108 protein-coding genes (1 of these 108 only partly in view) are annotated in these 111,128 nt (G+C 66.3%); 62 read left to right on the forward strand and 46 right to left on the reverse strand.

The genetic code is table 11. From position 1 onward, the window contains the following. Window positions 1-40: 40 nt before the first annotated feature. On the reverse strand, window positions 41-688 hold the full coding sequence (locus ASE39_RS02765) for a YitT family protein (RefSeq protein ID WP_057270103.1): 648 nt from the start codon (window positions 686-688) through the stop codon (window positions 41-43). A gap of 408 nt (window positions 689-1,096) precedes the next feature. Between ASE39_RS02765 and ASE39_RS02770 the strand changes: the two genes are divergently transcribed. Continuing rightward, a complete protein-coding gene (locus ASE39_RS02770; protein WP_057270312.1) occupies window positions 1,097-2,764 on the forward strand; it encodes a SulP family inorganic anion transporter in 1,668 nt (555 codons plus the stop codon). A gap of 12 nt (window positions 2,765-2,776) precedes the next feature. On the opposite strand, the gene ASE39_RS02775 is transcribed toward ASE39_RS02770, so the two are convergent. Then, on the reverse strand, window positions 2,777-3,289 hold the full coding sequence (locus ASE39_RS02775) for a hypothetical protein (protein WP_010463245.1): 513 nt from the start codon (window positions 3,287-3,289) through the stop codon (window positions 2,777-2,779). Window positions 3,290-3,332: 43 nt separating this feature from the next. On the opposite strand from ASE39_RS02775, the gene ASE39_RS02780 reads away from it, so the two are divergent. From ASE39_RS02780 to bioF, 9 genes are all read left to right on the forward strand, one after another. Further along, complete coding sequence (locus ASE39_RS02780; RefSeq protein ID WP_010463244.1) at window positions 3,333-3,539, forward strand: DUF3460 family protein; 207 nt, start codon at window positions 3,333-3,335, stop codon at window positions 3,537-3,539. A gap of 123 nt (window positions 3,540-3,662) precedes the next feature. Continuing rightward, window positions 3,663-4,460, forward strand: a complete 798-nt coding sequence (locus ASE39_RS02785; protein WP_225584818.1) for a ScpA family protein — start codon at window positions 3,663-3,665, stop codon at window positions 4,458-4,460. 67 nt (window positions 4,461-4,527) lie between these two features. Further along, the gene (gene nadB, locus ASE39_RS02790) at window positions 4,528-6,147 is read left to right on the forward strand and encodes an L-aspartate oxidase (RefSeq protein ID WP_057270105.1); all 1,620 of its coding nucleotides are present in this window, start codon (window positions 4,528-4,530) and stop codon (window positions 6,145-6,147) included. Next, window positions 6,144-6,779: a 7-carboxy-7-deazaguanine synthase gene (gene queE, locus ASE39_RS02795; RefSeq protein ID WP_057270106.1), complete on the forward strand. Its 636-nt coding sequence runs from the start codon at window positions 6,144-6,146 to the stop codon at window positions 6,777-6,779. The genes nadB and queE overlap by 4 nt, the downstream gene beginning before the upstream one ends. Window positions 6,780-6,805: 26 nt before the next feature. Beyond that, on the forward strand, window positions 6,806-7,180 hold the full coding sequence (locus ASE39_RS02800) for a 6-carboxytetrahydropterin synthase (protein WP_057270107.1): 375 nt from the start codon (window positions 6,806-6,808) through the stop codon (window positions 7,178-7,180). An 82-nt stretch (window positions 7,181-7,262) separates the two neighbouring features. Further along, on the forward strand, window positions 7,263-7,643 hold the full coding sequence (gene panD / locus ASE39_RS02805; RefSeq protein WP_057270108.1) for an aspartate 1-decarboxylase: 381 nt from the start codon (window positions 7,263-7,265) through the stop codon (window positions 7,641-7,643). Window positions 7,644-7,645: 2 nt separating this feature from the next. Next, window positions 7,646-8,974: an adenosylmethionine--8-amino-7-oxononanoate transaminase gene (gene bioA, locus ASE39_RS02810; RefSeq protein WP_057226447.1), complete on the forward strand. Its 1,329-nt coding sequence runs from the start codon at window positions 7,646-7,648 to the stop codon at window positions 8,972-8,974. Further along, a complete protein-coding gene (gene bioD, locus ASE39_RS02815) occupies window positions 8,971-9,642 on the forward strand; it encodes a dethiobiotin synthase (RefSeq protein ID WP_010463236.1) in 672 nt (223 codons plus the stop codon). Before bioA ends, bioD begins: the two co-directional genes overlap by 4 nt. Next, a complete protein-coding gene (bioF, locus tag ASE39_RS02820; RefSeq protein WP_057270109.1) occupies window positions 9,639-10,907 on the forward strand; it encodes an 8-amino-7-oxononanoate synthase in 1,269 nt (422 codons plus the stop codon). The genes bioD and bioF overlap by 4 nt, the downstream gene beginning before the upstream one ends. Window positions 10,908-10,973: 66 nt before the next feature. Here the strand turns inward: bioF and ASE39_RS02825 are convergent, their stop codons facing one another. Next, window positions 10,974-11,732 (reverse strand): carbonic anhydrase family protein, encoded by a 759-nt coding sequence (locus ASE39_RS02825; RefSeq protein ID WP_010463232.1) that lies wholly within the window; start codon window positions 11,730-11,732, stop codon window positions 10,974-10,976. Between the two features lie 255 nt (window positions 11,733-11,987). Here ASE39_RS02825 and ASE39_RS02830 point away from each other — a divergent pair, with 255 nt between their 5' ends. From ASE39_RS02830 to ASE39_RS02850, 5 genes are all read left to right on the forward strand, one after another. Next, window positions 11,988-12,593: a response regulator transcription factor gene (locus ASE39_RS02830; RefSeq protein ID WP_057270110.1), complete on the forward strand. Its 606-nt coding sequence runs from the start codon at window positions 11,988-11,990 to the stop codon at window positions 12,591-12,593. Further along, on the forward strand, window positions 12,590-14,386 hold the full coding sequence (locus ASE39_RS02835; protein ID WP_057270111.1) for a hybrid sensor histidine kinase/response regulator: 1,797 nt from the start codon (window positions 12,590-12,592) through the stop codon (window positions 14,384-14,386). The genes ASE39_RS02830 and ASE39_RS02835 overlap by 4 nt, the downstream gene beginning before the upstream one ends. A gap of 153 nt (window positions 14,387-14,539) precedes the next feature. Then, window positions 14,540-14,932, forward strand: a complete 393-nt coding sequence (locus ASE39_RS02840; protein ID WP_242421347.1) for an MAPEG family protein — start codon at window positions 14,540-14,542, stop codon at window positions 14,930-14,932. Then, entirely contained in the window at window positions 14,920-15,810 is an 891-nt protein-coding gene (locus tag ASE39_RS02845) for an alpha/beta hydrolase (RefSeq protein ID WP_057270112.1), read from the forward strand. Before ASE39_RS02840 ends, ASE39_RS02845 begins: the two co-directional genes overlap by 13 nt. Before the next feature lie 62 nt (window positions 15,811-15,872). After that, entirely contained in the window at window positions 15,873-16,232 is a 360-nt protein-coding gene (locus tag ASE39_RS02850) for a 5-carboxymethyl-2-hydroxymuconate Delta-isomerase (protein ID WP_010463221.1), read from the forward strand. Between the two features lie 146 nt (window positions 16,233-16,378). On the opposite strand, the gene ASE39_RS02855 is transcribed toward ASE39_RS02850, so the two are convergent. After that, entirely contained in the window at window positions 16,379-18,190 is a 1,812-nt protein-coding gene (locus ASE39_RS02855; protein WP_057270314.1) for a chorismate-binding protein, read from the reverse strand. Between the two features lie 255 nt (window positions 18,191-18,445). Here ASE39_RS02855 and ASE39_RS02860 point away from each other — a divergent pair, with 255 nt between their 5' ends. The 9 genes from ASE39_RS02860 (at window position 18,446) to ASE39_RS02900 (ending at window position 30,696) form a co-directional block, all read left to right on the forward strand. Further along, window positions 18,446-20,671, forward strand: coding sequence for a TonB-dependent siderophore receptor (locus tag ASE39_RS02860; RefSeq protein WP_057270113.1), 2,226 nt, complete (start codon window positions 18,446-18,448; stop codon window positions 20,669-20,671). 9 nt (window positions 20,672-20,680) lie between these two features. Continuing rightward, window positions 20,681-22,186, forward strand: a complete 1,506-nt coding sequence (locus ASE39_RS02865; protein ID WP_242421348.1) for a Y4yA family PLP-dependent enzyme — start codon at window positions 20,681-20,683, stop codon at window positions 22,184-22,186. A gap of 4 nt (window positions 22,187-22,190) precedes the next feature. Further along, window positions 22,191-23,234, forward strand: coding sequence for a cysteine synthase family protein (locus tag ASE39_RS02870; RefSeq protein WP_057270114.1), 1,044 nt, complete (start codon window positions 22,191-22,193; stop codon window positions 23,232-23,234). Window positions 23,235-23,245: 11 nt separating this feature from the next. After that, entirely contained in the window at window positions 23,246-24,385 is a 1,140-nt protein-coding gene (locus ASE39_RS02875; RefSeq protein WP_057270316.1) for an NAD/NADP octopine/nopaline dehydrogenase family protein, read from the forward strand. A gap of 25 nt (window positions 24,386-24,410) precedes the next feature. Then, the gene (locus tag ASE39_RS02880) at window positions 24,411-26,330 is read left to right on the forward strand and encodes an IucA/IucC family protein (protein ID WP_082615302.1); all 1,920 of its coding nucleotides are present in this window, start codon (window positions 24,411-24,413) and stop codon (window positions 26,328-26,330) included. Continuing rightward, complete coding sequence (locus tag ASE39_RS02885) at window positions 26,330-27,595, forward strand: MFS transporter (RefSeq protein ID WP_057270115.1); 1,266 nt, start codon at window positions 26,330-26,332, stop codon at window positions 27,593-27,595. Before ASE39_RS02880 ends, ASE39_RS02885 begins: the two co-directional genes overlap by 1 nt. Before the next feature lie 67 nt (window positions 27,596-27,662). After that, window positions 27,663-28,886: an ABC transporter substrate-binding protein gene (locus ASE39_RS02890; protein ID WP_057270116.1), complete on the forward strand. Its 1,224-nt coding sequence runs from the start codon at window positions 27,663-27,665 to the stop codon at window positions 28,884-28,886. Further along, window positions 28,883-29,947 (forward strand): iron ABC transporter permease, encoded by a 1,065-nt coding sequence (locus ASE39_RS02895; RefSeq protein WP_057270117.1) that lies wholly within the window; start codon window positions 28,883-28,885, stop codon window positions 29,945-29,947. The genes ASE39_RS02890 and ASE39_RS02895 overlap by 4 nt, the downstream gene beginning before the upstream one ends. Continuing rightward, window positions 29,941-30,696, forward strand: a complete 756-nt coding sequence (locus ASE39_RS02900) for an ABC transporter ATP-binding protein (protein WP_057270118.1) — start codon at window positions 29,941-29,943, stop codon at window positions 30,694-30,696. The genes ASE39_RS02895 and ASE39_RS02900 overlap by 7 nt, the downstream gene beginning before the upstream one ends. Window positions 30,697-30,725: 29 nt before the next feature. On the opposite strand, the gene nadA is transcribed toward ASE39_RS02900, so the two are convergent. Both nadA and nadC read right to left on the reverse strand, forming a co-directional pair. Beyond that, window positions 30,726-31,862 carry a quinolinate synthase NadA gene (nadA, locus tag ASE39_RS02905; RefSeq protein ID WP_057270119.1) on the reverse strand — a complete coding sequence of 379 codons (1,137 nt, stop codon included), beginning with the start codon at window positions 31,860-31,862 and terminating at the stop codon, window positions 30,726-30,728. After that, the gene (gene nadC, locus ASE39_RS02910) at window positions 31,859-32,707 is read right to left on the reverse strand and encodes a carboxylating nicotinate-nucleotide diphosphorylase (protein WP_199864229.1); all 849 of its coding nucleotides are present in this window, start codon (window positions 32,705-32,707) and stop codon (window positions 31,859-31,861) included. The genes nadA and nadC overlap by 4 nt, the downstream gene beginning before the upstream one ends. Before the next feature lie 167 nt (window positions 32,708-32,874). On the opposite strand from nadC, the gene panB reads away from it, so the two are divergent. Beyond that, window positions 32,875-33,756: a 3-methyl-2-oxobutanoate hydroxymethyltransferase gene (gene panB, locus ASE39_RS02915; RefSeq protein WP_057270121.1), complete on the forward strand. Its 882-nt coding sequence runs from the start codon at window positions 32,875-32,877 to the stop codon at window positions 33,754-33,756. Window positions 33,757-33,797: 41 nt separating this feature from the next. Then, complete coding sequence (gene panC / locus ASE39_RS02920; RefSeq protein ID WP_010463194.1) at window positions 33,798-34,643, forward strand: pantoate--beta-alanine ligase; 846 nt, start codon at window positions 33,798-33,800, stop codon at window positions 34,641-34,643. 72 nt (window positions 34,644-34,715) lie between these two features. Here the strand turns inward: panC and ASE39_RS02925 are convergent, their stop codons facing one another. Further along, complete coding sequence (locus ASE39_RS02925; RefSeq protein WP_242421359.1) at window positions 34,716-35,309, reverse strand: alpha/beta fold hydrolase; 594 nt, start codon at window positions 35,307-35,309, stop codon at window positions 34,716-34,718. A gap of 316 nt (window positions 35,310-35,625) precedes the next feature. On the opposite strand from ASE39_RS02925, the gene ASE39_RS02930 reads away from it, so the two are divergent. The 3 genes from ASE39_RS02930 (at window position 35,626) to ASE39_RS02940 (ending at window position 42,902) form a co-directional block, all read left to right on the forward strand. Further along, on the forward strand, window positions 35,626-39,132 hold the full coding sequence (locus tag ASE39_RS02930) for a transglutaminase family protein (protein WP_057270122.1): 3,507 nt from the start codon (window positions 35,626-35,628) through the stop codon (window positions 39,130-39,132). Window positions 39,133-39,291: 159 nt separating this feature from the next. Further along, window positions 39,292-41,931 (forward strand): circularly permuted type 2 ATP-grasp protein, encoded by a 2,640-nt coding sequence (locus ASE39_RS02935; protein WP_057270123.1) that lies wholly within the window; start codon window positions 39,292-39,294, stop codon window positions 41,929-41,931. 2 nt (window positions 41,932-41,933) lie between these two features. Beyond that, window positions 41,934-42,902, forward strand: a complete 969-nt coding sequence (locus ASE39_RS02940; RefSeq protein WP_035197853.1) for a transglutaminase family protein — start codon at window positions 41,934-41,936, stop codon at window positions 42,900-42,902. Here the strand turns inward: ASE39_RS02940 and ASE39_RS02945 are convergent. The 7 genes from ASE39_RS02945 to ASE39_RS02965 all read right to left on the reverse strand — a co-directional run bounded on the left by ASE39_RS02945 (window position 42,868) and on the right by ASE39_RS02965 (window position 48,282). Then, window positions 42,868-43,827, reverse strand: a complete 960-nt coding sequence (locus ASE39_RS02945; protein ID WP_010463183.1) for an alpha-E domain-containing protein — start codon at window positions 43,825-43,827, stop codon at window positions 42,868-42,870. The genes ASE39_RS02940 and ASE39_RS02945 overlap by 35 nt on opposite strands. Beyond that, window positions 43,821-43,976 (reverse strand): alpha-E domain-containing protein, encoded by a 156-nt coding sequence (locus ASE39_RS25600; protein WP_010463181.1) that lies wholly within the window; start codon window positions 43,974-43,976, stop codon window positions 43,821-43,823. Before ASE39_RS25600 ends, ASE39_RS02945 begins: the two co-directional genes overlap by 7 nt. A gap of 320 nt (window positions 43,977-44,296) precedes the next feature. Next, the gene (locus ASE39_RS02950) at window positions 44,297-45,478 is read right to left on the reverse strand and encodes a putative zinc-binding peptidase (protein ID WP_010463180.1); all 1,182 of its coding nucleotides are present in this window, start codon (window positions 45,476-45,478) and stop codon (window positions 44,297-44,299) included. A gap of 174 nt (window positions 45,479-45,652) precedes the next feature. Next, complete coding sequence (locus ASE39_RS02955) at window positions 45,653-45,970, reverse strand: BON domain-containing protein (RefSeq protein WP_010463178.1); 318 nt, start codon at window positions 45,968-45,970, stop codon at window positions 45,653-45,655. A gap of 109 nt (window positions 45,971-46,079) precedes the next feature. Continuing rightward, a complete protein-coding gene (locus ASE39_RS02960) occupies window positions 46,080-46,472 on the reverse strand; it encodes a hypothetical protein (RefSeq protein WP_010463177.1) in 393 nt (130 codons plus the stop codon). 54 nt (window positions 46,473-46,526) lie between these two features. Further along, window positions 46,527-46,691, reverse strand: coding sequence for a DUF1328 domain-containing protein (locus tag ASE39_RS25605; RefSeq protein ID WP_010463174.1), 165 nt, complete (start codon window positions 46,689-46,691; stop codon window positions 46,527-46,529). 208 nt (window positions 46,692-46,899) lie between these two features. Next, window positions 46,900-48,282, reverse strand: a complete 1,383-nt coding sequence (locus ASE39_RS02965; RefSeq protein ID WP_057270124.1) for a CHASE3 domain-containing protein — start codon at window positions 48,280-48,282, stop codon at window positions 46,900-46,902. A gap of 124 nt (window positions 48,283-48,406) precedes the next feature. On the opposite strand from ASE39_RS02965, the gene ASE39_RS02970 reads away from it, so the two are divergent. Beyond that, window positions 48,407-49,039 carry a response regulator transcription factor gene (locus ASE39_RS02970; protein ID WP_010463169.1) on the forward strand — a complete coding sequence of 211 codons (633 nt, stop codon included), beginning with the start codon at window positions 48,407-48,409 and terminating at the stop codon, window positions 49,037-49,039. Between the two features lie 105 nt (window positions 49,040-49,144). Here the strand turns inward: ASE39_RS02970 and ASE39_RS02975 are convergent, their stop codons facing one another. The 4 genes from ASE39_RS02975 to gpmA form a co-directional block, all read right to left on the reverse strand. After that, the gene (locus ASE39_RS02975; RefSeq protein WP_057270318.1) at window positions 49,145-49,573 is read right to left on the reverse strand and encodes a response regulator; all 429 of its coding nucleotides are present in this window, start codon (window positions 49,571-49,573) and stop codon (window positions 49,145-49,147) included. A 113-nt stretch (window positions 49,574-49,686) separates the two neighbouring features. Beyond that, window positions 49,687-50,436, reverse strand: a complete 750-nt coding sequence (locus tag ASE39_RS02980) for a HesA/MoeB/ThiF family protein (RefSeq protein WP_057270125.1) — start codon at window positions 50,434-50,436, stop codon at window positions 49,687-49,689. Between the two features lie 82 nt (window positions 50,437-50,518). Continuing rightward, a complete protein-coding gene (locus ASE39_RS02985) occupies window positions 50,519-51,955 on the reverse strand; it encodes a S41 family peptidase (protein ID WP_010463164.1) in 1,437 nt (478 codons plus the stop codon). A 122-nt stretch (window positions 51,956-52,077) separates the two neighbouring features. Further along, window positions 52,078-52,821: a 2,3-diphosphoglycerate-dependent phosphoglycerate mutase gene (gpmA, locus tag ASE39_RS02990; RefSeq protein WP_010463162.1), complete on the reverse strand. Its 744-nt coding sequence runs from the start codon at window positions 52,819-52,821 to the stop codon at window positions 52,078-52,080. Between the two features lie 87 nt (window positions 52,822-52,908). Between gpmA and ASE39_RS02995 the strand changes: the two genes are divergently transcribed. From ASE39_RS02995 to ASE39_RS03010, 4 genes are all read left to right on the forward strand, one after another. Further along, window positions 52,909-53,316 (forward strand): rhodanese-like domain-containing protein, encoded by a 408-nt coding sequence (locus ASE39_RS02995; RefSeq protein WP_010463160.1) that lies wholly within the window; start codon window positions 52,909-52,911, stop codon window positions 53,314-53,316. Between the two features lie 68 nt (window positions 53,317-53,384). Then, window positions 53,385-53,645: a glutaredoxin 3 gene (gene grxC / locus ASE39_RS03000; protein WP_010463158.1), complete on the forward strand. Its 261-nt coding sequence runs from the start codon at window positions 53,385-53,387 to the stop codon at window positions 53,643-53,645. Window positions 53,646-53,750: 105 nt separating this feature from the next. After that, window positions 53,751-54,209, forward strand: a complete 459-nt coding sequence (secB, locus tag ASE39_RS03005) for a protein-export chaperone SecB (protein WP_010463156.1) — start codon at window positions 53,751-53,753, stop codon at window positions 54,207-54,209. Between the two features lie 58 nt (window positions 54,210-54,267). Next, window positions 54,268-55,281, forward strand: coding sequence for an NAD(P)H-dependent glycerol-3-phosphate dehydrogenase (locus ASE39_RS03010; protein ID WP_057270126.1), 1,014 nt, complete (start codon window positions 54,268-54,270; stop codon window positions 55,279-55,281). A gap of 39 nt (window positions 55,282-55,320) precedes the next feature. Here ASE39_RS03010 and ASE39_RS03015 read toward each other — a convergent pair whose 3' ends face one another. Continuing rightward, a complete protein-coding gene (locus ASE39_RS03015) occupies window positions 55,321-56,007 on the reverse strand; it encodes a hypothetical protein (RefSeq protein ID WP_057270127.1) in 687 nt (228 codons plus the stop codon). A gap of 490 nt (window positions 56,008-56,497) precedes the next feature. Beyond that, window positions 56,498-57,742, reverse strand: a complete 1,245-nt coding sequence (lysA, locus tag ASE39_RS03025) for a diaminopimelate decarboxylase (protein ID WP_010463150.1) — start codon at window positions 57,740-57,742, stop codon at window positions 56,498-56,500. Window positions 57,743-57,853: 111 nt separating this feature from the next. Here lysA and ASE39_RS03030 point away from each other — a divergent pair, with 111 nt between their 5' ends. Then, the gene (locus ASE39_RS03030; RefSeq protein WP_057270129.1) at window positions 57,854-58,792 is read left to right on the forward strand and encodes a LysR family transcriptional regulator; all 939 of its coding nucleotides are present in this window, start codon (window positions 57,854-57,856) and stop codon (window positions 58,790-58,792) included. Window positions 58,793-58,879: 87 nt separating this feature from the next. On the opposite strand, the gene coaD is transcribed toward ASE39_RS03030, so the two are convergent. Further along, entirely contained in the window at window positions 58,880-59,380 is a 501-nt protein-coding gene (coaD, locus tag ASE39_RS03035; RefSeq protein ID WP_010463145.1) for a pantetheine-phosphate adenylyltransferase, read from the reverse strand. Window positions 59,381-59,526: 146 nt separating this feature from the next. Beyond that, the gene (locus ASE39_RS03040; RefSeq protein WP_242421349.1) at window positions 59,527-60,756 is read right to left on the reverse strand and encodes a helix-turn-helix transcriptional regulator; all 1,230 of its coding nucleotides are present in this window, start codon (window positions 60,754-60,756) and stop codon (window positions 59,527-59,529) included. Window positions 60,757-61,140: 384 nt separating this feature from the next. On the opposite strand from ASE39_RS03040, the gene ASE39_RS03045 reads away from it, so the two are divergent. From ASE39_RS03045 to ASE39_RS03080, 8 genes are all read left to right on the forward strand, one after another. Then, window positions 61,141-61,941 (forward strand): IPTL-CTERM sorting domain-containing protein, encoded by an 801-nt coding sequence (locus tag ASE39_RS03045; RefSeq protein WP_082615303.1) that lies wholly within the window; start codon window positions 61,141-61,143, stop codon window positions 61,939-61,941. Window positions 61,942-62,066: 125 nt separating this feature from the next. Beyond that, entirely contained in the window at window positions 62,067-62,963 is an 897-nt protein-coding gene (locus tag ASE39_RS03050; protein WP_140426662.1) for a DUF3667 domain-containing protein, read from the forward strand. 125 nt (window positions 62,964-63,088) lie between these two features. Continuing rightward, window positions 63,089-64,270 carry a helix-turn-helix transcriptional regulator gene (locus ASE39_RS03055; RefSeq protein ID WP_140426663.1) on the forward strand — a complete coding sequence of 394 codons (1,182 nt, stop codon included), beginning with the start codon at window positions 63,089-63,091 and terminating at the stop codon, window positions 64,268-64,270. A 204-nt stretch (window positions 64,271-64,474) separates the two neighbouring features. Then, window positions 64,475-66,181: a TPM domain-containing protein gene (locus ASE39_RS03060; RefSeq protein WP_140426664.1), complete on the forward strand. Its 1,707-nt coding sequence runs from the start codon at window positions 64,475-64,477 to the stop codon at window positions 66,179-66,181. 16 nt (window positions 66,182-66,197) lie between these two features. Further along, window positions 66,198-66,518, forward strand: coding sequence for a hypothetical protein (locus tag ASE39_RS03065; RefSeq protein WP_140426665.1), 321 nt, complete (start codon window positions 66,198-66,200; stop codon window positions 66,516-66,518). Window positions 66,519-66,573: 55 nt separating this feature from the next. Next, the gene (locus tag ASE39_RS03070) at window positions 66,574-67,056 is read left to right on the forward strand and encodes a lysozyme inhibitor LprI family protein (protein WP_057270135.1); all 483 of its coding nucleotides are present in this window, start codon (window positions 66,574-66,576) and stop codon (window positions 67,054-67,056) included. Next, a complete protein-coding gene (locus ASE39_RS03075; RefSeq protein ID WP_140426666.1) occupies window positions 67,056-67,469 on the forward strand; it encodes a hypothetical protein in 414 nt (137 codons plus the stop codon). The genes ASE39_RS03070 and ASE39_RS03075 overlap by 1 nt, the downstream gene beginning before the upstream one ends. A gap of 57 nt (window positions 67,470-67,526) precedes the next feature. Then, window positions 67,527-69,248 carry a DUF4832 domain-containing protein gene (locus ASE39_RS03080; RefSeq protein ID WP_140426667.1) on the forward strand — a complete coding sequence of 574 codons (1,722 nt, stop codon included), beginning with the start codon at window positions 67,527-67,529 and terminating at the stop codon, window positions 69,246-69,248. 33 nt (window positions 69,249-69,281) lie between these two features. On the opposite strand, the gene rsmD is transcribed toward ASE39_RS03080, so the two are convergent. Genes rsmD through ASE39_RS03095 form a run of 3 tightly spaced genes read right to left on the reverse strand, consistent with a single transcriptional unit; the run spans window position 69,282 to window position 72,794 of the window. Further along, a complete protein-coding gene (gene rsmD, locus ASE39_RS03085; protein WP_057270138.1) occupies window positions 69,282-69,983 on the reverse strand; it encodes a 16S rRNA (guanine(966)-N(2))-methyltransferase RsmD in 702 nt (233 codons plus the stop codon). Then, a complete protein-coding gene (locus ASE39_RS03090) occupies window positions 69,980-71,326 on the reverse strand; it encodes a pitrilysin family protein (RefSeq protein WP_057270139.1) in 1,347 nt (448 codons plus the stop codon). Before ASE39_RS03090 ends, rsmD begins: the two co-directional genes overlap by 4 nt. A gap of 22 nt (window positions 71,327-71,348) precedes the next feature. Next, complete coding sequence (locus tag ASE39_RS03095; protein WP_057270140.1) at window positions 71,349-72,794, reverse strand: pitrilysin family protein; 1,446 nt, start codon at window positions 72,792-72,794, stop codon at window positions 71,349-71,351. 27 nt (window positions 72,795-72,821) lie between these two features. Between ASE39_RS03095 and ftsY the strand changes: the two genes are divergently transcribed. The 3 genes from ftsY to ASE39_RS03110 all read left to right on the forward strand — a co-directional run bounded on the left by ftsY (window position 72,822) and on the right by ASE39_RS03110 (window position 78,157). Further along, on the forward strand, window positions 72,822-74,180 hold the full coding sequence (gene ftsY, locus ASE39_RS03100) for a signal recognition particle-docking protein FtsY (RefSeq protein WP_082615304.1): 1,359 nt from the start codon (window positions 72,822-72,824) through the stop codon (window positions 74,178-74,180). Window positions 74,181-74,307: 127 nt separating this feature from the next. Then, window positions 74,308-76,980, forward strand: a complete 2,673-nt coding sequence (locus ASE39_RS03105) for an EAL domain-containing protein (RefSeq protein WP_010463120.1) — start codon at window positions 74,308-74,310, stop codon at window positions 76,978-76,980. A 112-nt stretch (window positions 76,981-77,092) separates the two neighbouring features. After that, complete coding sequence (locus ASE39_RS03110; RefSeq protein WP_057270141.1) at window positions 77,093-78,157, forward strand: hypothetical protein; 1,065 nt, start codon at window positions 77,093-77,095, stop codon at window positions 78,155-78,157. Between the two features lie 74 nt (window positions 78,158-78,231). Here the strand turns inward: ASE39_RS03110 and cutA are convergent, their stop codons facing one another. Further along, window positions 78,232-78,579, reverse strand: a complete 348-nt coding sequence (gene cutA / locus ASE39_RS03115) for a divalent-cation tolerance protein CutA (RefSeq protein WP_057270321.1) — start codon at window positions 78,577-78,579, stop codon at window positions 78,232-78,234. A 382-nt stretch (window positions 78,580-78,961) separates the two neighbouring features. Here cutA and rpoH point away from each other — a divergent pair, with 382 nt between their 5' ends. Next, window positions 78,962-79,903, forward strand: a complete 942-nt coding sequence (gene rpoH / locus ASE39_RS03120; protein ID WP_057226371.1) for an RNA polymerase sigma factor RpoH — start codon at window positions 78,962-78,964, stop codon at window positions 79,901-79,903. A gap of 114 nt (window positions 79,904-80,017) precedes the next feature. Next, window positions 80,018-81,040 (forward strand): tripartite tricarboxylate transporter substrate binding protein, encoded by a 1,023-nt coding sequence (locus ASE39_RS03125; protein WP_010458101.1) that lies wholly within the window; start codon window positions 80,018-80,020, stop codon window positions 81,038-81,040. 81 nt (window positions 81,041-81,121) lie between these two features. Here ASE39_RS03125 and ASE39_RS03130 read toward each other — a convergent pair whose 3' ends face one another. From ASE39_RS03130 to ASE39_RS03150, 5 genes are read right to left on the reverse strand one after another with little or no spacing between them, the layout of a single operon-like run. Continuing rightward, window positions 81,122-81,739: an SCO family protein gene (locus ASE39_RS03130; protein WP_050812412.1), complete on the reverse strand. Its 618-nt coding sequence runs from the start codon at window positions 81,737-81,739 to the stop codon at window positions 81,122-81,124. Window positions 81,740-81,747: 8 nt separating this feature from the next. Further along, window positions 81,748-82,650: a heme o synthase gene (cyoE, locus tag ASE39_RS03135; protein WP_057270142.1), complete on the reverse strand. Its 903-nt coding sequence runs from the start codon at window positions 82,648-82,650 to the stop codon at window positions 81,748-81,750. After that, window positions 82,647-83,825, reverse strand: a complete 1,179-nt coding sequence (locus ASE39_RS03140) for a COX15/CtaA family protein (RefSeq protein ID WP_057270143.1) — start codon at window positions 83,823-83,825, stop codon at window positions 82,647-82,649. Before ASE39_RS03140 ends, cyoE begins: the two co-directional genes overlap by 4 nt. Next, window positions 83,825-84,568 carry a hypothetical protein gene (locus ASE39_RS03145; protein WP_057270144.1) on the reverse strand — a complete coding sequence of 248 codons (744 nt, stop codon included), beginning with the start codon at window positions 84,566-84,568 and terminating at the stop codon, window positions 83,825-83,827. Before ASE39_RS03145 ends, ASE39_RS03140 begins: the two co-directional genes overlap by 1 nt. Next, window positions 84,510-85,289: an SURF1 family protein gene (locus ASE39_RS03150; RefSeq protein WP_057270145.1), complete on the reverse strand. Its 780-nt coding sequence runs from the start codon at window positions 85,287-85,289 to the stop codon at window positions 84,510-84,512. Before ASE39_RS03150 ends, ASE39_RS03145 begins: the two co-directional genes overlap by 59 nt. A gap of 15 nt (window positions 85,290-85,304) precedes the next feature. Between ASE39_RS03150 and ASE39_RS03155 the strand changes: the two genes are divergently transcribed. Then, the gene (locus ASE39_RS03155; RefSeq protein ID WP_010458091.1) at window positions 85,305-85,529 is read left to right on the forward strand and encodes a twin transmembrane helix small protein; all 225 of its coding nucleotides are present in this window, start codon (window positions 85,305-85,307) and stop codon (window positions 85,527-85,529) included. A 123-nt stretch (window positions 85,530-85,652) separates the two neighbouring features. Here ASE39_RS03155 and ASE39_RS03160 read toward each other — a convergent pair whose 3' ends face one another. From ASE39_RS03160 to ASE39_RS03190, 8 genes are all read right to left on the reverse strand, one after another. Next, a complete protein-coding gene (locus ASE39_RS03160; protein ID WP_057226361.1) occupies window positions 85,653-86,534 on the reverse strand; it encodes a cytochrome c oxidase subunit 3 in 882 nt (293 codons plus the stop codon). Between the two features lie 61 nt (window positions 86,535-86,595). Continuing rightward, a complete protein-coding gene (locus tag ASE39_RS03165; protein WP_057270146.1) occupies window positions 86,596-86,820 on the reverse strand; it encodes a DUF2970 domain-containing protein in 225 nt (74 codons plus the stop codon). After that, window positions 86,817-87,455: a cytochrome c oxidase assembly protein gene (locus tag ASE39_RS03170; protein ID WP_010459318.1), complete on the reverse strand. Its 639-nt coding sequence runs from the start codon at window positions 87,453-87,455 to the stop codon at window positions 86,817-86,819. Before ASE39_RS03170 ends, ASE39_RS03165 begins: the two co-directional genes overlap by 4 nt. A 13-nt stretch (window positions 87,456-87,468) precedes the next feature. Beyond that, complete coding sequence (locus ASE39_RS27015; RefSeq protein ID WP_010459319.1) at window positions 87,469-87,585, reverse strand: cytochrome oxidase small assembly protein; 117 nt, start codon at window positions 87,583-87,585, stop codon at window positions 87,469-87,471. Window positions 87,586-87,590: 5 nt separating this feature from the next. Then, on the reverse strand, window positions 87,591-89,225 hold the full coding sequence (gene ctaD, locus ASE39_RS03175; RefSeq protein ID WP_029413216.1) for a cytochrome c oxidase subunit I: 1,635 nt from the start codon (window positions 89,223-89,225) through the stop codon (window positions 87,591-87,593). A 30-nt stretch (window positions 89,226-89,255) separates the two neighbouring features. Beyond that, on the reverse strand, window positions 89,256-90,425 hold the full coding sequence (coxB, locus tag ASE39_RS03180; protein WP_010459324.1) for a cytochrome c oxidase subunit II: 1,170 nt from the start codon (window positions 90,423-90,425) through the stop codon (window positions 89,256-89,258). Window positions 90,426-90,484: 59 nt separating this feature from the next. Continuing rightward, the gene (locus ASE39_RS25610) at window positions 90,485-90,961 is read right to left on the reverse strand and encodes a DUF2244 domain-containing protein (RefSeq protein ID WP_082615305.1); all 477 of its coding nucleotides are present in this window, start codon (window positions 90,959-90,961) and stop codon (window positions 90,485-90,487) included. 151 nt (window positions 90,962-91,112) lie between these two features. Beyond that, window positions 91,113-92,015, reverse strand: a complete 903-nt coding sequence (locus ASE39_RS03190; protein ID WP_057270147.1) for a hypothetical protein — start codon at window positions 92,013-92,015, stop codon at window positions 91,113-91,115. 34 nt (window positions 92,016-92,049) lie between these two features. On the opposite strand from ASE39_RS03190, the gene ASE39_RS03195 reads away from it, so the two are divergent. Both ASE39_RS03195 and ASE39_RS03200 read left to right on the forward strand, forming a co-directional pair. Continuing rightward, window positions 92,050-92,772, forward strand: coding sequence for a ComF family protein (locus ASE39_RS03195; protein WP_029413224.1), 723 nt, complete (start codon window positions 92,050-92,052; stop codon window positions 92,770-92,772). Between the two features lie 72 nt (window positions 92,773-92,844). After that, window positions 92,845-93,372, forward strand: a complete 528-nt coding sequence (locus ASE39_RS03200) for a tRNA (cytidine(34)-2'-O)-methyltransferase (RefSeq protein ID WP_010459333.1) — start codon at window positions 92,845-92,847, stop codon at window positions 93,370-93,372. 26 nt (window positions 93,373-93,398) lie between these two features. Here the strand turns inward: ASE39_RS03200 and ASE39_RS03205 are convergent, their stop codons facing one another. The 4 genes from ASE39_RS03205 to ASE39_RS03220 all read right to left on the reverse strand — a co-directional run bounded on the left by ASE39_RS03205 (window position 93,399) and on the right by ASE39_RS03220 (window position 96,298). Next, entirely contained in the window at window positions 93,399-94,340 is a 942-nt protein-coding gene (locus tag ASE39_RS03205; protein ID WP_010459335.1) for a LysR family transcriptional regulator, read from the reverse strand. A 32-nt stretch (window positions 94,341-94,372) separates the two neighbouring features. Further along, entirely contained in the window at window positions 94,373-94,837 is a 465-nt protein-coding gene (locus ASE39_RS03210; RefSeq protein ID WP_057270148.1) for a MaoC family dehydratase, read from the reverse strand. Window positions 94,838-94,933: 96 nt separating this feature from the next. Then, window positions 94,934-95,551 carry a ParA family protein gene (locus ASE39_RS03215; protein ID WP_057270149.1) on the reverse strand — a complete coding sequence of 206 codons (618 nt, stop codon included), beginning with the start codon at window positions 95,549-95,551 and terminating at the stop codon, window positions 94,934-94,936. A 108-nt stretch (window positions 95,552-95,659) separates the two neighbouring features. Further along, entirely contained in the window at window positions 95,660-96,298 is a 639-nt protein-coding gene (locus ASE39_RS03220) for a LysE family transporter (RefSeq protein ID WP_010459339.1), read from the reverse strand. A gap of 239 nt (window positions 96,299-96,537) precedes the next feature. Between ASE39_RS03220 and kefC the strand changes: the two genes are divergently transcribed. Together kefC and ASE39_RS03230 are read left to right on the forward strand one after the other, a co-directional pair. After that, window positions 96,538-98,445, forward strand: a complete 1,908-nt coding sequence (kefC, locus tag ASE39_RS03225) for a glutathione-regulated potassium-efflux system protein KefC (RefSeq protein ID WP_057270150.1) — start codon at window positions 96,538-96,540, stop codon at window positions 98,443-98,445. Window positions 98,446-98,656: 211 nt separating this feature from the next. Next, the gene (locus ASE39_RS03230; protein WP_057270151.1) at window positions 98,657-100,087 is read left to right on the forward strand and encodes a Fic family protein; all 1,431 of its coding nucleotides are present in this window, start codon (window positions 98,657-98,659) and stop codon (window positions 100,085-100,087) included. A gap of 65 nt (window positions 100,088-100,152) precedes the next feature. Here ASE39_RS03230 and ASE39_RS03235 read toward each other — a convergent pair whose 3' ends face one another. Continuing rightward, window positions 100,153-100,551 (reverse strand): hypothetical protein, encoded by a 399-nt coding sequence (locus tag ASE39_RS03235; protein WP_010459344.1) that lies wholly within the window; start codon window positions 100,549-100,551, stop codon window positions 100,153-100,155. A gap of 313 nt (window positions 100,552-100,864) precedes the next feature. Between ASE39_RS03235 and ASE39_RS03240 the strand changes: the two genes are divergently transcribed. The 8 genes from ASE39_RS03240 to ASE39_RS03275 all read left to right on the forward strand — a co-directional run bounded on the left by ASE39_RS03240 (window position 100,865) and on the right by ASE39_RS03275 (window position 108,195). Continuing rightward, window positions 100,865-103,069, forward strand: a complete 2,205-nt coding sequence (locus ASE39_RS03240) for a TonB-dependent siderophore receptor (protein ID WP_242421350.1) — start codon at window positions 100,865-100,867, stop codon at window positions 103,067-103,069. Window positions 103,070-103,103: 34 nt separating this feature from the next. Beyond that, window positions 103,104-104,264: a PepSY-associated TM helix domain-containing protein gene (locus ASE39_RS03245; RefSeq protein WP_057270153.1), complete on the forward strand. Its 1,161-nt coding sequence runs from the start codon at window positions 103,104-103,106 to the stop codon at window positions 104,262-104,264. A 110-nt stretch (window positions 104,265-104,374) separates the two neighbouring features. Next, window positions 104,375-105,229 carry a hypothetical protein gene (locus ASE39_RS03250; protein WP_057270154.1) on the forward strand — a complete coding sequence of 285 codons (855 nt, stop codon included), beginning with the start codon at window positions 104,375-104,377 and terminating at the stop codon, window positions 105,227-105,229. Then, window positions 105,226-105,573, forward strand: coding sequence for a hypothetical protein (locus tag ASE39_RS03255; protein ID WP_057270155.1), 348 nt, complete (start codon window positions 105,226-105,228; stop codon window positions 105,571-105,573). The genes ASE39_RS03250 and ASE39_RS03255 overlap by 4 nt, the downstream gene beginning before the upstream one ends. Before the next feature lie 129 nt (window positions 105,574-105,702). Continuing rightward, complete coding sequence (locus tag ASE39_RS03260) at window positions 105,703-106,347, forward strand: trimeric intracellular cation channel family protein (RefSeq protein WP_057270322.1); 645 nt, start codon at window positions 105,703-105,705, stop codon at window positions 106,345-106,347. A gap of 117 nt (window positions 106,348-106,464) precedes the next feature. After that, on the forward strand, window positions 106,465-107,169 hold the full coding sequence (locus tag ASE39_RS03265) for a transglutaminase family protein (protein ID WP_057270156.1): 705 nt from the start codon (window positions 106,465-106,467) through the stop codon (window positions 107,167-107,169). After that, window positions 107,166-107,642, forward strand: coding sequence for a PaaI family thioesterase (locus ASE39_RS03270; protein WP_057270157.1), 477 nt, complete (start codon window positions 107,166-107,168; stop codon window positions 107,640-107,642). Before ASE39_RS03265 ends, ASE39_RS03270 begins: the two co-directional genes overlap by 4 nt. Window positions 107,643-107,790: 148 nt before the next feature. Continuing rightward, window positions 107,791-108,195, forward strand: coding sequence for a hypothetical protein (locus ASE39_RS03275; protein WP_010459361.1), 405 nt, complete (start codon window positions 107,791-107,793; stop codon window positions 108,193-108,195). A 39-nt stretch (window positions 108,196-108,234) separates the two neighbouring features. On the opposite strand, the gene ASE39_RS03280 is transcribed toward ASE39_RS03275, so the two are convergent. Continuing rightward, window positions 108,235-109,152 (reverse strand): LysR family transcriptional regulator, encoded by a 918-nt coding sequence (locus ASE39_RS03280; protein WP_057270158.1) that lies wholly within the window; start codon window positions 109,150-109,152, stop codon window positions 108,235-108,237. A gap of 131 nt (window positions 109,153-109,283) precedes the next feature. On the opposite strand from ASE39_RS03280, the gene ASE39_RS03285 reads away from it, so the two are divergent. Then, window positions 109,284-109,889: a short chain dehydrogenase gene (locus tag ASE39_RS03285; RefSeq protein WP_057226317.1), complete on the forward strand. Its 606-nt coding sequence runs from the start codon at window positions 109,284-109,286 to the stop codon at window positions 109,887-109,889. Between the two features lie 109 nt (window positions 109,890-109,998). Here ASE39_RS03285 and ASE39_RS03290 read toward each other — a convergent pair whose 3' ends face one another. After that, window positions 109,999-111,128, reverse strand: the 3' portion of a protein-coding gene (locus ASE39_RS03290; protein WP_057270159.1) for a PLP-dependent aminotransferase family protein. The gene runs 373 nt beyond the window's last position; 1,130 of the gene's 1,503 nt are visible here — the last part of the coding sequence; the start codon falls outside the window, past its right edge; its stop codon occupies window positions 109,999-110,001.

Here is a 111,128-nt window from a genome sequence, read left to right on the forward strand (position 1 = left end):
GATCTGAGGCAGGCAGCCACCGCGCTGGCGGCCCCCGCCCTCAGTGGCCCACGTAACGCCCTGGCCGGTGGCTGATCCACAAGAACCCGCTCATCACCAGCACGGCCAGCACCGAATACGCCACGCGGTCCACCGGCACCACAAACAGCGCCAGCAGCACCACGGTGCCATCGATCATCATCTGCACCTTGCCCGCGCGCATGCCATAGCGGGCCTGCAGGTACAGCGACACTACCGTGGCCCCACCGAGGCTGGAGCGGTGGCGCGCCAGAAACAGGCAGCCCGTGCCCAGCAGCAGCCCGCCCAGCAAGGATGCGAACAGCGGGTTCAGGTAGTCCACATGCATCACGTGCGGGAACAACTCGGTCAGCAGCGACAGCAGGGCCACGCAAACAAAGGTCTTGATCGTGAACTCGCGCCCCATGCGCGTCCAGGCAAACCAGTAGAACGGCAGGTTGACCACAAAAAACAGTTTGCCGAACGAGACGCCGGTGACGTAGTGCAGCAAGAATGCCACGCCCGCCGTGCCGCCCACCAGCAGCCCCGCCTGGTTGAACAGCATGAGCGCCATGGCGACAAACAGCGTGCCGGCAAACAGCGCCTGCACATCCTCGAACGCGCCGTGGCGCAGGGTGGTGGCATCGGCGGCGGCGTTGGGCTCTGCAGCGGGGACGGGGGTGTCGGTCATGGTGTGGGGGTCGGGCAATCGTCCAATCAAGCCGCACAAGGCGGGGGCCGGGAAGGCAATCGAAGATCAGCAAGCAATATGCCAGGGAGCGCGGGCGCCGCCCCTGCCTAGCAGCATGTGGGCGGGTAAATTTCTAAGCTTTTTTAGCCTCCATCGCTTATTGATATTCGATAGTTTGCTATCTATTTTGCACATCCATCGACATCCAAGCCGCCCGGCGCGGACCCCGGGAGCGGGCGCATTCGGCACGCAATGTGCTTGGTCTGCGCACAGATTCCACCCCATTGCACTCCGCACCCGGCTCACTACACTGAAGTCTGCCTCGCACTGATCCGGTTGTGGCTGCATCCCGGCGGTGCCGATGCCCTGGGCCGCCGCAGAGCCCCCGACAAGAAAGTGCCCGCCACCATGCAGTTTTCACTCGCCTTCCACCCCCGCTTGCTCGATGCGCTGCGCGGCTACGACAAGGGCCGATGGCTGGCCGATGTGGGCGCGGGGGTGACGGTGGGCATCGTGGCGCTGCCGCTGGCCATGGCGTTTGCGATTGCCAGCGGGCTCAAGCCCGAAGCGGGGTTGTGGACGGCGATCATCGCGGGCTTTCTGATCTCGGCCCTGGGGGGCACCAACGCGCAGATTGGCGGGCCGGCGGGGGCGTTCATCGTCATCGTCTACGGCATCGTCGAGCGCTATGGCGTGGCCAATTTGCTGATCTCCACGGCCTGCGCGGGCGTGCTGCTGGTGTTGCTGGGGCTCTTCAGGCTGGGCACGCTGGTGCGTTTTGTGCCGGTGAGCATCGTGATCGGCTTTACCAACGGCATTGCGGTGCTGATTGCGCTGTCGCAGGTGAAAGACTGGCTGGGGCTGTCGATTGACCGCATGCCAGGCAATTTTTTCTCGCAGGTCGGCACGGTGGCGCAGCACCTCGACAGCTTCAATCCCTATGCGTTTGGGCTGGGCGCAGCCTGTGTGGCCGGGCTGTTCCTGTGGCCCAAACTGATGATGAAAGGCTCGCCCGTGATGCAGGTGCTGGAGCGGCACACCGTGCGCAGCTTTGCGCGCGTGCCTGCGCCGGTGGTGGCCCTCGTCACGCTGAGCCTGCTGGCCTGGAGCATGGAGTTTCCGGTGGAGACGATTGGCTCGCGGTTTGGCGGCATTCCACAGGCGCTGCCGGTGTTCGAACTGCCCGATTTTTCGTGGGAGACGGTGCGGCTGCTCGTCACGCCCACACTCACCATCGCGCTGCTGGGCGCCATCGAATCGCTGCTGTGCGCCCGCGTGGCCGACCAGCTGGCCACCGATCCACACCACAAGAAACACGACCCCAATCAGGAACTGGTGGCCCAGGGCCTGGCCAACCTGGTGGTGCCGTTTTTTGGCGGCATGCCCGCCACGGGCACCATTGCACGCACGGTGACCAACATCCGCTCAGGCGCCACATCGCCCATTGCAGGCATGGTGCACGCCGCCACGCTGGCGGTGATCGTGCTGGTGGCCGCGCCGCTGGCGCTGCACATTCCACTGGCGGTGCTGGCGGGCATCCTGCTGTATGTGGCCTGGAACATGGGGGAGTGGCACGAGTTCGTGCGCCTCAAGCACTTCAGCAACCACTACCGGCTGCTCATGCTGGGCACGTTTTTCCTCACGGTGGTGTTCGACCTCACGGTGGCGGTGGAGGTGGGCCTGTTCATGGCCTGCGCGCTGTTTGTGCGGCGCATGAGCGGGCTCTTTCGCGTGGTGCGCCAGCCGGAACCTGAAGGCGCCCCGGCCCGGGGGCGGCCCACGGCCACCTGGCGCCTGCACGGCGCGCTGTTCTTCGGAGCCGCCGCCAAGATCGACCCCATCCTCCAGGCCGTGGAGGCCGGCCCGCCGGGCATGGACGTGGTGCTGGACGCGAGCGAACTGGTGGCGCTGGACACCACGGGGCTCGACGCTCTGGCCCAGATCCTCAAGGCGGTGGCCGCACGCGGCGGGCGGCTGCGCCTGGTGCACCTGCACGAGCAGCCGCGCTCGCTGATCGAGCGTTCGGGCTTTGCCGCCCGGCTGGCGGCGCAGGGGCTGGAAGACCTGCCGGTGTGATCGTCTGCGGCGCTACTTGCCGCCCTTGAACTCCGGCGCATCCAGGTCCGCGCCCGTCTGGGTGCGCAGCACCACCTGGTCGGGCCCGTAGACCACGGTGAACACCTTGGCCTGGTTCGGCGCCTCCAGGTAGCGCCAGTCGGCGTGGGTTTCCCGCTTCAATTCGTAGGGCGTGACCTTGGCGGGCTTGCCCAGCAGGCGGCGCACCTCGTCCATGCGCGTGCCGGGCACCACGCGCGCAAAGTTCTCGGGGGTGAGCACCTGGCGCAGCGCCGTCATGCGGCCGTCGCCGCCGATGGTGATCATGTAGTTGACCTGGCCTGCAGGCTGGCGGTTGTACTCCAAGGTGCGGGCACCGCCGGCTTCGTCCCACACGTTTTCGGGGGCGCCAAAGCGGTCTCGCACATCGGCCTCGGTAGAGACGCCGGGCTGCAGTTCGCTGATGCGCTGCGGGTCGCAGGCGGTGAGCGCCAGCAGGGAAAAGGCGGCGGCGGCCAAGGCAGCGGCGCGATATATCAAGGGCATAAGTCGGTCCCGGTAAAATCCGTGGCAAAGAGGTTAACAGTCCATGTCCATTTTCCGCCGCCCCGACTACCAGTCCGACACCACCCAGTTCATCAACCAGCTCAAGGCCAGCCGCCCCGAGCTGGACCAACAGCAGCAAGCAGGCCGCGCTTTGCTGTGGGACAAGAACGTGGACCGCAAGGTCTGGGGCGAATACCGCGACGGCCAGGTGCCCCAGAAGCCCTACGTCTACCAGACGAACGCTGAATAAGCATCCAATTGGCCTCCAGCGCTTAACCATCAAGCGCTGATAGCTCACTTTTCAATAGCATTCATGACCACCGCGAACGCAGCGGCCCATTCGCCCAGCGCGCCCGTGCTGGATGCGGCGGGCATGCCCGTGGTGGTCGATCAGGTGGCGCTGGCGCGCCTGTATGGCGAGCCGCTGTTTGCGCTGCCGCAGGACCTCTACATCCCGCCCGATGCGCTTGAAGTCTTCCTGGAAGCCTTTGAAGGCCCGCTCGATCTGCTGCTGTACCTGATCCGCAAGCAGAACTTCAACATCCTCGACATCCCCATGGTGGGAGTCACCAAGCAGTACCTGGCGTATGTGGACGAGATCCGCAGCCGCAACCTGGAGCTGGCGGCCGAGTACCTGCTGATGGCGGCGATGCTGATCGAGATCAAGTCGCGCATGCTGCTGCCGCCCAAAAAGCAGGCTGAAGGCGAAGAGCCCGAAGACCCGCGCGCCGAGCTGGTGCGCCGCCTGCTCGAATACGAGCAGATGAAGATGGCCGCCGCCCGCCTGGGGCAGTTGCCGCAGTACGGGCGCGACTTCCTGAAAGCCCAGGTCTACATCGAGCAAAGCCTGCAGCCACGCTTTCCGGACGTGCATGTGGTGGAGCTGCAGGACGCTTGGCGCGACATCCTGAAACGCGCCAAGCTGGTACAGCACCACCGGATCACGCGCGAGGAACTGAGCGTGCGCGAATACATGAGCATGGTGCTCAAGACGCTGCAAGGCCGCCGTTTTGTGGAGTTTGAAGAACTCTTCGAGCCTGAAAAAGGCAGCACCGTGCTGGTGGTGACCTTCATCGCCCTGCTGGAGCTGGCCAAAGAGACACTGATCGAGATCACGCAGGCCGAGGCCTTCGCACCCATCTACGTGCGCCTCGCCTACACGCCGGCCTAGGCTGGCCCCACTGTTCACCGCCCTGGCCGGTGGCCGTGGCGCTACTCCCATTCCTCACCCGCAAGCCATGGCATCCCACGACTTCGACGTTCTCATCGTAGGCAGCGGCCTCGCCGGTCTCTCGGCGGCCCTGCACCTGGCGCCCACGCACCGCGTGGCCGTGATCACCAAGCGCACGCTGCAGGATGGCTCCAGCGGCTGGGCCCAGGGTGGCATTGCCGCCGTGCTGGCCGATGACGACAGCTTTGCTGCCCACATTGAAGACACGCTGGTGGCGGGCGCGGGCCTGTGCGACCTGGCCACCACACGCTTCGTGGTGGAAAACGCACCCGCCTCCATCGCCTGGCTGCGCGAGCTGGGCGTGCCCTTCACGCTCGAAGGCGACCAGCTGCACCTGACCCGCGAAGGCGGGCACAGCGCGCGCCGCATTGCCCATGTGACCGACGCCACCGGCGCGGCCGTGCAGCGCACGCTGATCGACGTGGTGCGCGCCACGCCCGGTATCACGCTGTTCGAGCAACACACGCTGGTGGACCTGATCACCACCCGCAAGCTAGGCTTGCCCGGTAACCGCTGCCTGGGCCTGTACGCGCTCGACAGCGACACCGACGAAGTCGTCACCTTCCGCGCGCCGCAAACCATCCTGGCCACGGGCGGCGCGGGCAAGGTGTACCTGTACACCACCAACCCCGACACTGCCACGGGCGACGGCATTGCCGCCGCGTGGCGCGCAGGCTGCCGCGTGGCCAACATGGAGTTCATCCAGTTCCACCCCACGGGCCTGTACCACCCACACGAAAAGTCTTTCCTCATCAGCGAGGCGGTGCGTGGCGAAGGCGGCAGGCTGCTGTTGCCCCCCTCGGCGGGCGGCACGCGCTTCATGCTGGACCACGACCCGCGCGCCGAACTGGCCCCGCGCGACGTGGTGGCCCGAGCCATCGACTTCGAGATGAAAAAGCACGGCCTCGATTGCGTGCACCTCGACATCTCGCACCAGAGCCCCGCGTTTTTGCAGGAACACTTTCCGAACATCCTGGCCCACTGCGCCGCGCTGGGCATCGACATCACCAAAGAGCCCATCCCCGTGGTGCCCACGGCCCACTTCACTTGCGGTGGTGTGCTGACCGACCTGGCCGGCCGCACCGACCTGCCCGGCCTGTACGCCGTGGGCGAAGTGGCCTGCACCGGCCTGCACGGCGCCAACCGGCTGGCCAGCAACTCGCTGCTCGAATGCATGGTGTTCGCGCGCGCTGCGGCCCAGGCCATTGCCGCAGCGCCCACGGCCGAGCTGCCCGCCCTGCCCGCCTGGGACGACAGCCGCGTGACCGATGCCGACGAGTGCGTGGTCATCTCGCACAACTGGGACGAGCTGCGCCGCTTCATGTGGGACTACGTGGGCATCGTGCGCACCAACAAGCGCCTGGAGCGCGCTGCGCACCGCATCGCCACGCTGCAGGGCGAGATCAACGAGTTCTACGCCCACTTCCACGTCACGCGCGACCTGCTGGAGCTGCGCAACCTGGTGCAGGTGGCCGACCTCATCGTGCAGAGCGCACAGATGCGCCGCGAAAGCCGGGGCCTGCACTTCAGCCGCGACTACCCCGAGCTGGCCGCTCCCGCCGCGCCCACCATCCTGGTACCTCCGGTGGCCCGGCGCACCGCCGAGAAACCGAGCCTGCGGCCATGACCTACAGCGTCAAGGAAATCTTCTACACCCTGCAAGGTGAAGGCGGCCAGGCGGGCACACCCGCCGTGTTCTGCCGCTTTGCGGGCTGCAACCTCTGGACGGGCCGCGAGCAGGACCGCGCGCAGGCCATCTGCCAGTTCTGCGACACCGACTTTGTGGGCACCGACGGCACGCTGGGTGGCAAGTTCGAGACAGCCGCCGCATTGGCCGAGCTGATCGCTGCGCAATGGCCTGCGGGCGCGGGCCACCGGCTGGTGGTGCTGACCGGTGGCGAGCCCCTGCTGCAGGTGGACGCTGAACTCATCGACGCGCTGCACGCGCAGCAATTTCGCATCGCCGTGGAGAGCAACGGCACGGTGAAAGCGCCTGAGGGCATCGACTGGCTGTGCATCAGCCCCAAGGCCGGCGCGCCGTGGGTTCAGCGCAGCGGGCAGGAGCTGAAACTCGTGTGGCCCCAGCCGGGGTTTGACCTGCAGGCATTGGAACAAGACACGCAGTTTGCCCACCGCTTTCTCCAACCCATGGATGGCCTGCTGCAGCGCCAGAACACCGCCACCTGCATTGATGCCTGCATGGCCCACCCTGCATGGCGCCTGAGCCTGCAGACCCACAAGCTCACCGGCATCCGGTAAGCGGACCTTCTTTGTTGTCGTTGTCTATGTTGTTCACCATTTCCCAGCGGTTCTTCTTCGACGCCGCCCACACCCTGCGCCGTGAGATCGAGGCCGAAGGCAGCCGCCGCGTGCACGGCCACACCTACCACGCCGAAGTCTTTTTGAGCGGCCCACGCGACCCCGCCACCGGCATGGTGCTGGACCTGGGCCTGCTGCGCCGGGGCCTGGAGGTGGTGCGCGGGCAGCTCGACCACCACATGCTGGACGACGTGCCGGGCCTGGGCACACCCACGCTCGAGAACCTGTGCGTCTTCATCGCCCAGGCCCTGCCTTCCGAACTTCGCCCCCGCGTGAGCCGCGTGCGCGTGTGGCGCGAAGCACTGGGTGACAGCTGCGTGCTCGATTTTTCTGTCCATTGACCCTGCCGCCCGCCCCGCGTGCCTTCAAGCACTGGCGCTGTCTGCCGTCACCCTTTCAACGTCTTCATCGCAAGGAAGTCCGATGTTCCGCACCCTGCTCAAATCCAAGATCCATCGCGTCGCCGTGACCCAGTGCGAGCTGCATTACGAGGGCTCCTGCGCCATCGACGAGGACCTGCTCGACGCTGCCAACATTGCCGAAAACGAGCAAATCCACATCTGGAACATCAACAATGGCGAACGGTTTGTCACCTACGCCATCAAGGGCCAGCGCGGCAGCGGGATGGTCTCGGTGAACGGCTCGGCCGCGCGCCGCGCATCCGCAGGCGACCTGATCATCATCGCGGCCTTCGCCCAGGTGCATGAGGACCAGGTGCCCACCCACCAGCCCCAGCTGGTGTTTGTGGACGACCACAACCGCCAGACCGAACTGCGCCACGCCGTGCCCACCCAAGTGGTCTGAACATGCAGCCCACGCACGACGGGCTCGTGGCCCGCAGCCTCGCCAGCGTCTGGCACCCCTGCACGCAGATGAAGCGGCACGAGGCCCAGCCCCCCGTGGCCATCGCCCGCGCGCAGGGCCCGTGGCTGTACGGCACCGACGGCCGGCGCTACCTGGATGGCATCAGCTCCTGGTGGGTCAACCTGTTCGGCCACAGCCACCCGCACATCCAGGCTGCGCTGGTGGACCAGTTGGGCCGGCTCGACCACGTGATGCTCGCGGGCTTCACGCACGCGCCGGTGGTGGAGCTTTCCGAGCGCCTGGCTGCGCTCACCGGCCTGGGCCACGCGTTCTACGGCAGCGACGGCGCGGCGGCCACCGAGATCGCGCTGAAGATGAGCGCACACTACTGGCGCAACACAGGGCGCCCCGCCAAAAGCCGCTTCGTGGGCCTGGCTGGGGGCTACCACGGCGAGACGGTGGGCGCGCTGGCCGTGACCGACATCGCCATCTTCCGCGAGGCCTATGCCCCGCTGGTGCGCCTGGCCGACACCGTGCCCAGCCCTGATGCACGCGGCGCCGGGCCGGGCGAGAACGCTGAAGATGTGGCACGGCGCGCCATTGCCGCGCTGGAAATCTGGCTGGCCGAGCACCACGAAACCACGGCCGCACTCATCGTCGAACCGCTGGTGCAGTGCGCCGCCGGCATGGCCATGCACAGCCCCGAATACCTGCGCCTGGCGCGCGCGCTGTGCAGCCGCTACGAGGTGCATCTGGTGGTGGACGAGATCGCCGTCGGCTTTGGCCGCACCGGCACGATGTTCGCGCACCAGCAGGCGGGCGTCCGGCCGGATTTCATTTGTCTGTCCAAAGGACTCACGGGCGGCACGCTGCCCCTGTCGGCCGTGCTGACCACCGATGGGGTGTACGCCGCGTTCTACGACGACGATGTGGCGCGGGGCTTTCTGCATTCGCACTCGTACACAGGCAACCCGCTGGCCTGCCGCGCGGCGCTGGCCACGTTGGAACTGTTCGACGAGCTCGATGCCCTGAACGCCAACGCGACCCTGGCCCTGCGCCTCGACGCCGCCTGTGCGCCTCTCACCCACCATCCGCGCGTGCGCCATGCGCGCCGTCTGGGGATGATCTGGGCCTGGGACATTGATACGGCAGCCCCCGACTTTGCACGCCGCTACCACCAGCACGCCATGGCGCGTGGGCTGGTGCTGCGGCCTATTGGAAATACGTTGTATGCCATGCCACCCTATGCGCTGGATGAAGAGGCCGTGCAGTGCCTTGCCAGCGGTGCGCTCGACGCACTGAACGCCACCCTGCAGGAGGAGAACCCATGATTGGATGTTTTGTCACCGGTACCGACACAGGCGTCGGCAAGACGCTGGTGTCCACCGGCCTGCTGCACGCCCTCGCGCCGCACCACCGCCGCGTGGTCGGCATGAAGCCCGTGGCGGCCGGCGTGGTGCCCTGGGGCGAGGACTGGGCCAGCGAGGACGCCATCGCACTGCGCTCGGCCTCCACCCTGGCCGTCGCACCCGAGCTGGACAACCCCGTGCTGCTGCTCGACCCGCTCTCGCCCCACATCGCGGCAGAACGCGCCGGGGTGCAGATCGACATCGCCGCCATCGTGCGCAGCTACCAGGCTCTGGCCGCGCAGGCCGATGCGGTGGTGGTGGAGGGCGCGGGGGGCTTTCATGTGCCGCTGACCAACACCCAGACCGGCGCCGACCTGGCCCAGGCCCTGGCGCTGCCGGTGGTGCTGGTGGTGGGCCTGCGCCTGGGCTGCCTCAACCACGCGCTGCTCACGGCCGAAGCCATTCGCACGCGCGGCCTCACCCTGGCCGGTTGGGTGGCCAACCGTGTGGACCCCGAGATGGAGGCCGCCGACGAGAACATCGCCTACCTGCGTGCGCGCCTGGGCGCACCGCTGCTGGCCGAGGTGCCTTACCAGGACCTGCCCGATGCGCGCAGCCTGGTGTTTGAGCTCCCTGGAGAATGGCTATGACGCAGGAATTCCACCCCACATCCTGGCTCGACGAGATTCCGGGGCACCTGGCCGACATCGAGCGCGCGCACCTGCTGCGCCGCCGCCGCGTGGTGGTGCCCGCCGAGGGTGCCCGCCTGTTGGTGGACGGCCAGCCCATGCTGGCCTTTTGCAGCAACGACTACCTGGGCTTGGCCAGCCACCCAGCGCTGGCCGAGGCTGCCCGCGACGCCACGCACACCTTTGGCGTGGGCTCCGGCGGCTCGCCCCTGGTCAGCGGCCACAGCGCCGCCAACGATGCGCTCGAGCACGACCTGGCCACCTTCGTGCAACTGCCCCGTGCGCTGTACTTCTACGCGGGCTATGCCACCAACACCGGCATCATCCCGGCGCTGGTGGGCGCTGACGATGCGCTGTTTTCCGACGCGCTCAACCACGCCTGCCTGATCGACGGCGCACGCCTGTCGCGCGCCACCATCCACCGTTACCCGCATGCCGACCTGGCAGCCCTGGAGGCTGCGCTCGCCGCCAGCCCCGCCCGGCGCAAGCTGGTGGTCAGCGATGCCGTCTTCAGCATGGATGGCGATCTGATCGACATCCCGGCACTGCTGGGACTGTGCGAGCGCCACGACGCACTGCTGCTGCTGGACGACGCCCATGGTTTTGGCGTGCTGGGCCCCCAAGGGCGCGGCAGCCTCGCGCAGGCGGGCCTGACGGGCGCCACGGCATCGCGCCGGGTGCTCTACATGGCCACGCTGGGCAAGGCAGCGGGCGTGGCTGGCGCCTTTGTAGCGGGAGATGCTGCAATCATTGAATGGCTGCTGCAGAAAACCCGCACCTACATCTTTGCCACGGCCGCGCCACCCCTGCTGGCGAGCGCGTTGCGCAAAAGCCTGGAGCTGATCGCGGCGGCAGACGACCTGCGGGAGGGGCTGCGCCAGCGCATCGCCCAATTGCGCGAAGGCCTGGCCGCGCTGCCCCCGGAACTGGGCTGGCACCTGCTGCCGTCCCACACGGCGGTGCAGGCACTCGTGATCGGCAGCAACGAAGCAGCCCTGGCCGTGATGGAAAGCCTGTGCCGCCAAGGCCTGTGGGTGCCGGCCATCCGCCCGCCCACGGTGCCCGTGGGCACGGCCCGGTTGCGCATTGCGCTGTCGGCCGCCCACACGGCGGCCGATGTGGACGAGTTGCTGGCCGCGCTGGCAACCCATGCGGCCGACTGTGTGGCGGCTCGCCCACAAAAAACCGCAGGCACCAGCATGGCGCCTGCGGCCGCTACAGCCTGACTATGGCCTGCACATCGCCTGAAGGCTCAGCCGGCCTCTGGAAACCAGGAGGTCGGCTGAGCACCGTCAGGCGCTTTCCTTCACCACCCGTCCGTTGAGCGGCTGCAGCGGCCGCGCGTTGGCGTTGTAGAGCTGGCGAAACGCCTTGATCTGCTGGGCGCCCAATTTCACAGGCTCCTTGAGCACCATCCACTGAACCCCCTCAGAACAGGGCGGCGTGGTCAATGAGCCGGCAAAGCTGTAGTAGCCCTTCTTGGCAGGCAAGAGGGTGCTGGCATCCAGGCTCAGGCCATCGACCGTCACCTGCTCACCCACACGCGGCAAGTGCGCAAAGATGGGCGCCCAGGCCGCGTTGGTCTTGCCGGTCTGGAGCAGCACCGCCACCACGCCCAGCCCACCGTCCGCGCCCTTGTGCACAAAGTGCGCCACCATGGCCGCATGCTTGCCACCAATGGCCTCCTCGCTGGGGGTGTGAAAGTGGAACTGCAGCAGGTCCATCGGCTTGCCATCCACCACCAGCTTGCTGCCCGCGGGCATGTTCACCTGCACGGTATGCCCGTTGTTGACCAGCGTGGGGGCACCGGCCGCGTACTGGAAGTCCAGCGCGGGCAACGCCTCTTTCACGGTCTTGCGAATGTCGATGGGGCTCTGCGCCGCACCGCGCGCGCAGGCCTCGAAGCCTGGCTCCAGCGCCCCCCAGTGGGTGGCGCCGTGTTTGCCCTTGTACTCCCAATGCGGGTGAGCCCCTTGGGCACCGGCCCAGGTGGCCGCACACAGCGCCAGGGCCGCCACGGTGGTGTGTCGAATCAATGTTTGGTATTTCATGGTTTTATTGAAGACAGGTGAGGAAATGCTGCAGCCTGCCTGCATATTGGCCCCGAGCACAGCGGCCCCTTCGGATTTCGCCCTGGAAGGCTTCTGGCAACACGGCAGCAACACACAAACCGGCACACAACGCGGGCCCCACAACGCGCAGGGCCGCCCGGATTCTGAGCAAACGGCTTGCCGTACGGCAACAGAAATTGCACAAGGCCCTGATGCCGTGTCAAACAAGCCACGGCGTACACCACAATCCCCGGCATGAAACTCCTGCTGGTGGACGACCACCCCCTGTTCTGTGTGGGCTTCGCACACGCGCTTGCCCAGGCGCTGCCGGCGGCGCAGGTACTGACCGCGCCCACGCTGGACGCTGGGCTGCAGGCGGCAGCGGGCGAGCAGGACCTGGACCTGGTGCTGCTGGACCAGCGCCTGGGCGCCCACACCGGCCTGGAGGGCCTGCGGCTTTTTGCCGCGCAGTTCCCACTCGTCGCCCGCGTACTGATATCGGGCGACGAAGACCCCGCGCTGGCTGCAGCGGCGCGTGGCGCCGGGGCGAGCGGCTTTCTTGGAAAATCACAGCCCGTGCCTGCACTGGCGGCCGCGCTGCAGCGCATTGCCGAAGGGGGCGTGGTGTTTGAAACTCCAGCACCTCCGCAGGCCAGCGCCGCCCTCACCCCCACAGCTCGGCAGCGCGAGGTGTTGCAGCTGGTGGCCCTGGGGCACCCCAACAAGCGCATCGCACAGGAACTGGGTATCGCCGAACGCACCGTCAAGCTCCACGTCACTGCGTTGCTGGACACCCTGCAGGCGCGCAACCGCACCCACTTGCTGGTGGTGGCCCGCGCACAGGGGCTGCTGCAGCGATGACACGGCCCGAACCTGCAGCCGCAGCCGTGGCCGTGGACACCGAGGCCCTAGATGCGCTGTACCGGGGGGCGCCCATGGCCGCCCTGGTGGGGGTGGTGGAGGCTTTTTTCCTCAGCGTGCTGTTCTGGCGCGATGTGCCTGCAACTTCCATCGCCTGGTGGCTGGTCGCGTTTGCGGCCGTGCGCGGTCTGCGCATCGGCCTGGGCCTGGCGTACCGCCGTGCGGGGGCGCTGCAGCCAGGCCGCAACGCCTTCTGGGCCTGCTGGGTGGTGGCCTGCGCACTGGCCCAGGCGCTGGCCTGGGGGGCCGGCAGCTGGGTGCTGGTGGCCCCCCACAACGTGGTGGCCGAGATGGCCTTGCACATTGGCCTGGCCGCCGTGGTGCTGGGCAGCGTCACGCACCTGGCCCACCACCTGCCCGCCCTGGCGGCCTATGCCGCCGGTGTGTTCGGCCCGCTGGCCCTGCGCGATGTGCTGGTGGGCCAGCCTCTGCACTATGCGCTGGCGCTGGCCTCAGTGCTGATGGCCTTGTACGTATGGCGCAGCGGCCGGGTACAGGCGCATACGCTTGCGCAAGCCCGCGCACAACGCCAGGAGAAGCTGGCCCTGATCGATGCCTTGCAGCGCGAAAACGAAGCCACCCGGCAGGCACGCGCCGACGCCGAGGCCGCACATGCCTCCAAAGCCCGCTTTCTGGCCGCCATCGGCCACGACCTGCGCCAGCCCCTCAATGCCCTGGGGCTGCTCACACACACGCTGCGCCACGCTCCCACAGCCACTACACCCGACAGGGTGCAGGAGTTGTCCGGCGCCATCGCCGAATGTGTGGGTAGCATGGGAGCGCTGGTGGAGGGCCTGCTGGAACTGTCGCGGCTGGATGCACGCAGCCTCACGCCCCGACCCACGGCCTTTGCGCTGCAGGGCTTGTTCGATGAAATGACCGGCAACTTCGCTGCCGTGGCGCGAGAACGGGGGCTGGACTTGCAGATTGCTACCACCCCGGCCACCGTGTGGGGCGACCGCGCCCTGCTGGCGCGCGTGTTGTCCAACCTGGTGTCGAACGCCATCCGCTATACGCCCGCAGGGTTTGTGCGCGTTGACGCTGTGCAGGAAGGCGGAGCCCTCACCGTGGGCGTGCACGATTCGGGCGTGGGCATGGAGGCTGCCGAGTTGCCGCGCATCTTTGACGAGTACTACCAGATCGACAACCCGCAGCGCAACCGCAGCCAGGGGCTGGGCCTCGGGCTGGCCACCGCCAAACGGCTGAGCGACTTGCTGGGGCTCGACCTCGCGGTGGAATCCACCCTCGGTCAGGGCAGCTGCTTCAGCCTGCGCCTTCCATTGGCGAAGCCCGCCCCTGCCGCCGCGCTGCAGGCACAGCCCGCCGAGGCCACCACACCTGCGCACCTCGCGGGACGGCGGATTCTGGTGCTTGAAGACGATGCGGATTCACGCAAGGCGCTCTGCGGGCTGCTGGCAACCTGGGGCTGCGCTGTGGTCGAGGCCAGCGATCTGGAGACCGCTCTGGCGCTGATGCCCCGTGCGGACACACCCGCAGATCCCATCGACGCCCTGGTGGTGGATCTGCGCCTGCCCGGCGCAGACGACGGGGTAGAAGCGATCGCACGCCTGCGCCAGGCACTGGGCAGCACCGTACCGGCCCTGCTGGTCACGGCAGATGCCCACCAGGCCGACGTGCAGCAGCGGGCCACGGCGGCCGGCCTGCCCCTGCTGCCCAAGCCCATTGCGCCGATGAAGCTCCGGGCCTTTCTGCAAAGCCACACGCCGGTCTGACCAACCCACCACCGGTGGCGTGCCCCACCCCCACGCGCCCACCCGTGCAAGCCACTGTGCTGGGCGCACACACCTGCCCTTTGGTGCTATTGGCGATGGCGCCCGGGCTTTCTAAGCTTGTGGCTTCTTTACCGACAACCACTCCATTCATCCATGTCCACCTTTAGCTTGGCAGCCACCACCTTGGTCACGTTGGCGCTGCTGTTGACGGCCCTGTCCCTTCACGTGTCGCGCCTGCGCATGCGCTACCGGCAGACCTGGGGAGACGGAGGCCACAAGGATCTGGCTGCGGCCATCCGCACGCATGGCAACACGCTCGAACAGTCGATGCTGTTCGGCCTGCTCCTGCTGGCCCACGCGCCGCTCCACAGTTCAACGCCCGGGGCGCTGGCGGTGGCCTGCGCGGGTTTTGTGTTGGCGCGGCTGCTCTATTGCATGGGCGCCTTGACCCGGCGGCTGGCGTGGCGGCAGGCCGCACACGCCTTCACGCTGCTCACCCAACTCACGGCCACGGCGCTGCTGGCACACACCGCATGGACCGCCTGACGCCCACGCTGCGGCACTGGCAGGCCCAGGGCGGCATGGTCGCGCTGGGCGGCCATCGCCTTTTCGTGGCACAAGCGGGCCAACACGGCAGCGTGTTGCTGCTCATCCATGGCTACCCCACCAGCTCGTACGACTGGCATCCGCTGTGGGCGCCCCTGGCCACACGCCACCGCCTCATCGCGCCGGACCTGCTGGGCATGGGCTTTTCCGACAAGCCCGCGGACCACACCTACGGCATCGAAAACCATGCAGACCTGCTGGAGGCGCTGCTGGACCGGCTGGGTGTGCAACAGGTGCACATCGTCGCCCACGACCTGGGGGTGAGCGTGGCCCAGGAGATGCTGGCGCGGCGGCAGACCCACCCATTGGCGCCACGCATCCAGTCGCTCACCCTGCTCAACGGCGGCGTCTGCCCCGAGGCGTACCAGCCGCGCATGCTGCAGCACCTGCTGTCATCACCCTTGGGCCGCTGGATCGCGCCGCGCATTCCCCAAAAAGCGTTCGAGCGCACCATCACGCGCCTTTTTGGCCCACAGACCCTTCCTTCCCCTGCGCTGCTGCAAGACTTCTGGGCGCTGGTCAACCACCACAACGGCCGCGCCATCAGCCACAAGACCGGGCACTTCTACATCGACCGCATGGCCCTGCGGGACCGCCTGGTAGGGCCGCTGCTGCAGCACGTGGTGCCGGTGCGGCTGATCAACGGCGCGGCCGACCCGAACTCGGGCGCCCACATGGCGGCGCGCTATCGCACGCTGGTGCCCGATGCCGACGTGGTGTCGCTGCCCGGCATCGGCCACTGGCCACAGATCGAGGCGCCTGGCCAGGTGCTGCAGGCATTGGAAGAATTTTTGCAAAAGCACGACCAGAGCGGGTGACCCAGCAGAAGGGGTGGGGTCGGGGCCCTTAAACTGGTGCACTGCCCAAGACCGGAATCACCATGCCCCACCTCACCGTCGAATACTCCGCCAACCTGCCCCACTACCCCGAGGCCGAAACCCTCACCGCCCTGAACGCCACACTGTGCGACCACCCCCAGGTGCAGGACGAAGCCGACCTGAAGACCCGCTTCATCGTGGCCGACAGCTTCGAGATCGGCACCGCCCCGGCGAACCGCGCCTTTGTGCATGCGCAACTGCGCCTGCTCGCGGGCCGCACGCCCGAGGCCAAGAAGGAGCTCTCCGAACGCATCGCCGCCGTGCTGCGCGAACGCACGCCCAAGCCCCAGGGCGTGATGGTGCAGCTGAGCGTGGAAGTGGTGGACATGGACCGGGGCTCGTACGCCAAAGAACGGCTCTGAGCAAAAGCTGGAACAGGTTTTCAGAAACCTGGGCCGGTGCGAAGGGCCTGGATTTGATAAAAATCCGGCCCTGGCGCTTATCCAAAATCAATTGTTAGCTATATTTTTAATAGCAAACAGATTCTGCGCACCCAATCCCAGGCGCCTCAGCCCTGGCCTGCGGCCAACAGCTCTGCCGCCAGCCAGCCACGCAGGCTGTTGATGAACGCCCAGCCCTGCACGCGGGGCAGGTCCTGCAGCCGCACCACGGCCTCCTCCACACGCCCCTCGCGCAGCGCCACCGCGCGGCCCACGCCGGGCAGCAGGCCACAGGCCAGCGGCGGCGTGACCCAGCGGCCATCGAGCAGCAGGGCGATATTGCCAAAGGTACTTTCGGTGATCTCTCCCGCCTCGTTCCACAACACGGTGTCGAACACCCCGTCGGCCGTGGGCGCAAAGGCCGCGTAGTGCGCGCGGCGCGTGGTCTTGTGGCGCACGAATTCGCCATGGGCCTCCGGTAGTGGGCTGCGCGCCAGCTGCAGGCGCACGGGCTCGGGCGTGGGGGCCAGTGCAAAGGCCTCGGCCCGGGGCTCGCCAGTGGCATTGAGCAGCAAACGCACACGCCAAGGGCCCGTGCCGTGCCCGGCGGCCAGCATCCTCAGGCACTGCTCAACCTTCTCGCCATCGAAGGGGTAGCCAAAATGCACCGCCGCTGCCTGCAGGCGCGCCAGGTGTTCGGGCAGATGCCGCCACTGGCCGTCCACCAGCGCCAAAGTTTCCAGCAGGTCAAAAGGCTGGCTCGCACGCTCCACGAAGGCGCGCTTGTGGCGCCACTCGTTCCATTCAGCGTCCGCTTGCGCGCCCGAGGTGATGCCACTGCCAATGCCGCAGGTGGCCTGGGTGTGGCCGCCTTCGGTGCGCAGCACCACGGTGCGGATGGGCACGTTGAAGGTGGCGGCCACGCGGTGCTGGCCATCCGCCCCGGCGGCACCCAGGGGCCGCACCACGCCCACGGCACCGCAGTACACGCCGCGCGGCGCGGGCTCCACCGCATGGATCATCTGCATCGCGCGCACCTTGGGCGCACCGGTGATGGAGCCGCAGGGAAACAGCGCGGCAAACACCTCGGTGAGCGTAGTCCCCGGGCGCGTGCGGGCCACCACATCGGACGTCATCTGCCACACGGTGGGCAGGGCCTCGGTGGCAAACAGCGCGGGCACACGCACGCTGTGCGGCAGCGCGATGCGGGATATGTCGTTGCGCAGCAGGTCCACGATCATCACGTTCTCGGCCCGCTCCTTGGGCGACGAGCGCAGGTGCGCAGCGTTGGCCACATCCTGCGCAGGCGTGGCGCCCCGTGGAGCGGTGCCTTTCATGGGGCGCGCCAGGATGGCTCCACCCGCCGGGTCACCATGGGCACCGCTTTCCCAGTCAAAGAACAATTCGGGCGACACCGAAAGCACCTGTTCGTTGCCGGTGTCGATGAACGCGGCATAACCGCCGGGTTGCGACCGCTGCAAAGCCTGGAACAAGGCCTGTGCACTGCCCTGCAGCAACGGGCCCGACAGGGGCGCGGTGTAGTTGACCTGGTACAGCTCGCCATCGCCGATGGCCTGGTGAATGCGGTCCAGGGCTGCATCGAATTCCGGGCGCGAGGGGCCCGAGGTCCACGCCACATGGGCGACATCGGCCGCGGCATCCCCAGGCCACGGCAGCGCTTCGTCATGGACGGCAAACCAGGCCAGCGGCCCCTGGGCGGCATGCACCTGCAAGGCTGGATCGAAGGCCGGAGCCGCCTCGTAGCGCACGTAGCCCACGCACCATGCGCCTGCCTGCGCGGCAGCCTGCACGGCATCCAGAACGGGGCGCACCTCGGCCAGGTCACGGGCCAACAGCACGGCGCGGGGTGCGCGGAAGGCATGGCGAAGGCGGGGCGCTGACGGGGCCAGCGCGGCACTGAAGTCGATGCAGGAATTCATGGAAATGGCAGGCGCGGCAGCAGCACCTTGAAGGAAACGGGCGCCTGCGGCAAACAAGGGCAGCCGCCTATCGTAAACGCCACAAGGCACGGATTCAGCGGAGGGTGGGCAGCGCGGTCCTGTTGCAAGTGCAAGCAAAAAAAGCGATCAAATGCGAATAATTCTTGTTTATAATTTTTAACCAACGGCGCCTTGCCATGCGCCCCAAGCAGCCAGCCGTCGCCAGCCAGCCTCCTGTCCCCTCAAGGAACCACTGTGCTGCCACCGACCGTGCCAGGCTCTCTGCCTTCTTCTTCGTTGGACGCCGCTCGTGCGGCCCCCCTTCACCCCCTCGCAGCCGCCACACGCCTGGCGCTCGCCAGTCTGGTCACGGCCGGCATCATGGCCCCGGCAGGCGCTCAGACCGCCTCTCCGGACGCCGCCGACCGCCCCCGTGCCCTGCCCGAGGTCGAGGTCACGGCAGACAGCGATGCAGGGCTGCCCGCCCCGATCGGCAACGGACACACGGCGCGCGGCGGCCGGCTGGGGCTGCTGGGCAACACCGACACCCTGAACGCACCGCTCAGCGCCACCAGCTACACCTCGCAGATGGTGCAGGACCAACAGGCCGTCACCATTGCCGACATCGTGAAGAACGATTCGTCGGTCCGGCTCTCGGGCCACTCCGGCGACCAGCTGGACTCGTTCTTCATCCGCGGCTTCCCGGTGGGTGACCAGAACTCGGGCGAAATCGCCTTTGACGGCGTCTATGGCATTGCCCCCAACTACCGCGTGCTGGCCGACTACGCGGAGCGCATCGAGCTGGTCAAAGGGCCCGCAGCGCTGCTGTTTGGCATGTCCCCGGCCAGCAGCGTGGGCGGCACCATCAACATCGTGCCCAAGCGTGCCACCAGTGCCCCGCTGACACGGATCTCCGCCGACGTCGGCCCCTCCGCGCAGGGTGGCGGCCAGATCGACCTGAGCCGCCGGTTTGGCCCCGAACGCCAGTGGGGCGTGCGCATCAACGGCAGCCACCACCAAGGCGACACGCTGCTGGACAACCAGTCGCGCAAGGCGGACGTGGGAGCGATCGCGCTCGACTACCAGGGCGAACGGCTGCGCGCCACCGTGGACGCCATCGCGCAAAAGGAAAGTGTCGATGCGCCACAGCGCCGGCCGTTTCTGGCCGCGGGGGCCACGGCCGTCCCCGCAGCACCCGATGGCCGGCGCAACGTGAGCCAGCCGTGGGAATGGTTTGAAACCACCGACCGCTCCCTGCTGCTGCGCCTGGAATACGACCTGAACGACCAGACCACCGTGTTCGCCAACGCAGGCGGCGGGCGCACACGGGTAGACCGGCTTTTTGGCAACCCCACCCTGCTCAATGTGCGGGGCGACACCAGCACGTTGCCGCAGCGCTTTCAGTTCGAGGTGGACCGGAGCACGGCGGACGCCGGGCTGCGCACCAAGTTCGCCACCGGCGGCGTCCGCCACACGGTCACGCTGCAGGCCAGCACCTACCACGACCGCCTGGGCCGTGGGTCCGTCAACGGCACCACCGTGTTGTCCAACATCTACGCGCCGGTGAACAGCCCGGCGCAGAACGTGGCCGCCCCGGCCCAGGTCGCGCGGGTGGCCGACACGCAGCTGTCCAGCATCGCGCTGGCCGATACCCTGTCGATGCTGGACGACCGGGTGCAGGTGCTGCTGGGCGTGCGCCGCCAGCGTGTGGAGTCCGACAACTTCAACACCACCACGGGCGCCATCGCTTCGTCGTACGACCAGAGCGCAGTGACGCCGCTGGCGGGCCTGGTGGTCAAACCCTGGCAGAACGTGGCGCTTTACGCCAACTACATCGAAGGCCTGAGCAAGGGCGACATCGCGCCGGCCACGGCCTCCAACGCGGGTGAGGTGTTTGCGCCCTACAAGGCCAAACAAAAGGAAATCGGCGCCAAGTTCGAATGGGGCCGGATGATCAGCTCGCTGAGCCTGTTCGAGATCACCAAGCCCAGCGGCCAGCAGACCAGCGGCCTGTTTGCGGTGGATGCCAAGCAGCGCAATCGGGGCGTGGAGTGGAACGCCTCCGGCCGAGTGGTGCCTGGAGTCTCCGTCACCGGTGGCGTGACGCTGCTGCAGGGTGTGCTGAGTCAGACCAACAGCGCGACCACGCAGGGCAAGAAAGCCATCGGCGTCCCCTCGGTGCAGGCCAACCTGGGACTGGAATGGGATCTGCCCTGGGTACCCGGCCTGGCGCTGAGCGGGGGCATCACCCACACCGGCAAGCAGTATGTGGACCGCGCGAACACACTGGGCATTCCATCGTGGACCACCGCAGACATGGGCGCCCGCTACCGCACACAGATCGGCGGCAAGCCCACGACGTTCCGCGCCAACCTGCGCAACGTGGCAGACCGCGCCTACTGGGCCAGCGTGTCGCAGTACGGCAGCCTGGTGCAGGGTGCGCCACGCTCCCTGGTGGTGTCGGCCACCGTTGATTTCTGAGGCACCGCCATGCGAGCCCAGCACCATGGTGAGTTGGCGGACTTGGCGGGCATGAACAAAGTTACGGCGGCGCACCGGCATGCCCCCCCCGTACCCGCAGCGGTGCCAACGCCGCAGCCCCCGCCTGCGGCCACTGCAGCCAAGGGGTACCCAACCCTGCCGCCGCTGATGGACGAAGCGGTGGCAGCACTGGTGCACGCATCACCCGCGATGCTGCCGGGCCTGGTTGCCCAGTACGGCTCGCCGCTGCACCTCATCTGGCCGCAACGGCTGCAGGACAACGTGCGCAAGCTGGTGGCCGTGCTGCAGTCCCACCCCATGCCCTTTGAGATTTTTTACGGGGCCAAGGTCAACAAGTCGCCCGCCCTGGTCCGCGCGGCCGTGCAGGCCGGCATCGGCGTGGACGTATCCAGCCTCTACGAGGCGGCTGACGCACTGCGTGCTGGCGCAGACCCCACGCGGCTGTGCGCCACCGGCCCGGCCAAGACCCGGGCGTTCCACAAGCTGCTGCTGGACAACACATCCCTCATTTCCATCGACTCGCTGCAGGAGCTGCAGGACCTGGATCACTGCCTGCAGTCTACCGGCGCGGGCCAGCGGGCGCGTGTGCTGCTGCGCTACCGGCCGCAGGCATTGGCCACCAGCCGCTTTGGCATGGACGCTGGCGACCTGCGCGCGGGCCTTGCCCGATTGGCCAACCCAGAGGCACGCCTGGTTCTGGAGGGCTTTCACTTCCATCTGTCGGGCTATGCGGTCGAGCCGCGTGTGCAAGCCGTGCGCGAGCTGCTGCCCTGGGTGCACGAAGCCCGCCGGATGGGGCTGAACGCCCGGATGCTGGACATCGGCGGTGGCCTGCCCATTCGCTATGTGGACACCGCCGCTTACAGCGCTTTTCTCGCAGCGCAGGATGGCGCGCACTACCGCAGCGGCAAGGTGCCCACATCGTTCTACCCCTATGGCGGACCCGTGGACGCCTGCCTGTGGATGGAGCAACTGCTGTGCTCGGCGTGCACGGAGGGCATGACCGTGGCGCAGGCCCTGCACGCGGCAGGCCTGACGCTGGCCATCGAACCCGGGCGAAGCTTGGTGGACCAGGCCGCCATTTCGGTCTTTCGCGCCACGCGGGTGAAACCCCTGGGCGACGGGCGGTATGTGATTTTTGTGGAAGGCAGCAGCTTCAGCGCCTGCGAGACCTGGTTCGGCTCCGAGTTCCTGGTGGACCCCGTGCTGGTGCCAGGGGATAGCAGCGGATCGCCCTCCACGCCGCCACAGGCTTGCCATGCCTACATCGCCGGGCACAGCTGCCTGGACGACGATGTTCTGACCCACCGCTGGATCAGTTTTGCACGTGTGCCGCAGGCCGGGGACCTGCTGGTGTATGCCAACACCGCGGGCTACCAGATGGACCTGCTGGAAAACGAGTTTCACCGCCATCCCATGCCCCGCCGCATTGTGGTCACCCGCACTGCGGCCGGTGGCATGGCCTTTTCGCCAGACGACGACCGAACGGAGTAAAGACATGATTCTCAGCAAAGTGACGGACCTGATCGGAAACACGCCCATCCTGGGCATCCCGATCCCTTCGAAGAAAACGCGGCTGCTGCTCAAGATCGAGAAGAACAACCCGGGCGGGAGCATCAAGGACCGCATGGCGCGCAACATGATCGTCGCGGCGATGCGCTCCGGCCGCTTGCAGCCCGGGGGCGTGGTGGTGGAGTCTTCGTCAGGCAACACCGGCATTGGCCTGGCCATTGCCGCCATCGAGTTCGGCCTGCGCTTTATCGCGGTGGTGGACCACCATGCCGCGCCCGACAAGATCGCCGTGATGCGCGCACTGGGTGCGGAGATCCGCTACGTGGAGGGCGACTACCGCGAGGACGAGGTGGCCGTGGTGGAGCGCCAGCGCCTGGCGGCCGAGGTGGCCTCCAAGATCCCCGGTGCGGTGTTCATGAACCAGTCGGACAACGTGGCCAACGCGGGCGGCTACTTCGACTTCGTGCGCGAAGTGATCGACCAGGTCCGAGGCCCGGTGGACGCGTATGTGGGCTGCGTGGGCACGGGTGGCTCGATGACGGGCATTGCACGCGGGCTCAAGCTGCACAACCCCCGCACCCGCACCATCGCGGTCGAGCCTGCGGGCTCCATCATCTTTGGGCAGCCAGGGCGGCCGTACTACCAGTCGGGCACGGGCACGCCCAAGGGAGACACCGTGGGCCTGGTGCTGGACTACAGCTGCATCGACCTGGGCGTGCAGGTGACCGATGCACAGGCCTTTGAAACCGCCCGCTACTTCGCGCAGCACACGGGCCTTCTGGTGGGCGGCTCCACCGGCGGCGTGCTCTACAAGGCCCTGGAGTTCATCCACAGCGGCATGATCGCGGGCAACGTGGTGGCGGTGGTGGCCGACGGGGGCGAGAAGTACCTGCACACCGTGTTCAACGAGGCTTGGCTCAAGGAGCGCAACATCATCGACCCCACGGTCTGGGCGCAGCTCGACGGCTGGCTGGCCAAGGACGTGGTGGAAGAACTGCCGCGTGCCAACGACCGGCTGAAGGTGGCCTGAACGTGGGTGCCATGCAAGACCTGAATGTCGTCGTCTGCGGCGGCGGGCGGACGGGGCACCTGAACGCGGTGTTGTTCAAGCAGGTGCCCGGCGTTCGCGTGTCCCTGCTCACAACACGGCAGGACGTCATCGCACACCACCAGGAAAGCCCCGGCGGCCTCACCGCCTTGGTGCCGGACTCCCCCCCGCTGCGGGCGCGGCTGGATGCAGTGGGCCACGATACCACCTTGGTCGCCCACGCAGACCTGGTGATCCTCACCGTGCCGGCCCACGTGCGTGCCGCCTGGCTGCGCGGCATGGTGCAGGCGCTGCCGCGCGACAAACCCGTGTATGTGGGGGCCATTCCGGGCTTTTGCGGTTTTGACTGGCTGGCCGAGAACATCCTGGCAGAACGGCCCAACGCCGTGATCTGGGGCATGAAGGACGTGCCCCACACCGCGTACGACCTGCACCCCGGTGTTTCGGTGCGCATGGGGGGCGCCAAGCAGGTGCTTCACGTCGGCACCCACGCCCGGGAAAGCGCCAGCGCACGCACCGCCCTGCAACGGATGCTGCAGCGCCTGTACGCAGCGCCGGTGGAGTTGCTCGACCACTACCTCGAAATCACGCTGACACCGGGCAACCCCATCATGCACAGTTCGGTGGTCTATGGATTGGCAGGCCCCTACAGCCAGTGGCACGGACGCACCTTTCCTGCCCCCGTCTGCTGGTGGACGGACTGCACCGAGCTGGGCGCGTATTTCCTCGCGCGCAGCGACGAAGAAAACCAGCGGCTGTGCAAGGCCGCCGAGCAACGCCTGGGCATCAACCTGTCGTCGGTCAAACCCCTGCACCAGGAGATCGTCGAAGCCTACGGAGACCAGATACGCGACCCCCGCACCTTGCTGTCCGTGCTGCGCTCCAACCAGGCTTACGACGCCATCGAAGCCCCGATGGTGCAGGCCGCCGGCCAACCCGGCTATGTGATCGACAAGGACAGCCGCGCGTTCCAGGAGGATGTCGCCTACGGCCTGGCCGTGCTGGTGGAAATGGGACGGCGGCTGGACGTGCCACTGCCCCACATCCAGGAGATCTTCGACTGGAACGTGGGCTACATGCAGGGCCTGCGCGGCTCGGCGCTCGACTACTTCCCATCCACCTGGCCCGCCTGACGGGCGTGCCCTGCCCTGTTTTCCCATGCACCTCTCTACCCATACCCTGACCCGGCCAGAACCCAACTCGGACTCCATCCCTCCGCCACAAGACGCACAGGCTTTCGCGCAGCACAACGCGCTGCGGCGCCTGGTGCGCTGCCTGTTCGCCGAAGGCATTCTCGACAGCGGGTCGCTGGTTTTTGCCCCCCACGGCAATACGGCCTGGTTTCCGCTGTGGGAACAACATGCCCTGGTGTATTTCTCCGCGCTGCGGGCCGCACCCGCCCGCACTTTCCTGCTCGACGGCACGATCACCCTGGTGGAGCCGAGCGGCAAGAAGACGGCCATCGACACCCCCGGCCAGCTCATCGACCTGCTCGCGCCCTGTTTTGACTTCACCGCCACGCCCCAGGGCGTCGCCGGGCTGAAGAACGACATGGCCAACAGCGTCGCCAATGACGCACTGGCACGCGGCCACCGCCGCCACTGGAACGAAGAACTGCGGCAAGCCATTTTGGACACCGGCTCCAAGGGCCTGGTGGACTGGGTGCGCCACCACCGTACCGCGCGGGATGCTGCGGTGCTGCTGGAGCAGTGGGGCTCGCTCGAAGGGCACCCTTTTTACCCCACCTGGAAGAGCAAGCCCCAGCTGAGCCCCGCCGAAGTCGCGCAGCTGTCACCGGAATTCAATGCATGCGTTCCCGTGCGCATCGCCGCGCTGCGGGCCGACATGGCCTATGTGGAGCGCATGCCCCATGTGCTGGACTACCGCACCTGGTTTTCCCAGCAGTTCCCGGACGTGTGGCAGCGCTGGAGCGATAGCCTTCGGGCACGGCGGCAGAACGCCGACGACTGGCTGCCCCTGCCCATTCACACGTGGCACCTGGAGCACTACGTGAAGGAAACCTACGCGGACGAAATAGCCGAGGGTGTGCTCGTCACCGACGGCATCGACATCGACACCCGCCCTACCATGTCGTTTCGCACCATGGTGCCGCAGCTGCCTGGGGCCACGCCGTTCATCAAGCTGCCCCTGGCGCTGTGGCTCACCAGCGAACAACGCAGCCTGCAGGCCAAGTCGATCCACATGGGGCCACGGATCAGCGCAGTGATCGAACGCATCCTGGCCGAGGAAAACGGCTTTGACCGTCGCCTTGAAATTTTTCCCGAAGAAGTGGCGCTGCACTACCGCCACGCGGTCCGCCAGGAGGACCGCCCGGGGCGACACCTCTCGGTGGCCTACCGCGCGGCCCGCCAGGCGCTGGACCGCGGCGACGGTCTGCTGCCCATCACGGTCGCCACCTTCTTCACGGCTTCGCCGCTGGACGGACGACCACTGGTGACCGAACTGATCGAACGCACCACGGGCCGCGCCACGCCCGAAACGGTGGGCGCGTATTTTCGGCAGTACGCGCACGCCGTCACACGGCCTGTGGTGGCGATCTACCTGCTCTACGGCATCGGTCTGGAGGCCCATCAGCAAAACACGTCCGTGCTGTGCGCCGAGGATGGCAGCCCCCGGGGCCTGCTGATCCGGGACTTTGGCGACGGGCGCACGTTTGCCCCGCTGCTGGAAGCACGCGGCCACACCCTGCAACCCTATGTGCACCCGGGCATCCTGCCCACCGTCTTCCGGGACGACATCGAGCCCGTGCGCACCTTTGTGCTGGACGCCTGTTTTGTTTGCCACCTGCATGAACTGGCCCTGGCGCTCACACACGAGTACCAGTTGCCCGCCACCTGGCTGTGGGAGATTCTTCGCGAGGAAACCGAAGGCGCCTTCGATGCGGTGCAGGCGCGCGTCGAGCCGCAGTTCTGGTGCTCGGAACGCGAACAGTTTCTGCATGCGGCCTGGCCCACGCGCTCGGTGTTGCGCATGCACCTGCAGCAATACGCAGACTACCGCCTGCAGCACCGGCTGCCCAACCCGCTGGGCGCGCCCCCGACCTGCGGGAAGGTGTGATGGCCCCCACGCCAGCCGCCTCCGGGGCCCTGCCCCGCCTGGTTCACGCGCTGTTCGTGATCCAGCTCATTTCCATGGGCGCCATGGAAATGAGCGGGCCTTTCTGGCCTGTGCACCTGCAATCGCTGGACGCATCGCCCGGCGTCCTGGCGTTTGCGGGCATTGCCGTGTATGTGGGCCCCATGCTGGGCGTGGCGCTCACCAGCACGTTCTGGGGCAAGGTGGGGGACCGCTTCGGGCACAAGCCCATGATGGTCCGTGCGCTCCTGGGCCTCGCAGTCACACAGCTGGCCCTGGCCTTCACGCAGGATGTCTGGACGGTCCTGGCGCTGCGCTTTCTGCAGGGGGCGTGCGCAGGCTATCTGGCACCAGCACAGGCCTACGGTGTGAGCGCCGTGGTGCCAGCGGTCCGGGGGCGCCTGTTTGCCTACCTGCAGGTGTCCACCAACGTGGGCTCGCTGGCGGGGGCACTGGCGGGCGGACTCATCCTGGACCACGCCACGTTCTTCTGGATCAACCTCAGCGCCGCACTGCTGTGCGCACTGTGCGCCGCCGCCGTAGCCGCACTGCTGCCGCCCCGTCCTGCCGCAGGCAGCGCCCTGGGCGTGACGGCGATCCCATCGCCGCCATCGCCATCAGGCAACGCAGCGCCGTTGCAACCACCATCCTGGTTTGCGTCCCCCGTGGCCGGGCTGCTGGCCGTGTTGGGCATCCTGCTGGTGGCCCGCATGCTCACGCAAACCCCGTTTGCGATGTATGTCCGCTCGGTGTTTGCCGTGGACAACTGGGTGGTAGGCCTGTGCTACGGGCTTCTTTCCATGGGGTTCATCGTGTCGGCCACACTCTGGGCGCGCTACTTCGAACGCCTGCAGGGCCCCGACGCCCTGGTCCGCATGGCCTGGGTGGCCGCCGCCTGCGCCTTGCTGACGGTGCTGGCGGGGGCCACCCACAGCGTGGCTTTTTTCATTGCACTGCACTTTGCCTGGGGGGTGCTGCTGGGCGCCACCACGCCGGTGCTGATGGCCCAGATTTCGCATGCCACGAGCGGGCAACGGCAGGGGCGCATTCTGGGCATGGCGCAGAGCACCGCCCAGTTCTCGTCCATGGCCGGCATCGCACTGGGCGGGGGCCTGACCCAGCTGCTGGGCTTGCACACCACCTACTTCCTCGTGGCGGGGGCCTATGCCTGCGCCCTCGCGGTCATCGTCGCCGTGCTGCGCCACAGCCGCGCCCGGCCAGGCGCAGCCAGCCTTGCCGGGCCGTGACCGGCAAGGCACAAGGCGCGTCGCTTCTTTTCCTACCCCACCCCTTCATTCACAAAGAGTCTTTGACATGGCAATGGGTCACCGCTGGCGCATCGCGCTGCTTATCCTTGTGCTGGCAGGCATCGCCGCCGGCATTTTTCTGGCTTCTCCGGCCGCAGCCCCCGAAGGCGCTGCATCCCCCCCGCCTTCCGGCAGGCACCACGTCACGGTGACCGACCTGCTGGGGCGCAACGTGCAGGTGCAGGTGCCTGTACAGCGCGTGATCCTGGGTGAAGGGAGGCAGCTGTACCTGGTGGCCGCACTCGATACGGACAACCCGATCCAGCGCATCGTGGGTTGGCGCAAGGACCTGATCCAGGCCGACCCCGACACCTATTCGGCGTACGCCAGGAAATTTCCGCGCATCGCCGACATTCCCACCTTTGGCGGCTTTGAAGACGGCACCTTCGACATCGAACAGGCCATTGCGCAGAAGCCCGACGTGATCCTGCTGAACATCGAGGCCCAACGTGCCACCGATGACGCGCGCTACATCGAGAAACTGGCGGCGCTGGGGATTCCGGTGGTGTATGTGGACTTTCGCCACCACCCCATGGAAAACACCGAGCCCACCATGCGCCTGATCGGCCGGCTGCTCGGCAAGGAAGCGCGCGCCGAGGAGTTCATCGCCTACCGCGCGGCGCAGATCCGGCGCGTGGCAGATACCATTGCCGCCCACCAGCCTGCGCGGCCCAAGGTGTTCATTGAACGCATCGGCGGCTACACCGAAGACTGCTGCCTTAGCTTTGGCAACGAAAATTTTGGCAAATTCGTGGAAGTGGCGGGTGGCACGAACGTTGCCAAGGGTGTGATTCCCGGCACCTTTGGCCAGCTCAACCCCGAGCAGGTGATGGCATCCAACCCTGACCAGGTCGTGGTCACCAGCGCCAACTGGGAGGCCTACGTACCGTCGGGCCACTGGATTGGCGTAGGCCCCGGCGCGGACCTGGTGGAGGCCCGGCGCAAGCTCGAAACCTATACCCGCCGCCCCGCCTACGCTGGCACCCGGGCTGCGCAGGACCGCGGGTTCCACGCCATATGGCACCAGTTCTACAACAGCCCGTACGAGTTTGTGGCCATCCAGCAGCTGGCCAAGTGGTTCCACCCGGCCTTGTTCACAGACCTCGACCCGGACGCCACTTACCGCGAGATGCATGCGCGTTTCCTGCCCGTGCCCTATGAGCCCGGCTACTTCGTGAGCCTGGATGGCGCAACACCTGCGGCGCCCTCCACGGCCAAGGCTGCCCCATGACGGCCACTGCGATGGCCCCCCATGCAAGCCAGGGCGCTGGCTACCGTGCCCTGGTGCGCCGCAAGCGCTGGCTGCTGCTGGGGTTTTTCGTGCTGACGACCTTGAGCCTGCTCCTGGACCTGGCGCTCGGGCCGGTGGGCTACAGCGTGAAGGACGTGGTGCAGGCCGTGCTGTGGCCTGACAGCGTGCCGGTGCAACTGCGCGTGGTGGTGTGGGACATCCGCCTGCCCACCGCACTCATGGCGCTGGCGGTGGGCGCGGCGCTGTCGGTGGCCGGTGCGCAAATGCAGACCACGCTGAACAACCCCCTGGCCAGCCCTTTCACGCTGGGCATCTCGGCGGCGGCCAGCTTTGGCGCCGCGCTCGGCCTGGCCTTCGGCGTCGCCCTCTTCCCCACGGTGGCAGGGTATGTCGTACCGCTGAATGCCTTTGTGATGGCGATGCTGTCGGCCGGGTTGATCCACCTGCTGAGCCTGAAGCGCGGCGTGACCACCGAGACCATCGTGCTGCTGGGCATTGCGCTGGTGTTCACCTTCAATGCGCTGCTGGCGCTGGTGCAGTATTTCGCCACCGAGCAGGCCGTGGCGGCCGTGGTGTTCTGGACCATGGGCAGCCTGACCAAGGCCACCTGGCCGAAGCTGGGTGTGACCTGCCTGGTCCTCGTGGTCACGCTGCCCCTCTTTGCGCGCAACAGCTGGGCACTGACGGCCCTGCGCCTGGGCGATGACAAGGCCGCCAGCTTCGGCATCAACGTGGCGCGCCTGCGGCTGCAAACGCTGGTGCTGATCAGCCTTCTGGCCGCGTTCCCGGTAGCGTTTGTGGGCACCATCGGCTTTGTGGGTCTGGTGGGCCCGCACATTGCGCGCATGCTGATCGGCGAGGACCAGCGGTTTTTCCTTCCCGCGTCGGTGATGACCGGCGCGCTGCTGCTGTCGATCAGCTCGGTGGTCAGCAAGACGCTGATCCCCGGAGCCATCTTTCCCATCGGCGTGGTGACCTCGCTGATCGGCGTGCCCTTCTTCATCTCGCTCATCCTGGGCAGCAAGGAGCGCTCATGGTGACATTGCAACTGCAGGACCTGGGCGCGCGCTATGGCAGCCGCACGGCGCTGCAGCACATCAGCACGCCGGTGTTCCATGCCGGGCAAATGGTGGCGGTGGTCGGACCGAACGCGGCCGGAAAGTCCACGCTGTTCAAGCGCATGGCCGGCATGCTCAAGGGCCCGGGCGAGGTACTGCTGCAGGGTTCGCGCAAAGGCCACGCAGGCATCTGCTACATGCCGCAGGACATCAGCGCCAACGCCCGGCTCACGGTCTGCGAATCCATTTTGCTGGCAGCCAAGCAGCAGCACCAGGGCTGGGCCGTGACCGATGCAGAGCTGGGGCATGTGGGCGCCATTGCTGCGTCACTTGGGATTGCGGAGCTGGCGTTTCGCAATCTGGGCGAGCTCAGTGGCGGCCAGCGGCAATTGGTGTCCATTGCCCAGACTCTGGCGCGCGACCCCGAGATCCTGCTCATGGACGAGCCCACCAGCGCGCTCGACCTGCACCGCCAGATCCAGGTGCTGGACTTCATGCGCGTGCTGGCACGGGAACGGGGGCTGATCGTGTTCATCGCACTGCACGACATCAACCAGGCGCTGCGCTACTGCGACCACGCCCTGGTGATCGCCAACGGCCAGGCGCTGCGCAGCGGCCCGTGCGACCAAGTGATCACGGCAGACATGCTGCGCGAGGTCTACCGCATCCGGGCGCGCATCGAAAGCTGCTCGCTGGGCACACCCCAGGTGATCTTGGACGGTGTGGCATAAGCCGCCACCCCCCAGTCTTCCGCTTGGGCTCAGGCGGCCCCGATGCCCGGCACCAGGCCTGCGGTTGGCTGCCCGTTCTTCAGCGCGGCTGTGAAGGCCAGCATGCGGTCGATGGGCTGGCGCGCGCGCGGAATCAGTGTCGGGTCCACATGGATCGCATTGGCGCCGGTTTCCAGCACCCGCGCCACGTCGGCCAGGCCGTTCATCGCCATCCAGGGGCAGTGCGCGCAGCTCTTGCAGGTGGCGCTGTTGCCGGCCGTGGGCGCTTCGTAGAAGGTCTTGCCGGGATTCAGCGTGCGCAGCTTGTGCATCATGCCGTTGTCGGTGGCCACGATGAATTCGGTGGCGTCCATCTCTCGCGCGGCCCTTAGGATGGCGCTGGTGGAGCCCACAGCGTCGGCCAGGGCCACCACGTCGGCAGGGCTCTCGGGATGCACCAGCACTTTGGCGCCGGGGTGCTCCTTTTTGAGCGCCTCCAACTCGAAGGCCTTGAACTCGTCGTGCACGATGCAGGCGCCGTTCCAGAACACCATGTCGGCGCCGGTCTCACGCTGGATGTAGGCGCCCAAGTGACGGTCGGGTGCCCACAGGATTTTTTGTCCTGCGGCCTTCAAGGCGCCGACGATGTCGAGCGCGCAGCTCGATGTGACCAGCCAGTCGGCCCGCGCCTTCACGGCGGCGCTGGTGTTGGCATAGACCACCACCGTACGGTCGGGATGGGCATCGCAGAACGCACTGAATTCTTCGATGGGACAGCCCAGGTCGAGCGAGCAGGTCGCATCGAGGTCGGGCATGAGCACCGTCTTTTCGGGGCTCAGAATTTTGGCCGTCTCACCCATGAAGCGTACGCCGCTCACCACCAGCGTCTGCGCGGCGTGGTCGCGGCCAAACCGCGCCATCTCCAGCGAATCGCTGACGAGGCCGCCGGTTTCTTCGGCCAGGTCCTGCAGGTCGGGGTGCACATAGTAGTGCGAGACCATCACCGCGTTCTTCTCTTTGAGCAGGCGGCGGATCCTGTCCTTGAGCGCGGCGCGCTCAGCCTGCGTGGGCTCGGGCGGCACGCGGGCCCAGGCGTGTTGGGTGGAACACGCCCCACCGCCCGCCAGGGCATCCAGTGGCTGGTCGTATTCCACGTCGATGCGGTTCAGCACGGCAGTGGTGGTCATGACAGCTCCTGCAGGCGCATGGAGAAATCAGTGGCTTTCACATCTTTGGTCAGCGTGCCGATGGAGATGCGGTCCACCCCCGTCTCAGCCAATTCGCGCAGGCCTTCGAGCGTGACGCCACCCGAGATTTCCAGAATCGCCCGGCCAGCGTTGATACGCACAGCCTCGCGCAGCATGGGCAGGGGCATGTTGTCGAGCAGCACCATCTTCGCGCCCGCGTTCAGCGCCTCGGTCAACTGCTCCAGCGTTTCCACCTCAATTTCGATGAACTTCGCTTGCGCCGCCACGGGGTCGGCGGCACGCAGCACGGCCGTCACGCCGCCTGCGGCTGCGATGTGGTTCTCTTTGATGAGCACGGCATCGTGCAGGCCGATGCGGTGGTTGGTGCCGCCACCCACGCGCACGGCGTACTTTTGCGCCAGGCGCAGGCCGGGCAGCGTCTTGCGCGTGTCCACGATGTGGGCACGGGTGCCAGCCACCACATCCACATAGGTGCGGGTTTTGGTGGCCACGGCCGACAGCAGTTGCAAAAAATTGAGCGCCGTGCGCTCGGCGGAGAGCAGCGCGCGGGCATTGCCCGTGAGCTCCAGCACCACCTGGTCCGGGGCGCAGCGCTGGCCCTCGGCCACATGCCAGGTGATCAACACAGTGGGATCCAATGCGCGCAAGGCAGCTTCGGCCCAGGGGGCGCCGCAGATGACGGCGGACTCGCGCGCCAGGATGCGGGCGCGGGCGCGGCGGGTGGGGTCGATCAGGCCGGCCGTGAGGTCGCCAGAGCCCACATCTTCAGCCAGGGCACGGGCCACGTCGGCCTGGGCCAGGGCGGCTACATCGGAGTCTCTCATCGTGGTGTTTGCGGGGTGTAACGCTGCTGTCATGGGCCGCGAGCATACCGGGAACGCAAAGGCCACTGCGCCAACACGGGCCGCTTTCTACCGGGCAGGAAACCAATAAGTACACCCATTATTGGTCGCATAGACTCGCGGCAATTTTTTTTGCATACGGAGGCCCCATGACTGCCACGAACACCGTTTCCGCCACGCCCTACGGCACCCTGCCGCCCGCATCGCCCCTGCCCCAGCGCCGCCCGGTCAGCCTGCCGCGCCTGGCGCAGATGCGCGCAGCGGGTGAGAAGATCACCATGCTCACCGCCTACGACGCCACGTTTGCGGCCGTGGCCGATGCGGCGGGTGTGGAATGCATCCTGGTGGGCGATTCGCTGGGCATGGTGTGCCAGGGGCTGCCCAGCACGGTGGGCGTGGGCCTGGACACCATGGCCTACCACACGGCCAGCGTGGCACGCGGCCTGCACCGCGTGCAAGGCACGGCGTGGCTTGTGGCCGACCTGCCTTATGGCACCTATGCCGAGAGCCGCGAGCAGGCCCTGCGCAGTGCCTGCGTGCTGATGCAGGCGGGAGCGCACATGGTCAAGCTGGAAGGTGGGGGCTGGACAGCGCCCACGGTGGAGTTCCTGGTGCAGCGCGGCGTGCCGGTGTGCGCCCACCTGGGCCTCACGCCGCAAACAGTGCACGCCCTGGGCGGCTACCGCGTGCAGGGCAAGACCGACGATGACGCGCGCACCCTGCGCAAAGAGGCGCATGAGCTGCAGGATGCAGGCGCCACCATGCTGGTGCTGGAGATGGTGCCTGCCGTGCTGGCCGCCGACCTCACGGCCGAGCTGCTGCACTGCCACACCATCGGCATCGGCGCGGGCAACGGCACCGCCGGCCAGGTGCTGGTGTTGCACGACATGCTGGGCATGAACCTCGGAAAAATGCCGAAGTTCGTCCACAACTTCATGCACGACGCTGGCAGTGTGCGCAGCGCCATGGAGGCGTATGTGCAGGCCGTCAAGCAGGGGAGTTTTCCCGACAACGCCCAACACGCCTGGTAACCGCCACCCCTCGCTTTCGCCCACTGACTCCCTTTCGCCCCATGCTGATTGCCCACTCCATCGCCGACCTGCGCCAGGCCCTTGCACCCCACCGCCGCCCCGCCTTCGTGCCCACCATGGGCAACCTGCACGAGGGACACATCGCCCTCGTGCGCCAGGCCAAGCCCCTGGGCGACGTGACGGTGGCCAGCATCTTTGTGAACCGCCTGCAGTTTCTGCCGCACGAGGACTTCGACAGCTACCCCCGCACCTGGGAGGCCGACTGCGCGCAGCTGCAGGCCGCAGGTTGTGATGTGCTGTTTGCCCCGCGCGAGGCAGACCTGTACCCGCAGCCCCAGACGTTCAAGGTGCACCCCGACCCGGCGCTGGCCGACATGCTGGAGGGACACTTTCGCCCCGGCTTTTTTGTGGGTGTTAGCACGGTGGTGATGAAGCTGTTTGCCTGCGTGCTGGGCCAGACGGGCGGCACAGCCGTGTTCGGCAAGAAGGACTACCAGCAGCTCATGGTGATCCGCCACATGGTGCAGCAGTTTGCGCTGCCCATTGAGGTGGTGGCGGGCGCAACCTGCCGCGCGGCCGATGGCCTGGCGCTGAGTTCGCGCAACGGCTACCTGAGCCGGGAAGAGCGGCAAGAGGCTGTGGCGCTGCCTTCGGCATTGAAGCAACTGGCCCAGCAGTGGCTGAACACGCCCCCCGGCGACCGCAACGCGCTGGAGCCGCAGGCCCTGGAGGCCCTGCGCGCCCGGGGATGGTTGCCCGACTACCTCACCGTGCGCCGCCGTGCGGACCTGCTGCCCGCCACGGCGGCTGATGCGGCAGGCACGCTGGTGGCGCTGGGGGCTGCGCGGTTGGGCAGCACGCGGTTGATCGACAACTTCGAATTCTGATTTGCTACTAATTTAATAGCTTCTAGCGCTTATTGGATAAGCGCCAGCAGCCAAAAACATTCAAAACCCGGTTCAAATCCACCCATTGCGGGCCAGCCACTGCACCAGCAGGTGGTTGACGGCCTCGGGCTGTTCCATGGTCAGCATGTGGCCGCTGTGGGCCAGCAGGGTGTGATCGGCATGGGGAACCAGCGCCGCGATCTCGGCAGAACATTCGGGCGGCGTGAGCTGGTCGGCCTCACCACACACCACCAGCACCGGACAGGCCATGCCGGGCAGGTGCTGGCGGGCATCGGGCCGGTGGATGACGGCGCGGTTCTGGCGCACCAGGTGCGCGGCGCCAGCGCCCAGCACAAAGTCGAGATAGGCCTGCACCAGCTCAGGCCGCGTGGCGTTGTCGGGGTGGAAGGCAAAGGCCACGTTGGGCTCGATCACTTCGCGCAGGCGGCCCTGTTCAAAGAGTTCGATGGCAGCCTCGCGCAGCGCCCGCATGTCCGGCGTTTCAGGCCGCGCCGTGGTGCCCAGCAACGCCAGGCCCGCAATGCGCTCGGGCGCCTGGCGCGCGGCCTCCATCGCGACCATCCCGCCCATGGAGGCACCGGCCAGCACCAGCGGCCCCGCGTGCTGCGCCAGCAACCGGGCGGCGAAATCCTCGATGGTGTGCAGCGTGGCGTCCTAGTGGGCGGTGGCCACCACCGGGCGCAGGGCCTCGGGCATGTGGGGCAAGACACCCCGCCACATACGTTCATCGGCCGCCAGGCCGGGCAAAAGCAGGAGTTGGGGTGGCTGGGACATGGCTATGCGGCAGGGTGAATCACCAAGATGGTGCTGTGAAGGAATGGGGGCGGACGGTGGAGGGTTCGGCGTCGCCCACTGGAAAGGAAGGACCGGCACCGCAGATTGTGAACAGGCCGTGAACACAAGGCACCGGCGCGGGGATTGTTTACCACGATGGCTCGGGACTTGCTAGCATGCCCTGCATATGCCCATCCACGCCGCGCTCCACCACGTCACGCATTATCAATACGACCGGCTGGTTGGCCTGGGGCCACAAACCGTTCGCCTGCGTCCCGCCCCGCATTGCCGCAGCAACGTCATTTCGTATTCGCTCAAGGTCGAGCCCGCGCAGCATTTCATCAACTGGCAGCAAGACCCGTTTGCCAACTACCAGGCACGGCTGGTGTTCCCCGAGAAGACGCGCAGCTTCAAGATCACGGTGGACTTGGTGGTCGAGATGGCGGTGTACAACCCCTTCGACTTCTTCCTGGAGCCCGAGGCTGAGCAGATTCCGTTCCACTACAGCGCAGAGATCCAGCAAGAGCTGGCGCCGTACCTGGCGGCCGACCCGGTCACCCCGCTGGTCCAGGCCTACCTCGACAAGATCGACCGCACCGAGCAGCGCACCATCGATTTCCTGGTCAAGCTCAACCAGCAGGTGTCGCAGGACATCCGCTACCTCATTCGCATGGAGCCCGGCGTGCAGGGCCCCGAGGAGACACTGCAAAAAGCCAGTGGATCGTGCCGCGACTCTGGCTGGCTGCTGGTGCAGCTGCTGCGCCACCTGGGGCTGGCGGCGCGGTTCGTGTCGGGCTACCTGATCCAGCTCACGCCCGACGTGAAGGCGCTCGATGGCCCGAGTGGCACCGAAGTGGACTTCACCGACCTTCACGCCTGGTGCGAGGTCTACCTGCCCGGCGCGGGCTGGATCGGCCTGGACGCCACCAGCGGCCTGATGGCGGGCGAGGGCCATATCCCCCTGGCCTGCACGCCCCAGCCCTCCGGCGCCGCGCCGATTGAAGGCGGGGTGGACGAGGCCGAGGTGGAGTTCAACCACGAGATGCGCGTGACGCGCATCTTCGAATCGCCGCGCGTGACCAAGCCCTACACCGAAGACCAGTGGCAGGCCGTGCAGGCGCTGGGCGACCAGGTGGATGCCGACCTGACCGCGAACGATGTGCGCCTGACCATGGGCGGCGAGCCCACCTTTGTGGCCGTGGGCGACCGCGACGCTGCCGAGTGGAACACCGACGCCCTGGGGCCCACCAAACGCGGCTTTGCCACCGAGCTGGTGCACAAGCTGCGCGCCGAATATGGCCAGGGTGGTTTTCTGCATTTTGGCCAGGGCAAGTGGTACCCGGGCGAGCAGCTGCCGCGCTGGGCGCTGTCGATCTGCTGGCGCGCCGACGGTCAGTCGGCCTGGAAAAACCCCGCGTTGTTTGCCGACGAACGCAACCCCTCGCACTACACCAGTGCGGACGCAGAACGTTTTGTGCACCACCTCACGCGCAAGCTGGGCATCACTGATCGCTATATCCAGCCCGGCTACGAGGACACCTTCTACTACCTGTGGCGCGAGCGGCGCCTGCCGGTCAACGTGGACCCGTTTGATGCGCGCCTGGACGACGAGCTGGAGCGCGCTCGCCTGCGCCGCGTGTTCGAGCAAAAGCTCGACAGCGTGATCGGCTATGTGCTGCCGCTGCAGGCGGGTGAAGGGTCGGGCAAGCTGGTGGGCAGCGTGTGGAGCACCGGCCCCTGGTTCTTCCGCGACGACCGCATGTTGCTCATCCCCGGCGATTCGCCCATGGGCTACCGGCTGCCCCTGGACGCCCTGCCCTGGGTGAAGGCCGCAGACACCGACCACCTGATCCCGCCAGACCCGACCGCCCCCCAGGGCCCGCTGGCCGCCGCCGCCACGCTGCGCGCACGGTATTCCGTTCCACCGGGCCCCGTCACCGGCGACCGTGACCTGCCCTACCTGGCAGGTGCCACCGCCCCCAGCGAGGCACGCCGGGTGGCCCAAGGCGTTGCAGGCACCGCAGGCGGCGACCACGCACGCCAGGCGGGCCAGCCCGATCCCCATGCGGGCATGCAGCCCCCAGGCAAGTTCCAGTCGGCCGCCGGGCTGTCGCGCACCGCGATGTGCGTCGAGGTGCGCGACCCGCGCCGGTCCAGCGGCCCCAAGGCGGAAGCGGTGGGTGAAAAGTATGGCGTGTTGTATGTCTTCATGCCGCCCTTGGCGCGCCTGGACGACTACCTGGACCTGCTGGCCGCCATCGAAGCCACGGCCGAAGAGCTGGGCATGAAGATCGTGCTGGAAGGCTACCCGCCCCCGCGCGACGCACGCCTGAAGGTGCTGCAGGTCACGCCCGACCCTGGTGTGATCGAGGTGAACATCCACCCTGCCAGCCACTGGAAGGAACTGGTGCAGCACACCGAGTTCCTGTACCAGGCCGCGTGGGAGACGCGCCTGTCGGCCGAGAAGTTCATGACCGATGGCCGCCACACCGGCACCGGGGGTGGCAACCACTTCGTGATGGGTGGCGCCACACCGGCCGACTCGCCGTTCTTGCGCAAGCCCGAACTGCTGGCCAGCCTGCTGCTGTATTGGCACAACCACCCCAGCCTGAGCTATCTGTTCAGCGGCCTGTTCATCGGCCCCACCAGCCAGTCGCCGCGTGTGGACGAGGCGCGCAACGACCAACTGTACGAGCTGGAGATCGCGCTGCGCGAGATCGAGTCCAACCGCGCCCTGTACGGCCAGGACATGCCGCCCTGGCTGGTGGACCGCACGCTGCGCAACATCCTGGTGGACGTGACGGGCAACACCCACCGCAGCGAGTTCAGCATCGACAAGATGTTCTCGCCCGACAGCAGCACCGGCCGCCTGGGCCTCTTGGAGCTGCGCGCTTTCGAGATGCCACCCCACGCCCACATGAGCGTGGTGCAGCAGCTGCTGCTGCGCGCCCTGATTGCACGCTTCTGGAAGACGCCCTACCGTGCACCCGCCGCCCGCTGGGGCACCGAGCTGCACGACCGCTGGATGCTGCCCACCTTCATCCAGCAGGACATGCACGATGTGGTGGCCGACATGGTCGCAGCGGGCTATGCGTTTGATGCGGCGTGGTTTGCGCCGCAGTTCGAGTTCCGCTTCCCCATGGTCGGCACGGTACAGTCGATGGGCGTGGAACTGACCCTGCGCAACGCGCTGGAGCCCTGGCATGTGATGGGCGAAGAAGGCTCCGCCGGTGGCACCGTGCGCTATGTGGACTCGTCGCTGGAACGCATCGAGGTGCGCGTGACGGGCATGAACGAAAGCCGCCATGTGGTCACCGTCAACGGCCAGCCGCTGCCGCTGCAGACGACGGGCACCACCGGCGAGTTTGTGGCCGGTGTGCGCTACAAGGCCTGGAACCCGCCCTCGGCCCTGCACCCGACCATTGGCGCCCATGCGCCGCTCACGTTCGACATCGTGGACACCTGGATGAACCGCTCTTTGGGCGGCTGCCAGTACCACGTGGCGCACCCGGGCGGACGCAACTACGACACCTTCCCGGTCAACGCCTATGAGGCCGAAAGCCGCCGCCTCGCGCGGTTCTCGCGCATGGGCCACACACCGGGCAGGCTGGCGGTGCCGCCTGCGACGATTGAGCTGCCGGGCAGCCGGGAGTTTCCGTTCACACTGGATCTGCGGCGCAAGATGCGGAGGTAGAGAAGCCCCCCTGAGTCGCTGCGCGCCTTCCCCCCAGGGGGACGACGCCCTTGCTGCGGGGCGGCCCTTGCTTGGCGTCTCTGGCATCGGCCCCGCCAGTTTCGACGGTGCGGGTTACCCGCAGAGTGTTGTCGAACAAATGCCCGAAAATCGAGCGCAGTGAACCACCTCAACGACAGCCTCCCCACCCCCGACCCTTCTGACAGCGCAGCCCAGTTGGCGGCTGCACTGGCGCCTGCTGCGGCGGCCGGGCATTTTGACGAGCTGCGGGGTGCCAGCGTGGCGGACGCCCCCGGTGCTGCCACTGCATCAGGCACTCCAAAATCAATAGCAAACAAGCCAGATATCACTAGCGCCTGGGCCCAATTCTTCGATCAATTGGGGCCCGAGGGCTTCCAGGACCTGGACCGGCGCATGGCGAGCCTGCAGCGCCAGGTGCGCGACAACGGCATCACCTACAACGTGTACGCCGATGCCGACGGCCCACAGCGGCCCTGGTCGGTCGATCTGTTTCCGCTGATCCTCTCGCAAGGCGACTGGGCACACATCGAGCGTGGCGTGTTGCAGCGCGTGCGCCTGCTCGACCGCGTGATGGCCGACGTGTATGGCCCGCAAGAGTTGCTGCACAAAGGCTTGCTGCCCAGCGCGCTGGTGCAGGGCCACCCGGGCTATCTGCGCGCCATGCATGGGGTCCAGCCCGTGGGCGGCACGCACCTGCACATCGCTGCGTTCGATATGGCGCGTGATGCGCAGGGCGACTGGTGGGTCGTCACGCAGCGCACGCAGGCACCGTCGGGCCTGGGCTACCTGCTGGAGAACCGGCTGCTCATCTCGCGCCTGTTCCCCGAGGCCTTCCGCCAGATGCATGTGCAGCGCCTGGCCGCCACCTACCGCGCGCTGCTCGACGGGCTGCGGCAGATGAGCCCGGCGGGGCAGGATGCGCGCATCGTGCTGCTCACGCCCGGCCCGTACAACGAGACCTACTTTGAGCACGCCTACCTGGCGCGCTACCTGGGCCTCACGCTGGTCGAAGGCAACGACCTCACCGTGCGCGATGCGCGCCTGTACCTCAAGACGTTGCACGGCCTGCAGCCGGTGCACGGCATCCTGAAGCGCCTGGACGACGAGTTTCTCGACCCACTGGAGCTGCGCAGCGACTCGCGCCTGGGCGTGCCCGGCCTGCTGCAGGCCATCCGCGCGGGCAACGTGCTGGTGGCCAATGCGCCGGGGTCGGCGTTCCTGGAATCGTCGGCATTGCTGGGCTTCATGCCCGCGCTCTCGCGCCACCTGCTGGGCGAAGAGCTCGCGCTGCCGTCGCTGCCCACCTGGTGGTGTGGCGAGCGCTCTGCCATGCAGGCGGTGCTGCCGCAACTGGCCCACAGCGTGATCCGGCCCACCTGGCCCATGGGGCAGCGGGTGCCGGTGCTCGGCGGCGCACAGTCGCCCCAAGACCTGGCGCAGTGGTCCCAGCGCATCCAGGGCCAGGGGGACGAATACACCGTGCAGGCCCACCTGCCGCTGTCGCAGATGCCGACGTGGCACCCCGGCCCGCCGGGGCAGCCACCGCGCAGCAGCATTGCGCCCCGTTCGGTGATGCTGCGCGTGTTTGCCGTGTGTGATGGTCCGGGCTCCTGGCGGGTGCTGCCGGGCGGGCTGGCGCGCATTGCCACCGGTGACAGCGAGATCACGTCCATGCAGCGTGGCGGCAGCAGCGCCGATGTCTGGGTGCTGACCGACGGCCAGGTGGACACCACCACGCTGCTCGCCCACAACCAGAGCGCCCCGGCCGTGGTGCACCGCAGCCGCCAGGTGACCAGCCGCGCGGCCGAAAACCTCTTCTGGCTGGGCCGCTACACCGAACGCACCGAGAACGTGACCCGCCTGGCACGCATTGCGCTGCAATGCCTGAACGGCGAGGACCAGTCGTCCCAGCCACTGCTGGCCTGGCTGGGGGCGATGGCCGTGGGCCAGGGCCTGGTGCTGTCCACCGTGCCGCCGGCCACGCAGGCGCGTCGCGTGTTCGAGCGCTCGCTCATCGCGGGGCTGACGAATGCCGCCCAGATCACCAGCGTGGGCTACAACCTGCGCGGCATCCTCGGGGCGGCCTCGGCCGTGCGTGACCGCTTGTCGCAGGAGCACTGGAACCTCATCGTGAATGCCGAGGCCGAGTTTTTTGCGCAAGGCCCGGGCGTTGCGGAAGACGGCGACTATTCACCGCTGGACGCGCTGCGCCAGCTCGAAGCCCTGAGCGGCCGCACCGCCGCCATGACCGGCCAGCAGACCGACCGCATGACCCGCGACGATGGCTGGCGGCTGCTGTCGATCGGGAGGCACCTGGAGCGCCTGGGCTTTCTGGCCGCTGCGCTCGAAAGTGGCCTGCAGACGGAAGCGGTGTTCGACGAAAGTGGCTTCGAGGCCATGATCGCGCTGTTTGACAGCACCATCACCTTCCACGCCCAGTACCAGCAGCGGCGCGACATGCCCGCGCTGCTCGACCTGCTGGTGATCGACCGCGACAACCCCCGGTCCCTGGCCTGGGTGGCCCAGACGCTGCGCGGGCGCATTGCCAAGATCGAGGCGGCCGCAGGGACACCCGGAGAGTCCGCGGCCACGGGCATCCCCGAAGCGTCCGACCTGTCGCTGGTCGCCTTGTGCGCGCAGGATGCCGAGGGTCGGCATGCCGCGCTGGAGCAGTACCTGGGCAGCTGTGTGCGGGGTGTGATGGGCCTGTCGGAGGTGCTGGCCACGCGCTACTTCACCCATTCAGTGGATGCCTTCCGGTACAGCATCGGAGCTTGACCATGCGATTGCGCGTCATCCACGAAACGGTGTACCAGTACACGCCGGCGGTGCAGAACGCCCAGCACATGGCCCACCTGCGGCCGCGCACTGGGTTGGTGCAGCGCGTGCTGACCCACACGCTGCACGTGGAACCCGCCCCAACACAGTGCCAAACCGCCCAGGATGTGTTTGGCAACACCCGCGCATTCTTCAACCTGCCTTTCACCCACGAGCGGCTGCACGTGCGCGCCGAAAGCCTGCTGGAGACCGCACCGCCGCCGCCAGCACCACCCGGCGAACCTTGGGAGGCGGTGCGTGAACGCCTGGCCTACCGGCGTGGCATGCCCTTCCACCCTGCCGCCGAATTTGGCTTTGCCTCGCCCTACATCCCCCGGCACACCGACTTTGTGGCCTATGCCCGCGAGAGTTTTGCGCCAGGGCGCCCGCTGATGGCGGTGGCCAGCCACCTGATGTCGCGCATCCATGCCGACTTCGTCTACACGGCCCACGCCACGGATGCCGGCACGCCCGCGCTCGAATCCCTGCGGCTGCGCCGGGGCGTATGCCAGGACTTTGCCCACGTGATGATCGGCTGCCTGCGCAGCATGGGCCTGGCGGCGCGGTATGTGAGCGGCTACTTGCTGACCGAGCCCCCGCCGGGCCAGCCACGGCTGGTGGGGGCCGACGCCTCGCACGCCTGGGTTTCGGTGTGGTCTCCCGCAGCCAAGGACAGCGAGGGCACGGCAGAGGACACGGAGTGGTTTGACCTGGACCCGACGAACGACCGTGCTGCTGGCGAAGACTATGTGACCCTGGCTGTTGGGCGCGACTACTCGGATGTGTCGCCGCTGCGCGGCGTGATCCATGGTGGCGACCACCATGTGCTGCAGGTGGGGGTGACCGTGGAGCCCGTGCCGGTCAGCGAACCCGCAGCGGCACCCGAAGTGGCCCCCGTCATGCCGTCGAAGGCACCAGGAAATCCTGACTGATACGCGCGCCCAGGTCGTTCACGCGCTCCAGAAACTGCGTGAGATAAGCATGCAATCCGTGGGTCAGAATTTCGTCGATGCGCGCGAACTTCAGGTGGGCCAGAAGCCTCCCCGCATGCCGCTGCGTCTCTGCAGATTGGCCGCTGCCCAGCATGTCGAGGTTACCCAGCACCTCCTTCATGCAGGCATGCAGTGAGCGTGGCATGTCGGCACGCAAGATCAGCAGTTCGGCCACCCGCTCGGGGGTGATCACGTCGCGGTAGACCTTGCGGTAGGTCTCAAAGCCGGACACGCTCAGCAAGATCGCGCTCCAGTGGTAGAAGTCGTAATCCTGGTCTTGCTCCGTGGCCGTGCCCATGAAGTCGCTCTGCACGGCGTGGAACTTCACGTCCAGCAGGCGCGCCGTGTTGTCGGCCCGCTCCAGGAAGGTGCCCAGCCGCATGAAGTGCAGAGCTTCGTCTTGCAGCATGGTGCCCACCGTGACGCCACGCGACAGGTGCGAACGGAACTTCACCCATTCGAAGAACCGCGCCGGGTCCCTCTCCAGTGCACCGCCGTCAATAAGCCGGTTCACCTCGAGCCAGGTCTGGTTCAGGATCTCCCACGCCTCGGTATTCAGCGCACCGCGCACGGCCCGGGCATTCTCTCGCGCGGCCTGCAGGCAGGCCACGATGGACGACGGGTTGGCCGGGTCCTTGACCATGAAATGCAGCACCTTCGCCGGGGTCACCTCTCCATGCTGGGCGGTGTAGGCGGGCAGCAGCTCGCTGATGGACAACAGCCCCTGCCAGCCCTGCATGGCCACTTCGGTGGATTGCGGCAGCAGCGCGCTTTGGTAGTTGACGTCCAGCATGCGGGCGGTGTTCTCTGCCCGCTCGGTGTAGCGGGCCATCCAGAACAGGTGGTCGGCAGTGCGGCTCAGCATACGGCCTCCTTGTTCAACGGGGGCAGAGAACCCCGGGCGTGCTGCGCACGCTGGCGGTGTTGTGTCGAAAGCCCGGCTGCGCAGGGCTTTTCTGCCCGCTCGGTGTAGCGGGCCATCCAGAACAGGTGATCAGCAGTGCGGCTCAGCATGGTCGTGACCTCCCTTGGTGATGTGTGTGCATTCGCCTCGGTGGGGGTGGCTCGCCCGGCACCCCGGTTGTCTTGGCGGCCTACCACGCCAAGGGTTTGCGCACGCGCCGTGCGCAAACCCTGCCCCGGCAGGGCGCACCGGCATCACGCCTGGCGAACCAGACCAACCCGCCACACCGCTCCAACGCTGCGGGGGCAGCGGAATAACCATCGCGTTGAACTTCTGCATGAGAGCCAATCTCCTCGCAGACATTTAGCAAGTTCCAGGCCGTGGTCGCCCCAACCCTTGGATAACGGCAGAATTTGAGAAAAATCAGGCGCTAGCGCATGTCCTTGCTGGTTATCTTGCTATTCTTTTTATTGATGGGTTTGGCGGCAGGTACAGGGGGCACCGATGGGGCAGGAGCCGCGACCGGGGTCGGTCGCTGGGCGGCTTCGCGCACCACGTCATGCACAAACCTCAGCTTGGCGAGCACCTCGCCGGCCAGCGCAAACGGATAGGCATCGGGCTGTCCCAGGCTGCGCGTGAGGCTGTTGAGCAGCAGTGTCAGCGGCACCAGGTGCTGCACCATGGACTGGAAATCAGGTGCCGGGCTGGCAAACGGGTCGATGGCGCTGCTGCGCTGCGCGCCATAGATGCCAGGGATCGTGACCTCGGTGGCATAGCTGGCCGATGTCTCCAGCAGATCAATCATGTGCAGGTAATGGGCCCAGGTCTCCGCCCAATCCTCCCAGGGGTGGGCGGCGGCATAGGCGCTGACGTGGTGATCAGCCCAGTCGCCCAGGTCGTTGCCCTTGGCGTAGTGGGCCTCCAGCGCGGCGGCATAGTCCTGGCGCTCGTCGCCAAACATCTGGCGGAAGTCTTCCAGGCGCCCACCGTCACGCACTAGCTGGTCCCAGTAAAAATGGCCAGACTCATGGCGCAGGTGGCCAATCAGCGTTCGGTAAGGTTCGCCCAGCGCGATGCGGCGGCGTGCGCGCTCGTCATCGTCCGCTTCGGCCACATTGAGAGTGATCGTCCCGCCGTGGTGGCCCGTCATGACAGGGGGCCCACCGGGCAATTCCGCCAGAAATTCAAAAACCGGCCCGGTGCGCCCCGGTGCCGGCTCCAGGCCCAGACGGGCCAGGCTGTAAAACAGGCGCCGCTTGGCAGCCTCGATCTGCATCCAGCGGCCCATGTTGGCCGCCTCCGAAAGATCGGGCAGCACCCGGGTCTGGCGGCAGGACACACACAGTTCGGCGTAGTCGTTGGCCGGCACCGCAAAGTTGCAGGCTTGGTGCTCGGTATGGTTACGGCACATGCGGTACAGGCGGCCACTGTAGTCGGTGCTGCCGCGCCCGCCCCTGCGCCTCCACAGGTCGGCACCGTCCTGCGGCGCAGGCGCGAGGGCCGCGATGGTCAGCACATCGGGCAAAAATGCCAGCGCGCTGCCACAGTGCAGGCACTGCACGCTATCGAAAAAAACCAGATGACCGCAATGGTCGCAATTGAATACCCGCATGGTGTGAAGCTTATACCCCGTGGAGTGTGGCCAACGCACAAGGCTTGGGAGGCACCAATAGATGCACCCATGCAAAAAGCAGGCTCCAGGACATGCCCGGAGCCTGCTTGGCGGTCAGTGCCTATGCGCCTTCGGCTTTGGAAGACCGCAGGCGCATGGTGTCAGGCAATCCGGTCAGGGACGAACCACGATGCTGTTGCGCACTTCACGCACATTCTTGGTGTTGCGTGCAATGGCTTCCGCCTGGTTCTTTTCAGCCTGCGACTTGGCGAAGCCCGAAAGCTGTACCGTGCCGTTGAGCGTCTCTACGCTGATGGAAGTGGCCGATACGTTTTTGTCTTCCGCCATCTTGGCTTTCACGGCGGTGGTGATGCCGGCGTCGTCCACATAGGAGCCAACGGTTTGTTGTTCACGGGCTACCGAGCAGCCAGTGGCCGTGATGATGGTGATGCCAGCGACAGCGGCAAAAGCGAGTGCACGTGCGTATTTCATGGTGTTGTCCTTCTTTGAGAATGGTTGGGAACGCGGGTGCTGGAAGATTGCAATCTGCCGGTCTGTTGCACCCTCCGCGACCGGCGGACTGTAGGGAGATGGGTGCGGCTCAGTAGGCGTGCCGACGGCGCGACATCCACAGCACCAGCGTGGCCAGTGCCGCGCCCGAGGCGGCGGCAATCACCAGCGACTTGCCGGGTTGCTCGGCAACATATTTGTTCGTGGCGTCTGCGGCTTGCAGCATCTGGCGGCGGGCCCGGGCGCTTGTCTCTGCGCAGTAGCCAATGCTGCGTGCTGCAAGATCCTGCGCACGTGCAGCAAGATCGTCAATGACCGGGTCGGTCTGGCTGCGCAGCGCACGCACACCTTCCTCTGCTTTTTCCAACGAGTTGTTGGCGGCCGTGCGGGTGGATTGCACGGCGTCCTGTGCGCTCTGCAGCACGTCGTCGGCAAGATGGCGGGCGCTGTTGGCAACTTTATCGGTAGCGGTCTGGATACTCATGCGGAAACTCCTTGAAAGGGTGGATGCGGGTGCTTGATTGCGCGGTCCGGGGCGTCAGCCCTTTTTGAGCAGACCCAGTACAAAGGTCACGACCGCCATGATGACGAACACGAAGAACAGAATCTTGGCGATGCCCACGGCACCGGCAGCAATACCGCCAAAGCCGAACAGGGCAGCGATCAACGCGATCACCAGAAAAACAACTGCGTAGTGCAACATTTCTTTCTCCTTCTCCTCTTGAGGTGGCCGGTTGCCGGCGGTTGGGTTGGCACAAGAACTTCAGCGCCTGGGATTCACTGTAGGGAACCTTCGGGGCCAAAGATGCCGGTGCCCGGCGCGCGGGCCTGTCGGCGGCACAGCGAGCCGCCTGTAGGACGGGACCTGCTGCACCCCGGCTCGATCCTCGTCAAGCGTCCAGTGCGGGGACCTACGGCGACTCGGCGCTGCGGCGCTGCAGCGGCAGCACGGCGGAAACCAGGGTGCCGTTGCCAGGGCGGGAGGTAATGGAGAGCCTGCCGCCCGCAGACTCCACCCGGTGGCGCATTCCAGAAAGCCCGTGCGACGTAGGCCGCACCGTGGCCGGGTCAAACCCCTCGCCATCGTCGCGCACCTGGACGGCCACATGGGTGGGGTAGCCATGCACCGACACCAGCACCTTGCTGGCCTTGGCATATTTGCCAATGTTGGTCAACGCCTCCTGCACCATGCGGTACACCGTGAGTTGCGAGGCATCGGGCAGCTGGACCGCCTCCAGGCTGGTCTCGACCTCGATGCCCGCGCGCTCGGCGTATTCGCGCGTGAGAATCTCGATCGCGGCCGTCAAGCCGAGATTGGAAAGCGACGAAGGGCGCAGGTCCTCGATGATGCGGCGCTTGAGCGCAATGCCGCTGTTGAGCGTTTCGGTCAGGTGCTTGAGCCGTTCTGCCACTTCAGGGGCATTGGCGTCGATCTTGGATTTGAGCCGCGCCACATCGAGCTTTGCCGCTGTGAGCAACGCGCCCAGTTCATCGTGCAGCTCCCGCGCGAGGTGCCCGCGCTCGTCTTCGCGCACTTGTTGAAGGTGGTTCGCCAGCTCGGAAAGTGTTGCCGTGCGGACCTTCACAAGGCCTTCTAGGCGGTCTCGTTCGCGCTCCAGCAGGGCCTGCTCGCGCAGGTTGACCACCTGCAGCGCCTGCGCTTGGCGCAGGTACATGTAAAACGCCAACAAGCCAATCACGGTGACGGTGGCAATGCCGATGCGCGACAGCATGAGCGACTGCTCGATCTGCTCCTGACCTTGTTTCACGTGCTGGTCGCTGCGGGCAATCAATTCCAGCGCGTGTTTGCGGATCGCCTCCATGTGTTCCTTGCCCACATCGGTGTGCAGGATGAACTTCCAGGCATCTTCATTGCCCTGCCGGCGCAAGCGCAGGCTCAGCTCCATCTCCGCGAGCTTGCGGGATATCTGCCGCGACAGCAGCGCAAACTCCTGCATGTCATCCGGGGCGTCCATGAACAGCCCACGCAAGCCGTCCAGGTTGGTCTGCACGGTGGCCACGGCCTTGTCGTACGGCTCCAGGTAAGTCTCGTTGCCGGTGAGCAGGTAACCACGCTGCCCTGTTTCTGCGTCCAGCATGCTCTGCAGCAGCAGATTGACGGCCTTGCGCGTGTTCTGGCCGTGGGTCATTTGCTCCACCGCATCCTGAGACCGCATGTGGCCCGTTTCATTGATACCCACCAGCACCATGGCCGCCAGCAACGCCATGGGCAGGCTCAGTGCCATCCTGCGGACTTTGGGCAACCAGATGCGGGTGTTTTCTTTAAGACTCATACGCGGTATTCTGGATAATGTGTGTAGACCCGGGCACCACCCTGCCACCAGGGGTGAAGTGCCGGAACAATTTGCAACCAACAAACATCAGGAGCGGCATCACCGCCCTGCGAAAGAAAGATCGATGATCAAGATTGGCATTGTGGATGACCACGCGATTGTTCGTTCCGGGCTGCGGCAGTTCCTGTCGGAGCATGTGGATCTGCGGGTGGAGGGCGAAGCCTCCAACGGGCGCGAAGCCATCGACCTGGTGCGCAACAAGGAAATTGATGTCCTGCTGATGGACCTTTCGATGCCCGGCCAGAGCGGTCTGGATGCCCTGGCCATGCTGCGCGCCAAGGCGCCCGACATGGGCATCCTGATCCTGAGCGGATATCCCGAAGAGCACTATGCGATCAACCTGATCCGCCAGGGTGCGAGCGGCTACCTGAACAAGGAATGCGAACCCTCGGAAATCGTGGAGGCGATCCGCACCATTGCGCTGGGCCGGCGCTACCTGACGCCTGCCGTGGCCGAACTGCTGGCCCAGCAGCTCAATCGCAAGGATGACGCACCGCCCCACGAGCAGCTGTCTGAACGCGAGTTTCAGGTGTTCCTCAAGCTGGCCAAGGGGGAAACGGCGGGCGATATCGCCAAGGCCTTGTCTTTGAGCGTGAAGACGGTGAGCACCTACCGCACGCGGCTGATGGAAAAGATGAGTCTGTCGTCCAACAGCGATCTGACTTACTACGCGCTCAAGAACCGCCTGATTGACTGACATGGGGTGGCCTCAGTCCAGGGTCCTGGCGGCTTGCTCAGCCGGACAACAGGAGCGGTAAAAACAAGAAGCCCCGCCGCGCATCCCGCGCGGCAGGGCCGAACGTCACAGCGAGTGGCCAGGCGCCGAGAAGGATTGGTTGGCAGCATCCATTCCCGCAGGGCGGCTGCTGTGCTGGATGCAGTAATCCACCAGCGCATCAATTTCGTTGGATTTATCAAAAACCGCATCCACCCCGAGTTGCGCGCAGCGCATGCGCACATCGGGCGTCGCGTAGTTGCTCAGTACCACCATCTTCTGGCCGGGGCGGCGTGAGCGGCACGCCGCCAGCACACCCAGCCCGCTGCCCTGGCGCAGGAAAAGATCCACGATCGCCAGGTCCCACTGTTCGCCGTGGGTGGCAAGCCAGTTCTTGCCCTCGTCCTCCGTCTCCGCAACCCCTACCGCTTCTACGGACGCCAACTCTTCGAGCGTCCCGATCAGGTTCTCTCGAATGGTGGCGTTGTCTTCAACGATGTAGGTGCGGAGTTTCACAGAAGGGCCCAGTTTCACGGTCAGCGCACGTTTGCGCTTGTCGAGCCTCAAATTTAGAGGTTCAGCTGAACGGATTCTGCCAGCCACCACACGTGGATGTTGTAGGAATAATCCTACCGAACAACACACACCGTGCAGTGCGCAGCGCGCGCTACATTCATGGTGCTCCATTCCATGGTTCGCCCATCGAGCATCAGCAAGCGCCCCGCCAGCGATGTTCCGATGCCCGCGAGCAGCTTCAGGGCCTCAGCCGCCTGCATGGCCCCCACTACGCCCACCAGCGGCGCGAACACCCCCATGGTGGAACAGCGCACCTCTTCAAATTCCGCCTCGGGCGGAAAAATGCAGGCATAACAGGGCGACGCGGCGTGGCGCGGGTCCACCACCGTGATCTGCGCATCAAAGCGGATGACAGCCCCCGCAACCAGGGGCTTGCGATGGCGCACACAAGCTGCATTGATGGCCTGGCGCGTGGCGTAGTTGTCGCTGCAATCGAGCACCACCGAGGCGTCCTGCACCAGCGCATCCAGCACGGCGGCATCGGCACGCGCCTGCAACGCCGTCACCCGCACTCCCGGGTTGATGGCCTCCATGGCGCTGGCTGCCGACTCCACCTTGGGCCGACCCACCCGGGCAGTGGTGTGGGCAATCTGCCGTTGCAGGTTGGTGAGGTCCACCACATCTTCGTCCACCAGGGTGATATGGCCGACACCGGCAGACGCCAGGTACAGCGCCGCAGGCGAACCGAGACCACCCGCCCCCACGATGACCGCATGGGACGCCAGCACCTGCTCCTGTCCCTCGATGCCCATCTCATCGAGCAGGATGTGGCGGGAGTACCGCAGGAGCTGGTCATCGGTCATGGCGAAAATCTCTGAAAACTAAGGGCAAGAAAAAAGGCCGGATCTCGCTGGAAATCCGGCCTTCAGCGCAGGGAGCGAAAGCTCAATTCTCTTTCTTCTCGTCCTTGCGTTCTGTCAACGTCTTGCTGACCAGCACCGTCCGTCCCTTGAGCTGGTTCAGCGCCTGCACAAGCTGGAAGTCCTTGTCCGAGCCGAACTCCGGAGCCTTGCGTTCCGTGGCTGGCTTCTTGGCCTCTTCCTCCATGCGCTTGAGGGCGCTCTCGCGGGCCTTTTCACGGGCTTCGTCCTTCTTTTCCTCGCCTTGGCCGCTGCCCAGGTGCTTGTCAAGATCGGCCTCGCGCATACGCAGGGCCGCAAAGACGTTGCCTTCTTCCGACTCGTCGATCATCACATCGGGCACGATGCCCTTGGCCTGGATCGACTTGCCACTGGGGGTGTAGTAACGCGCAGTGGTCAGCTTGATGCCGGTATCCGGCCCCAGCGGGCGGACGGTCTGCACCGAGCCCTTGCCAAAGGTCTGGCTGCCCATGATGGTGGCGCGCTTGTGGTCCTGAAGGGCGCCAGCCACGATCTCACTGGCCGATGCGGAGCCCTCGTTCACCAGTACCACAAGCGGCACGGACTTGAGGGCTGCAGGCAGGCGGCGCAGTGGATCACCACCGCCGCGGCGCTGGTAGTAGTCGGGTGACGCCTTGTAGGTGGCCTTGCTGTCTGCCAGCTGGCCATTGGTCGTGACCACCGTGACGTTTTCCGGCAGGAATGCCGCCGAGATGGCCACGGCGGCATCCAGCAGGCCGCCGGGATCGTTGCGCAGGTCCAGGACCAGACCCTTGAGGTTGGGTTCCTGCTTGTAGACCTCTTCCACCTTGCGCACGAAGTCATCGACCGTGCGCTCCTGGAACTGCGACAGGCGGATCCAGCCGTAGCCAGGCTCCACCACCTTGCCCTTGACGGACTGGGTCTTGATCTCTTCGCGCGTGATGGTAACGGGGAAAGTCCGGCTTTCGTCCTTGCGGAAGATGGTGAGCGTGACCTTGGTGTTGGGCTCGCCACGCATGCGCTTGACCGCATCGTTGAGCGACAGGCCCTTGACCGCCGTTTCATCGATCTTGGTGATCAGGTCATTGGTCTTGAGGCCGGCACGGAAGGCGGGCGAACCCTCAATGGGCGATACCACCTTGATCAAGCCGTCTTCCTGGGTGATCTCGATGCCAACCCCCACAAAACGGCCCGAGGTACCTTCGCGGAATTCCTTGAAGGACTTCTTGTCGAAATACTGGGAGTGCGGATCGAGGCTGGCCACCATGCCGGAAATGGCGTCGGTGATGAGCTTCTTGTCATCCACCGGCTCGACGTAGTCGGTTTTCACGAGGCCAAACACCGCCGACAGCTGCTGGATTTCCTCCAGCGGCAGCGGGGTCATCGCGCCGCGGGCTACCGTCTGCAACGATACCGTCGTCAGAGCCCCAGCCACGACACCTACCGACACCCATCCTGCAATTTTGAGTTTGTGGCCCATACAACACCTTTTACCGCTTCAAAACCAATATACACCTTGGAAGGACCAAACCCGCTGCGGTTCCGCACAGGCGCTCACTTTCGACAGAATATCGGCAGGTTTTCCCTGTCTTTACCCCGGCTTCACGCCTTGCCTTGCGACGCGACCGCCGCTGCAGCCTTCGCGGCCGCCTCGGCATCGCCCAGATAGTAGTGGCGGATGGGCTTGAGATCGGCGTCGAGTTCGTATACCAGTGGGATTCCGTTGGGAATGTTCAGGCCCACGATGTCCGACTCGGAGATGTTATCCAGGTACTTCACCAGGGCGCGGATGGAGTTGCCGTGCGCCGCCACCACCACGCGCTTGCCCGAACGGATGGCGGGTGCCATGGCATCGTTCCAGAACGGCAGCACGCGGGCCACCGTGTCCTTCAGGCATTCCGTCAACGGCACGCTGCCTTCGGCCAGGGCGGCGTAACGGCGGTCGTTGCGCTCGCTGCGGGGGTCCGTAGCCTCCAGGGCTGGCGGGGGGGTGTCGTAGCTGCGGCGCCAGACCAGCACCTGTTCGTCGCCGTACTGCTTGGCCATGTCGGCCTTGTTCAGGCCCTGCAGGGCGCCATAGTGGCGCTCGTTCAGGCGCCAGTCCTTGACCACCGGCAGCCAGGTGCTGTCCATTTCGTCGAGCGCGTACCACAGCGTGTGGACGGCGCGCTTGAGCACGCTGGTGAACGCCAGGTCGAACTCATAGCCCTCGGCCTTGAGCAGCTTGCCGGCCGACATGGCCTGGGAGACGCCAGTGGGCGTGAGATCCACGTCGGTCCAGCCGGTGAAACGGTTTTCAAGGTTCCAGGTGGATTCACCGTGGCGGATGAGGACGAGTTTGTACATGGTTTCCCCAGGAAAGGCGGGTCAAAGAAATGCGGGCCAAAACCCAGCATTCTAGAATTACGCTGTTCGCCAACCCAAGGAATCTTCGTGAAATTCATTATCGACAACTGGTATCTGATCTTTGTTGCACTGGCTTCGGGCGGCATGTTGCTGTGGCCGGTCCTCAAGAACGCCAGTGGCGGCTCGCTGACACCCGCGCGGGCCGTGCAGCTCATCAACCGCGAAAAGGCGGTGGTCATCGACGTCTGCGAAACCGAGGAATTCGCCGCAGGCCACGTGAACGGTGCCAAGAACGTGCCCCTGGGCCAGCTCGAAGAGCGCCTGCCGACCGTGGTCAAGAACAAGGCCCTGCCCCTGGTGCTGGTGTGCGCCACCGGTGCCCGCGCCAACCGTGCCGTGGCCATGGCCAAGAAGCTGGGCTACGAGAACGCCCAGGCCATGGCCGGCGGCCTCAAGGCGTGGCGCGAAGCCAGCCTGCCTGTGGAAAAAGCCTGAACCGCCCCCAGTTATTCCATCAACGATAGGCTTGTGCCTGGTCTCGTTGCCCAACAGGAAGAACCGCCATGCAACCCGTGAAGATGTACACCACTGCTGTCTGCCCCTACTGCATCCGGGCCAAGCAGATCCTCAAGTCCAAAGGCGTGGAGCAGATCGAAGAGATCCGCATCGACACCGACCCCGCCGCGCGCGTCCATATGATGGAGATCACCGGCCGCCGCACGGTGCCGCAGATCTACATCGGCGACACCCACGTGGGTGGCCACGATGATCTGGTGGCGCTGGACAGTCGCGGCGAGCTGATGCCCCTGCTGGGCGCCGCCTGACCCCCTCACCGGGCGCTGCATAATGCAGCCCCATGTGCCCGCTGCGGGAGCTGATCCCCGGCGGGTTTCGTTTTGCTGAAACCCGTTTGCATAAGAGACTTCACCATGGCCGACCAAGAAAACCCCGTATTCCAGATCCAACGCGTCTACCTGAAGGACCTGTCGCTGGAACAACCCAATTCCCCCGGCATCCTGCTCGAACAAGAGCAGCCCAGCGTGGACATCCAGCTGGGCGTGGAAGCCACTCCCGTGGCCGAAGGCATCTATGAAGTGGCCGTGACCGCCACGGTGCAGACCAAGATCAAGGACAAGACCGTGTTCCTGGTCGAAGCCAAGCAAGCCGGCATCTTTGAAATCCGCAACGTGCCGGAAGACCAGATGGGCCCCATCATGGGCATCGCCTGCCCACAGATCGTGTACCCCTACCTGCGCGGCAACGTGGCCGACGTGATCAACCGCGCCGGCTTCCCGCCCGTGCACCTGGCCGAGATCAACTTCCAGGCCATGTACGAGCAGCAACAAGCGCAGGCCGCCGGCCAGGCTTCGCCCATCATCACGCAGTAATCATCAGCGTTTAGAGGCTTTTTGGCCTCTAGCGCTTGATAGATAAGCGCCAAAAGCTATGAAAATCATAGTATTGGGTGCCGGTGCCTGGGGTTCTGCGCTTGCCATGAGCGCGGCCCAGCACCCTGCCGGCCATGCGGTCACGCTCTGGGCGCGCGACGCCGCCCAGGCAGGCAGCATGCGTGGGGAGCGCCAGAACCTGCGCTACCTGCCCGGCATCGCCTTCCCCGCTTCCCTCACCATTGCAGACGGCGGCTTTGCCACGCTGCTGCCGGGTGCCGACCTGGTCATCGTGGCCACACCCATGGCGGCGCTGCGCGGCATGCTGCGGGCGCTTGCCGGCTGCACCGCCCCTGTGGCGTGGCTGTGCAAGGGTTTTGAGGCCGTGGCCACCGGTGCCGATTCAGCATCTTTTGGACTGCTGGCGCATGAGGTACAAGCGCAAGTAGCTCCTGATTTGATAGCAGGTGTTTTCAGCGGCCCAAGCTTTGCGCAGGAAGTGGCGCTGGGGCAGCCCACGGCCCTGGTGGCCGCCAGCCCCCATGCCGCCGTGCGTGATGCACTGGTCAACGCCTTCCACAGCCCCAGTGCGCGCGTGTACGCCAATGAAGACATCGTGGGCGTGGAAGTGGGCGGGGCGGTGAAAAACGTGCTGGCCATCGCCACCGGCCTGTGCGACGGGCTGGCGCTGGGGCTCAACGCCCGCGCCGCCCTCATTACCCGCGGGCTGGCCGAAATGACGCGGCTGGGCCTGGCGCTGGGCGCACGCCCCGACACCTTCATGGGCCTGTCCGGCCTGGGCGATCTGGTGCTGACCGCCACCGGCGACCTGTCGCGCAACCGGCGCGTGGGCATGCTGCTGGCGCAGGGCCAGACCCTGGCGCAGGCGGTGGAATCCCTGGGCCATGTGGCAGAAGGCGTCTACAGCGCCCGCACCGTGGTGCAGCGTGCACAGACCCTGGGCGTGGACATGCCCATCGCCGAGGCAGCCGTGGCCCTGCTCGACGGCCGCCTGCAACCTGCCGAGGCCGTGGCGCAGCTCATGGGGCGCGGCCCCCGGGGCGAGCTCTGAGAAGGTGTGACGCAGTCCCCTTGCACAGCACCGTGAGGGTTACCCCACCGACAGGCGCCGCAGCAGCCCCTCTTCATCGTCGGGGTGGAAAAAATACGGGTAAAAACTGCGCTCCTCGCTGGCCAGCTTGGGCTGGCCACCAAACTGGTCGATGAGGCGGCGCCCCTTGTCGGCGCCGATGTGCAGCAGCACGGCGGGCGCACCCACACGCTCGCACATGCGCTCGGGGCCGATCTGGTCAAAACACAGCATGCGCCGATAGAACGGGGCGTGGCGCGGATTCACCTCGATGACGATGTCGGTGGCCCGCCGTGCCCGGAAGGCCACGATCCACGCAATGTGGAAGATGGCACCCAGCACATGCTTGGAGCGCACCTCCGGGTCCATCGCGAGCTTGCCCATTTCGCAGATGCGCGCGCCGCGCTGGCGCAGTTCGGCGATGAACTCGGGGTACTGCTCCTCGGCCGCCAGGTGCCCGTCGTCCATGCGCACCGAAATCGTCCCTTGCGACTGCCCGTCGATCTGCACCACCAGGCTGCTCAGGTCGCAGTCGTGCGACAAGGTGGCCTGCATGCTGTAGCCCTTGCGGGCATACATGCGGGCCAGCAGCCCCTGGCCCTTGCGCGACAGGCGGATCTTGCAGGTCTTGGTCTCGAGGCAGCCCAGGCGGCTCAGGTACTCGCCCGGGTAGGCAAGCTCGACAATCGTCTGTTCTTCGGCATGCATGGGGACTCCAGTTCTTCTGATGCGCCCCACCTACCCGCGCCCTGTGCGTGGCGCCAAGCAGCCGGACCCTCGGCGCTCCATTGAGAGAGAAAGTGCAGCTTAGCGGCTTCCTCGTTCCATTGCAGCCCGGGGCAATGCGGGAAGCGGACCAACGGCCGGACGGCCTTGGCAAAAGGCATGCGGGGGCCACTCCCGGCACCGCCCAGCAAAAAGCCGCAGGGCACCCCGAAACGGGCGCCCTGCGGCTTTTTTTAGGACCCCTCGCGGGGCGCGATCAGAACACGCCGAACAGCATGAGCAACAGAACCACTGACAATGGGACGCCGAGCAGCCAAGCAATGATGGGCATAGTGATCTCCTGAAAAAGGTTGAAGGGGATAAGTGATTTCACTGTATGGCCCCGCTTTTCCCGCCCTTGTGCGCCTGCACTGCGCATGGCCGTAGGCGCATGCCTACCGGCTGTCGGAGCGGTACCCGCCCCCCAGCGCGATCAAAGCCCCTGTTCCAGCGCCAGCAGCTCGTCCACCGTCTGGCGGCGGCGGATGAGGCGCGCCTGGCCACCATCGACGAGCACCTCGGCAATCAAGGGGCGCGTGTTGTAGTTGGAGGACATCGATGCGCCATAGGCCCCCGTGTCGTGGATCACCAGCAGATCACCCACCTGGGCGCCTGGCAGGTCGCGCGGCAGCACCACGCCGCCATCGCCCTGCGTGAACACGTCGCCGGATTCGCACAGCGGTCCCGCCACCACGGTGGGGTGCTCTGCCTCCGTGGCGCCATCGCGGCGCAGCACGCTCATGGCGTGGTAGCTGCCGTACATCGACGGGCGCATGAGTTCGTTGAAGCCGGTATCGACCAGCACGAAGTGGTTGTTGCCTGCGTTCTTGGTGGCGCGCACCTGGCCCAGCAACACGCCGGATTCGGCCACCAGGTAGCGGCCGGGTTCGATCTCCAGGCCCAGCTTGTGGCCCACGATGGCCTCGGCCTGCTGGCGTGCAGCGTCCCACAGGCCGTGGTAGTGCTGGGTGTCGACCACCGGGTCGCCACTGCGGTAGGGGATGGACAGGCCACCACCGGCCGAGATGGCGTGCAGGTCATGCCCCGCCGCATGGGCCGTGCGCACCAGGCCCACCATGGCGCCGCAGACTTCGGCCAGGTGGCTGTAGTCCACGCCCGAGCCAATGTGCATGTGCAGGCCCACCAGCTTCAAGCCATGCTGCGCGATCGCGGCCAGCGCCGCAGGCAGGTCGGTGTGCCAGATGCCGTGCTTGCTGTGCTCGCCGCCGGTGTTGGTCTTGTTGCTGTGGCCGTGGCCAAACCCGGGGTTGATGCGCAGCCACACGGCGTGGCCGGGCGAGCGCGCGCCCAGCTGGTGCAGCATGTCGATGGAACCCGCGTTGACCGGCACGCCGTGTTCGACCACGCAGTCGAGCGTGGCGGCGTCGAACAGGTCGGCGGTAAAGACGATCTCTGACGACTCTCCGCCGGCCGTGTAGCCCGCCGCCAGCGCGCGCAGGATCTCGCCCCGCGAGACCGCATCCACCTTCACGCCCTGCTCGCGCATGAGCTTCAGGATGTGGATGTTGGAGCAGGCCTTCTGCGCGAAACGGATGGTCTCGAAGTTGGACACCTGGGCAATGCGCTGGCGGATGGTGGCCGCGTCGTACACCCACAGCGGGGTACCGAACTGGTCGGCCAAAGACCACAACTGGGCGGGCGAGAAGGGGTTGGACATGGAGACTCCGAAGACACAAGGCTGAATGGAAGCCCGGATGATGCCCTCTGGCAGGTATTTGGTCGAATGCTTTTATTTCCAACATTCATTCATTCTGGATATGCTCCGCGCATGACCGACACGCCACTGGCCCACCGCATCACCCACCGGCACATCGAAGTGTTTCGCGCCGTGATGACCGCCGGCAGCGCCACCGGCGCGGCCGACCTGCTGCACAGCTCGCAGCCCACGGTGAGCCGCGAGCTGGCCCGGCTGGAATCGCTGCTGGGCTATGCGCTGTTCGAACGCATCCAGGGCCGCCTGCGGGCCAACGCGCGGGCACTGGCGCTGTGGGACGAGGTGCAGCGCTCGTGGCAGGGCCTGGAACGCGTGGTGGGCCGCGCGGTGGCGCTGGGCCGTCCCGACGCTGTGCAGCTGGCAGTGCTGTGCTTGCCCGCGCTGGCGCACGCACTGCTGCCCGGTGCGGCGGCGCGGCTGATGCAGGTGCAGCCCCACGCGCGACTGTCGGTCACGCCGCAGGATTCGCCGCTGCTCGAAGAATGGATGAGTGCCCAGCGTTTTGACCTGGGCCTGTGCGAGCAGACCGCCGCCCCACCCGGCACCCGCGCCGAGGTGCTGCTCACCCTGGACGAAGTGGCCGTGCTGCCCGCCGACCACGCCCTGGCCCGGCAACCCGAGCTGCAGCTGGCGGACTTTGCCGACCAGCCCTTTGTGAGCCTGTCGGCCGACGACCCCTATCGCCGCATCATTGACGCGCGCTTTGCCGAAGCCGCCGTGCCACGCACGCTGCGCATGGAAACCCACAGCGCCGCTGCCGTGTGCGCGATGGTGGAGCACGGCCTGGGGCTGGCCATCGTCAACCCGCTGACGGCCCTGACGGCCGCGGCGAATGGCCGGCTGGTGGTGCGGCGGCTCGCGTTCTCGATCCCGTTCAGCGTGGCGGCCGTGCTGCCGCTGTACCGCCCACCGCTGCCTGAGGTGTTGCCCATGCTGGAGGCCCTGCGGGCCGAAGCTGCGGAAGTGGCGCGCCGCCTTCAGGCGTTGGCTTAGCCACCATCCCTGGCGGCACGAACGCTATTAATTAAATAGCTAGCAGCGCTTAACGGATAAGCGCCAGCACCTGTTTTCAGGCAAAACTCAGGGCGGCGTGAGGGTGCGGACCTTCTCGGCCAGCCGCTCCTGCACCGAGGGCGACACGAACTTGTGCACCTCCCCGCCCAGCACAGCAATCTCGCGCACAAAGGTGCTGCTGATGAACTGGTATTTGTCGCTGGGGGTGAGGAACACGGTTTCCACCTGCGGCATCAGGCTGCGGTTCATGCCCGCCAGCTGGAACTCGTAGTCAAAGTCGGTCACGGCGCGCAGGCCCCGCACCATGGCCTTGCCGCCACGCTCCACGACAAAGTCGCGCAGCAGGCCCGAGAAGGCTTCGACCTGCACCTGGGGGTAGCCCTTGACCGCCTCGCGGACCATGTCGATCCGCTCTTCCAGGTTGAACAGGGTCTTCTTGTGGTGCCCCGCCGCCACGGCCACGATCACGCGTTCGAACAACTGGGTGGCCCTGCGCACCACGTCTTCATGGCCCAGCGTGATGGGGTCAAAGGTTCCGGGGTAAACGGCGAGCACGTTCTGGGCCATGGCTGGTTGTCTCCTGTCTGGCGGAATGACGTTGGCCCCGGCCCCGGGCGCCTGCCCTGTGGAGGCCAGCCGGGCCGCGTGCGCGCATTATGCAGTGCACTGCAACATGAGGCCGCAGTGCACCGGCGCGTGGCGGACCTGCGCCGCTACGGGCCCGCCGGCAACGCTCCCTGCGCCACCTGGCCCGGCGCCAGCAGCATCAGCCGGGCCACCAGTGCCACCAGGTCTTGCTGGCGCTGGGTGCGCGTCTTGGCCAGGAGCGCGCTCATCTGCGTGCGCACGGTCGAGATGCGCGATCCGCGCGCGTCCGCAAAATCCTGCGGGGTCTGGCCGCGCATCAGCGCCAGCAGCAGGTCGGCCTCGGACGGGCTCAAGCGGTAGGCCTGGCGGGCCAGGGCCACGGCGGCCTCGCTGCACAGGCTGCGCTCCAGCACCACCCAGGCGACGCCCGGCGCGCGCAGGCACACGCCCAGCGCGGCCAGGTCGCTCAGGGGCAGCGTCACCAGCAGCAGCCCGCCCTCCGTGCCGGGCAGTTCCACACAGCCACTGCGCCCCAACAGTGACTGCTGGAACAGCGCGCGCAGCGCCGCATCGGCCGTGCTGGCCAGCAGCGGACCGCGCAGCAGGGCCCGCAGGGCGGCGCTTTCCGGCCGGGCGCTCAGCAGCCGGGTGCGCGCATTGGCGTGCAACAGGCGGCCCGCCGTGTCAAAAAACAGCAGGCCCATGGGCATCTGCTCCATGAGCGACTCCACGCCCTGGGTGCGCGCGCGCAGGGCCACCATCTCGCGGTGCAGAAACGCGGCGCGCTGCACGCCGCCAAACTCCGCGCGAAAGCGCGCGACTTCCTCCGGCGCAAACCCCTCGTCATCCCCCTGGCGGTACACCGACATGAACAGATTGCCCACCGGGTGCGACGCGCCCTGGCTGCCGCCAAACATGCGGGTTCCGATGCCGTATTCGCGCAGGAAGTCGCTGTAGATCTCGGTGCGGCGAAAGCCACGCGTGGCGTGCACGGGCGCGTCCGTGGCCACCCAGGTGCCCGCTGCGCCCAGGCGCGCGCGCTGCGCCATCGCGTCGTCCCACAGCGGGTCCTGCAGCCGAAAGTGCGTGGCATAACGCCGCGCCGCCTCGGGGGTCACGCCCATCGCCAGCAACGCGGGCGCGCCGTCGCTCGAGGGCGACTGCAGCCAGTAATCCACCTCGGGGTGCGCCGCAAACTCAGCGCCCCACTGCGCCAGCTGGCCCAGGCCGCTGGCCAGGAAGGCGCCACCGAGCAGGTCCGCGCGAAAGCTGGCGGCATAGCGGGCCAGCGCGCCGCTCCAGCGCGCATCGTCGGCCACGGAGCCCAGCAATTCGCCCAGAGCGTGGTGCAACAAAAATCTTTCCCAAAGTGGCCCTTCAAGGGCCTGTTCACGATCTCGCCGGGCACCGGGCCACCCGGACGTCCTGGCCGCCCCGAAGACCGGTGCGCGAGGCTCTGAGGCCTCGCACAACGAAGAGCGGCGGATGGTACGGCCCACCGGCTGCCGCCACATCGTTCAAGCGAATGATGTCGCACGGCGCCGACGCTTGCGACCACTTGTTACCCAAAGAGACATCCCGCCCGTTCACCGCGCCAGAGCAGTGCGGACCCACGCGACTCCTCCAGGTGGCGGATAGACAGGCCAGGGCCCCATTTCTACATTCTGGCCAGACCGCCGCCTGGGCCCTCGGCAGGGCAGGCGAGCAATTTTCGTTTCCTCTATTCCGAACCCTTCCCCATGAATTCTTGCTGCACCTCCCCCCTTTTTCGCCGCGCTGGCGCCAGCATGGCCATGGCCCTGGCCGTGCTGACCGCCACCTCAGCCCAGGCCGCCATACCGGCCGGCCAGCGACAGTTTCTGGTGGATTTCTACCACCACACCAATGGCCCAGCCTGGAACGTCAGCAACAACTGGCTGGGCGCACCGGGCACCGAATGCACCTGGATTGGTGTCACCTGCGACGCCGGCGAAAACACCGTGACCGCCCTGAGCGTGCAAAGCAACAACCTCACGGACCCCGTGGGCGCCCTGCTGCCCGACTGGTCCGCGCTGCCAGACATCCGCACCATCAACCTCAGCGACAACCAACTGGCTGGGCGGCTGCCCCCCATTTCCGGGCTGCCAGAGCTGAGGTCGCTCGACGTCTCCCACAACGACCTGCAAGGCACGCTGCCCAGCCCTTCGGGCCTGACCCACTTCTTCCGCTACCACGCCCACAACAACCAGTTCACAGGCCTGCTGCCCGCCCTGCCCCCAACGCTGGAGCAGCTGCGCGTGGAGAACAACCAGCTCACCGGCCCGGTGCCCGCCCCGCCCGCAGCCCTGGTGGCAAGCGCGTCGGCCCTGTGCCCCAACCAGCTGACCCCTTCGGCCAGCGCTGCCTGGGACACGGCCACAGGCAGCACGCCCTGGCACGCCACCTGCAGCGCCCCGCCCGCTGCCACCCCCGTTCCCACCCTGAGCGAGTGGGCGCTGATCCTGCTGGCCCTGGGGGCGGCCACGGTGGGCATGGGGGCGCTGCGCCGCAAGCAGTTTTAAGCCTTTTTGGCCCCTGGCGCTTGTCCATCAAGCGCCAATAGCTATACAAAATATAGCAATCCAGCGTCTGCAGCGCAGACTTGGCAGCCGATCCGCACAAGGTTGGCAACGCACGCCCCCAGCCAATGCCCCCGCGCCACATCGTTCATGTGAACGATGGCGGGCGCCACGTTACGGCCTACGATCCGCAGCCCATCCCTGCACGGCACGCGCCTTCTTCTGTGACCCTCACCCAGCCCCGGCCCACCCCCACCGCCGTCAGCGACGCGCTGTTCAACACCCAGGCCTGCCTGAACTGTGGTGCACCGCTCACCGGCCCGTTTTGTGCGCAGTGCGGGCAGAAAAAGGCCGCGCGCATGGGCGGCAGCACCGTGCGCAAGGAGGCCTGGGAGCGTTTTCGCTGGTTTGAATGGAGCACCATCCGCAACGCACTGCGCGTGCTGCCCCAGCCCGGCACCACCGCACGCGAATACGTGCTGGGCCAGCGCAAGGACCACCCCCACCCGCTGACCCTGCTGTGCCTGGCCATCGGCTTCCTGCTGATCGTGCTGGGCCACACCGACTATTTGCGGCCCGAGCTGCCCAGCGAGGCGGCGCAGCGCATGTACGCGCTGGTCGCCGGGTATTCCAAGTGGTCGTTCTCGCTGGGCGCGGTGGCGGCGTTTGCCAGCATGTGGATGGTCTTCCGCCGGTGGGGCTACAACGCGGCCGAGCTGCTGGCCCTGGCGCTGTACTGCCAGGCGGTGTTCATTGCGCTGCAGATGGTCAACCAGCTGCCGCTGGTGCTGGCGCCGTCTCCCGGCCTGCTCAAGTGGCACAAGGCCTGGTCGCCCTGGTACATGACGGCGCTGCAGACGCTGATGCTCATGGTGGCGCTGCGGCAGTTTTTGGTGCTGGACCTGCGGCGCGATGGCTGGCGGCTGCTGCTGGCCGGCGCGCTGTTCGCTGCGCTCAAGTGGCAGGCCACCCAGCTTTATGCCCGCGCAGTGGTCGAACTCGTGCTGTGGCAAATGGGCGCCTGAAAACCGTGAACAAGTTCATGAAAACCTGTCGGGCCGCAGCCACATCCTTCACCTGAATGATGTTGCGGCGGGGACATCGACCCTACCATCCGGCGCAGATCATTCAACCTGATGAGGAGCCCCCATTGAGCGGTGAAGAGCGGGACCCGCAGCCTGTGGGAATACCGGGTTTCGAGACCCTGATGGCCGAAAGCCTGGAGGCCCTGGGCGAGCCCGGCATGGTGGAGCGCCTGCTGCACCGTGTGGGCGAATCGCTGGGCAGCCACAAGGTGGTGCTGTTTTGCCCCCTGCCCGGCTCGGACGACCCGCTGGCCGCCTACCAATGGGGCATGCCCGATGATTTTCTGGCGCGCTACGCGAACCTGATCCAGGGCAGCGATGCCTGGAGCGAGGCGCTGGAGCGCCAGCAGGCCCAGGCGCTGGCACGCGGGGGCTCGCTGAGCCAGCAGCTGGTGGGCACCCAGGCGCTGCGCCGGGGCGCGTTTTATGCCGACTACCTGAAACCCCTGGGCATCGACGCCATGGTCAACAGCATCGTGGAGGCCTCGCCCGAGGTGGGCATGCACGTGCTGGCGATGTACAACGACCTGGGCCAGAGCGAGTTCACCCCCGATCAATTTGCCCGGCTGCGCGCCGTGACGCCCTGGGTGCGCAGCCTCATGCGTGCCCAGCGCCGCCTGCAGCAGGCCCGCCGCCACAGCAGTGCGCTGGAGCGCACGCTGGACCAGCTGCCCCTGGGGCTGATGCATGCGAACCAGCGTGGCGAGGTGCGTTACCTGAACGAACATGCCCGCGCCTGGCTGGGGGTGGAGGACGAATGCCGCATCCTGCTGCGCAACGCCACGGGCTGGCAGGCGCGCCAGCCCCTGCAGCTGGCGCAGATCCACCCCGGGCTGACGCCACTGCTCACCGCCAGCCTGAGCACACGCTCGCCCGTCTCGGCCCGGCTGCAGACACAGCAGGACCCGGCGCCGGGAACGCTGGTGGCCCTGGCCGCGCCGCTGCGCAATGGCCCGGGGCCCGCCGCCGAACCGCTGGCCCAGTTCATCCTGGTGCCCGAGGCGCCGCCGCACGCGGGCGCCACGGTGTCGGTGTGCAGCGCGCTCTATGGCCTGACCCCCGCCGAAGCCGCCCTGCTGCCCCTGCTGCTGCAGGGCATGACGCCGCGCGAAATGGCCGACAACCGGCACGTGAAGATGCCCACCGTGCGCTCCCAGCTGGCCAGCCTGTACGCCAAGACCGGCACACGCGGCCAGGCCGAACTGGCCCAGCGCGTGCTGCGCGTGGCCGCCCTCGTGACAGCATGAGACACCCCCCTGAGTCGCCTTCGGCGCCTTCCCCCCCGCTTTCGCATTGCCACGCAATGCGGGCAAGGGGGACGCGGCCCTCACTGCGGGGCGGCCGTTGCTCGGCCGCCCTGGCTTGGGGCGCGCCAGTTTCGACGGCTGCACGCAACACGCAGCGCAACCGGCCACCGCATTCACTGATCCCAACCCAAGGAACCCATCCCCATGAAACACAGCAATGTTCGCCCCGTCGCCTTCGCCTGCGCCGCAATGATGGGCCTGGCCTTTGGGGGCCTGGCCATGGCGCAAAAGACCGCCGCTGTCGCCAAGCCCAGCAAGGCCCAGCTGGCGGCCGAACTGGCCGCCACCCTGCAGGCCTGCTCGTACGACGGCAGCCCGCTGGCCTTCTCGCCGCCTGACCTGTCCAAGGGCGGCGGCACCGGCAAGCAGGTGGTGGCCGAGATCATGAAATACACCGGCCTGCCCGCCAACTTTGTGGTGGTGGAGGGCAAGGTGCCCAATGCGGCGGCGGTGATCATGCAGGGGCCGGACAAGATCCCGCGCCGCGTGATCGCCTACAACCCCGGCTTCATGGGCGAGGTGATCCAGGCCACCAAATCCAACAACTGGGCGCCTGTGAGCATCATGGCCCACGAGATCGGGCACCACCTGTCGGGCCACACCATCGTGCCCGGCGGCAGCCAGCCGCCCATCGAGCTGGAGTCCGACAAGTTCAGCGGCTTTGTGCTCTACAAGATGGGCGCACCGCTGGCCGACGCCCAGCGCGCCATTGCCACGCTGATCCCCGAGAAGGACGGCGAAACCCACCCCGGCCGCAAGAAGCGCCTGGCCGCCATCGAATCTGGCTGGAAGGAAGCCTGCGAGCTGCAAGGCGGTGGGCCGCAGTGCTCGGGCGGATTGCCGGTGCGCACCGCAGCGGCTGCCCCCGCTGCACCGGCACCCGCTGCCGCATCACCCGCCCCGGCACCGGCTACCACGGTGGCCAAGGCCCCGGCGCCCCCCGCAGCACCCGCGGTGCCCTCGGCCAAGACGCCCGCCCCAGCCTTGGCCGCCGCGGCCGAAACCCTGCCCAAGGCAGACGCGGCCGCCATCCCGTCCAAGGGCACACAGTTCATCTATGACGAGTTCGGCATCCTGGACCCGGCCATCCGTGCGCAGTTTGAAAAGCAGATGTACGACCATGCGCAGAAGACAGGCGTGGAGATCGTCACCCTGCTGGTGAAGGACCTGGGCGGCAAGACCGCCGAGGAATACGCCCACGCCATGATGCGCCAGCTGCGCGTGGGCAAACTCGACGTGGGCAACGGTGCCGTGCTGGTGGTGGCGCCTGAGCAGAACCAGGCCGCCGCCGTGCTGGGATCGGGCGTCGCGCTGGAGATGGGCAGCCACGACAAGACGGAGCAGCTCAAGCGCTGGATGAACACGGCCTGGGCGCTGTGCAAGAAAAAGAGCGCCTGCGGCAACTGGACCGAAAACCTGATGCTCGCAGCCGACCACCTGCGCCGCGATACCAGCCACGCCGACTGGACCATCGCCTACCAGTCGCTGGGCGACATCCAGAAGGCCGATGCCGCTGAAAACGGCAAGGTCACCAACCCGAAGGACAGCAAGGTCTGGCGCAAGATCGTGCGCCTGTCGGGCACCGTCGAGGCGCTCAATCCGCCCGCCGGCAACAAGGCCGCCTGGGTCAACGATGCGAAGGTCAAAAACGGCAAGCAGGCCGTGCTGCTGCGCAGCGCCGAGGGGCTGACCACCATGCTCTACCTGGACCCACGCACCGCCGCCCTGCAACCCGGCGGCAAGCTGGAACAAGGCAAGACCTACACCGTCATCGCGCGCGCAGCGGGCCTGTCGTGGAACCCCAAGGACACGCAGTCGCTCGACGTGCTGAGCTACAACGTGGCGGAATAAAGAACAGGCCCATCGCATGTCCGCTTCGACCTTCACCATGCTCCTGGCGGGCGCTGCCAACCTGCTGCCCGCGCTGTTTTTCATGTTTACGGCACTGCTCGGCAGCAACGGGATGAACTCCACCCAGGGCGGGAAGCTGCTGGGCGCCCTGGCCGTGCTGCTGGTGCTGGGCTGGCTCACCGCACTGTGGCTGGCCCGCCACCTTGCCCGCTGGGGCCAGGCGCGCGGCTGGTCCACCGTGGTCAGCGTCGCAGCGGCCAGCGGTGGCGCGGTGGCCGCCTTCACGGTGCTTGCATTGCTGGCCACCGTGGCAGCGCTCCTGTGGGTGGGCGCATGAGCTTCCTGCACTCCCCCTGAAAGAAGAAGAAAGCCAAAAAGAAGGACACACCTCCATGCACCACTCCCTGCACAAGCCTCTGTACAAGGCCCTGTACAGCACCACCCTTGCGCTGCTGGCCACACTCACCCTGCAGGCCGCCGGGACACACACAGCCCACGCCGCCGAACACTTTTGCGGCCAGACCACGGCCCACCCCATCGACAAGGCCCTTGCTGCAGCCGCAGAACGCAGCGGCGGCGTGACGGTGGACCTGCGCGACGCCCAGTCTGCCGCCTACGCCGCATGGGACAAGGAGCTCAACCGCATCTACGCCCAGGCCCTCAAGGCCGCTGGCCCGACCCGGCGCGACGCCCTGCGTGCGGCACAGCGCGCATGGCTGGCGTTTGACACCGCGCAGGGCCACTGGGACGCCATGCTGCATGCCGACCAGGGCACATCGGCCGCGCTCAACATCGCCGGCGCCGCGCTGGAACGCCGCCGCGCGCGGGTGTGCGACCTGAGCATGGACCTGCAAAGCCTGAAGGATTCGGAATGATGCGCCGCACACTCCTGCGGCTGCTCCCCATGCTGGCACCCGGACTGGCCCACGCGCAGAACCAACCCACGGTGTGGCTGCGCGTGCGCAACCACAGCCAGGAGGTGTTCGAGCATGTCTGGCAGGGCCTGCCGGGCACCCGCAGCGACGTGGACCTGGGCCCCTTGCGGCCCGGCCAGACCAGCCGGTGGCACGCCTTTCCGGCCACGCTGGCGCACTACCGCAAGACGCGCATCCAGCTGGCCCAGCGCCAGCTCATCGACGTGACCGACACCTCCTTCCCCCAAGGCCGCGCCACCCTGGAGCCGGGCCACTACACCTTCGCCTACACGCTGGAGGGCGATGTATTGCGGTTGACGGTGATCCCGGAAGCCCTGGCCACTGCGCCGGACAGATCACATCAAAAACAATAGCTTCTAACGCTTATCGGATAAGCGCTAGAGCCCAATTTCATTCAAAAAATGGCGTCCATGAACACCCTCAGCACCTTGCACCCTGTCCGCATGGCGCGGCTCACCGCCCTGGCGGCTGCCCTGTTTGCGGCGGCCTGTGGCGGCGGGGACGCCAACGAGGCTCCCACTCCCACTCCCGCCCCAGGCACGGCCCCCACACCCGCACCGGGGCCCACGCCGGAACCCCCAGCGCCGCCCCCGCCCGCCCCCACGGCACCGCCGGTACAGCCCCCGTCTGCACCACCCCCATCGCCGCCGCCGTCGCAGCCCCCCTCGGTACCGCCACCGCCACCTCCTCCGGCGCCACCCCCGCCCAGCGCGGGATGGAGCGTGGTCTCGGTGAACTCCCTGCTCACGCCCCTGGCCATCGCCAGCGACCTGACACCCAATCCCGGCCGGGGCTACTACCAGTGGCGCTCGGACCCGGGTGACGTGCCGCTCGCACAATCGGCACCGCCCCAGGCCGCCTACCAGCGCTACCTTTGGAAAGACCTGGAAGGCAACACACCCGGCCAATACAACCTCGGCAACCTGGTGGCCGCGCGCGATGCCGCGCGGGCTGCGGGCCGGCAGTTTGCCTTTCGCATCCAGGCCATGCGCGGCTACGGCACCAACACGCTGGACGTGCCCACCTACCTGCACGGTGCGGGCACGGCACAGCCGCAATGCTCAGCACCCAACCCCGCCTGCGTGTGGACGGCCCCGATGCCCGCCCCCACCCCGCCCGCGCCCGCATTGCCGCCCACGCTGGTGCCCAACTGGAACCACCCCTATGTGCTGGAGCGCATGCAGGCCCTGCTTCAGGCCGTGGCCACTGCGCTGGGCGACACCTCGGACCTGGCATGGATCGACGTGGGCCTGTACGGGCAGTACGGCGAATGGGCCATGAACACCACCAACGTGGTCTACGCCACAGCGCCCCCTGGCATCACCCCGGCCTCCAACGCCACCAAGCGCAGCCTTGCACAGATGCATTTCGACAGTTTTCCCAATGCGCAACATGCGATGCTCATCCCGCATGCCAATCTGGACACGCTGCAATATGCGTTCTTCCAGCAGACCACCACCGCGCTGCCCGTGGGCCTGCGCTGGGACTGCCTGGCGCAGGACGGCTTCATGAAGCAGTGGACCGACCGCCCGAGCGACTGGGCACAGATCTCGGACCGCTGGAAGACCGCCCCCTGGATCGCGGAGTTCTGCCCCTTCGGCCCCGGGGACACCAAGACCAACGCGGCCACCGCGCTGCAGCAGGTGCGCGATTTTCATGTGTCGGCCGTGGGCAACGGCAACCTGAACGCGCCGTGGTCCAGCTTTACGGGCACCGAACAGGCCGACCTGGCCGCCGTGGGGCGCGAGGCGGGCTACCGCTTTGCCCTGGGGCCCATCACCGTCACGACCCCCACGCCCAGCACGGTGCAGGTGCAGGCGCGCGTGGACAACACGGGCAACGCACCGCTCTACACCCCCTGGCAACTGCAGGCGCAGCTGCGCGATGGCGCAGGCCAGGTGGTGGCCAGCCGGGAGCTGCTGAGCGCCGCCCAGGCGCGTGCGATTCTTCCGGGCCAGCCCGCACAGATCAACACCACCTGGACCCTGCCGAGCCCACCCGCTGGCAACTACACGGTGCACCTGGCCTGGGTGCGCCAGCCCACGCTGGCGGGGCTGCCTCAGACGCTGCGCTGGAACATGTCGGGCACCGAGGCCGACGGCAGCGCCCGGCTGGCGACGTTGAAACGGTAAGGTGCTGCGGGTCTGCGGGCCCGCAGCTTCGTCTCAGGCGCTGCGTTTGAGCAGGTGCGCGTGTACCGCACCCGCCTTGAGGTGGCGGTGCACAGCCAGTCCCCACGGGGCCAGCTCTTCATCGGCCCAAACGCGGGGCGCTTCGAGGTACACAAACCCATCGGCGGCCACCGCCTTGGCGGCGGCCTGCAGGGCGGCGCTGAACAGGTCGCTGTCGAACGGCGGGTCCAGCAGCACCAGGTCGATGCTGGCAGGCGCCGCCTGCTTGAGGGCGGCAATCCCGTCGCCGCGCTGCACGCGCACGGCGGTGGCCTGCAGGCGCTGCTGCAGGGTGTGCAGCTGGGCCACCAGGGCGGCATCGCTTTCCACGAGCTGCACGGCACTGGCACCGCGTGAGGCAGCCTCCAGCCCCAGGGCGCCGGTGCCCGCGAAGGCGTCCAGGCAGCGCCAGCCCGCCAGGTCCTGGCCCAACCAGTTGAACAGGGTCTCGCGCACGCGGTCGGGCGTGGGGCGCAGGCCGGGTCGCTGCGCCACGGGCAGGCGGGTGCGCTTCCACAGCCCGCCGATGATGCGGATTTCGCCCGCGCCCTTGGGCGCAGCGGCTGCGGCCGCCTTGTCCTTGTTTTTGGGCGCGCCCTTTTTGCCGGTGGCGGCAGCCGGGGGGGTGGCCGCCGCGGTCTGGGCCTTGCGGATCTCGGCGTTGATGGCGGTGGTTTTCAGGGTCGCGCGGCTCATGGCTTGCCCCCCACCACCACGGTCACCATGCGTTCGGGTTGCAGCTTCTTGGCCATGGCCGTGCGCACGTCGGCCACGGTGAGGGCTTCGACCTTCTTCGTCCACTGGTCCAGGTAGTCGAGCGGCAGCTCGTTCCAGGCGATGTTGGCGACGTTGCCCAGGAGTTTCTTGTTGCTGTCGATGCGCAGCGCAAAACCGCCGATGAGGTTGTCCTTGGCAGCACGCAGCTCGGCTTCGGTGGGGCCTTCGGCCACAAAACGTGCGATCACGTCGCGCGAGACCTTCACGGCCTGGGCCGCCTGGTCGGGGCGCGTCTGCAGGCCCACGGTGAAGGCGCCGGCATGCATGCCGGCGGCGAAGTAGCTGTAGACGCTGTAGCTGAGGCCGCGCTTTTCACGCACCTCGTTGGTCAGGCGCGAGACAAAACCGCCTCCGCCCAGGATGTGGTTGCCCACCAGCAGCGCCACAAAGTCCGGGTCGCGGCGCTGGAAGCCCGGCTGGCCGATGAGCACATGGGCCTGGGCCGAGGTGAAGGGGAGGGTCTGCTCCACCGGCGCAGCCAGCGCGCTGATCTCGCCCACGGGCGGCAGCGGCGCGCAGCCGGTGCTGGCGGGCAAGCGCGACAGCAGCGTGGCCACCAGCGTCTGGGCCTGTGCGCGCGTCACAGCGCCCACGATGCTGACCTTGGCGCGGCAGGCGGCGATGTGCTGGGTGTGAAACGCCTGCATGTCGGCCACGTTGATGCGCGCCAGCGTCTCTGCCGTGGTCTGCACGCCGTAGGGGTGGCTGCCGTACACGGCAGCTTCAAACGCGTGGTTGGCCACAGTGGCCGGGCGTGTCAGCGACTCCTTGATGCTGGCGCTCCAGCGGGCGCGGTCGCGTGGCCAGACGTCGGCCGGAAAGCTGGGCTCGCCGATCTGGCGCGCGGCCAGGCGGGCGGCCTTGTCGAGCAGTGGTGGGTCGGTGAGCGAGCGCAGCGAATACTGCAGCCTGTCATTGTCGGCGGCCGCCTCGAAATTGGCGCCCAGGTCGGCCCAGGCCTCGCCCAGGCCGTTCTCGTCGAGCGCGGGCTCATTGCCCAGGGCCTTCACGCCCTTGCTGGCCATGGCGGCCATGGCACTGGCCAGGCCCGCCTGGGCCGCAGGGTCGCGGCGGCTGCCGGCGTCAAAGTCGATCTGCACATCCACCATGGGGATGACCGGGCTTTCGACCAGGTAGACCTTGGCGCCGCTGGGCTCCGTCCAGTGCTGGATCGGCAGCAACGCCCAGGCAGAGTTTGAATAAAAAACGACTCCAGCGCTTATCAGTAAAGCGCGAGCAGCTATGTTTTTGAGAGTAATCATGTACAAAGGCCCCAGTGCGGGTTCAACGGATCACAGCGCCGGGCGGCAGTGTGGGGCGGGCGCGGGGGGCATCCAGGGGCTGTGGCAGCAAGGTGGCCACCGTGAGCTGGTCGTCGCCAAAATACTTGGCAGCCACGGCCTGCACCTGGGCGGGCGTGACGGTGCGCAGCAGCTCCAGCAGGCGTTCGTTGGCGTCGAGCGGAAAGCCCTGCACCCAGTTGCCGCCCAGTTCCTGCGCCTGGTTCATCACCGAATCGCGCTCGTACACGGTGGAGGCGATCCATTGCGTCTTGACGCGGGCGAGTTCGGCCTCGCTCACGCCATCGCGGGCCACGCGGGCCACCTCGGCGCGCAGGGCATCTTCCACCTGCTGGGCCGTCTTGCCTGCAGCGGGCACGCCGTTGAGCATGAACAGGCTGGGGCCACGCCCCGTGACCATGGCGCTGCTGTTGGCGCTGTCGGCCACGCGGTTCTCGCCCTGGGTGAGCGCGCGGTCGAGCCGGGCGCCGTCGTAGCCGCTGAACACCGCCGATAGCACCATCAGCGCGAGGGCGTCGCGGTCGGTGTCGGTAAGGTTTTCCACGCGGTCCAGGCTGGGGGTGCGAAAGGCCAGCGCCACATAAGCCTGTTCGGCCGGGGCCTTGACGGCAATGCGGCGCAGGCCCTGCTGCGCGGGCTCGGTGCGCGGCTTGCGCTCGGGCAGCGCATGGGCGGGAATGCTGCCGTAGTACTTTTCGGCCAACGCCCGCACCTGGGCCACATCCACATCGCCGGCCACCACCACCACGGCGTTGGTGGGGGTGTACCACTGGCGGTAGAAGGCGCGCGCGTCGTTGGGCGTCATGGCATCGAGGTCGCTCATCCAGCCCACGATGGGGCGGCGGTAGGGCGACGCGGTGAAGGTGGCGGCAAACAGCTGCTCGGCCAGCATGGCGCGGGGCTGGTCTTCGGTGCGCAGGCGGCGCTCTTCCTTCACCACCTCCAGCTCTTTCTTGAATTCCTCATCCGGCCAGTGGTTGTGGGCGAACCGGTCGGATTCGAGCTTCATCACGTCTTCGAGCCGGTTGGAAGGGATCTGCTGGTAGTAGCCTGTGTAGTCCCGGCTGGTGAACGCGTTCTCCCGCCCGCCCAGGGCGGCCACGCGGCGCGAGAACTCGCCCGGCGGCAACGTCTTGGTGCCCTTGAACAGCATGTGTTCGAGCACATGGGCCACGCCCGTGGTGCCGTCCACTTCGTCCATGGAGCCCACCCGCACCCAGACCATGTGCACGGCCGTGGGGGCGCGGCGGTCGGGCTGCACGATGAGCTGCATGCCATTCTTGAGCGTGAACTGCTGCGCGCCAGAGGCCGTGACGGACGGCGTGGTGGAAGGCGCAGCGGGGGGTTGAGAGGCGGGAGGCGTTGCCGCAAAGGCAGCCCCGGACGAGAGGCAGGCCAGCAGGCCCAGTAGGGTGAAAGCACGTTTCATAGAATGGATGATTCTAAGAACCCTCCAATGTTCAGTTTTTTCAAGAAAAAGCCCGCCGCTCCGCCATCGACGCCCACACCGTCCGATGCGCCCTCCCCGGCCGTTTCGCACGGCGCTCCGGCGCCTGCCGCCCCCCACACCCCGGTCGTGCCAGCGGCGACAGCTGCGGTTGCGCAGCCGCCGTCTCCGGCCCCTTCACCCGCCCCAGCGCCCGTGCCACCGCCCGTCGAAGCCCCGGCTGCAGCACCGGCAGCGTTTGGCTGGCTGCGCAACCCGTTTGCCCCCAAGGCGCCCGAGGCAGCTCCGGCGCCCACGCCCGCAACAGCGCCAGCCCCACCGCCTGCGCCAGTGCCAACCGCAGCGCCCCCGGCCACACCCGTGCCGGTGGCAGCCCCGGTTCAGGCAACTCCTGCGGCACCCGTGCCGGTGGCAGCCCCCGCCATCGCTGCCCTAGCACCCGCTTCCGCACCGGCAGCCGCCCCCACGGAACGCAAGGGCTGGCTGGATCGCCTGAAGGCCGGCCTGCGCAAGACGGGCAGCAGCATCACCACGGTATTCACCGGCACGCAGATCGACGATGCGCTGTATGAAGAGCTGGAAGAAGCGCTGCTCATGGCAGACACCGGCGTCAAGGCCACCACCCACCTGCTGACCGACCTCAAGCGCCGCGTGAAGGAGGCCAAGGCCACCGACCCCGCCGCCGTCAAGGGCCTGCTGGCCGATGCGCTGACCGACCTGCTGCGCCCCCTCGAAAAAGCCCTGGTCATCGGCGAGCACACCCCTACGGTGATCATGGTGGCGGGCGTCAACGGCGCGGGCAAGACCACCTCCATCGGAAAACTCACCAAACACCTCGCAGGCGAAGGCGCGGCCGTGCTGCTGGCGGCGGCCGACACCTTCCGCGCGGCAGCGCGCGAGCAGCTCGGTGTCTGGGCCGACCGCAACACGGTCGAAATCGTGAGCCAGGAAGGCGGCGACCCGGCCGCCGTGAGCTTTGACGCGGTGACCGCCGGTAAGGCGCGCGGCAAGGACGTGGTGCTGGTGGACACCGCCGGGCGCCTGCCCACGCAGCTGCACCTGATGGAAGAGCTGCGGAAAATTCGCCGCGTGGTGACCAAGGCCGACGCCACGGCCCCGCACGAGGTGCTGCTGGTGATCGACGGCAACACCGGCCAGAACGCGCTGGCCCAGGTGCGGGCGTTTGATGATGCGCTGCAGCTCACCGGCCTCATCGTGACCAAGCTCGATGGCACCGCCAAGGGCGGCGTGCTGGCTGCCATCGCGCAGGAGCGCCCGATCCCGGTGTATTTCATCGGCGTGGGCGAAAAGCTCGAAGACCTGGAAACCTTCAACGCGCGCGAGTTTGCGCAGGCGCTGCTGACCTGAGAACCTGTTCAAAGAGCGCCCGCCCGCTCCCGACAGTGATCCATGGCCCCCTCGGGGCCATTTTCACGTTTACGAACGGCAGCAATTCCCCCATGATGGGCTTTCCCCAGGAAAGGCACGGACGCCCATGTTCATTGAGCTGGTCAAAGGTGTTGCCTTGCTGTTGGCGCTGTGCTTTTTGCATGGGTTCAACATCCGCCTGTGGCGCCAGCATCCCCGCACCGGGCAGGTGTTCTCCGGCATCCTCTTTGGCACCATCTGCGTGGTGGGCATGCTCACACCGGTGGTGCTGATGCCGGGTGTGATCTTTGACGCGCGCTCGGTGGTGCTCAGCATGGCGGGCCTGTTCGGTGGCCCGCTGGTGGCCTGCATCGCTGCCGCCATGGCCGCCACGGGTCGCCTGTGGCTGGGCGGCGCGGGGGCGGAGGTGGGCCTGATGGTGATTGCGCTGTGCACTGCGCTGGGCCTGGTCTACCGCGAAGGCCGCGCACGCGGACGCCTGGGGGTGGAGCCTGTGACGCTGGCACTGTTCGGCCTGCTGGTGCACACCGCCGTCCTCGCGGTGTTCCAGCTGCTTCCCGCCGAGGTCGTCCAGCGCGTCAACCAGACGCTGGCCCTGCCCTTTCTGCTGACCTTCACGCCCGCCACGGTGGTGCTGGGCCTGCTGCTGCAGGATGTGGAAGAACGCCTGGCCACCGAACGCGCACTGCACGGCACGGCGGCACGGCTGCGGGCGATTGCCCAGGCCATTCCCGACGTGCTGCTCGTGCTGGATGCCCAGGGGCGCTATGTGGAAGTGCTCTCGCCCGACGACGCCCCGCTGGCAGCCAGCCCGCCCCATCTGGTGGGCAAGCGGATGCACGACGTGCTGCCGGCAGAGCAGGCCGACATGTTTCTGGAGCTGATCCGCAATACCTTGCTGTCGGGCCAGACGCAGAGCGTGGAATACGAGATGCAGACACTGTCGGGCACACGGCAATTTGAAGGGCGCGCCCAGCCCCTGGGCGTGAGGGTGGGAGGCCAGGCGGCCGTGGTCTTCCTGGCGCGGGACATCACCAAGCGCAAACGTGCAGAGAGTGCGCTGCGCGAGTCGGAGCTTCGCTTTCGCTCGCTGCTGCGCAACATCCCGTCCATCTCGGTGCAGGGCTATCTTGCAGACGGCACCACCAGCTACTGGAACCAGGCGTCCGAGCAGCTGTATGGCTACACGGCCGAGGAAGCGCTGGGCAGCAACCTGCTCGACCTCATCATCCCGCCACCCATGTGGGACGCTGTGCGTGAGCACGTGCGCCACATGTTCGCCACGGGCGAGGTGATTCCGGCGGGCGAGCTGCAGCTGCGGCGCAAGGACGGCACGCCCGTGCATGTCTTCTCGAGCCACGCCTATATCCAGGTGCCCGGCCACCCACCAGAAATGTTCTGCATCGACATCGACATCTCAGGCCGCAAGGCCGCCGAGGACGAAGCACGGTACCTGGCCTTCTACGATGCCCTCACGCAGCTGCCCAACCGCCGCCTGCTGGTAGACCGGCTGCAGCAGGTGCTGGCCAACAGTGCCCGATCGGGGCTGACCACCGCCGTGCTGTTTGTGGACCTGGACAATTTCAAGACCCTGAACGACACCCGAGGCCATGAGGTGGGCGACTTGCTGCTGAAGGAGGTGGCGCTGCGCCTGCGCGGCTGCGTGCGCGAGCAGGACACCGTGGCGCGTCTGGGCGGTGACGAGTTTGTGGTGGTGCTGCAGAACCTCAGCAATGACCCTCCGGAAGCCGCCGCCCAGGCGCGCACGCTGGGCGAGTTGATCCTGGCCCAGCTGCGCCAACCCTATGAACTGGCCGGGCACGAACACCACTTCACCGCCAGCATCGGGGTGACGCTGCTGCGCGACCCCCGCGATTCGGTGGACGAAGTGCTCAAACAAGCCGACATGGCCATGTACCGCGCCAAGGACGCGGGCCGCAACACCCTGCGCTTTTTTGACCCCGACATGCAGCAGGCCGTGAACCGCCGCGCACTGCTGGAAACCGAACTGCACAACGGCCTGCGGCAGTCGCAGTTTCTGCTGCTGTACCAACCCCAGGTAGACCACCGGGGACGGGTGACCGGCGCCGAGGCGCTGGTGCGCTGGCAACATCCCGTGCAAGGCATGGTCCCGCCGTCTGAGTTCATCCCCCTGGCTGAAGAATCCGGCCTGATTCTGCCTCTGGGCCACTGGGTGATGGAAACTGCCATGCGCCAACAGGCCCGGTGGCGCCAGAACCCACCGTTGGCCCACCTGAGCCTGGCCATCAACGTGAGTGCGCGCCAGTTTCTGCAGGAAGACTTCGTGGTGCAGGTGCTCGCCCTGCTGCAGCGCACCGGGGCCGACCCGGCGCACATCAAGCTGGAACTGACGGAAAGCCTGCTGCTGGACAACGTGGACAGCGTGATCGCCACCATGCGCGCACTCAAGGCCCAGGGCCTGGGCTTCTCGCTGGACGACTTTGGCACCGGCTATTCGTCCTTGAGCTACCTCAAGCGTCTGCCGCTGGACCAGATCAAGATCGACCAGGGCTTTGTCCGCGATGTGCTGCTGGACCCGAATGACGCGGCCATCGCGCGCTCGATCATCGCGCTGGCAGGCAGCCTGGGCCTGGACGTGATCGCCGAGGGGGTCGAAACAGCAGCACACCACCAGTTTCTGCTGGCGCATGGCTGCAAGGCATTTCAGGGCTATCTGTTTGGCAGGCCGATGGTGCTGGAAGATTTTGAAGGGGTGGCACTGGAGGCATTGGGTCCAGCGGGTGCCCCTGGCGGATGACCTCGCGCCGGTGTCGGGATTGCTTTCAAGTTGCCGCCCAGAAGTGCCGATAACCAAGGGCCACGCCAGCCAGCCTCGGGCCGAGCCTCCGTGGAAACCATGGAGGTGCCCCATGAAAATCGAGTCGTCCACCCTGCAGATGCAGGCCCAGCATGCCGTCACGCGCATGCACAGCCAGACGAGCCGCCTGGAAATGTGGGTGGGTGACCGCCCCACCGGCACATCCCCCGCCCGCCCGGCCCCACCGTTGCAGATATCCAATGCAGCCCGCCTGGCCCATGCCGCCCATGCTACCCATGCCGCTGCAGCCTCGGTCGAACCGCTGCCGGAGCGCGACCCCGACGAAGGCCTGACGCCCCAGCTCGCCATGATCCGCGACCTGATCGAACGCATGACCGGGGTGCTCGTCCGCATTTATGCCGGGCCGCAGTCCACCGACGCGCCCGCGGCCACCCCGCCCACTCCGGCCCCAGCGAACAGCACGGCAGCAGCCCCCCGCCCGCGAGCGGGCTTTGGCGTGATTTATGAACAGCGCGAGGTGCTGGAAGAAACCGAGCGTACGCAGTTTGCGGCGGCGGGCACCGTGCGCACCGCCGATGGCCAGGAGATCCGGTTCACGCTGCAGTTGGACATGCAGCGCAGCTACCGCGAGGAATCCTCGGTCAGCCTGCGGCTGGGCGACGCTGTGGCGGTAGACCCGCTGGTCGTCAACTTTGACGGCACCGCCGCCCAATTGCAGAACCTGCGCTTTGCCTTCGACCTGGACGCCGACGGGCAAACCGAACAGGTACCCTTGTTCGCTGGCAACCGGGGCTACCTGGCGCTGGACACCAACCAGAACGCACGCATCGACAACGGCCTGGAACTCTTCGGGCCCGACACGGGCAACGGCTTTTCAGAGCTGGCCCGGCATGACAGCGATGGCAATGGCTGGATCGACGAGGCCGACCCGGTCTTCGAACAGCTGCGCGTGTGGACCCCGAACGCGGATGGCACGGGCAGGCTGCAAACACTGGAGGAACTGGGCGTGGGGGCAATACAGCTTGGAGCCCAGGCAACCCCCTTCGCCCTGCGCACGGCGGATAACGGCAGCCTGGGTGCCGTGCGCTCCACCAGCATCTACCTGCGTGAGAACGGCAGCGCAGGCACCGTGCAGCAAATCGACCTGAACGTATAGACCGAAAGCCAAGGGGCCGCTGGCGGCCCACCCCTCGGTCAGAGGGCCCGAAAAACCCGGGTGACGCCCAGCGATCAGGCCAGCACCGTGGCGTGGGCCACCTGTGCATCCACCCAGTCGGCATATTCTGCAGAGCCCTGCTGCGCGTGCACCACCAATTGCGGCAGCGCATAGGGATGCTGTGCCCGCAGCAAGCCCAACAGCGGCTGCAGCGCACGGGGCACGGTCTTGCAGACCAGCCGGAGTTCGCGGTCCTCCTGCAAGGCGCCCTGCCAGCGGAAGTAAGCCGTGATGGGCTCCACCTGCACACAGGCTGCCAGCCGCGCCTGCAAGACCAGCTGTGCCAGCCGCCGCGCTTCCGCCTCGGTGGCCACCGTGGTGGTGACAACAAGAATGTCACAAAGGGCGGTCGGCTCGGTCATGCGCGTCTCCCGAAGGCGTTGGGCGATGCAGTCTGCCATAGCGGGGGGTGCAAAGCCAGCGGGGGAGAAAATTGCTGGATCATGAACAGACTGTTCCAAAAGTCGCACCAATCGCAAAGTGGGGCACCAAAGTGCCGGAACGACCGACACCGCCAAGACTCCGACAACAGGAAGTCAAGTGCATTGCGTCTTCGAAATATGCAAAAAACACCTTTTAAATTAACACGTTAATTCAACATTTTGCAAATAGTTCGCCTGAATCCCGGCGGTGCACCGAGGACAACATAGCGGCGGCATTGCAAACAACCGGAGGGGAACTCCGGGTTTAGCACTCTGTCCTATGGAGTGCTAATATCATGGCTTAGAGGAAAGGATTCCCGGAATGAACATTCAATCTGGAACCGCAACGACGACTTTGGCACCCGCCAATCCCTGGGCGCTGGTGCCCCCCTTGGGCAATCTTGACGCGTACATCTCCGCCGTCAACCGCCTGCCGTTGCTCACGCACGAAGAAGAGCAGACCTACGCGCGGCAGCTCAAAGACAACAACGATCTGGACGCCGCCGGTCGGCTGGTGATGTCGCACCTGCGCCTCGTGGTTTCGATTGCACGCCAATATCTGGGCTATGGCTTGCCCCATGGCGATCTGATCCAGGAAGGCAATGTGGGCCTGATGAAGGCGGTCAAGCGCTTTGACCCCGACCAGGGCGTGCGCCTGGTGAGCTATGCCATGCACTGGATCAAGGCCGAGATCCACGAATACATCCTGAAGAACTGGCGCATGGTGAAGGTGGCCACCACCAAGGCGCAGCGCAAGCTGTTCTTCAACCTGCGCTCCATGAAGCAGGGCTTCAAGGCTGATGCCGCAGCCGCCGATGCCGCAACACACCGCGATACGCTGTCCGACCGTGAAATCGACACGGTGGCCGCGCAGCTCAATGTGAAGCGCGAAGAGGTCATCGAGATGGAAACCCGCATGTCGGGCGGCGATGTGCTGTTGGATCCGGCGCCTTCGGACGATGGCGAACAGGCCTTTGGACCAATCGCCTACCTGGCCGACGCGTCGCACGAGCCCACTGCCATGATCGAGTCGCGCCAGCGCGATGTGCTGGCCACCGATGGCATCGCCACGGCGCTGGGCAGCCTGGACGACCGCAGCCGCCGCATCGTGGAAGAGCGCTGGCTCAAGGTCAACGATGACGGCACGGGCGGCATGACGCTGCACGAACTGGCTGCGGTCTACGGCGTGAGCGCCGAACGCATCCGCCAGATCGAAGTGGCCGCCATGAAAAAGATGAAAAAGGCTCTGGCGGAGTACGCCTGAGCACTGGCGGGCACGCGTTAATATTCCGCTCCTGCAGAAGTTGTCTCACGGGGCCCCAGTTCTGGGGCCCCGTGTCGTTTTGGCACCTGAATATTCTTGAGGAGACTCCGCCCCATGTTGTCACGCCCCGTTTCCCGCCGCGCGTCGCTGCTGATAGCCCTGGCTGCCGCTTCCCCCTGGGCCCTCGCCCAGAACACGGCCAAGCCAGCCGCAGCACCTGCAGCGTTGGCCTGGCCCACCAAGCCGCTGAAGATCATCGTGGGCTTTCCCGCCGGTACGTCGCCTGACCTGACGGCTCGCGCCTTCTCCGAGCCGCTGTCCAAGGCCCTGGGCCAGCCAGTGATCGTGGAAAACAAGGTGGGTGCGGGTGGCAACATTGGCGCAGACGCGGTGGCCAAGGCCCGCGACGACCACACCATCGGCCTGATGATCAACGGCAACATGACCATCGCCAAGATGATCAACCCAGCGGTACCCTACGACCCGCTCAAGGACCTGGCCCCGCTCAGCCTGGTCGGCACGTCCCCCCTGGTGCTGACCGCGCCCGTGACCCAGCCCGGTGTGCCCGCGAATGCCGACGCGCGCGAATTCTTCGTGGCGGCGCGCAATGGCGGCGACAAATGGAGCTACGGCACGCCCGGCGTGGGCACGGTGGGCCATATCGGCACCGAACTGTTGAAGTCGCGCAGCAACATCAACCCCGTGCATGTGCCGTATCCCGGCTATCCACAAGTCGCCAACGCCATGCTGGGCGGGCAGCTGCAGATGGCGCTGCTCCCCCCCGCGCTGGCCCAGGCCCAGGTGCGCGCTGGCAAGCTGCGCGCCATTGGAGTGACATCGGCAGGCCGCAGTCCCTTGGCACCGGATATCCCGAGCCTGTCGGAAGCCGGCATCCGGGGCTTCAACCTTGAAATCTGGAATGCGTTTGCTGCGCCGGCCACCATGCCCAAGCCGATCCAGGCCAAGCTGGCGGCCTTGATCAGCGAGATTGCGCGCAGTGAAGAAATGCGCAGCAAGCTCTTTCAACAAGGCTGGCAGGTGGCAGGCACTTCACCCGAAGGGTTGGCCAACCGCATCAAGGCCGACACCAGCCTGCTCGGCGGTGTGATTGCCATGCGCGGCATCAAGGCCGAGTAAAGAAAAAAGGCAGCGGGCCGAGGAACGCCCGCGCGGCCCTACGGCAGCTGCGCGCCGGCCGCACGGAGCGCAGGCAGGCGTTCAGCCTGCCTCACCCAACAGCGCCTTGACGTCCGATGCCAGGGCCTGCACGCCGCTGCCATAGCGGTTGTACACGCGCAGGCGCCCCGAGGTGTCGTACACATAGCTGCCCGCTGAGTGGTCCATGGTGTAGCTGGTGGGTGTCTTGCCATCCACCTTCTTGTAGTAGATCTTGAAGTCCTTGGCGACCGCAGCCAGTTGGTCCGCTGTGCCATAGAGGGCCAGAAAACTCGGGTCGAAGTTGGCCATGTAGGCCTTGAGCACCTCGGGTGTATCGCGCTCCGGGTCCACCGTGACGAAGATGCCCTGCAGGCGCTCGCCGTCCTTGCCCAGCATTTTCTTCACCTCGGCCAGCTCTTGCATGGAGGTGGGGCACACGTCCGGGCACTGCGTGAAGCCGAAGAACACCACCACCACCTTGCCTGCAAAGTCCTTGAGGTGGCGCGCCTGGCCGTTGTGGTCTGTCAGCGGGAGGTCGCGGGCGTAGTCCGCTCCGGTGATGTCCACGCCGCGAAACTCCGCCTTTTTCTCGGAACAGGCACTAAAAATGCCCATAGCGCTTATGGATAAAGCGCTAACAGCTATCGTTTTAAGAGCATTTCTTTTCAGCATAGGCATGGCGATGTTCACAGCACGTAGTGGTCCACCAAAAGGGCGGCAAACAGGGCGCTCAGGTGGATGAGGGAGAAGCGGAAGGTCTTGCGCGCGAGCGCGTCCGAATAGTTGCGCCACAGGGCAAAGCCGTAGCCGCAGAAGCCGGCGCTCAGAACCACGGCGGCGACCAGGTAGATCCACGAGCTCATGCCATAGACGAAGGGCATCAGGCACCCGGCAAACAGGATCAGGGTGTACAGAAACACCTGCAGGCGGGTGAACTCGTTGCCATGGGTCACCGGCAGCATGGGCAGGCCTGACTTGCGGTAGTCCTCCACCCGGTACAGGGCCAGCGCCCAGAAGTGAGGGGGCGTCCACAGGAAGATGATGAGAAACAGGATGAGCGCTTCGGGGCCGACATCGTTGGTCATGGCGGCCCATCCCAGCACGGGAGGCATGGCGCCCGATGCACCGCCGATCACGATGTTCTGCGGGGTGAGGGGCTTGAGGATCACCGTGTAGATGACCGCATAGCCCACGAAGGTCGCAAACGTGAGCCACATCGTCAGGGGATTTACCCAGAAATACAGCAGCACAGAGCCTGCGGTGCACAGCACGGCAGAAAACAGAAGCGTCTGGGCGTTGGACAACTGGCCCTTGGCCGTGGGACGCCAGGCAGTGCGCTTCATCTTGGCGTCAATGCCCTGTTCCACGATGCAGTTGAAAGCGGCTGCAGCCCCCGCAACCAGCCACACACCGGCGCAGGCCGCCGCCATCAGGCCGAGTTGCGAGGCCGACGGAAGCCCCGGCACGGCCAGCACCATGCCAATGAGCGCACAAAACACGATGAGCTGGACCACACGGGGTTTGGTCAGCGCATAGAACTGCGACAGGCGCGAAGGCGGGGAAACAACGGCAGGGGCAGCAACACTCATGCGGACACTCTCGATGCGCCCGAGGGCGCGGAAAACTCTTGTAGCGCGGACGCCGCGCGGCTGGACACCAAGGCCCAGGTCAACACCACCACCAGCGCCGCAGCACCTCCGGTATGCAGCACGGCAGCCAGCAGCGGCCAGTCCAGAACAACATTGGACAGGCCGGTGGCCAATTGCATCAACGCCAGCCCGGCGAGCCAACGGGCCTGAACCGGCAGTACACCGGCCTGGCGAAGTCGCCAGCACACCAAGCCCAGAGCAGCGAGGACCACGTAAGCCATCAAGCGATGCACGTAATGGATGGCCGTGAGCCCGGCAAAACTGATGTGGCTGCCGTCCTGCAGCAAGCCCAGCGCACGCCAGATCTGAAAGCCCTGGCCAAAGTCCATGGCTGGCCACCAGCTGCCCTGGCAAGTGGGAAAGGTGGTGCAGGCCAGCACCGCATAGTTGGTGCTGACCCAGCCGCCCAGCACCACTTGCAGGGCCACGAGCACGCCGGTCACCACCAGCCCCCAGCGCAGCCCTGTGGAAATAAGCACGGGCGCCTTGCCTTGCGCACCCTGGGTTTGGCGCACAGCCTGCACACACAACAGCGCCAGCAGCACCAGCCCGCCAATGAGGTGCAGCGTGACGATGGCGGGAAACAGCTTCATCGTTACCGTCAGCGCCCCGAACGCGCCCTGCAGGCACACCCAGAACAGCGTGAACGTGGACCACCACGGGCTGATGGGGGGAGGTTCACCCCCACCATGCCGGGCCTTGCGGTGCTGCACCCAGGCCGACACGGTGAGCACGATGATGAGCACGCCCACACCTGTAGCCAGGTAGCGGTGAATCATCTCGACCCAGGCCTTGCCATGCGTCACCGGGCCGGTGGGCATGGCCTCTTGGGCTGCGGCAATCTCTGTACGCGCCCCCACGGGGCTGGCATTGCCATAGCACCCCGGCCAGTCAGGGCAACCCAGGCCAGAGTCGGTCAGGCGGGTAAAAGCGCCAAACAGCACCAGGTCGAAGGTCAGGAACAGGGTGAGCACCGTGAGTGCCTGCAGCCGCCGCATGGGGGAGCTGTTCCGGTTGCGCCAGCCTACCCAGGCCAGGGGCCCGAGCGCAATCAACACGCCCAGCAGCATGAGCCGGGCGATGGGCGCCAGATCGTAAAGCGGTTGTGTGTCCATCACGGTTTGCCAGGACGCCCGGCCTCATCCCACGAGGAAGACGCACGCAACAGGCGTTCAAAATCTCGCTTGGCTTTGGCCGCACCCGCCGTGTCCATGGCAGCCGGGAAACGCATCATCCAGTTGCCCATGGGATCCACCACATACAGGTGGTCGGCGATCTGATGGCCTTCGGCCGGAGCAAGCCACGCATTCAAAGCGGCGGCATCCATACGCAGTACCGTCGCTTTTTGCAGCGCAGGTGCAAGTTCGGGGGGCACGCTGGTGGTGTCGTTCACCAGCCATACCCAGTCCACGCGGTCTTTTTCCTTGCCCACGCTCTCCCGCAGTTGACGCTGCAGATAGAGGTGCTTCTGGCAGGCTGCATCGCACGCACCACCAGCAACGCTGACCAGAAGCCATTGCCCCTTCAGCGACGCCAGGGGGACGGTCGTGCCATCGAGTGCGGTAGCGGTCAGATCCGGCAGGGTTCGCTGCGGCTGGATCAGCTCGCCGTAGTTACGCCGGCCATCGGGGCGGATCACGTAGTACGTCAGGTACGAGGCGATGACAGGGGCGGCACAGATGAGCAGCACGCCGAACATCTTCCACCGCCCATGGCGCGTACGCTGGGTCTGGGCCACGGCACCCGCCGCTTCGGGCAGCGTATGCACGGTAAGACCCAGGGGATGGTCCCCATGGGGCTCAGGCGGCAGGCTGGCTGCGTGGGCGAATGAACCGTCGGACGATTTGGAACCAGACATAGAGAAGTGCAATCAGGCCGCAGAGCCCGAACCATTGAAATGCGTAACCGTAGTGTTTGTCGACGCCTGTGCCGACCACGGGCCAGTCGCGCAGCAACCCCTCGCCCGCTTCGCCCGTCTGCAACACCGTGAGGTGGGCGAGCGCCAGGCCGGTTTCGGTGCGGAACGCCGCCAGATCGAGATTTTGCCGGATGCGGGAAGACCCCAGCGCACTGTCGGCGCCCTGGAACTCATAGAGGCGTGAAGGCGCGGGCGCAACGCGGCCCTGTACCCGCACCATTGCACCCTGCGGCGTCTGCACCTGCGGCAACTGCTGGCGGTCCTGGAAGTTGCGCGCGGCCCAGCCACGCTGCACCAGCACCACCGCACCGCCTGGCCCAGCCAGCTGCAACGGGGTCACTACAAAGAACCCTGGGCGCCCGTGCATTTGACGATTGTCGAGGTACACGGTGTGCTCTGCCAGCCAATGGCCCTCCAGAACCACGGTGCGGTGCACCAGCGACGCGGCGTCCTGCGCAGAACCAGCCGCCCCTGCCGGCAAAGCGCTGCCGTCGACGGCCGGCATGCGGCCACGCTCGTCCAGCACGGCCTGCAGCCCTTCTTTTTCTGCTGCGCGCGACAGCTGCCAGCGGCCGAGCGAGGCCGTGACCAGCATGCCCGCAGTGGCCGCAAGGGCGATCAGCCAGAAACGCAGGCCCAGAGGACGGCGGGAAGCTGTCACTGGATAATGTCTCCCATGAAATACCTCGTAGTGGTGGCGTTCATCGCCATTCTGGCCAGCTTGGCATCTGCCTTGTTCTTCATGATGCGCAATGGGCGCGATGACAAATCGAAGGGCAACCACATGGCCAAGGCGCTTGCGGTGCGGGTGGGTATCTCCATCGTGCTCTTCCTATGTATTCTGGTGGCCTGGCAGCTGGGCTACATCCAGCCCACCGGCCTGCCAGCGACGACCCGCTAGTCTCACCCCGGCGCAACCGGGCAACCGCGCGCCTCCGGCGAGGCGCCTGCGTTTGGTGTGGAGATCAGCTTGCCCACAAAAAAAGCGCCGCGAGGCGCTTTTTTTGTGGGCGGCAGGCGCTCTTTACATCCAGTAAACCAGCACGTACAGGCCCAGCCACACCACGTCCACAAAGTGCCAGTACCAGGCAGCACCTTCAAAACCGAAGTGTTTGTCCGCCGTGAAGTGGCCCTTTTGCAGGCGCAGGGTAATCACCAGCAGCATCAACATGCCCAGGAACACGTGGAACCCGTGGAATCCGGTCAACATGAAGAACGTCGAGCCGAACACGCCCGAATTGAGCTTGAGGTTCAGATCGGTGTAGAGGTGATAGTACTCGTACCCTTGCACCAGCAGGAAGACAAAACCCAGCAGCACCGTGGCCCACATGAAGCCGATCGTCTTGCCGCGGTGGTTTTCGCGCAGTGCGTGGTGGGCGATGGTCAGCGTCACACCCGAGGTCAGCAGCAGCGCCGTGTTGATGGTTGGCAACCAGAAAGGGCCCACCGTCTGGAAGGGTTCGACAATGCCAGCGGGTGAAGCGGTCACCCCGGCGGCGAGGCTGGGCCAGACTGCCTTGAAATTGGGCCACAGCAATGCGTTGTCCAGGCTGCCCAGGGCAGGCACAGAATGCGAACGCGCCCACCAAAGAGCCGTAAAGAACGCGCCAAAGAACATCACTTCCGAGAAGATGAACCAGCTCATGCTCCAGCGGTAGGACAGATCGATCTTGTGACCATAGAGGCCACCCTGGCTCTCGCGGATGGCATCACCGAACCATTGGTACAGCGTGAACAGCCACCATACCAGGCCCAAGGCCAGCGAATACTTGCCCCAATCGTGGCCATTGATCCACTGGCCTGCGCCCAGAATGACAAAGAACAGACCGGCCGCCGCCATCACCGGGTGACGCGACTCTGCGGGTACATAGTAGTACGGGGTTCCGCCGTGGGTTGATGCACTCATTTCAGCTCCTGACTCTCAAAATCTTTGTTTTCAGTATTTGTTCGTACCAACCAGCACACACTCACACAATCCAGTTCACCAGCCCGATCAGGCCGATGACCAGCAGAAAAACCGCCACCAATCCCATCACGATGATGTGCAGTGGATTGAGTTTTTCGACATCCTGCTGGTACTCGCTGCCCTTGCGCAAGCCAATCAGCGACCAAGCCACCGCACGCACCGTGCGCAGCAAAGATCCCTTGCGTTCATGCGGCTTCACCACGGGCTGGTCCAATGGGGCATTCATGAGCCCGCTCCTGCCACTGTGGGGATGATGGCAGGCACAGCCAAGTCCAGGGCGGCAGTGGATTCCGGGGCCGCAGGCGTCTTGCCACCCACTTCAAAGAACGTATAGGACAAGGTGATGGTCGTCACGTCCTTGGAGATACGTGGATCAATCACAAACGCCACCGGCCATTCTTTTTTCTCGCCGGGCTCCAGCGTGTACTGGTTAAAGCAGAAACACTCCAGCTTGTTGAAGTGCGCCGCGGCCTGGCGCGGTGCGTAACTGGGGATGGCCTGCGCAGCCATGCGACGGTTCTGGATGTTCTGAAACTCGTACATCACCGTGGTCAGCTCGCCCGGATGCACCTTCACCGAGCGCTGGGCAGGTTTGAAATCCCAGGGGCCGCGCGCGTTGGCATCAAACTCGACCGTGATCGTGCGGGTCTTGTCCACCTGCGTATTCGCAGGCACCTTGACATCCTTGCCCGCCACGCCATTGCCCGGCACCTGCCGCTCGGAGAGCGACAGGATGTTGATGCCCGTCATCTCGCAAATGTGCTTGTAGATAGGGATCAGCACATAGCCGAAAGCGAACATGCCGGCCGCAATCACGACCAGCTTGCCGACCATCTTGGCGTTTTCGCGGTGCAGGCTCATGGAGGTTGCCGGTTCAGCGGGACAGCAGAACCACCTTGACCATGAACCCGACAAAGAAAACAACCGCCACGGACGCCAGGATCAGCGCCATCCGCAGGTTGCTCTTTTTCTGCTCGGGTGTCACAGGCATGGTCTTCAGCCAATCACGCGGGTTGCCGTAGCGTCCAGCTTGGGTGGGTTTTCAAACGTGTGGAACGGTGCTGGCGATGGGACTTCCCATTCCAGGCCTTCAGCGCCATCCCACGGCTTGGCAGCAGCTTTTTCACCCTTGCCACGCATGGCAGGCACCACCACCGCCAGGAAGAAGTACACCTGTGCCAGGCCGAAACCAAATGCTCCGACAGACGCGATGGCGTTGAAGTCGGCGAACTGCATGGGGTAATCGGCATAGCGGCGGGGCATGCCAGCCAGACCCAGAAAGTGCATCGGGAAGAAGGTGATGTTGAAGAAGATCAGCGACGACCAGAAGTGGATCTGACCGCGCGTCTCCGAGTACATCACACCGGTCCACTTGGGCAGCCAGTAATACACGCCTGCAAACATCGAGAACAGCGAACCAGCCACCAGCACATAGTGGAAGTGGGCCACCACGTAGTAGGTGTCCTGCAGCTGGATGTCGATGGGCGCCATGGCCAGGATCAGGCCGGTGAAGCCACCCATGGTGAACACGAAGATGAAGCCCACTGCGAACAGCATGGGGGTCTCGAACGTCATGGAGCCGCGCCACATGGTGGCGATCCAGTTGAAGATCTTCACGGCCGTGGGCACAGAGATCAGCATGGTGGCGTACATGAAGAACAGCTGGCCGGTGACGGGCATGCCGGTCGTGAACATGTGGTGGGCCCACACGATGAACGACAGGATGGCGATGGACGAGGTCGCATACACCATGGAGGCATAGCCGAACAGCTTCTTGCGGGCGAACGCGGGCACGATCTGGCTGATGATGCCGAAGGCCGGCAAGATCATGATGTACACCTCGGGGTGGCCGAAGAACCAGAAGATGTGCTGGTACATCACTGGGTCACCGCCGCCGGCGGGGTTGAAGAAGCTGGTGCCGAAGTGGCGGTCCGTCAGCGTCATGGTGATGGCGCCGGCCAGCACGGGCATCACGGCGATCAGCAGGTAGGCGGTGATGAGCCAGGTCCAGGCGAACATGGGCATCTTCATCAGCGTCATCCCGGGGGCGCGCATGTTGAGGATGGTCACGATGATGTTGATCGAGCCCATGATGGAACTCGCACCCAGGATGTGCATGGCAAAAATGCCGGCGTCCATGGAGGGGCCCATCTGCAGCGTCAGCGGTGCGTACAGCGTCCAGCCGGCAGCGGGTGCTCCACCGGGCATGAAGAACGACGTCACAAGCATGATCGCCGCAGGAATCATCAGCCAGAAGCTGAAGTTGTTCATGCGCGCAAAAGCCATGTCGGAGGCGCCAATCTGCAGCGGGATCATCCAGTTCGCAAAGCCCACGAAGGCCGGCATGATGGCGCCGAACACCATGATCAGGCCGTGCATGGTGGTCAGCTGGTTGAACAGCTCGGGGTTGACCAGCTGCAGGCCGGGCTGGAACAGCTCGGCGCGGATCAGCAGGGCAAGCACGCCGCCGACCATCAGCATGGCGAAGGCGAACAGCAGGTACAGCGTACCGATGTCTTTGTGATTGGTGGCAAACACCCAGCGACGCCAGCCAGTAGGGCCGTGGTGGTGATCGTGGCCGTCGTGTGCGTGATCGCCCGCGTGCCCGTGGTTGTCGAGAACTGCGCTCATTTTGGATTCCTCAATACGATAGGGCGGTGATTACTTGCCACGCTGGGCCACGATTTCAGCAGGCTGCACCAGCTGGCCGGTCTTGTTCGACCAGGAGTTCTTCGTGTAGCTCACCACTGCAGCGATATCGGTATCGCTCAGCTGGGCCCAGGCAGGCATCGCGCCATTGGCCGCACCCTTGAGCAGGACCTGGATCTGTTTGGCATGGTCCGCATCCAGCACGATGGCTGAACCATCCAGGGGCTTGATGGGGCCCGCGCCCTTGCCATTGGCCTGGTGGCAGGCCGCACAGTTGGCGGCATAGACCTTTTCGCCACGCTTCGTGATGTCGTCCAGCGCCCAGACCTTGGTGGGGTCATCCAGCTTGGCCGCAGCCTTCTTCTTCTGGTCGGCCACCCAGGCGGTGTAATCCTCAGCGGACACGACCTTCACGTGGATGGGCATGTAGGCGTGTTCCTTGCCGCACAACTCGGCGCACTGGCCATAGTAGTCGCCGATCTTCTCGGCACGGAACCAGGTGTCGCGCACAAATCCGGGGATCGCATCCTGCTTGATGCCGAAGGCCGGCACCATGAAGGCGTGGATCACGTCGTTGGCGGTGGTGATGATGCGGATCTTCTTGTTGACCGGCACCACCATCGGGTTGTCCACCTTGAGCAGGTAGTTGGCGGGAGCGTCCTTGACGTTGCCGCTGTCGGACATCACGCGGTGGCTGCTGTCCAGGGTGGAAATGAAGGCCAGGCCCTCGCCTTCGCCGGTGATGTAGTCATAGCCCCACTTCCACTGGTATCCCGTGGTCTTGATGGTGAGGTCCGCATTGGTGGTGTCCTTCTGGGCCACCAGCACCTTGGTCGCGGGCAGAGCCATCACGATCACGATGATGAACGGAATAATCGTCCAGACCACTTCCACCGTCACCGACTCATGGAAATTGGCCGACTTGGCGCCCTTGGAGCGGCGATGTTTCCAAATCGAGTAGAACATCACGGAGAACACTGCAACAAAGATCACCGTGCAGATGACCATCATCATCCAGTGCAGAAAATGTTGCTCTTCTGCGATCTTGGTGACGGGAGGTGCCAGATTCAGCTGGTTGACTGCAGGGCCGCCAGGAAGGTCCTGAACGGCATGGGCTGCGGAGCCCACCCATGCACCGGCAATCAGCAGCAGAGAAGCCAGCTTGTTGGAAATGCTCTTCATAGTTCTCACTTACTTCTAAGCCTCAATTTAACCAATCCCTTTCGCGCGCCTGCGTGGGGTCAGGCGGCACGCAAGGCCATGCGGATCTCCGATGCCAGGGCCGGTCGAAGTTCGGGGCGCATGTAGCGCCCCACTTCCACCGTACGGCCCTGCGCAGACAGCATGATCAGCGAACGGTCTCCAGACTTGGGCTCTACGCGAACCCAGGTCCGATCAAACTCGGCGCGTTCCAGTTTGCCTGCCGTCTCCAGTTCCACCACAAGGCGTGAGCCCTGCAGCGAAATCCTCTCGCCATCCGCCGCATGGCGACCGTACATGGCGAATGCAACTCCTACAGCCACGATTTCAAGCCACGCAAAAGGCATGACCAGACGAGCACCGAGTATCCAGAAGCATGTTGCGATACCCAGGGACACGACACACAAGGACAGATACATCCACCCCAACTGCGCCGGCTTGACCGAACAGTTGCGAACGAGACGCCAGTCAATGCGCTGACCCGACACCGTGGCAAAACGAAAAACCAAGCCCGTCACCGGAAGTGCTCACAAGACTGCCAGCCGTGGTGCCCGTCTGCCGTTGGCAAGACAGGCGCAGCCAGCAAAGTTGCGCGGGAAGATGCCCAAAATCTCAATAACCCGGAATTGTAGCGTGCCTTGTTCCATGTCATTGACACGCCGTTACAGGCTAGTTCTCTTTGCCGCCCTGGCGCAACAGGGTGCGCATGTCCTGCAGCGACACAGCACTGCTGGAACTCACCCGCACACGCGGTGCAGGCTTGAAGGCATGGCCATAAATGATTTCGAAAGTCAGTGCCAACTGACCTCCCTGCTGCGGATCTGCCAGCCGAAGCGACAGTGCCTGATAGAGCTTCTCGCGCCAGCGCCGGCCGCGCAATGAGGGAAAGCGATCAGGGTGCAGGTTGCAGCCCAGCTCGCGCAGCTCCTGAACCAGCCGCTCGGGTGTGGCAAAGGTGAGCGTGATGCGCTCCATGTCCATCACCGGTTCGGCAAAGCCCGCATGCACCAACATATCGCCCCAGTCGTGCATGTCCGTGAAGGCGTGCCCAGCTGCGGGCCATCCCAGCTCGGCATACACCGCGTGCAGTTCACGCAGCGTATCGGGCCCCAGGCAGGAAAACATCAGGTAGCCATCTACCGCCAGGGCACCGTGCCACTGCGCGATCAACGCCTGCGGGTCGGCCGCCGTGTGCAGCGCCATGTTGGCCCAAAGCATCTGCACACTGGCATCCACAGGCAGCCCCAGCTGCGGGTTGCCAGCACTCCAGCGGGCAGGGCTCCACCAGGGCTTGGCCAGTGCCTGCCGGGCGGTGTCCTCACAGTGCACGGCTGTTTCGTAGATCTGGCAGCGCGCCTTGGGATAGCGCGCGCTCACCAGCGCATGCGCCTGCAGGCCTCCACGCACTGCGTCCCAATGGCACCACGACTCGGGGGCCTGGCGAATCCACTGCAGGCGGTCCTCCATGCGGCGGGCCACTTCTTCATGGAGCCAGGGGGACACAGCGGGGGCCGCTGCATGCCAGCGGGCTGCAGCAACGGGATCAATGGTGGGAGGACGCTCGGAGGACATGGCAGGGCACTAGGACGCGCGAGTATATTGATTCATGCCTCTTACCGGTTTGACAGGGATTTCGCGCCATCTCCGCGCCTGGGCGGACAAAGTGCCCAGCCAGTGCGCCTTTTGCCACGCGTGGCCCTCGCAGCGGGTCTGCAACGCCTGCGTGGCGCGATTTGCCCAGCCCGCCACGCGCTGCCAGCGCTGCGCCCTGCGGGTGCCCCCGGGCGTTGCCATTTGTGGCGCCTGCCTCCAGAGCCCGCCCAGCTTCGACGCCTGCATCGCCGCCGTGGACTACGCCTACCCCTGGGCCGATGCGCTGGCGCACTTCAAGTTTCGCGGTGATCCAGGATGGGCCAGGGCCTTGTCCACGCTGATGCGCAGCACGCCCTGGATGGAACCGGCGCTGGAAACCGCAGACCGCGTGCTGCCGGTGCCCCTGTCCACAGAGCGTCTGCGCGAGCGGGGTTTCAACCAGTCGGCGCTGCTGGCAGGGCACCTGGCGGGGCCCAAGGCCGACCACCGCACCCTGCTGCGCCTGCACGCCACCGAGGCGCAAAGCAGCCTGCCGCGGTCACAACGCCTGCGCAATCTGCGGGGCGCTTTCGCCGTCGAGCCTGCCCGCGCTGCGGCCCTGCACGGCCAGCGGGTGGTGCTGATTGACGATGTGATGACCACTGGCGCAACGCTGCAGGCGGCCACCCTGGCACTGCGCGAGGCGGGCGTGGCGCATGTCACCGCCGCCGTCCTGGCGCGCACGGGGCTGGATTGAAAAGTACCAAAGGGATACTTTTGATTACGAGCGGTTGCTCAACTCACACGCCGAGCGATGACAATTGTGGGCATGTTCCATATCGTCCTCGTCGAACCCGAGATCCCGCCCAACACCGGGAATGTGATTCGCCTGGCGGCCAACACGGGATGCACCCTGCACCTGATCGAGCCCCTGGGGTTCTCGATGGAAGACCGCCAGATGCGGCGCGCAGGGCTCGACTACCACGAGTACGCCCAAGTTCAAGTCCACCCGGGCTGGACGGCCTTCCTGCGCAACGCCCAGCCTGACCCGACACGCATGTTCGCCATGACCACGCACGGCTCGCAGCCGGTGCATTCCACCTGCTTCCTGCCGGGCGACTGGATGGTGTTTGGGGCCGAAACGCGGGGGCTTCCCCCCGAGCTGCGCGAGAGTTTTCCACCTGCGCAGCGCCTGCGGCTGCCCATGGTGGCGGGCCAGCGCAGCCTGAACCTGTCCAACGCCGTGGCCGTGACGGTGTTCGAGGCCTGGCGCCAGAACAGTTTTGCCATGCCCGACGGCGAAATTACCGTGGAGCCGGAAGGCACCATCATCAGCGGATTTGCCCAACTGGGTTGATAGGCCACTTGGCCCGTGGCCCCGGTTTATCTGGCCTGCCCGCGCTGTTCAGCCATGGCCAAAGGCACCTGTTCGCTGAGAAAGTCCAGGAACACTTTCGTGCGCGCGGGCAACATGCGGCCTGACGGCAACGCGGCATAGATGGTGTAGCGCGAAAAGATCCACGCGGGCAGGATGTGCACCAGTTCCCCCCGGGCCAGGTGCTCTTCCGCCAACAGGCGTGAAGTCACGGCCACCCCTGCGCCGTCCACCGCCGCGCGCAGCAGCAGTTCGGTGCTGACAGACTGCAGCACCGCCGGCACGTCGATTTCCTGGGCCGGCAGGTTGCCGTTGATGGATTGCAGGCGCAGCTTGCGACCAGGCCCTGTCTGGGAACGGGCGGCCATGCCGGAATCGCGCAGGTAGTCGTGTTGCAGCAGGTCCTGCGGCTCGCGCGGAATGCCCTTGCGCTCCAGGTAGTCGGGCGACGCCACCACAATGGCCTCGCCCTGCAGCAGCGGACGCGCAACGATGTTCGCGTCGAAGTCCTCGCCCGCCACCATGATGGTCACGTCGTACTCATCCACCCGCGCCGAGGCATAGGCATCCAGGTCAATATCGAGCAGCAGCTTGGGGAACTCGGCGTGCCACAGCGCCACCATGGGCGCCAGAAAATTGGTGGCCAGCACCGGCGCCGCAACGATGCGGATGGTGCCGCGCAGATCGCGCGTGTTGGCGGCCGCCGCCGCTTCGGCGTCGTCGATCTCGTGCAGGATGGTGCGCACCCGCTGCAGGTAGGCATCGCCCGCGTCGGTCAGCGCCAGCTTGCGGGTGGTGCGTTGCAGCAGCCGCGTACCCAGGTGCTGCTCCAGCTCGGCCACCATGCGGGTGACCACAGGGGGCGACATGTCCATGGCGCGGGCGGCGGCGGCAAAGCCGCCCTCCTCCACCACACGCTCGAAAATCTTCATGGCTTGCAGACGGTCCATGGTTCAGACCTCCTGCCCGGTGGCGACCAGGCTCAGGCCGGAGCGCCGAAGTTGCGCGCCAAAGACTCGGCCACGCACACCGGCTTGTCGCTGCCCTCGCGCTCCACGGTCACCAGCCAAGTCATCTGCATGCCATCGGGCGCCACCGGCTCGGCAGCCTGCAAGGTGAGGCGCGCGCGCAGCCGACTGCCCACCGGCACCGGCGACGTGAAACGCACCTTGTTGAGCCCATAGTTCACACCCATGCGCGCGCCCTCGATGGTCAGGCCCGTCTCGAAGAACTGCGGAATCAGCGACAGCGTGAGAAACCCGTGCGCAATCGGCGCGCCAAACGGCCCGGCCTTGGCACGCTCGGGGTCCACGTGGATCCACTGGTGGTCGCCCGTGGCCTGGGCGAACAGGTTGACCTGTTCCTGCGTGATGGTGATCCAGTCGGTCACGGCGACCTCCTGGCCCACGCAGGCGCTGACTTCGGAATATGAGCGAAAGATTTTCATCGTTGCAATGTAGCCCTGCACCCAGGCGCGCCTTGTCTGCCGTGTGACAGGTGTTTTCCCGGGGGCCTTGTTGTACGTTCTGCTTCACGCTGTCCTTCAAGAATTGAGCCACGCACAGATACCTTGCCATTGCTCCAGGTCGCGTGCCACGCGGCCCGGCGCCACGTCAAACAGCGTGAGACCATGCGCCGCCAGGTGCACGTAGTTCTGCGTATCGCGCAGATAGCCCAGCACCGGAAACCCCAGGTTGTCCACAAAGTGGTGCAACTGCTCGGCGGCTTTGGTGCGCGCGTCCACGCGCATGCCTACGATGCCCACCTGCACGCCCGCCGCGTGGCGATGTTCGGCCAGCTGGTCCAGAAAACTGCGCGTGGCGAAGATGTCGAACACGCTAGGCTGCAGCGGCACAATGATCTTGTCGGCCAGCTTGAGCACGTCGTTCAGGCGCCAGCCGTGCAGGCCGGCGGGCGTATCGAGCACCGCATGCGTGGTGCCCTTGGGCGGGCGGCTGATCACATCCGAGTTGCTGTCCCAGGCGCCGATGGCGCGCGCGGCGGGAGGACGCAGGCCTAGCCAGAGCTTGGCGGACTCCTGCCGGTCGGTGTCGCCCAGGATCACGGGGTGCCCCTGGCTCGCAAAGTAGCCCGCGATGTTGGTGGACAGCGTGGACTTGCCCACGCCACCTTTGGGATTGGCGACAACAACTACTGGCATGACAACCTCCTTGGAATCTGCGGGCCCATGAAAAACCAAGCCAAATCAGCCTCTGGCGCTTGATTGACAAGCGCCAGAGGCTATCAAAATCAAAGCATCAACATCCCATCAAGCGTGTTGCCCGCCACGCTTGACGAAGAACAGCCCGGCGCCCACCGCCATCAACAGGCCACCAAACACGCGGTTCTGCGTGCGCACGGCACGGGCACTGCGCATCAGGCGGCGCAGGGCGCTGGCGCCAAAAGCGTAGCCGTGCATCACCACCACGTCCACCGTCAGCGTGGTAGCAGCCATCACGAGCAACTGGCTCCACAGCGGGCGTGTGTCGGTCATGAACTGGGGCAACACGGCCACCATGAAAATGATGCCCTTGGGGTTGGTGGCATTGGTCAGGAAACCCGTCAGGCAGCGTTTTTTCCAGGTGCCTGCAGACGCAGCCTCATCGCCTTGCACGGGCGATACATCGCCGGCACGCCACTGGTTGAAGCCCACGTAAATCAGGTAGCAGGCGCCCAGCACCTTCACCACGCTGAAAGCCACCTCGGACGCCAGCAGCAGCGAACCCACACCCGCCCCGGCGATCAGCAAAATCAGCAGCAGGCCCAGTTGCAGGCCAAAGATCGTGGCCCCCGTCTTGCGCACGCCGAACGACAGGCCATGGCTCATCGACAACACAGCCCCCGAGCCCGGCGACACCGCAATCAGGCACGATGCCGCGAAAAAAGCCAGCCAAGTCTGCAAGTCCATGAGTCACCGTGCCCGTGTGCGAAGAAGGGCAAACATCTTAACAACGCCCCGCTTCGCCGCGATGATCTGGAAAAAAGTAACCTCTAGCGCAGAACCAACAAGCGCTGACAGCTATCAAAATAGAAGCACTCTATTAGCATGCCACGCGCGCCCTCCCACATCGCTGCGGCAATGCCAGAATCCTGACACGCCCGCATCCCTGCGACACCTCCCCAACGCCATCGCTCGCATCCCCCTCTATGGAACACGCCCCCACCTGGCTCACCTACGGCTTCCTGTACCTCACCGCCGCGGTGCTGGCCGTGCCCATTGCCAAGGCGCTGGGCCTCGGGGCCATCATCGGCTACCTGGCGGCGGGCATCGCCATCGGGCCCTGGGGCCTGGGGCTGGTGAGCAACGTGCAGGACATCCTGCACTTCGCTGAATTCGGCGTGGTGCTGATGCTGTTCCTCGTCGGGCTGGAGCTGCAACCGAGCCGCCTGTGGGCGCTGCGCCGCCCCATCTTCGGCACCGGCACCGCCCAGGTGCTGGGCTGCGCGGCCGTGCTGTTTGCGCTGGGCGCCCTTGCCGGCCTGCCCTGGCGCGTGAGCCTGGTGGGCGCCCTGGGCCTGGCGCTGTCGTCCACAGCCATCGCGCTGCAGTCGCTGGCCGAGCGCAACCTCATGCGCACCCAGAGCGGGCAGGCGGGCTTTTCGATTTTGCTGTTCCAGGACGTGGCGGCCATCCCCATCCTGGCCCTGCTGCCCGTGCTGGGTGCCGCTGCGGGCGATGGCGCCGGCCACACGCCGGGCGAAGTGGCGCTGGAGGTGCTCAAGATCGTGGGCGTGATCGCCGCCATCATCCTCGGCGGGCGCCTGCTGCTGCGCCCGGTGCTGCGCTGGATCGCCAAGAGCAACACGCCCGAGATCTTCACCGCCGCCGCGCTGCTGCTGGTGGTGGGCATCGCCTACCTCATGGTGATGGTGGGCCTGTCGATGGCGTTGGGCGCCTTTCTGGCCGGCGTGCTGCTGGCCGACAGCGAGTACCGGCGCGAGCTCGAAGCCGACATCGAGCCCTTCAAGGGCCTGCTGCTCGGGCTGTTTTTCATTGCCGTAGGCATGAGCATCGACTTCGGCGTCATCCTGCGCTCGCCCGGCCTCATGGCGGCCATCCTGGTCGGTTTTCTGGCGGCCAAGGCCATCGTCATCTACACCCTGTCCAAGCTCGTCAACATCCCCTACCAGGAGCGCCCGGTGTTCACGCTGCTGCTGGCGCAGGGTGGTGAATTCGCTTTTGTGGTGTTCCAGGCCGCCGCCGGCGCCAGCGTGTTCCCGGCCGAGACGGCATCGCTGCTGATCGGCGCGGTGGCCCTTTCGATGCTGATCAGCCCGCTGCTGCTCGTGGTGCTGGACCGCGTGCTGCTGCGCCGCTACGCCAAGCTCAAAACCACGCCCCAGGCTGAAGAAATCTCCGAGCCCCAAGAGGCGCCCATCATCATCGCGGGCTTCGGCCGCTACGGCCAGATCGTCTCGCGCGTGCTGCTGGCCCAGGGCCTGCGCACCACCGTGCTGGACCATAGCGTGGACATGCTGGAAGTGGCACGCACCTTTGGCTACCGCGTGTTCTATGGCGATGCCACGCGGCTGGACCTGCTGCGCATCGCGGGGGCCGAACACGCCCGCATCCTGGTGGTGGCGGTGGACGACGCCGAGCAATCGCTCCAGATCGCCAAGCTGGCACGCGAACATTTCCCCCACCTGCAGGTGGTGGCCCGCGCACGGGACATCTCCCACTGGAACAAGCTGCGCGACCTGGGCGTGAACCTGGTGCAGCGCGAGCTGTTCGAGTCCAGCCTACAAAGCGCCCACACGGTGCTGGAGCTGATGGGCCTGCCCGCCGCGCAGGCCACCGCCATCACGCAGCGTTTTCGCACCCACAACATCGCACTGGCCGACCGCATGTACCCGCATTACAAAGACCAGGCCAAGTTCATCGCCGTGGCGCGCGAGGGGCGCAACCAGTTGGCGGAGCAGATGGCGAAGGAGCGGCAGGAGAGCGCGGCGATGGGGGCCGTCGGCGGCCAGTACCCGGGGTATGGCGGGGTGGACGGTGCACAAGAAGGCGATGCGTCTGCCCATGCAGCAGATCTGGATAAAAACAGGCCTTAGCGCTTACCCATCAAGCGCAAACAGCTATATTTTTCGCAGTAACTATCGACAATCCATCCCGGGTGGATGGGGCTGCATGCCGAGGGCTTAGCTGCGAGAAGCACCACGCCATGACGCGCAAACCGCTTTCGCGACAGAATTTTGTCGCTTAAACTACTTTCACGACAAAAGTCTGTCGCGATTTGCGTTTACGACACCAGGAGCCCCTGCCATGCCCCGCCCTACCCTTGCCCAGGAGCTGGACCAACTCGCTGTGTTGATTCACAACGCAGGCCCTGCCGGGGTCGGCAGCGACGCCCTCCTCCAACAGCTAGGTGGCACCCACGAGCGCCGCACGCTGCAGCGCCGCCTGGCACGACTGGCAGAGCAAGGGCGCATCACGGTGCGCGGCGAGGGCCGGGCCACGCGCTACCACCCCAGCAATCCAAGCCATCCGCAGCAACCGCCTGCCGAAGCCGCGCCGCCCGCAGCATGGGCGACCGCCGCACCCGCCACCGCCGACTACGTCCCCACCTCAGCAGAAGGCGCAGAAATCCGTGCCGCCATCTCCCAGTCGCGCCATCTGCGCAAACCGGTGGGCTACCAGCTGGACTTTTTGTCGCAGTACCACCCCAACGATACGGCCTACCTGCCGCACGACCTGCGCGAGCAACTGCATGGGCTAGGCCGATCCCCCGCCGACCAAACCCCCGCAGGCACCTTCGCCAGAGACATCCTCAACCGCCTGCTCATCGACCTCTCCTGGGCCTCGTCCCACCTCGAAGGCAACACCTACAGCCGCCTCGACACCGAACGCCTGATCGAGTTCGGCCAGGCCGCCGAAGGCAAGAACGCGCTGGAAACCCAGATGATCCTGAACCACAAGCAGGCCATCGAATACTTGGTTCTCCAGCCCGAAAACGCACAGGTACGTACTGACACGTTGATAGCGCTGCACGCCTTCCTGTCCGACGGCCTGATGGCCGACCCCGCCTCCGTGGGCCGCATCCGCCGCCGCGCTGTGGAGATTGGCGGCAGCGTCTACCTGCCCATCGCCTTGCCCCAGCGGCTCGAAGAACTCTTCGGCATCGTCACCCAAATGGCCGCCGAGATCACCGACCCGTTCGAGCAAGCCTTCTTTTTGATGGTGCACCTGCCCTACCTGCAGCCGTTTGAGGACGTGAACAAACGCGTCTCGCGCCTGGCGGCCAACATCCCGTTCATTCGCCACAACCTGTGCCCGCTGTCGTTCATCGACGTGCCGCAACAAGCGTATGTGGACGCCATGCTGGGCGTGTACGAACTCAACCGCGTGGACCTGCTGCGCGATGTGTTCGTGTGGGCCTACGAGCGGTCTTGCCAGCAATACGTGGCGGTGAAGCAGAACCTGGTGCCGCCGGACATTTTTCGACTGCGCCACCGGCAGGCACTGGCAGAGGTGATTGCGGCCATCGTGCGACAGGGGGAGGCTGCTACGGAGGATGCTGTGAAGCGCAGGATGCCTGCTTCTGTCCCAGAGGCCGACCACACGCATTTTGTGCAGCTGGCGCTGGCCGAGTTTGGCGCGCTGCATGCGGGGAATGCGGTGCGGTTTGGGATTCGGCCGTTGGAGTTTGGGGAGTGGGCAGGGCGGGATCGCGGGGATGCAAGTCATGGCGCCTGATTCGAATCTCATCCACAGGGCAGCCTATCGACAGCTGACTTCCTGAGGATGCAGAGTCGCCACTGTTACGGCACATAGACCATCAGATTCTTGAATGCGAAACCTGAGTCCAGAGCTAAGACACGAGCACTCAACACGAGATCACTTCGTCCTTCGGACTGCGTCCATAGATCCACCAGAACGCTCCAGTGCTTGCCGGATCGGACGCAGACGGAGGACTCCCAAGTGTCTTCCGGCAACTCCGTGAGCACAGCCCCGTAATCTTCGACGTAGTCACGGATTCTTGCCGCTGCCTCCAGCGAAAGCGCCTCTGCTCCGGTCTCGACATCTAGCAGACGGTAGTTCTGTTGGGCGAAAGCAAGAACAATCTCCCGGAATACTGGCCGCCAGGCGGTGGGAACAGGCTGCTCTGTCGAGCCGTCTTCGGACGGCAGTACTTCAACACTTGAACTCCGATTGCTCATGCTTTGATCGCCTCACTTACAAATTCAAAAAGAACGGGACTTCTCCCGTTTCGGCCATTCAGCATGGAACTGCTGCGGGCGAAGTTTCCCATTCAAGATTGGAGACTGAAGGCATCTGTTCATTCAGTGCGCTTTCACAACATGAACGTCGCTCGCAGCAAAGCAGCAGAAAACGACTATCTCGGTAGCACCTTTTTAATTTTCAAACGATAACTATTCGCATTAGAATTCACCTCACAGCCAGCCAGCGTCCCGGACACACAACGCGAGCCAGTGCACCTCGCGTTTTTGCCCACTCTCCACCGGGACCCCCATGTCTTCTCAGCCCTCGCGTGCGGTGTCGCCGCGCTCTTCGCTCGCCCGTCTTCGTTCGCCCTCACGTCCGTCTGCCCGCCAGGCCACCCTCTTCGCCCTGACCCCGCTGGCCTTGTGCCTCGCGCACGCCGCCATGGCGCAGCAGGCCGATGCAACGCCAACCGCCGACCCGGCCGCAGCAGCCACCAGCGCCACCGCCCCCCAGCTCCAAGAAGTCCGCATCAACGCCAGCACCGAAAAAGACATGGGCTTTGCCCCCGTCGAGGCACAGACCGCCGGCAAGGCGCCCATGCGCCGGCTCGAGACCCCGCAGTCCGTCAGCGTGGTCACGCGCGAGCAGATGGAGTCGCGCCAGATCGTGAACGTGCAGCAGGCGCTGCAGACCGTGGCGGGCGTGAGCCCCGTCAACTTCGGGCGCCGGGGGTTTGACGACATCAACATCCGTGGCTTTCGCTCTACCGAATCCATCCTAGTCGATGGCTTGGTGCAAAGCCCCGGCATGTGGGCCAAGCTGCAGCCCTACGGCTACGAGCGCTTCGAGGTGCTCAAGGGCTCGGCGTCGGTGTTGTACGGCCAGGTGCAGCCCGGCGGCATCGTCAACGCGGTGAGCAAGCGGCCCAAGAAGGAGGCGATCAACGAAGTGGGCGTGGAAGTGGGCAGCTTCGGCCAGCGCACGCTGCAGGCCGATGTGAACAAGCCGCTGTCCGAATCGGGCAAGACGGCACTGCGCATCAATGCCCAGGTATCCAACGCCGACGACCCCACGCAGTTCGTCTACCGCAAGGACCGGTGGTTTGCGCCGTCGCTCTCCATCGACCTGGGCGCGCAGACCGACCTGGTGCTGTTTGCCACCTACAGCCAAAGTGAATGGCTGCGCCAGCAGGGCATCACGCCGTACGGCACGCTGCTGCCCAACCGCAATGGCACGCTGTCCCGCACGATGTTCACCGGCGACCCTGCGTTTGGCGTGTACGACGTGGAGAGCACCACGCTGGGCTACGCGCTGGAGCACAAGGTGTCCGATGCCATGACGTTCCGCCAGAACGTGCGCTACGAGACCGAGAAGGGCACGGGCAACTTCGTCTCCAACCAGGCGCTGCAGGCCAACCAGCGGCTACAGAACCGCCAGGCGACGCGCCAGTACATGGACTTTGACCTGCTGGCCACCGACACCTCGCTGCTCACGCACTTCGAAGCGCTGGGCGCGCGCCACCAGTTGGTGACAGGTCTCGATGTGCGCAGCGGCCACAGCCTGCAGGCCAGCCGCACTTGCCGCATCGGTGCGCTGGATTTGTTTGCACCCGTCTACGGCATGCAGGCCGTCTGCCCCACGGCGCTGACCAGCGATGCGCCCGCCAAGCTCACCGTGGCCGGTTTGTATGCACAGGACCAGGTCAAGTTCGGCCAAGGCTGGACGGCTCTGGTGGGCCTGCGCCGTGATTGGTCGACCAACGACATCAATGATCGGGTGGCTAACAAACAGACGCGTCAGAAGGACAGCGCCACCACGCTGTCCGCCGGCCTGGTGTACGAGTTCAAGCCCGGCTGGGCCGCATACGGCAGCTATGGCGAATCGTTCCTGCCCACATCGGGCCTGACCTTCGCGGGTGTGCCCTTCGTGCCCGAGACCGGCAAGCAGTGGGAGGCCGGCGTGAAGTACGAGTCGCCCAATGGCCAGCTCACCGGCGCCCTCGCCGTCTTCGACCTGGTGCGCGAGAACGTGACCACGGCCGACCTGGCGAACACCGGCTTCAGCGTGCAGACCGGCCAGCAGCGTGCACGCGGCCTGGAGGTGGAACTGGGCGCGGACATGAAGAACGGCTGGAAGCTGACCAGCGCCTACACCTACACGCAGTCCAAGGTCACGCGCGACAACAACGCCGCTATCGTGGGCCTGCCGCTGAACCTCACGCCGCGCCACACGCTCACGGCCTGGGCCACCTACAAGCTGCCAAAGGTCCAGCGCATCACGCTGGGCATGGGTGGGCGCTACGTCAGCGAGCAGATCGGCTCCTACCCCTTCACGCTGCCGTCGTACGTGGTGGCCGATGCGTCCATCAGCTACGCGGGCGACAACTACCGCGTGACGGCGGGCGTGAAGAACGTGTTCAACAAGGCGTACTACGACGGCGCGATCAATGCCAACGTGGTTTCGCCCGCGTTGCCGCGCAGTTTCAACCTGGGCGTGACGTACTTCTTCTGACGCAGCGCCATCACCCCGCCACCGCAAGCCGACCATGACCAGCCAGCGCACCCTGAACCGCCTCTTCGTCCTGCACTCCTGGGCGGGCATTGTCACGGGGCTGCTCATGTTCATCGTGTGCTTTTCGGGCGCGGTGGTGGTCTTCAAGAACGAGATCGATTTGTGGGCCAACCCGTCGCTGGCCCAACTGCCGCGCTCTGCCACGCCAGCGCCGCTCGATGCGATGCTGACGCAGCTGCACACCCGCTACCCCGGAGCCACGGTGGAGACCATCGCGCTGCCCGATGCGGTCAACCCGAGCTACTTCGCCTTCGTGCGCGAGCGCGGCGCGCCCGCCAACACGCGCACCAAGGTGGCCCTGCGCTCGGACACCGGCGCGGTGGTGGGCCCGGTGGACAGCCAGCTCGGCCAGTACCTGCGCATGCTGCACGTGTTTTTGTTCTTCGGGCCGCGGTGGATCGTGGGCTTTCTCGGTGCGGCCATGCTGGTGCTCATCGTCACGGGCATCGTCATCCACCGCAAGATCCTGGCCGAGCTCTTCACCCAGCGCTGGGGCCGCAGCTTTCGCGTGGTGATGTCCGACCTGCACAAGTCCGCGGGCATCTGGGGCTTGTTCTTTCACATCCTGATCGCCACCACGGGCGCCTGGATGGGCCTGGCGCCGCTGTTCGAGCAGGGCTACAAATACGTGACCACCGCCAACAGCAGCACCAGCGGCACCGATGCAGCCAAGACCCCCAAGCCTGCGCGCAAGGCCGCCGGCGATGCCGCCGAGCCCGTGCGCATGCAGTCGCTCGATGCCCTGCACGCCACCGCGCAGCAGGCCGTTCCCGGGCTGGAGGCGCGCTACGTGTCGATGCGCCGCTGGGGCACCGACACGGCCGAGGCCAGCTTCACCGGCAATCTGAGCGACCACCTGGCCAGCACCGCGCGGGTGGACATCAACGCCGCCACCGGCGTGCCGAAAAAGGTGCACGACCCGCGCACGGCGGGCTTCTGGTCGCTGGTCAATGGCCTCATGGAGCCGCTGCACTTTGGCGACTTTGGCGGGCTGGCGCTCAAGTGGCTGTATTTCTTGCTGGGCATGACACCCGCGTTCCTGTCGATCTCGGGCACCTTGATCTGGCTCGACGCGCGCCAGCAACGCCGGCGCGAGGCCGAGGCTGCGGGCGGCGGCATCGCGGCGGCGGGCTGATGGCCATTGAACCGGTCACGCTGAGCCTGTCGAAGCGCCGCGCAAGGCTTCGACAGGCTCAGCCCGAACGGTATTGAATTCCAGGCCCCCATTCGTTTTTTTCTTTGACCATGCAACGCTTCTTTCTGGCCCTGCACGCCACCACGCCCGCCGCGCTCGTCGTGGCGGTGTTCGTGCATTTATGGGGGCCTTCCGGCATGCCGTCGCTGGCCCAGCGGCCGGTGTGGGCGACGTGGGTGCTCATCGGCGCGTGGCTGTTGATGTCGGTCGTGAGCGCGGGGGCGCTGCGCACGCTCGCGCTGTGGCGGGTGGCGCTGGGCGGTGCGGGCTTGATGCTGGTGGTTGCCGGCGTCGTGGGCCTGGTGCTGGGCAGCGCACACGCGGCGGGCATGTGCGCCAGCCTGGCCGCCGTGGGCCTGGCTGGCGCTGGCATCGCCGCATTCATCGGGCCGCAGCGGGTGCAGGCGCACCGGCGCAAGGCAGCGCGGCACGCCACCGTGGCCACGTCGGGCCCTGCAGCGCACCCTGTCGCTCCCCGTCCGCGCTGGCATCCGCGCGGCTGGGGCCGCTTTGTGGTGTCAGCGCATCTGTCCTTCTGGCTGAGCGGCCTGTTGGCCGTGGAGTCTTTCCGCCTGGCCCACATCGTGGCCACCGAGCCCGCACGGTCGTCCGGCATGCTGGGCCTGCTGCTCGCCTTCTTCATCGCCCTGCCCGCCGCCACGCTGCGCCACTGGGCGCCGCGCACCACCGTGCTGCTGTGGGCGCTGGCCGCGCTGGCATATGGCGGCCTGGCGGTCAAGGCCGGGCTGCTGCAGTGGGTGGTGGCGTCTGCGTTGTGCGCATTGGCAGCCGGGGCCCCACTGCTGTTGCGCGCGCGGCGGGCACTGCGCTGGCGGCGGACGGGCAGTAACGCGCCGCACGCTCCAGCCCCAGCGGCTGACCCACACCCGCCGGAGGCTGCATGAACGAACTCAACGGACTGTGCGCCGCACTCGCCTCGCTGATGGCCCTGACCTGCTGGGCACGCAGCGCGCCCACCCGTGCATGGGGCGACAGCAGCCCGGCACCCCGCCGCGCCTGGGCCGTGGCGCTGGCCACCGTCGTGCTGCAGGTACTGACCGCCACTGCAGCGGCGGGGCTGGCGGCAGGGGTCACCCTGGTGGTCGCCGCGTGGATGGTGCTGGGCTGGCTGCTGGTACTGGCCATGAACCAGTGGCCTACCGCCAGCCTGCAGTGGGCTCGCCGACTGGGCGGGCTGGGCGGCGCGGGCTGTGTGCTGGCACTGGCGTGGCACTTCTTCCAGGCCTGAGCCTTCTTTCTTCAATCAAAAAGGCCGCTACCGCTGGATGGAAAAGCGCAAGCAGCTACTATTTTTATAGCATCACAGTCACGCGCTGAATGCTGAGTGCCCACCCGGCGCCACGGCACAATCGCGCCCATGGACCAGTTGCTCGACGCCCCCTGGGTGCACACCCTGCGCTTCTTTCTGGAAGTGGCCGCCACCATCGCGTTTGCACTCTCGGGGGTGATCGCCGCAGCACGCAAGCGGCTCGACGCCGTGGGCGTGTGTGTGGTGGCCTTCGTGTCAGCCTTTGGCGGCGGCACGCTGCGCGACCTGCTGCTGGACCAGCGGCCCTTCTTCTGGATCCGCCACACCGGTTTTGTCTGGGGCATCCTGGCCCTGTGTGTGGGTGCGATGCTGTTCATGCGCCAGCGGCACTTTCAGCCCACCGAACGCGCCATGCTGCTGCCCGACGCGATTGGCCTGGGCCTGTTCGCGGCGGTGGGCGTGGACATCGCCACCGCCATCGGCATGCCGCCGATCATCAGCGTGATGATGGGGGTGACCACGGGCGTCTTTGGTGGCGTGCTGCGCGATGTGCTCTGCAACGAGGTGCCGCAGGCCTTCAGCGACCACCGACCCTATGCGCTGTGTGCCTTCGCAGGCGGCTGGGCCGACGTGGCCCTGCGCCACCTGCACGCCCCCGACTGGGCGCCGCTCGTGGCCTGCGTGCTGCTCACGGCCGGGCTGCGCGGGCTGGCGATGTGGCGCAACTGGGAGCTGCCGGCCTGGCGGGTATGACCCACAAAAACCATGGACAGCGGCCGGCGCGCGCTATCCGGCACACTGCCCATGGCACCACCGTGACAGCCCTGCACTGCGTGGGCCTGCACACTGGCCGCAAGGAGCCTTCCCACCATGACCCAGGACCACCCCACGCCCGCACACTTGCGCGCCACCACGATCATCGACAGTAATGCGCACGTCATCCAGACCTTCGCGGCCGAACACGCACGCGGCGCCACCGACCGCGAACGCGCCGTCGCGCTCTACCTGGCCGTGCGCGACGGCTTTCGCTACGACCCATACCGCATCGACCTCTCGCCCGCAGGGATGACGGCCAGCACTGTGCTGGGCAATGGCTACGGCTGGTGTGTGCCCAAGGCCGCGCTGCTCACCGCCGCATGCCGCGCAGCGGGAATACCCGCCCGCATGGGCTTTGCCGACGTGCGCAACCACCTCTCCACCGAGCGCATGCGCGAGACCATGAAGACCGACCTCTTCATCTGGCACGGCTACACCGACATCTGGCTCGATGGCCAATGGCGCAAGGCCACGCCGGCCTTCAACATCGAGCTGTGCGACCGCTTCGGGCTGCTGCCGCTCGAGTTCGATGGCGAGAACGATTCGATCTACCACCCGTTTGACAAGACCGGCCAGCGCCACATGGAGTACGTGCACCAGCGCGGCGCGTTTGACGACATGCCGCTCGCGCAGATCGTGGCGGACTTCCAGGCGGTGTACGGCGGCTGGCTCGACAGCGCCAGTGGTGGCAGCGGCACGACCAGCGCACTGCACGGGGCAAGCTTTGAGAGCGACGTGGAGCAGGAGGCCGCGCGATGACGCACGCCCCTGCGCACAGCGCCTCGGACAACACGCCCCCCGCCGCCAGAGGCCCCGAAATCCCCGAAGGCTTTGTGATGCTGGCCATGGGCGGACCCTTCATCCAAAATAACGGCCCGCTGTACGTGCGGCGTGAGGGCACCGTGGTGCAGTTTGGTTTTCGCGTGGAGCAACGCCACGTGAACACCATGGGCAACCTGCACGGCGGCATGATGGCCACGTTCTGCGACATGCTGCTGCCCCTGTCGGTGCACAGCAAGAGCACGGCCGTGGCGGACCGGTTTCTGCCCACCATCAGCCTGCAGGTTGACTACCTGGCCCCCGCCCGGCTGGGCATGTGGGTGCAGGGCGAGGCCGAGCCACTGCGCATCACACGCTCGCTGGTGTTTGCGCAGGGCCTGGTCACTGCGGACGGCGAGCCCTGCGCGCGGGTGAGCGGGGTATTCAAGATCGGGCCCGTGGGGCCGGCTTAGAGCGGCGAACGAAACTCTTCTGGCGTTGTTGCCGCGTCTTGTCGTATTACTCGTACTGCCTGCGACGCAGCGCCTAGCCAGAACCGCTTCGCTGAGTTTGGTTAGCTGCTCTCAGCGACACCAGCACCCTTAACACACAAGGACCTCCATGACGCCCACGGCCCCCGACCTGCGCACCGAAGTGCAGCACTTCTTCGATGACTTCGTTGCCGCGTTCAGCGCCTTCAGCGGCCCGCGCATCGCCGAGCGCTATGGCGCGCCCTATGTGGCCGTGGATGCACGGGGCGCGTGGCAGCGCTTCCACACGGGCGGCGAAACAGGGGACTACTTCCAGCAGGTGGTCATGCAATACCACGGCCAGGGCTGCCGCAGTTGCCGCTTTTGCGACCTGGAGGTGCAGGCCCTTGGCCCCAGCGGCGCGCTGGCCACCGTGACCTGGGAGCTGCTGCGCGAGGACGCCAGCGTGCTCAGCACCTGGCGTGAGTCGTACACACTGGTGCGCGGCGAGGACGGGCGCCTTGCCGTGGCCGCATCGGTAGACCACGCCGGGTAACAGGTGCGCGTAGCGGGCCCCCCTCAGGCCTGGCGCGCGCTATGCCTGCGGCGCAGCGCCCTTGGCATCGCCCGCAATCCCCAGCACCCCCACCACATGCTCCACAAACCTCGCCAGCTTGGGCAGCTGCCGCCGGTCTGGTGCATAAACCAGGTGCACGGCGCGCGCCACGGGCAGGCAGGGATGCATCACCGGCACCAGGGCGCCGCTGGCGAGGTCGTCGGCCAGTAGCACCTCAGGCTGCATGATCAGGCCCAGGCCGCGCAGCGCAGCCTGGCGCAGGCCGTCGCCCTGGTTGCAGGTCAGGCGGGCATGCTCGGGCCAGAAAAATTCCTCGTTGCCGTCGCGCAGCGTCCATTCCACACGGCGCTGCCACACCGAGTGGCTCAGGCACTGGTGGCGGGCCAGGTCGGCCGCGCGCTCGGGCGTGCCGTGGCGCCGTAGGTAGGCCGGCGCAGCGGCAATCACCATGCGGTAGGGGCGCAGCGGGCGGGCCACCAGGCCCTCGTCAGACACTTTGCCGATGCGCACCGCCACGTCAAAGCCCTCGCCCGCCAGGTCCACCACGCTGTCGGTGAGCTGCAGATCCACGCGCACCTGTTCGTGGCGCTGCAGAAAGTCGGCCACCAGCGGCGCGATGACGTGGTTGCCCAGCGTGAAGGGTGCGCTCACGCGCAGCAGGCCCTGGGGCACGGCGCGGCTGCGCTCCACGGCGGATTCGGCCCAGCGCACCTGCTCGAGCACGCGCTTGCTGTCTTCATAGAACGCAGCGCCCACTTCGGTCAGGCTGTTCTGGCGCGTGCTGCGCTGGAAAAGCCGCGCACCCAGGTGGCCCTCGAGCTGCTGGATGTGTTTGCCCACCATCACGGCGGAGATGCCCAGCTGGCGCGCGGCGGCGGCAAAACTGCCGGCCTCGACCACGGCGGCCATGACCTCCATGTTGCGGAGCTTGTCCATGGCGATTCCTAATCAATAGTTAGTACAAGAAGAACTTCAATGTACTTTATGCATTGATTGATTAGCAAAAGAATCGGGGCTGTCGATTGTTGTTCTTTCTTCAACCCTTCTTTCACTTCAAGGAAATCACCATGTCCAAGATTCTTCTCATCGGCGCCAGCGGCACCATCGGCCAGGCCGTGCAAGCCAACCTGGGCGCACGCCACGACGTGATCACCGTGGGCCGGAGCAGCGGCACGCACCGCGCAGACCTGTCTCAGCCCGCGTCGCTGGCTGCGCTGTTTGCCGCGGTCGGCCGCGTGGACGCCATCGTCAACACCGCCGGCAACCTGCACTTTGGTCCCCTCACCGAGATGACGGCCGAGCAGTTCAACCTGGGTTTGCAGGACAAGCTGCTGGGCCAGGTACAACTGGCGTTGCTGGGCCACAAATACCTGAACGATGGCGGCTCCATCACGCTGATCAGCGGGGTGCTCTCCATCGAGCCCATCCGCAACGGCGCCAACGCCACGGCGGTGAATGCCGCCATCGAAGGCTTCGTGGCCGCCGCTGCCATCGAGCTGCCGCGCGGGCTGCGCATCAACGCCGTGAGCCCCACCATCCTGACCGAGTCGGTGGGGGTGTATGGGCCGTTCTTCCCCGGGTTCGAGCCCGTGCCCGCTGAACGCGCAGCCCGTGCCTACCAGCGCAGCGTGGAGGGCGGGCAGACGGGGCAGGTGTACCGCGTGAATGCCTGATTGCCCCACTGCATGTTGCTATATTTTTAGCAGCAATAAAGCATTACCAATCAAGCGCTACCGGCCATTTTTATTCAAATTTTTGCAACACTCAGGGCCAGGACCTTCTCTACCCCGAGGGGAGGCTCCCGGCGAGGTGCCCCAGCTGGCGCACCGCCTGCTCCAGCTCGCGCGTCCAGGGGCGGGCGATGTTCAGGCGCAGGTAGCTCGCGTATTTGGCGGTGGTCGAGAACAGCGCCCCGGGCGTGAAGGCAATGCCCTGCGCCACGGCCAGCCGCAGCAGCGCGAGCGAATCCACGGGCTCGGGCAGTTCCAGCCACAGCCACCATCCACCCGCCGGGCTGTGCACCCGCGTGCCGGCCGGGAAATGCTTGCGCACGGCCTCGGTCGCGCGCGGCGTGGTCTGGGCCAGCCGCTCGCGCAGGCGGCGCAGGTGCGGCTGCAGCGCGCCGCTGCGCAGAAACTCGGCCATCACCGCCTGCTCCAGCCATGGCGCCGCGAGCGAGGTGCTGAGCTTGAGCGACTCCATGCGCGCATGCCAGCGCCCGCCCGATGTCCAGCCCAGGCGAAACGCAGGGGCCAGGCTCTTGCTGCTGCTGCCGCAATAGATCACGCGGCCGTGGCGGTCCCAGGCTTTCACAGGCTGAGGCCGGTGCGGCGTGTGCGAGAGATCGCCGAACACGTCGTCCTCGATCAGCGCGAGGTCGTGCTGCTCCACCAGGCGCAGCAGGCGGCGCTTGTTGCGGTCGGGCATCACGTGGCCGAGCGGGTTCTGGAAGTTGGGCATGGCGACCACGGCGCGCACGCCGCCCTGGTGCTCCAGCGCGTACTCCAGCGCTTCCAGGCTCATGCCCTCGCCCGGCGTGCAGGGCAGCTCAATGGCGCGCAGGCCCAGGTTGCCCAGCATCTGCAACAGTCCAAAGTACACCGGCGACTCCACCACCACCGCATCACCCGGCCGGGCCACAGCACGCAGCGCGACGTTGAGGGCCTCGGTGCTGCCATTGGTCACCAGCAGTTCTTCGGGCTGCAGGTCCAGGCCGTAGGTCGCCATCCAACCCACCAGCTCGGTGCGCAGCGCGGGCAGGCCGCTGCCGGTGGGGTAGGTGCCCAGCATCTCGGGCTGGCTGCGCAGCAGGCGCTGGGCGATGCGGGCCAGCGCCTCGGTGGGGTACCACACGGGCGCGGCGTTGGCCAGGTGCAGCCCCCACTGCAGGGGCTGTTGGGTGGTCAGCGAAT

The sequence above is a fragment of the Acidovorax sp. Root267 genome (genome assembly GCF_001429215.1).
GTDB lineage: Bacteria > Pseudomonadota > Gammaproteobacteria > Burkholderiales > Burkholderiaceae_C > Acidovorax > Acidovorax radicis.

What these genes read in the sequence shown, in the direction of transcription:
- rsmD (WP_057270138.1), bottom strand. Translation starts at nt 69,983, where the DNA reads ATGAGCCGCGCGACCCTGAAAACCACCGCCATCAACGCCGAGATCCGC.
- ASE39_RS03200 (WP_010459333.1), top strand. Translation starts at nt 92,845, where the DNA reads ATGTTCCATATCGTCCTCGTCGAACCCGAGATCCCGCCCAACACCGGG.
- ASE39_RS03190 (WP_057270147.1), bottom strand. Translation starts at nt 92,015, where the DNA reads ATGTCCTCCGAGCGTCCTCCCACCATTGATCCCGTTGCTGCAGCCCGC.
- ASE39_RS03265 (WP_057270156.1), top strand. Translation starts at nt 106,465, where the DNA reads ATGACCCAGGACCACCCCACGCCCGCACACTTGCGCGCCACCACGATC.
- cyoE (WP_057270142.1), bottom strand. Translation starts at nt 82,650, where the DNA reads ATGAGTGTTGCTGCCCCTGCCGTTGTTTCCCCGCCTTCGCGCCTGTCG.
- ASE39_RS03045 (WP_082615303.1), top strand. Translation starts at nt 61,141, where the DNA reads ATGAATTCTTGCTGCACCTCCCCCCTTTTTCGCCGCGCTGGCGCCAGC.
- ASE39_RS03255 (WP_057270155.1), top strand. Translation starts at nt 105,226, where the DNA reads ATGAACGAACTCAACGGACTGTGCGCCGCACTCGCCTCGCTGATGGCC.
- ASE39_RS03250 (WP_057270154.1), top strand. Translation starts at nt 104,375, where the DNA reads ATGCAACGCTTCTTTCTGGCCCTGCACGCCACCACGCCCGCCGCGCTC.
- ASE39_RS03195 (WP_029413224.1), top strand. Translation starts at nt 92,050, where the DNA reads ATGCCTCTTACCGGTTTGACAGGGATTTCGCGCCATCTCCGCGCCTGG.
- ASE39_RS03145 (WP_057270144.1), bottom strand. Translation starts at nt 84,568, where the DNA reads ATGTCTGGTTCCAAATCGTCCGACGGTTCATTCGCCCACGCAGCCAGC.
- bioD (WP_010463236.1), top strand. Translation starts at nt 8,971, where the DNA reads ATGATTGGATGTTTTGTCACCGGTACCGACACAGGCGTCGGCAAGACG.
- ftsY (WP_082615304.1), top strand. Translation starts at nt 72,822, where the DNA reads ATGTTCAGTTTTTTCAAGAAAAAGCCCGCCGCTCCGCCATCGACGCCC.
- ASE39_RS02830 (WP_057270110.1), top strand. Translation starts at nt 11,988, where the DNA reads ATGAAACTCCTGCTGGTGGACGACCACCCCCTGTTCTGTGTGGGCTTC.
- panD (WP_057270108.1), top strand. Translation starts at nt 7,263, where the DNA reads ATGTTCCGCACCCTGCTCAAATCCAAGATCCATCGCGTCGCCGTGACC.
- ASE39_RS03230 (WP_057270151.1), top strand. Translation starts at nt 98,657, where the DNA reads ATGCCCCGCCCTACCCTTGCCCAGGAGCTGGACCAACTCGCTGTGTTG.
- ASE39_RS03095 (WP_057270140.1), bottom strand. Translation starts at nt 72,794, where the DNA reads ATGAAACGTGCTTTCACCCTACTGGGCCTGCTGGCCTGCCTCTCGTCC.
- coxB (WP_010459324.1), bottom strand. Translation starts at nt 90,425, where the DNA reads ATGAAGAGCATTTCCAACAAGCTGGCTTCTCTGCTGCTGATTGCCGGT.
- kefC (WP_057270150.1), top strand. Translation starts at nt 96,538, where the DNA reads ATGGAACACGCCCCCACCTGGCTCACCTACGGCTTCCTGTACCTCACC.
- ASE39_RS03030 (WP_057270129.1), top strand. Translation starts at nt 57,854, where the DNA reads ATGACCGACACGCCACTGGCCCACCGCATCACCCACCGGCACATCGAA.
- ASE39_RS02900 (WP_057270118.1), top strand. Translation starts at nt 29,941, where the DNA reads ATGGTGACATTGCAACTGCAGGACCTGGGCGCGCGCTATGGCAGCCGC.
- ASE39_RS03240 (WP_242421350.1), top strand. Translation starts at nt 100,865, where the DNA reads ATGTCTTCTCAGCCCTCGCGTGCGGTGTCGCCGCGCTCTTCGCTCGCC.
- ASE39_RS02875 (WP_057270316.1), top strand. Translation starts at nt 23,246, where the DNA reads ATGCAAGACCTGAATGTCGTCGTCTGCGGCGGCGGGCGGACGGGGCAC.
- nadA (WP_057270119.1), bottom strand. Translation starts at nt 31,862, where the DNA reads ATGACCACCACTGCCGTGCTGAACCGCATCGACGTGGAATACGACCAG.
- gpmA (WP_010463162.1), bottom strand. Translation starts at nt 52,821, where the DNA reads ATGTACAAACTCGTCCTCATCCGCCACGGTGAATCCACCTGGAACCTT.
- ASE39_RS02825 (WP_010463232.1), bottom strand. Translation starts at nt 11,732, where the DNA reads ATGAAATACCAAACATTGATTCGACACACCACCGTGGCGGCCCTGGCG.
- ASE39_RS02800 (WP_057270107.1), top strand. Translation starts at nt 6,806, where the DNA reads ATGTTGTTCACCATTTCCCAGCGGTTCTTCTTCGACGCCGCCCACACC.
- ASE39_RS02870 (WP_057270114.1), top strand. Translation starts at nt 22,191, where the DNA reads ATGATTCTCAGCAAAGTGACGGACCTGATCGGAAACACGCCCATCCTG.
- ASE39_RS03070 (WP_057270135.1), top strand. Translation starts at nt 66,574, where the DNA reads ATGCACCACTCCCTGCACAAGCCTCTGTACAAGGCCCTGTACAGCACC.
- ASE39_RS02840 (WP_242421347.1), top strand. Translation starts at nt 14,540, where the DNA reads ATGTCCACCTTTAGCTTGGCAGCCACCACCTTGGTCACGTTGGCGCTG.
- ASE39_RS03140 (WP_057270143.1), bottom strand. Translation starts at nt 83,825, where the DNA reads ATGGACACACAACCGCTTTACGATCTGGCGCCCATCGCCCGGCTCATG.
- ASE39_RS25600 (WP_010463181.1), bottom strand. Translation starts at nt 43,976, where the DNA reads ATGCTGAGCCGCACTGCTGATCACCTGTTCTGGATGGCCCGCTACACC.
- ASE39_RS03205 (WP_010459335.1), bottom strand. Translation starts at nt 94,340, where the DNA reads ATGGACCGTCTGCAAGCCATGAAGATTTTCGAGCGTGTGGTGGAGGAG.
- ASE39_RS02770 (WP_057270312.1), top strand. Translation starts at nt 1,097, where the DNA reads ATGCAGTTTTCACTCGCCTTCCACCCCCGCTTGCTCGATGCGCTGCGC.
- ASE39_RS02890 (WP_057270116.1), top strand. Translation starts at nt 27,663, where the DNA reads ATGGCAATGGGTCACCGCTGGCGCATCGCGCTGCTTATCCTTGTGCTG.
- ASE39_RS03110 (WP_057270141.1), top strand. Translation starts at nt 77,093, where the DNA reads ATGAAAATCGAGTCGTCCACCCTGCAGATGCAGGCCCAGCATGCCGTC.
- ASE39_RS03130 (WP_050812412.1), bottom strand. Translation starts at nt 81,739, where the DNA reads ATGCCTATGCTGAAAAGAAATGCTCTTAAAACGATAGCTGTTAGCGCT.
- ASE39_RS03210 (WP_057270148.1), bottom strand. Translation starts at nt 94,837, where the DNA reads ATGAAAATCTTTCGCTCATATTCCGAAGTCAGCGCCTGCGTGGGCCAG.
- ASE39_RS03270 (WP_057270157.1), top strand. Translation starts at nt 107,166, where the DNA reads ATGACGCACGCCCCTGCGCACAGCGCCTCGGACAACACGCCCCCCGCC.
- ASE39_RS03075 (WP_140426666.1), top strand. Translation starts at nt 67,056, where the DNA reads ATGCGCCGCACACTCCTGCGGCTGCTCCCCATGCTGGCACCCGGACTG.
- ASE39_RS02945 (WP_010463183.1), bottom strand. Translation starts at nt 43,827, where the DNA reads ATGCTGAGCCGCACTGCCGACCACCTGTTCTGGATGGCCCGCTACACC.
- ASE39_RS03245 (WP_057270153.1), top strand. Translation starts at nt 103,104, where the DNA reads ATGACCAGCCAGCGCACCCTGAACCGCCTCTTCGTCCTGCACTCCTGG.
- ASE39_RS03285 (WP_057226317.1), top strand. Translation starts at nt 109,284, where the DNA reads ATGTCCAAGATTCTTCTCATCGGCGCCAGCGGCACCATCGGCCAGGCC.
- ASE39_RS02765 (WP_057270103.1), bottom strand. Translation starts at nt 688, where the DNA reads ATGACCGACACCCCCGTCCCCGCTGCAGAGCCCAACGCCGCCGCCGAT.
- panC (WP_010463194.1), top strand. Translation starts at nt 33,798, where the DNA reads ATGCTGATTGCCCACTCCATCGCCGACCTGCGCCAGGCCCTTGCACCC.
- ASE39_RS02965 (WP_057270124.1), bottom strand. Translation starts at nt 48,282, where the DNA reads ATGAGTCTTAAAGAAAACACCCGCATCTGGTTGCCCAAAGTCCGCAGG.
- lysA (WP_010463150.1), bottom strand. Translation starts at nt 57,742, where the DNA reads ATGTCCAACCCCTTCTCGCCCGCCCAGTTGTGGTCTTTGGCCGACCAG.
- ASE39_RS02955 (WP_010463178.1), bottom strand. Translation starts at nt 45,970, where the DNA reads ATGAAATACGCACGTGCACTCGCTTTTGCCGCTGTCGCTGGCATCACC.
- grxC (WP_010463158.1), top strand. Translation starts at nt 53,385, where the DNA reads ATGCAACCCGTGAAGATGTACACCACTGCTGTCTGCCCCTACTGCATC.
- ASE39_RS02865 (WP_242421348.1), top strand. Translation starts at nt 20,681, where the DNA reads ATGCGAGCCCAGCACCATGGTGAGTTGGCGGACTTGGCGGGCATGAAC.
- ASE39_RS03125 (WP_010458101.1), top strand. Translation starts at nt 80,018, where the DNA reads ATGTTGTCACGCCCCGTTTCCCGCCGCGCGTCGCTGCTGATAGCCCTG.
- ASE39_RS03015 (WP_057270127.1), bottom strand. Translation starts at nt 56,007, where the DNA reads ATGCATGCCGAAGAACAGACGATTGTCGAGCTTGCCTACCCGGGCGAG.
- ASE39_RS03165 (WP_057270146.1), bottom strand. Translation starts at nt 86,820, where the DNA reads ATGAATGCCCCATTGGACCAGCCCGTGGTGAAGCCGCATGAACGCAAG.
- cutA (WP_057270321.1), bottom strand. Translation starts at nt 78,579, where the DNA reads ATGACCGAGCCGACCGCCCTTTGTGACATTCTTGTTGTCACCACCACG.
- bioF (WP_057270109.1), top strand. Translation starts at nt 9,639, where the DNA reads ATGACGCAGGAATTCCACCCCACATCCTGGCTCGACGAGATTCCGGGG.
- ASE39_RS03155 (WP_010458091.1), top strand. Translation starts at nt 85,305, where the DNA reads ATGAAATACCTCGTAGTGGTGGCGTTCATCGCCATTCTGGCCAGCTTG.
- ASE39_RS03215 (WP_057270149.1), bottom strand. Translation starts at nt 95,551, where the DNA reads ATGCCAGTAGTTGTTGTCGCCAATCCCAAAGGTGGCGTGGGCAAGTCC.
- nadB (WP_057270105.1), top strand. Translation starts at nt 4,528, where the DNA reads ATGGCATCCCACGACTTCGACGTTCTCATCGTAGGCAGCGGCCTCGCC.
- ASE39_RS02980 (WP_057270125.1), bottom strand. Translation starts at nt 50,436, where the DNA reads ATGACCGATGACCAGCTCCTGCGGTACTCCCGCCACATCCTGCTCGAT.
- ASE39_RS02985 (WP_010463164.1), bottom strand. Translation starts at nt 51,955, where the DNA reads ATGGGCCACAAACTCAAAATTGCAGGATGGGTGTCGGTAGGTGTCGTG.
- ASE39_RS25605 (WP_010463174.1), bottom strand. Translation starts at nt 46,691, where the DNA reads ATGTTGCACTACGCAGTTGTTTTTCTGGTGATCGCGTTGATCGCTGCC.
- ASE39_RS03160 (WP_057226361.1), bottom strand. Translation starts at nt 86,534, where the DNA reads ATGAGTGCATCAACCCACGGCGGAACCCCGTACTACTATGTACCCGCA.
- nadC (WP_199864229.1), bottom strand. Translation starts at nt 32,707, where the DNA reads ATGAGAGACTCCGATGTAGCCGCCCTGGCCCAGGCCGACGTGGCCCGT.
- ASE39_RS02785 (WP_225584818.1), top strand. Translation starts at nt 3,663, where the DNA reads ATGCCCGTGGTGGTCGATCAGGTGGCGCTGGCGCGCCTGTATGGCGAG.
- ASE39_RS03275 (WP_010459361.1), top strand. Translation starts at nt 107,791, where the DNA reads ATGACGCCCACGGCCCCCGACCTGCGCACCGAAGTGCAGCACTTCTTC.
- ASE39_RS27015 (WP_010459319.1), bottom strand. Translation starts at nt 87,585, where the DNA reads ATGCCTGTGACACCCGAGCAGAAAAAGAGCAACCTGCGGATGGCGCTG.
- ASE39_RS03105 (WP_010463120.1), top strand. Translation starts at nt 74,308, where the DNA reads ATGTTCATTGAGCTGGTCAAAGGTGTTGCCTTGCTGTTGGCGCTGTGC.
- ASE39_RS02780 (WP_010463244.1), top strand. Translation starts at nt 3,333, where the DNA reads ATGTCCATTTTCCGCCGCCCCGACTACCAGTCCGACACCACCCAGTTC.
- ASE39_RS03220 (WP_010459339.1), bottom strand. Translation starts at nt 96,298, where the DNA reads ATGGACTTGCAGACTTGGCTGGCTTTTTTCGCGGCATCGTGCCTGATT.
- ASE39_RS02930 (WP_057270122.1), top strand. Translation starts at nt 35,626, where the DNA reads ATGCCCATCCACGCCGCGCTCCACCACGTCACGCATTATCAATACGAC.
- ctaD (WP_029413216.1), bottom strand. Translation starts at nt 89,225, where the DNA reads ATGAGCGCAGTTCTCGACAACCACGGGCACGCGGGCGATCACGCACAC.
- rpoH (WP_057226371.1), top strand. Translation starts at nt 78,962, where the DNA reads ATGAACATTCAATCTGGAACCGCAACGACGACTTTGGCACCCGCCAAT.
- ASE39_RS03280 (WP_057270158.1), bottom strand. Translation starts at nt 109,152, where the DNA reads ATGGACAAGCTCCGCAACATGGAGGTCATGGCCGCCGTGGTCGAGGCC.
- ASE39_RS03260 (WP_057270322.1), top strand. Translation starts at nt 105,703, where the DNA reads ATGGACCAGTTGCTCGACGCCCCCTGGGTGCACACCCTGCGCTTCTTT.
- bioA (WP_057226447.1), top strand. Translation starts at nt 7,646, where the DNA reads ATGCAGCCCACGCACGACGGGCTCGTGGCCCGCAGCCTCGCCAGCGTC.
- panB (WP_057270121.1), top strand. Translation starts at nt 32,875, where the DNA reads ATGACTGCCACGAACACCGTTTCCGCCACGCCCTACGGCACCCTGCCG.
- ASE39_RS02845 (WP_057270112.1), top strand. Translation starts at nt 14,920, where the DNA reads ATGGACCGCCTGACGCCCACGCTGCGGCACTGGCAGGCCCAGGGCGGC.
- ASE39_RS03060 (WP_140426664.1), top strand. Translation starts at nt 64,475, where the DNA reads ATGAAACACAGCAATGTTCGCCCCGTCGCCTTCGCCTGCGCCGCAATG.
- ASE39_RS02850 (WP_010463221.1), top strand. Translation starts at nt 15,873, where the DNA reads ATGCCCCACCTCACCGTCGAATACTCCGCCAACCTGCCCCACTACCCC.
- ASE39_RS02940 (WP_035197853.1), top strand. Translation starts at nt 41,934, where the DNA reads ATGCGATTGCGCGTCATCCACGAAACGGTGTACCAGTACACGCCGGCG.
- ASE39_RS03010 (WP_057270126.1), top strand. Translation starts at nt 54,268, where the DNA reads ATGAAAATCATAGTATTGGGTGCCGGTGCCTGGGGTTCTGCGCTTGCC.
- ASE39_RS03170 (WP_010459318.1), bottom strand. Translation starts at nt 87,455, where the DNA reads ATGAGCCTGCACCGCGAAAACGCCAAGATGGTCGGCAAGCTGGTCGTG.
- coaD (WP_010463145.1), bottom strand. Translation starts at nt 59,380, where the DNA reads ATGGCCCAGAACGTGCTCGCCGTTTACCCCGGAACCTTTGACCCCATC.
- ASE39_RS02960 (WP_010463177.1), bottom strand. Translation starts at nt 46,472, where the DNA reads ATGAGTATCCAGACCGCTACCGATAAAGTTGCCAACAGCGCCCGCCAT.
- ASE39_RS03050 (WP_140426662.1), top strand. Translation starts at nt 62,067, where the DNA reads ATGCCCCCGCGCCACATCGTTCATGTGAACGATGGCGGGCGCCACGTT.
- ASE39_RS02895 (WP_057270117.1), top strand. Translation starts at nt 28,883, where the DNA reads ATGACGGCCACTGCGATGGCCCCCCATGCAAGCCAGGGCGCTGGCTAC.
- ASE39_RS02835 (WP_057270111.1), top strand. Translation starts at nt 12,590, where the DNA reads ATGACACGGCCCGAACCTGCAGCCGCAGCCGTGGCCGTGGACACCGAG.
- ASE39_RS03235 (WP_010459344.1), bottom strand. Translation starts at nt 100,551, where the DNA reads ATGAGCAATCGGAGTTCAAGTGTTGAAGTACTGCCGTCCGAAGACGGC.
- ASE39_RS02950 (WP_010463180.1), bottom strand. Translation starts at nt 45,478, where the DNA reads ATGCGGGTATTCAATTGCGACCATTGCGGTCATCTGGTTTTTTTCGAT.
- ASE39_RS02775 (WP_010463245.1), bottom strand. Translation starts at nt 3,289, where the DNA reads ATGCCCTTGATATATCGCGCCGCTGCCTTGGCCGCCGCCGCCTTTTCC.
- ASE39_RS02855 (WP_057270314.1), bottom strand. Translation starts at nt 18,190, where the DNA reads ATGAATTCCTGCATCGACTTCAGTGCCGCGCTGGCCCCGTCAGCGCCC.
- secB (WP_010463156.1), top strand. Translation starts at nt 53,751, where the DNA reads ATGGCCGACCAAGAAAACCCCGTATTCCAGATCCAACGCGTCTACCTG.
- ASE39_RS03080 (WP_140426667.1), top strand. Translation starts at nt 67,527, where the DNA reads ATGAACACCCTCAGCACCTTGCACCCTGTCCGCATGGCGCGGCTCACC.
- ASE39_RS02880 (WP_082615302.1), top strand. Translation starts at nt 24,411, where the DNA reads ATGCACCTCTCTACCCATACCCTGACCCGGCCAGAACCCAACTCGGAC.
- ASE39_RS03065 (WP_140426665.1), top strand. Translation starts at nt 66,198, where the DNA reads ATGTCCGCTTCGACCTTCACCATGCTCCTGGCGGGCGCTGCCAACCTG.
- ASE39_RS02970 (WP_010463169.1), top strand. Translation starts at nt 48,407, where the DNA reads ATGATCAAGATTGGCATTGTGGATGACCACGCGATTGTTCGTTCCGGG.
- ASE39_RS03090 (WP_057270139.1), bottom strand. Translation starts at nt 71,326, where the DNA reads ATGATTACTCTCAAAAACATAGCTGCTCGCGCTTTACTGATAAGCGCT.
- queE (WP_057270106.1), top strand. Translation starts at nt 6,144, where the DNA reads ATGACCTACAGCGTCAAGGAAATCTTCTACACCCTGCAAGGTGAAGGC.
- ASE39_RS02885 (WP_057270115.1), top strand. Translation starts at nt 26,330, where the DNA reads ATGGCCCCCACGCCAGCCGCCTCCGGGGCCCTGCCCCGCCTGGTTCAC.